122 protein-coding genes, 7 tRNA genes, 1 pseudogene, 3 riboswitches and 1 other annotated feature (1 of these 134 running past the window's edge) are annotated in these 115,343 nt (G+C 40.4%); of the genes and pseudogenes, 85 read left to right on the forward strand and 45 right to left on the reverse strand.

Annotated features, from left to right (window positions below):
• Window positions 1-42: 42 nt before the first annotated feature.
• The 7 genes from CSV73_RS07080 to CSV73_RS07110 all read left to right on the forward strand — a co-directional run bounded on the left by CSV73_RS07080 (window position 43) and on the right by CSV73_RS07110 (window position 654).
• A tRNA-Asp gene (locus tag CSV73_RS07080) sits at window positions 43-118 on the forward strand.
• A 47-nt stretch (window positions 119-165) separates the two neighbouring features.
• Window positions 166-241 (forward strand) — tRNA-Phe (locus tag CSV73_RS07085).
• Window positions 242-246: 5 nt separating this feature from the next.
• Window positions 247-320 (forward strand) — tRNA-Gly (locus tag CSV73_RS07090).
• A 4-nt stretch (window positions 321-324) separates the two neighbouring features.
• A tRNA-Ile gene (locus CSV73_RS07095) sits at window positions 325-401 on the forward strand.
• Between the two features lies 1 nt (window position 402).
• Window positions 403-477 (forward strand) — tRNA-Asn (locus CSV73_RS07100).
• 7 nt (window positions 478-484) lie between these two features.
• Window positions 485-575: transfer RNA gene (locus CSV73_RS07105), tRNA-Ser, on the forward strand.
• A 7-nt stretch (window positions 576-582) separates the two neighbouring features.
• A tRNA-Glu gene (locus CSV73_RS07110) sits at window positions 583-654 on the forward strand.
• 275 nt (window positions 655-929) lie between these two features.
• Here the strand turns inward: CSV73_RS07110 and CSV73_RS07115 are convergent.
• Together CSV73_RS07115 and CSV73_RS07120 are read right to left on the reverse strand one after the other, a co-directional pair.
• Window positions 930-1,679, reverse strand: coding sequence for a TraR/DksA C4-type zinc finger protein (locus tag CSV73_RS07115; RefSeq protein WP_233191801.1), 750 nt, complete (start codon window positions 1,677-1,679; stop codon window positions 930-932).
• A gap of 148 nt (window positions 1,680-1,827) precedes the next feature.
• Entirely contained in the window at window positions 1,828-2,739 is a 912-nt protein-coding gene (locus CSV73_RS07120) for a 1,4-dihydroxy-2-naphthoate polyprenyltransferase (RefSeq protein ID WP_085131411.1), read from the reverse strand.
• A 237-nt stretch (window positions 2,740-2,976) separates the two neighbouring features.
• Here CSV73_RS07120 and CSV73_RS07125 point away from each other — a divergent pair, with 237 nt between their 5' ends.
• From CSV73_RS07125 to CSV73_RS07145, 5 genes and pseudogenes are all read left to right on the forward strand, one after another.
• Entirely contained in the window at window positions 2,977-4,353 is a 1,377-nt protein-coding gene (locus CSV73_RS07125) for an isochorismate synthase (protein ID WP_099627040.1), read from the forward strand.
• Window positions 4,346-5,890, forward strand: a pseudogene (menD, locus tag CSV73_RS07130) (2-succinyl-5-enolpyruvyl-6-hydroxy-3-cyclohexene-1-carboxylic-acid synthase); the annotation flags it as partial. The gene CSV73_RS07125 and the pseudogene menD, both read left to right, overlap by 8 nt.
• A 166-nt stretch (window positions 5,891-6,056) precedes the next feature.
• A complete protein-coding gene (gene menH / locus CSV73_RS07135) occupies window positions 6,057-6,881 on the forward strand; it encodes a 2-succinyl-6-hydroxy-2,4-cyclohexadiene-1-carboxylate synthase (protein WP_233194261.1) in 825 nt (274 codons plus the stop codon).
• A gap of 20 nt (window positions 6,882-6,901) precedes the next feature.
• Window positions 6,902-7,720: a 1,4-dihydroxy-2-naphthoyl-CoA synthase gene (menB, locus tag CSV73_RS07140; protein WP_029055123.1), complete on the forward strand. Its 819-nt coding sequence runs from the start codon at window positions 6,902-6,904 to the stop codon at window positions 7,718-7,720.
• Between the two features lie 66 nt (window positions 7,721-7,786).
• Window positions 7,787-9,223, forward strand: coding sequence for an o-succinylbenzoate--CoA ligase (locus CSV73_RS07145; protein ID WP_233202849.1), 1,437 nt, complete (start codon window positions 7,787-7,789; stop codon window positions 9,221-9,223).
• A 26-nt stretch (window positions 9,224-9,249) separates the two neighbouring features.
• Here the strand turns inward: CSV73_RS07145 and CSV73_RS07150 are convergent, their stop codons facing one another.
• Window positions 9,250-10,206, reverse strand: coding sequence for a metal ABC transporter solute-binding protein, Zn/Mn family (locus tag CSV73_RS07150; protein WP_099627041.1), 957 nt, complete (start codon window positions 10,204-10,206; stop codon window positions 9,250-9,252).
• Between the two features lie 93 nt (window positions 10,207-10,299).
• The gene (yidD, locus tag CSV73_RS07155) at window positions 10,300-10,530 is read right to left on the reverse strand and encodes a membrane protein insertion efficiency factor YidD (RefSeq protein ID WP_085131406.1); all 231 of its coding nucleotides are present in this window, start codon (window positions 10,528-10,530) and stop codon (window positions 10,300-10,302) included.
• 97 nt (window positions 10,531-10,627) lie between these two features.
• On the opposite strand from yidD, the gene CSV73_RS07160 reads away from it, so the two are divergent.
• The 6 genes from CSV73_RS07160 (at window position 10,628) to CSV73_RS07185 (ending at window position 14,467) form a co-directional block, all read left to right on the forward strand.
• Window positions 10,628-11,077 (forward strand): Dps family protein, encoded by a 450-nt coding sequence (locus tag CSV73_RS07160; RefSeq protein ID WP_085131405.1) that lies wholly within the window; start codon window positions 10,628-10,630, stop codon window positions 11,075-11,077.
• A gap of 65 nt (window positions 11,078-11,142) precedes the next feature.
• Complete coding sequence (locus CSV73_RS07165; RefSeq protein WP_085131404.1) at window positions 11,143-11,322, forward strand: putative motility protein; 180 nt, start codon at window positions 11,143-11,145, stop codon at window positions 11,320-11,322.
• Window positions 11,323-11,432: 110 nt separating this feature from the next.
• Complete coding sequence (locus CSV73_RS07170) at window positions 11,433-12,761, forward strand: NAD-dependent malic enzyme (protein WP_085131403.1); 1,329 nt, start codon at window positions 11,433-11,435, stop codon at window positions 12,759-12,761.
• A gap of 100 nt (window positions 12,762-12,861) precedes the next feature.
• Complete coding sequence (locus tag CSV73_RS07175) at window positions 12,862-13,176, forward strand: transposase (RefSeq protein WP_232319204.1); 315 nt, start codon at window positions 12,862-12,864, stop codon at window positions 13,174-13,176.
• A gap of 48 nt (window positions 13,177-13,224) precedes the next feature.
• Window positions 13,225-13,692 (forward strand): NUDIX hydrolase, encoded by a 468-nt coding sequence (locus CSV73_RS07180; RefSeq protein ID WP_099627042.1) that lies wholly within the window; start codon window positions 13,225-13,227, stop codon window positions 13,690-13,692.
• On the forward strand, window positions 13,676-14,467 hold the full coding sequence (locus CSV73_RS07185) for an alpha/beta hydrolase family protein (RefSeq protein WP_099627043.1): 792 nt from the start codon (window positions 13,676-13,678) through the stop codon (window positions 14,465-14,467). Before CSV73_RS07180 ends, CSV73_RS07185 begins: the two co-directional genes overlap by 17 nt.
• Window positions 14,468-14,546: 79 nt before the next feature.
• On the opposite strand, the gene pckA is transcribed toward CSV73_RS07185, so the two are convergent.
• On the reverse strand, window positions 14,547-16,139 hold the full coding sequence (gene pckA, locus CSV73_RS07190; protein WP_099627044.1) for a phosphoenolpyruvate carboxykinase (ATP): 1,593 nt from the start codon (window positions 16,137-16,139) through the stop codon (window positions 14,547-14,549).
• 177 nt (window positions 16,140-16,316) lie between these two features.
• Window positions 16,317-16,436: riboswitch (SAM riboswitch) on the forward strand.
• Window positions 16,437-16,612: 176 nt separating this feature from the next.
• Between pckA and metK the strand changes: the two genes are divergently transcribed.
• Window positions 16,613-17,824 carry a methionine adenosyltransferase gene (gene metK, locus CSV73_RS07195; RefSeq protein WP_099627045.1) on the forward strand — a complete coding sequence of 404 codons (1,212 nt, stop codon included), beginning with the start codon at window positions 16,613-16,615 and terminating at the stop codon, window positions 17,822-17,824.
• Window positions 17,825-17,866: 42 nt separating this feature from the next.
• On the opposite strand, the gene CSV73_RS07200 is transcribed toward metK, so the two are convergent.
• Together CSV73_RS07200 and CSV73_RS07205 are read right to left on the reverse strand one after the other, a co-directional pair.
• Window positions 17,867-18,640 (reverse strand): DUF3891 family protein, encoded by a 774-nt coding sequence (locus tag CSV73_RS07200; RefSeq protein ID WP_158232305.1) that lies wholly within the window; start codon window positions 18,638-18,640, stop codon window positions 17,867-17,869.
• A gap of 5 nt (window positions 18,641-18,645) precedes the next feature.
• Complete coding sequence (locus tag CSV73_RS07205; protein ID WP_085131396.1) at window positions 18,646-19,263, reverse strand: hypothetical protein; 618 nt, start codon at window positions 19,261-19,263, stop codon at window positions 18,646-18,648.
• 199 nt (window positions 19,264-19,462) lie between these two features.
• On the opposite strand from CSV73_RS07205, the gene CSV73_RS07210 reads away from it, so the two are divergent.
• The 3 genes from CSV73_RS07210 to CSV73_RS07220 all read left to right on the forward strand — a co-directional run bounded on the left by CSV73_RS07210 (window position 19,463) and on the right by CSV73_RS07220 (window position 21,825).
• A complete protein-coding gene (locus CSV73_RS07210) occupies window positions 19,463-19,696 on the forward strand; it encodes a YkuS family protein (protein WP_085131395.1) in 234 nt (77 codons plus the stop codon).
• 348 nt (window positions 19,697-20,044) lie between these two features.
• Entirely contained in the window at window positions 20,045-20,665 is a 621-nt protein-coding gene (locus CSV73_RS07215; RefSeq protein ID WP_085131394.1) for a TetR/AcrR family transcriptional regulator, read from the forward strand.
• Window positions 20,662-21,825 carry an MFS transporter gene (locus CSV73_RS07220; protein WP_233194263.1) on the forward strand — a complete coding sequence of 388 codons (1,164 nt, stop codon included), beginning with the start codon at window positions 20,662-20,664 and terminating at the stop codon, window positions 21,823-21,825. Before CSV73_RS07215 ends, CSV73_RS07220 begins: the two co-directional genes overlap by 4 nt.
• A 153-nt stretch (window positions 21,826-21,978) precedes the next feature.
• Here CSV73_RS07220 and CSV73_RS07225 read toward each other — a convergent pair whose 3' ends face one another.
• Window positions 21,979-22,143 carry a Fur-regulated basic protein FbpA gene (locus tag CSV73_RS07225; protein ID WP_085131393.1) on the reverse strand — a complete coding sequence of 55 codons (165 nt, stop codon included), beginning with the start codon at window positions 22,141-22,143 and terminating at the stop codon, window positions 21,979-21,981.
• A 443-nt stretch (window positions 22,144-22,586) separates the two neighbouring features.
• On the opposite strand from CSV73_RS07225, the gene CSV73_RS07230 reads away from it, so the two are divergent.
• The 4 genes from CSV73_RS07230 (at window position 22,587) to CSV73_RS07245 (ending at window position 27,359) form a co-directional block, all read left to right on the forward strand.
• Window positions 22,587-23,444: a YitT family protein gene (locus CSV73_RS07230; RefSeq protein ID WP_085131392.1), complete on the forward strand. Its 858-nt coding sequence runs from the start codon at window positions 22,587-22,589 to the stop codon at window positions 23,442-23,444.
• Between the two features lie 300 nt (window positions 23,445-23,744).
• Window positions 23,745-25,391 carry an ABC transporter permease gene (locus tag CSV73_RS07235; RefSeq protein WP_099627047.1) on the forward strand — a complete coding sequence of 549 codons (1,647 nt, stop codon included), beginning with the start codon at window positions 23,745-23,747 and terminating at the stop codon, window positions 25,389-25,391.
• Window positions 25,392-25,396: 5 nt separating this feature from the next.
• Window positions 25,397-26,074, forward strand: coding sequence for an ABC transporter ATP-binding protein (locus tag CSV73_RS07240; RefSeq protein WP_085131390.1), 678 nt, complete (start codon window positions 25,397-25,399; stop codon window positions 26,072-26,074).
• 172 nt (window positions 26,075-26,246) lie between these two features.
• Window positions 26,247-27,359, forward strand: a complete 1,113-nt coding sequence (locus CSV73_RS07245) for a Fe(3+) ABC transporter substrate-binding protein (RefSeq protein ID WP_099627048.1) — start codon at window positions 26,247-26,249, stop codon at window positions 27,357-27,359.
• A gap of 378 nt (window positions 27,360-27,737) precedes the next feature.
• Here the strand turns inward: CSV73_RS07245 and CSV73_RS07250 are convergent, their stop codons facing one another.
• Window positions 27,738-28,256: a gamma carbonic anhydrase gene (locus CSV73_RS07250; protein ID WP_099627049.1), complete on the reverse strand. Its 519-nt coding sequence runs from the start codon at window positions 28,254-28,256 to the stop codon at window positions 27,738-27,740.
• 107 nt (window positions 28,257-28,363) lie between these two features.
• Between CSV73_RS07250 and CSV73_RS07255 the strand changes: the two genes are divergently transcribed.
• The 4 genes from CSV73_RS07255 to CSV73_RS07270 are packed head-to-tail and all read left to right on the forward strand — an operon-like array spanning window position 28,364 to window position 30,645.
• Window positions 28,364-29,161, forward strand: a complete 798-nt coding sequence (locus CSV73_RS07255; protein WP_232319202.1) for an alpha/beta hydrolase — start codon at window positions 28,364-28,366, stop codon at window positions 29,159-29,161.
• Between the two features lie 17 nt (window positions 29,162-29,178).
• A complete protein-coding gene (locus CSV73_RS07260) occupies window positions 29,179-29,553 on the forward strand; it encodes a fluoride efflux transporter FluC (protein WP_099627050.1) in 375 nt (124 codons plus the stop codon).
• On the forward strand, window positions 29,550-29,891 hold the full coding sequence (locus tag CSV73_RS07265; protein ID WP_085131385.1) for a fluoride efflux transporter FluC: 342 nt from the start codon (window positions 29,550-29,552) through the stop codon (window positions 29,889-29,891). The genes CSV73_RS07260 and CSV73_RS07265 overlap by 4 nt, the downstream gene beginning before the upstream one ends.
• A 13-nt stretch (window positions 29,892-29,904) precedes the next feature.
• Window positions 29,905-30,645 (forward strand): thermonuclease family protein, encoded by a 741-nt coding sequence (locus tag CSV73_RS07270; RefSeq protein WP_085131384.1) that lies wholly within the window; start codon window positions 29,905-29,907, stop codon window positions 30,643-30,645.
• Window positions 30,646-30,921: 276 nt separating this feature from the next.
• On the opposite strand, the gene CSV73_RS07275 is transcribed toward CSV73_RS07270, so the two are convergent.
• On the reverse strand, window positions 30,922-31,449 hold the full coding sequence (locus CSV73_RS07275; protein WP_085131383.1) for an isoprenylcysteine carboxyl methyltransferase family protein: 528 nt from the start codon (window positions 31,447-31,449) through the stop codon (window positions 30,922-30,924).
• 1 nt (window position 31,450) lies between these two features.
• Window positions 31,451-32,530 (reverse strand): type III polyketide synthase, encoded by a 1,080-nt coding sequence (locus CSV73_RS07280; RefSeq protein ID WP_099627051.1) that lies wholly within the window; start codon window positions 32,528-32,530, stop codon window positions 31,451-31,453.
• Window positions 32,531-33,078: 548 nt separating this feature from the next.
• Here CSV73_RS07280 and CSV73_RS07285 point away from each other — a divergent pair.
• A complete protein-coding gene (locus tag CSV73_RS07285) occupies window positions 33,079-33,378 on the forward strand; it encodes a cupin domain-containing protein (protein ID WP_085131381.1) in 300 nt (99 codons plus the stop codon).
• Window positions 33,379-33,439: 61 nt separating this feature from the next.
• Here CSV73_RS07285 and CSV73_RS07290 read toward each other — a convergent pair whose 3' ends face one another.
• A complete protein-coding gene (locus CSV73_RS07290) occupies window positions 33,440-33,883 on the reverse strand; it encodes a YaiI/YqxD family protein (RefSeq protein WP_085131380.1) in 444 nt (147 codons plus the stop codon).
• Between the two features lie 88 nt (window positions 33,884-33,971).
• Between CSV73_RS07290 and CSV73_RS07295 the strand changes: the two genes are divergently transcribed.
• From CSV73_RS07295 to CSV73_RS07300, 3 genes are all read left to right on the forward strand, one after another.
• A complete protein-coding gene (locus CSV73_RS07295) occupies window positions 33,972-34,208 on the forward strand; it encodes a hypothetical protein (RefSeq protein ID WP_085131379.1) in 237 nt (78 codons plus the stop codon).
• A gap of 125 nt (window positions 34,209-34,333) precedes the next feature.
• Window positions 34,334-34,489, forward strand: a complete 156-nt coding sequence (locus CSV73_RS16570) for a hypothetical protein (protein ID WP_198166067.1) — start codon at window positions 34,334-34,336, stop codon at window positions 34,487-34,489.
• A 45-nt stretch (window positions 34,490-34,534) separates the two neighbouring features.
• Window positions 34,535-35,902 (forward strand): leucyl aminopeptidase family protein, encoded by a 1,368-nt coding sequence (locus CSV73_RS07300; protein WP_099627052.1) that lies wholly within the window; start codon window positions 34,535-34,537, stop codon window positions 35,900-35,902.
• 248 nt (window positions 35,903-36,150) lie between these two features.
• Here CSV73_RS07300 and CSV73_RS07305 read toward each other — a convergent pair whose 3' ends face one another.
• The 4 genes from CSV73_RS07305 to CSV73_RS07320 all read right to left on the reverse strand — a co-directional run bounded on the left by CSV73_RS07305 (window position 36,151) and on the right by CSV73_RS07320 (window position 38,929).
• Window positions 36,151-36,354, reverse strand: a complete 204-nt coding sequence (locus tag CSV73_RS07305) for a hypothetical protein (RefSeq protein ID WP_085131378.1) — start codon at window positions 36,352-36,354, stop codon at window positions 36,151-36,153.
• A 249-nt stretch (window positions 36,355-36,603) separates the two neighbouring features.
• Window positions 36,604-37,539 (reverse strand): TRM11 family SAM-dependent methyltransferase, encoded by a 936-nt coding sequence (locus CSV73_RS07310; RefSeq protein WP_143560933.1) that lies wholly within the window; start codon window positions 37,537-37,539, stop codon window positions 36,604-36,606.
• On the reverse strand, window positions 37,539-37,991 hold the full coding sequence (locus CSV73_RS07315; RefSeq protein ID WP_099627054.1) for a protoporphyrinogen oxidase: 453 nt from the start codon (window positions 37,989-37,991) through the stop codon (window positions 37,539-37,541). The genes CSV73_RS07310 and CSV73_RS07315 overlap by 1 nt, the downstream gene beginning before the upstream one ends.
• A gap of 5 nt (window positions 37,992-37,996) precedes the next feature.
• Entirely contained in the window at window positions 37,997-38,929 is a 933-nt protein-coding gene (locus tag CSV73_RS07320) for a cation diffusion facilitator family transporter (RefSeq protein WP_085131375.1), read from the reverse strand.
• Window positions 38,930-39,238: 309 nt separating this feature from the next.
• Here CSV73_RS07320 and argH point away from each other — a divergent pair, with 309 nt between their 5' ends.
• Window positions 39,239-40,561 (forward strand): argininosuccinate lyase, encoded by a 1,323-nt coding sequence (gene argH, locus CSV73_RS07325; protein ID WP_099627055.1) that lies wholly within the window; start codon window positions 39,239-39,241, stop codon window positions 40,559-40,561.
• Between the two features lie 90 nt (window positions 40,562-40,651).
• Here the strand turns inward: argH and brnQ are convergent, their stop codons facing one another.
• Window positions 40,652-41,971: a branched-chain amino acid transport system II carrier protein gene (gene brnQ, locus CSV73_RS07330; protein ID WP_085131373.1), complete on the reverse strand. Its 1,320-nt coding sequence runs from the start codon at window positions 41,969-41,971 to the stop codon at window positions 40,652-40,654.
• A gap of 111 nt (window positions 41,972-42,082) precedes the next feature.
• Window positions 42,083-42,862, reverse strand: coding sequence for an enoyl-ACP reductase FabI (locus CSV73_RS07335; RefSeq protein ID WP_085131372.1), 780 nt, complete (start codon window positions 42,860-42,862; stop codon window positions 42,083-42,085).
• A gap of 207 nt (window positions 42,863-43,069) precedes the next feature.
• On the opposite strand from CSV73_RS07335, the gene argC reads away from it, so the two are divergent.
• The 5 genes from argC to CSV73_RS07360 all read left to right on the forward strand — a co-directional run bounded on the left by argC (window position 43,070) and on the right by CSV73_RS07360 (window position 49,208).
• Window positions 43,070-44,110, forward strand: a complete 1,041-nt coding sequence (argC, locus tag CSV73_RS07340; RefSeq protein ID WP_233202850.1) for an N-acetyl-gamma-glutamyl-phosphate reductase — start codon at window positions 43,070-43,072, stop codon at window positions 44,108-44,110.
• Window positions 44,111-44,149: 39 nt separating this feature from the next.
• Entirely contained in the window at window positions 44,150-45,373 is a 1,224-nt protein-coding gene (gene argJ, locus CSV73_RS07345; RefSeq protein WP_099627057.1) for a bifunctional glutamate N-acetyltransferase/amino-acid acetyltransferase ArgJ, read from the forward strand.
• The gene (gene argB, locus CSV73_RS07350) at window positions 45,336-46,115 is read left to right on the forward strand and encodes an acetylglutamate kinase (protein ID WP_085131369.1); all 780 of its coding nucleotides are present in this window, start codon (window positions 45,336-45,338) and stop codon (window positions 46,113-46,115) included. Before argJ ends, argB begins: the two co-directional genes overlap by 38 nt.
• Window positions 46,112-47,242 carry an acetylornithine transaminase gene (locus CSV73_RS07355; protein ID WP_099627058.1) on the forward strand — a complete coding sequence of 377 codons (1,131 nt, stop codon included), beginning with the start codon at window positions 46,112-46,114 and terminating at the stop codon, window positions 47,240-47,242. The genes argB and CSV73_RS07355 overlap by 4 nt, the downstream gene beginning before the upstream one ends.
• Before the next feature lie 424 nt (window positions 47,243-47,666).
• A complete protein-coding gene (locus CSV73_RS07360; protein WP_099627059.1) occupies window positions 47,667-49,208 on the forward strand; it encodes an NlpC/P60 family protein in 1,542 nt (513 codons plus the stop codon).
• A 44-nt stretch (window positions 49,209-49,252) separates the two neighbouring features.
• Here the strand turns inward: CSV73_RS07360 and CSV73_RS07365 are convergent, their stop codons facing one another.
• Window positions 49,253-49,693, reverse strand: coding sequence for a hypothetical protein (locus CSV73_RS07365; RefSeq protein WP_085131366.1), 441 nt, complete (start codon window positions 49,691-49,693; stop codon window positions 49,253-49,255).
• A gap of 284 nt (window positions 49,694-49,977) precedes the next feature.
• On the opposite strand from CSV73_RS07365, the gene CSV73_RS07370 reads away from it, so the two are divergent.
• Window positions 49,978-50,193 (forward strand): hypothetical protein, encoded by a 216-nt coding sequence (locus CSV73_RS07370; protein WP_085131365.1) that lies wholly within the window; start codon window positions 49,978-49,980, stop codon window positions 50,191-50,193.
• A 143-nt stretch (window positions 50,194-50,336) separates the two neighbouring features.
• The gene (locus CSV73_RS07375) at window positions 50,337-51,953 is read left to right on the forward strand and encodes a methyl-accepting chemotaxis protein (protein WP_099627060.1); all 1,617 of its coding nucleotides are present in this window, start codon (window positions 50,337-50,339) and stop codon (window positions 51,951-51,953) included.
• A 119-nt stretch (window positions 51,954-52,072) separates the two neighbouring features.
• Here CSV73_RS07375 and CSV73_RS07380 read toward each other — a convergent pair whose 3' ends face one another.
• On the reverse strand, window positions 52,073-53,095 hold the full coding sequence (locus tag CSV73_RS07380; RefSeq protein WP_199092989.1) for a DMT family transporter: 1,023 nt from the start codon (window positions 53,093-53,095) through the stop codon (window positions 52,073-52,075).
• 82 nt (window positions 53,096-53,177) lie between these two features.
• Between CSV73_RS07380 and CSV73_RS07385 the strand changes: the two genes are divergently transcribed.
• The 5 genes from CSV73_RS07385 to CSV73_RS07400 all read left to right on the forward strand — a co-directional run bounded on the left by CSV73_RS07385 (window position 53,178) and on the right by CSV73_RS07400 (window position 56,194).
• Window positions 53,178-54,068: a LysR family transcriptional regulator gene (locus tag CSV73_RS07385; protein ID WP_099627062.1), complete on the forward strand. Its 891-nt coding sequence runs from the start codon at window positions 53,178-53,180 to the stop codon at window positions 54,066-54,068.
• A 68-nt stretch (window positions 54,069-54,136) separates the two neighbouring features.
• Entirely contained in the window at window positions 54,137-54,694 is a 558-nt protein-coding gene (locus CSV73_RS07390; protein ID WP_099627063.1) for a DUF420 domain-containing protein, read from the forward strand.
• A 110-nt stretch (window positions 54,695-54,804) separates the two neighbouring features.
• Window positions 54,805-55,803, forward strand: coding sequence for a YcjF family protein (locus tag CSV73_RS07395; RefSeq protein WP_099627064.1), 999 nt, complete (start codon window positions 54,805-54,807; stop codon window positions 55,801-55,803).
• Between the two features lie 16 nt (window positions 55,804-55,819).
• On the forward strand, window positions 55,820-55,969 hold the full coding sequence (locus CSV73_RS16450; protein WP_158232306.1) for a hypothetical protein: 150 nt from the start codon (window positions 55,820-55,822) through the stop codon (window positions 55,967-55,969).
• 12 nt (window positions 55,970-55,981) lie between these two features.
• Window positions 55,982-56,194: a cysteine-rich CWC family protein gene (locus CSV73_RS07400; protein ID WP_099627065.1), complete on the forward strand. Its 213-nt coding sequence runs from the start codon at window positions 55,982-55,984 to the stop codon at window positions 56,192-56,194.
• Window positions 56,195-56,207: 13 nt separating this feature from the next.
• Here CSV73_RS07400 and CSV73_RS07405 read toward each other — a convergent pair whose 3' ends face one another.
• On the reverse strand, window positions 56,208-56,708 hold the full coding sequence (locus tag CSV73_RS07405) for a ferritin (protein ID WP_099627066.1): 501 nt from the start codon (window positions 56,706-56,708) through the stop codon (window positions 56,208-56,210).
• 188 nt (window positions 56,709-56,896) lie between these two features.
• On the opposite strand from CSV73_RS07405, the gene cobT reads away from it, so the two are divergent.
• Complete coding sequence (cobT, locus tag CSV73_RS07410) at window positions 56,897-57,934, forward strand: nicotinate-nucleotide--dimethylbenzimidazole phosphoribosyltransferase (RefSeq protein WP_099627067.1); 1,038 nt, start codon at window positions 56,897-56,899, stop codon at window positions 57,932-57,934.
• A 47-nt stretch (window positions 57,935-57,981) separates the two neighbouring features.
• Here cobT and CSV73_RS07415 read toward each other — a convergent pair whose 3' ends face one another.
• From CSV73_RS07415 to CSV73_RS07425, 3 genes are all read right to left on the reverse strand, one after another.
• A complete protein-coding gene (locus CSV73_RS07415) occupies window positions 57,982-59,229 on the reverse strand; it encodes a quaternary amine ABC transporter ATP-binding protein (RefSeq protein WP_099627068.1) in 1,248 nt (415 codons plus the stop codon).
• On the reverse strand, window positions 59,226-60,044 hold the full coding sequence (locus tag CSV73_RS07420; RefSeq protein ID WP_332308453.1) for an ABC transporter permease: 819 nt from the start codon (window positions 60,042-60,044) through the stop codon (window positions 59,226-59,228). The genes CSV73_RS07415 and CSV73_RS07420 overlap by 4 nt, the downstream gene beginning before the upstream one ends.
• 154 nt (window positions 60,045-60,198) lie before the next feature.
• Window positions 60,199-61,191 (reverse strand): ABC transporter substrate-binding protein, encoded by a 993-nt coding sequence (locus CSV73_RS07425; protein ID WP_099627069.1) that lies wholly within the window; start codon window positions 61,189-61,191, stop codon window positions 60,199-60,201.
• A gap of 541 nt (window positions 61,192-61,732) precedes the next feature.
• On the opposite strand from CSV73_RS07425, the gene cyoE reads away from it, so the two are divergent.
• The 8 genes from cyoE to ribH all read left to right on the forward strand — a co-directional run bounded on the left by cyoE (window position 61,733) and on the right by ribH (window position 69,642).
• A complete protein-coding gene (cyoE, locus tag CSV73_RS07430) occupies window positions 61,733-62,644 on the forward strand; it encodes a heme o synthase (RefSeq protein WP_099627070.1) in 912 nt (303 codons plus the stop codon).
• A gap of 138 nt (window positions 62,645-62,782) precedes the next feature.
• Window positions 62,783-63,910 (forward strand): M20 peptidase aminoacylase family protein, encoded by a 1,128-nt coding sequence (locus tag CSV73_RS07435; protein WP_099627071.1) that lies wholly within the window; start codon window positions 62,783-62,785, stop codon window positions 63,908-63,910.
• An 11-nt stretch (window positions 63,911-63,921) separates the two neighbouring features.
• Entirely contained in the window at window positions 63,922-64,740 is an 819-nt protein-coding gene (locus CSV73_RS07440) for a GNAT family N-acetyltransferase (protein WP_099627072.1), read from the forward strand.
• 13 nt (window positions 64,741-64,753) lie between these two features.
• Window positions 64,754-65,866: an o-succinylbenzoate synthase gene (gene menC / locus CSV73_RS07445; RefSeq protein WP_099627073.1), complete on the forward strand. Its 1,113-nt coding sequence runs from the start codon at window positions 64,754-64,756 to the stop codon at window positions 65,864-65,866.
• Between the two features lie 57 nt (window positions 65,867-65,923).
• Window positions 65,924-66,072: riboswitch (FMN riboswitch) on the forward strand.
• A gap of 144 nt (window positions 66,073-66,216) precedes the next feature.
• Entirely contained in the window at window positions 66,217-67,305 is a 1,089-nt protein-coding gene (ribD, locus tag CSV73_RS07450) for a bifunctional diaminohydroxyphosphoribosylaminopyrimidine deaminase/5-amino-6-(5-phosphoribosylamino)uracil reductase RibD (protein ID WP_099627074.1), read from the forward strand.
• Between the two features lie 3 nt (window positions 67,306-67,308).
• Window positions 67,309-67,953 carry a riboflavin synthase gene (ribE, locus tag CSV73_RS07455; protein ID WP_099627075.1) on the forward strand — a complete coding sequence of 215 codons (645 nt, stop codon included), beginning with the start codon at window positions 67,309-67,311 and terminating at the stop codon, window positions 67,951-67,953.
• A gap of 14 nt (window positions 67,954-67,967) precedes the next feature.
• On the forward strand, window positions 67,968-69,161 hold the full coding sequence (locus tag CSV73_RS07460) for a bifunctional 3,4-dihydroxy-2-butanone-4-phosphate synthase/GTP cyclohydrolase II (protein WP_099627076.1): 1,194 nt from the start codon (window positions 67,968-67,970) through the stop codon (window positions 69,159-69,161).
• A 13-nt stretch (window positions 69,162-69,174) separates the two neighbouring features.
• Entirely contained in the window at window positions 69,175-69,642 is a 468-nt protein-coding gene (gene ribH, locus CSV73_RS07465) for a 6,7-dimethyl-8-ribityllumazine synthase (protein ID WP_085131351.1), read from the forward strand.
• A gap of 248 nt (window positions 69,643-69,890) precedes the next feature.
• Here ribH and metE read toward each other — a convergent pair whose 3' ends face one another.
• Window positions 69,891-72,185, reverse strand: coding sequence for a 5-methyltetrahydropteroyltriglutamate--homocysteine S-methyltransferase (gene metE / locus CSV73_RS07470; RefSeq protein WP_099627077.1), 2,295 nt, complete (start codon window positions 72,183-72,185; stop codon window positions 69,891-69,893).
• A 670-nt stretch (window positions 72,186-72,855) separates the two neighbouring features.
• Here metE and CSV73_RS07475 point away from each other — a divergent pair.
• Window positions 72,856-75,045, forward strand: a complete 2,190-nt coding sequence (locus CSV73_RS07475; protein ID WP_099627078.1) for a malate synthase G — start codon at window positions 72,856-72,858, stop codon at window positions 75,043-75,045.
• Between the two features lie 137 nt (window positions 75,046-75,182).
• Window positions 75,183-75,722, forward strand: coding sequence for a hydrolase (locus CSV73_RS07480; RefSeq protein WP_099627079.1), 540 nt, complete (start codon window positions 75,183-75,185; stop codon window positions 75,720-75,722).
• A 56-nt stretch (window positions 75,723-75,778) separates the two neighbouring features.
• On the opposite strand, the gene CSV73_RS07485 is transcribed toward CSV73_RS07480, so the two are convergent.
• Both CSV73_RS07485 and CSV73_RS07490 read right to left on the reverse strand, forming a co-directional pair.
• Window positions 75,779-76,336: an SLOG family protein gene (locus CSV73_RS07485; RefSeq protein ID WP_085131347.1), complete on the reverse strand. Its 558-nt coding sequence runs from the start codon at window positions 76,334-76,336 to the stop codon at window positions 75,779-75,781.
• Window positions 76,333-77,490: an acyl-CoA dehydrogenase family protein gene (locus CSV73_RS07490; RefSeq protein WP_099627080.1), complete on the reverse strand. Its 1,158-nt coding sequence runs from the start codon at window positions 77,488-77,490 to the stop codon at window positions 76,333-76,335. Before CSV73_RS07490 ends, CSV73_RS07485 begins: the two co-directional genes overlap by 4 nt.
• Window positions 77,491-78,035: 545 nt before the next feature.
• Here CSV73_RS07490 and CSV73_RS07495 point away from each other — a divergent pair.
• Window positions 78,036-79,724 carry a methyl-accepting chemotaxis protein gene (locus CSV73_RS07495; RefSeq protein WP_158232307.1) on the forward strand — a complete coding sequence of 563 codons (1,689 nt, stop codon included), beginning with the start codon at window positions 78,036-78,038 and terminating at the stop codon, window positions 79,722-79,724.
• 34 nt (window positions 79,725-79,758) lie between these two features.
• On the opposite strand, the gene thpR is transcribed toward CSV73_RS07495, so the two are convergent.
• Window positions 79,759-80,307, reverse strand: coding sequence for an RNA 2',3'-cyclic phosphodiesterase (gene thpR / locus CSV73_RS07500; protein WP_158232308.1), 549 nt, complete (start codon window positions 80,305-80,307; stop codon window positions 79,759-79,761).
• A gap of 176 nt (window positions 80,308-80,483) precedes the next feature.
• Between thpR and CSV73_RS07505 the strand changes: the two genes are divergently transcribed.
• Both CSV73_RS07505 and CSV73_RS07510 read left to right on the forward strand, forming a co-directional pair.
• A complete protein-coding gene (locus tag CSV73_RS07505) occupies window positions 80,484-81,278 on the forward strand; it encodes an HAD family hydrolase (RefSeq protein WP_099627081.1) in 795 nt (264 codons plus the stop codon).
• A 67-nt stretch (window positions 81,279-81,345) separates the two neighbouring features.
• Window positions 81,346-81,798: a small multi-drug export protein gene (locus CSV73_RS07510; RefSeq protein WP_085131342.1), complete on the forward strand. Its 453-nt coding sequence runs from the start codon at window positions 81,346-81,348 to the stop codon at window positions 81,796-81,798.
• A gap of 36 nt (window positions 81,799-81,834) precedes the next feature.
• Here CSV73_RS07510 and serA read toward each other — a convergent pair whose 3' ends face one another.
• On the reverse strand, window positions 81,835-83,421 hold the full coding sequence (serA, locus tag CSV73_RS07515) for a phosphoglycerate dehydrogenase (RefSeq protein ID WP_099627082.1): 1,587 nt from the start codon (window positions 83,419-83,421) through the stop codon (window positions 81,835-81,837).
• Between the two features lie 134 nt (window positions 83,422-83,555).
• Window positions 83,556-83,781: a binding site (T-box leader), on the reverse strand.
• Between the two features lie 256 nt (window positions 83,782-84,037).
• Here serA and CSV73_RS07520 point away from each other — a divergent pair.
• On the forward strand, window positions 84,038-84,352 hold the full coding sequence (locus CSV73_RS07520; RefSeq protein ID WP_085131340.1) for a thioredoxin family protein: 315 nt from the start codon (window positions 84,038-84,040) through the stop codon (window positions 84,350-84,352).
• Between the two features lie 124 nt (window positions 84,353-84,476).
• Here the strand turns inward: CSV73_RS07520 and CSV73_RS07525 are convergent, their stop codons facing one another.
• Window positions 84,477-84,746 (reverse strand): AbrB/MazE/SpoVT family DNA-binding domain-containing protein, encoded by a 270-nt coding sequence (locus CSV73_RS07525; RefSeq protein WP_085131339.1) that lies wholly within the window; start codon window positions 84,744-84,746, stop codon window positions 84,477-84,479.
• Between the two features lie 150 nt (window positions 84,747-84,896).
• A riboswitch (SAM riboswitch) is annotated at window positions 84,897-85,003 on the forward strand.
• A 92-nt stretch (window positions 85,004-85,095) separates the two neighbouring features.
• Between CSV73_RS07525 and metA the strand changes: the two genes are divergently transcribed.
• Together metA and CSV73_RS07535 are read left to right on the forward strand one after the other, a co-directional pair.
• A complete protein-coding gene (gene metA / locus CSV73_RS07530; RefSeq protein ID WP_085131338.1) occupies window positions 85,096-86,004 on the forward strand; it encodes a homoserine O-acetyltransferase MetA in 909 nt (302 codons plus the stop codon).
• A gap of 66 nt (window positions 86,005-86,070) precedes the next feature.
• A complete protein-coding gene (locus CSV73_RS07535) occupies window positions 86,071-86,775 on the forward strand; it encodes a YetF domain-containing protein (RefSeq protein WP_369802578.1) in 705 nt (234 codons plus the stop codon).
• A 39-nt stretch (window positions 86,776-86,814) separates the two neighbouring features.
• On the opposite strand, the gene CSV73_RS07540 is transcribed toward CSV73_RS07535, so the two are convergent.
• Together CSV73_RS07540 and CSV73_RS07545 are read right to left on the reverse strand one after the other, a co-directional pair.
• On the reverse strand, window positions 86,815-87,474 hold the full coding sequence (locus tag CSV73_RS07540; protein WP_085131337.1) for an HAD family hydrolase: 660 nt from the start codon (window positions 87,472-87,474) through the stop codon (window positions 86,815-86,817).
• A gap of 104 nt (window positions 87,475-87,578) precedes the next feature.
• Window positions 87,579-88,178: a spore coat protein gene (locus CSV73_RS07545; RefSeq protein WP_085133549.1), complete on the reverse strand. Its 600-nt coding sequence runs from the start codon at window positions 88,176-88,178 to the stop codon at window positions 87,579-87,581.
• 183 nt (window positions 88,179-88,361) lie between these two features.
• Between CSV73_RS07545 and CSV73_RS07550 the strand changes: the two genes are divergently transcribed.
• On the forward strand, window positions 88,362-89,645 hold the full coding sequence (locus CSV73_RS07550) for a LysM peptidoglycan-binding domain-containing protein (protein ID WP_099627083.1): 1,284 nt from the start codon (window positions 88,362-88,364) through the stop codon (window positions 89,643-89,645).
• Window positions 89,646-89,695: 50 nt separating this feature from the next.
• Here the strand turns inward: CSV73_RS07550 and CSV73_RS16575 are convergent, their stop codons facing one another.
• Window positions 89,696-89,839 carry a hypothetical protein gene (locus CSV73_RS16575; RefSeq protein WP_198166064.1) on the reverse strand — a complete coding sequence of 48 codons (144 nt, stop codon included), beginning with the start codon at window positions 89,837-89,839 and terminating at the stop codon, window positions 89,696-89,698.
• Between the two features lie 380 nt (window positions 89,840-90,219).
• Between CSV73_RS16575 and gdhA the strand changes: the two genes are divergently transcribed.
• From gdhA to CSV73_RS07565, 3 genes are all read left to right on the forward strand, one after another.
• Window positions 90,220-91,602 (forward strand): NADP-specific glutamate dehydrogenase, encoded by a 1,383-nt coding sequence (gdhA, locus tag CSV73_RS07555; RefSeq protein WP_085131335.1) that lies wholly within the window; start codon window positions 90,220-90,222, stop codon window positions 91,600-91,602.
• 143 nt (window positions 91,603-91,745) lie between these two features.
• The gene (locus tag CSV73_RS07560) at window positions 91,746-92,951 is read left to right on the forward strand and encodes an argininosuccinate synthase (RefSeq protein WP_099627084.1); all 1,206 of its coding nucleotides are present in this window, start codon (window positions 91,746-91,748) and stop codon (window positions 92,949-92,951) included.
• Between the two features lie 106 nt (window positions 92,952-93,057).
• Window positions 93,058-93,633 (forward strand): YdcF family protein, encoded by a 576-nt coding sequence (locus tag CSV73_RS07565; protein ID WP_199092994.1) that lies wholly within the window; start codon window positions 93,058-93,060, stop codon window positions 93,631-93,633.
• A gap of 58 nt (window positions 93,634-93,691) precedes the next feature.
• Here CSV73_RS07565 and CSV73_RS07570 read toward each other — a convergent pair whose 3' ends face one another.
• On the reverse strand, window positions 93,692-94,486 hold the full coding sequence (locus tag CSV73_RS07570) for a histidinol-phosphatase HisJ family protein (protein WP_085131333.1): 795 nt from the start codon (window positions 94,484-94,486) through the stop codon (window positions 93,692-93,694).
• Between the two features lie 152 nt (window positions 94,487-94,638).
• Between CSV73_RS07570 and hisZ the strand changes: the two genes are divergently transcribed.
• The 11 genes from hisZ to rlmN all read left to right on the forward strand — a co-directional run bounded on the left by hisZ (window position 94,639) and on the right by rlmN (window position 104,727).
• The gene (gene hisZ, locus CSV73_RS07575; RefSeq protein ID WP_158232309.1) at window positions 94,639-95,871 is read left to right on the forward strand and encodes an ATP phosphoribosyltransferase regulatory subunit; all 1,233 of its coding nucleotides are present in this window, start codon (window positions 94,639-94,641) and stop codon (window positions 95,869-95,871) included.
• On the forward strand, window positions 95,859-96,494 hold the full coding sequence (gene hisG, locus CSV73_RS07580) for an ATP phosphoribosyltransferase (RefSeq protein ID WP_085131331.1): 636 nt from the start codon (window positions 95,859-95,861) through the stop codon (window positions 96,492-96,494). The genes hisZ and hisG overlap by 13 nt, the downstream gene beginning before the upstream one ends.
• On the forward strand, window positions 96,491-97,771 hold the full coding sequence (hisD, locus tag CSV73_RS07585) for a histidinol dehydrogenase (protein WP_099627086.1): 1,281 nt from the start codon (window positions 96,491-96,493) through the stop codon (window positions 97,769-97,771). Before hisG ends, hisD begins: the two co-directional genes overlap by 4 nt.
• Window positions 97,771-98,355: an imidazoleglycerol-phosphate dehydratase HisB gene (gene hisB, locus CSV73_RS07590; RefSeq protein WP_099627087.1), complete on the forward strand. Its 585-nt coding sequence runs from the start codon at window positions 97,771-97,773 to the stop codon at window positions 98,353-98,355. Before hisD ends, hisB begins: the two co-directional genes overlap by 1 nt.
• Window positions 98,356-98,545: 190 nt before the next feature.
• Complete coding sequence (hisA, locus tag CSV73_RS07595) at window positions 98,546-99,271, forward strand: 1-(5-phosphoribosyl)-5-[(5-phosphoribosylamino)methylideneamino]imidazole-4-carboxamide isomerase (protein WP_099627088.1); 726 nt, start codon at window positions 98,546-98,548, stop codon at window positions 99,269-99,271.
• On the forward strand, window positions 99,258-100,022 hold the full coding sequence (hisF, locus tag CSV73_RS07600) for an imidazole glycerol phosphate synthase subunit HisF (protein ID WP_085131327.1): 765 nt from the start codon (window positions 99,258-99,260) through the stop codon (window positions 100,020-100,022). Before hisA ends, hisF begins: the two co-directional genes overlap by 14 nt.
• Entirely contained in the window at window positions 100,015-100,665 is a 651-nt protein-coding gene (gene hisIE / locus CSV73_RS07605; RefSeq protein WP_099627129.1) for a bifunctional phosphoribosyl-AMP cyclohydrolase/phosphoribosyl-ATP diphosphatase HisIE, read from the forward strand. Before hisF ends, hisIE begins: the two co-directional genes overlap by 8 nt.
• On the forward strand, window positions 100,658-101,719 hold the full coding sequence (hisC, locus tag CSV73_RS07610) for a histidinol-phosphate transaminase (RefSeq protein WP_099627089.1): 1,062 nt from the start codon (window positions 100,658-100,660) through the stop codon (window positions 101,717-101,719). The genes hisIE and hisC overlap by 8 nt, the downstream gene beginning before the upstream one ends.
• 218 nt (window positions 101,720-101,937) lie before the next feature.
• Window positions 101,938-103,290 (forward strand): cyclic 2,3-diphosphoglycerate synthase, encoded by a 1,353-nt coding sequence (locus tag CSV73_RS07615; RefSeq protein ID WP_085131325.1) that lies wholly within the window; start codon window positions 101,938-101,940, stop codon window positions 103,288-103,290.
• Between the two features lie 97 nt (window positions 103,291-103,387).
• Window positions 103,388-103,570 (forward strand): hypothetical protein, encoded by a 183-nt coding sequence (locus CSV73_RS07620; protein WP_085131324.1) that lies wholly within the window; start codon window positions 103,388-103,390, stop codon window positions 103,568-103,570.
• Window positions 103,571-103,650: 80 nt separating this feature from the next.
• Complete coding sequence (gene rlmN, locus CSV73_RS07625; protein ID WP_085131323.1) at window positions 103,651-104,727, forward strand: dual-specificity RNA methyltransferase RlmN; 1,077 nt, start codon at window positions 103,651-103,653, stop codon at window positions 104,725-104,727.
• 15 nt (window positions 104,728-104,742) lie between these two features.
• Here the strand turns inward: rlmN and CSV73_RS07630 are convergent, their stop codons facing one another.
• The 4 genes from CSV73_RS07630 to CSV73_RS07645 all read right to left on the reverse strand — a co-directional run bounded on the left by CSV73_RS07630 (window position 104,743) and on the right by CSV73_RS07645 (window position 107,809).
• Window positions 104,743-105,108, reverse strand: a complete 366-nt coding sequence (locus CSV73_RS07630) for a hypothetical protein (protein ID WP_143560413.1) — start codon at window positions 105,106-105,108, stop codon at window positions 104,743-104,745.
• A 62-nt stretch (window positions 105,109-105,170) separates the two neighbouring features.
• Window positions 105,171-105,734 carry an SCO family protein gene (locus CSV73_RS07635; protein ID WP_099627090.1) on the reverse strand — a complete coding sequence of 188 codons (564 nt, stop codon included), beginning with the start codon at window positions 105,732-105,734 and terminating at the stop codon, window positions 105,171-105,173.
• Between the two features lie 6 nt (window positions 105,735-105,740).
• A complete protein-coding gene (locus CSV73_RS07640; RefSeq protein ID WP_085131320.1) occupies window positions 105,741-107,135 on the reverse strand; it encodes a sensor histidine kinase in 1,395 nt (464 codons plus the stop codon).
• Window positions 107,132-107,809 carry a response regulator transcription factor gene (locus tag CSV73_RS07645; protein ID WP_369802577.1) on the reverse strand — a complete coding sequence of 226 codons (678 nt, stop codon included), beginning with the start codon at window positions 107,807-107,809 and terminating at the stop codon, window positions 107,132-107,134. The genes CSV73_RS07640 and CSV73_RS07645 overlap by 4 nt, the downstream gene beginning before the upstream one ends.
• A gap of 158 nt (window positions 107,810-107,967) precedes the next feature.
• Between CSV73_RS07645 and CSV73_RS07650 the strand changes: the two genes are divergently transcribed.
• From CSV73_RS07650 to CSV73_RS07665, 4 genes are all read left to right on the forward strand, one after another.
• On the forward strand, window positions 107,968-108,717 hold the full coding sequence (locus CSV73_RS07650; RefSeq protein ID WP_085131318.1) for a FixH family protein: 750 nt from the start codon (window positions 107,968-107,970) through the stop codon (window positions 108,715-108,717).
• 122 nt (window positions 108,718-108,839) lie between these two features.
• Window positions 108,840-109,172: an ASCH domain-containing protein gene (locus tag CSV73_RS07655; protein WP_085131317.1), complete on the forward strand. Its 333-nt coding sequence runs from the start codon at window positions 108,840-108,842 to the stop codon at window positions 109,170-109,172.
• Window positions 109,173-109,180: 8 nt separating this feature from the next.
• Window positions 109,181-109,621, forward strand: a complete 441-nt coding sequence (locus CSV73_RS07660) for a hypothetical protein (RefSeq protein WP_085131316.1) — start codon at window positions 109,181-109,183, stop codon at window positions 109,619-109,621.
• Between the two features lie 127 nt (window positions 109,622-109,748).
• Window positions 109,749-110,534: a MetQ/NlpA family ABC transporter substrate-binding protein gene (locus CSV73_RS07665; protein WP_085131315.1), complete on the forward strand. Its 786-nt coding sequence runs from the start codon at window positions 109,749-109,751 to the stop codon at window positions 110,532-110,534.
• 51 nt (window positions 110,535-110,585) lie between these two features.
• On the opposite strand, the gene yfkAB is transcribed toward CSV73_RS07665, so the two are convergent.
• Together yfkAB and CSV73_RS07675 are read right to left on the reverse strand one after the other, a co-directional pair.
• Complete coding sequence (gene yfkAB / locus CSV73_RS07670; protein ID WP_085131314.1) at window positions 110,586-111,689, reverse strand: radical SAM/CxCxxxxC motif protein YfkAB; 1,104 nt, start codon at window positions 111,687-111,689, stop codon at window positions 110,586-110,588.
• 21 nt (window positions 111,690-111,710) lie between these two features.
• Window positions 111,711-112,685, reverse strand: a complete 975-nt coding sequence (locus CSV73_RS07675) for an SEC-C metal-binding domain-containing protein (RefSeq protein ID WP_085131313.1) — start codon at window positions 112,683-112,685, stop codon at window positions 111,711-111,713.
• Between the two features lie 430 nt (window positions 112,686-113,115).
• Here CSV73_RS07675 and CSV73_RS07680 point away from each other — a divergent pair, with 430 nt between their 5' ends.
• Window positions 113,116-113,493, forward strand: a complete 378-nt coding sequence (locus tag CSV73_RS07680; RefSeq protein WP_085131312.1) for a PH domain-containing protein — start codon at window positions 113,116-113,118, stop codon at window positions 113,491-113,493.
• 52 nt (window positions 113,494-113,545) lie between these two features.
• Here the strand turns inward: CSV73_RS07680 and CSV73_RS16830 are convergent, their stop codons facing one another.
• Window positions 113,546-113,674 (reverse strand): hypothetical protein, encoded by a 129-nt coding sequence (locus CSV73_RS16830; protein ID WP_255397430.1) that lies wholly within the window; start codon window positions 113,672-113,674, stop codon window positions 113,546-113,548.
• A gap of 83 nt (window positions 113,675-113,757) precedes the next feature.
• Here CSV73_RS16830 and CSV73_RS07685 point away from each other — a divergent pair, with 83 nt between their 5' ends.
• A complete protein-coding gene (locus tag CSV73_RS07685) occupies window positions 113,758-114,276 on the forward strand; it encodes a hypothetical protein (RefSeq protein ID WP_085131311.1) in 519 nt (172 codons plus the stop codon).
• A 45-nt stretch (window positions 114,277-114,321) separates the two neighbouring features.
• Here CSV73_RS07685 and CSV73_RS07690 read toward each other — a convergent pair whose 3' ends face one another.
• The 4 genes from CSV73_RS07690 to CSV73_RS07700 all read right to left on the reverse strand — a co-directional run.
• On the reverse strand, window positions 114,322-114,579 hold the full coding sequence (locus tag CSV73_RS07690; RefSeq protein WP_099627091.1) for a hypothetical protein: 258 nt from the start codon (window positions 114,577-114,579) through the stop codon (window positions 114,322-114,324).
• A complete protein-coding gene (locus CSV73_RS16335) occupies window positions 114,579-114,830 on the reverse strand; it encodes a hypothetical protein (RefSeq protein ID WP_143560935.1) in 252 nt (83 codons plus the stop codon). The genes CSV73_RS07690 and CSV73_RS16335 overlap by 1 nt, the downstream gene beginning before the upstream one ends.
• 8 nt (window positions 114,831-114,838) lie before the next feature.
• Window positions 114,839-115,156, reverse strand: a complete 318-nt coding sequence (locus CSV73_RS07695) for a DUF3784 domain-containing protein (RefSeq protein WP_099627092.1) — start codon at window positions 115,154-115,156, stop codon at window positions 114,839-114,841.
• A gap of 65 nt (window positions 115,157-115,221) precedes the next feature.
• A protein-coding gene (locus CSV73_RS07700) for an MFS transporter (protein ID WP_099627093.1) crosses the window boundary here: on the reverse strand, window positions 115,222-115,343 show its 3' portion. It continues 1,042 nt past the right edge of the window; the window shows 122 of its 1,164 coding nt (coding positions 1,043-1,164); its start codon lies beyond the right edge, outside the window; the stop codon is at window positions 115,222-115,224.

The raw sequence follows: 115,343 nt of genomic DNA on the forward strand, positions 1-115,343 counted from the left end.
TAACCCAAAGGTCACAGGTTCAAATCCTGTCCCCGCAACCAAGGTCCCGTGGTGTAGCGGTTAACATGCCTGCCTGTCACGCAGGAGATCGCGGGTTCGATTCCCGTCGGGACCGCCATTTTATACATACGCTTAGAAAAGCGTCTTTATGGAAGTAACAAATGTGGCTCAGTAGCTCAGTTGGTAGAGCAAAGGACTGAAAATCCTTGTGTCGGCGGTTCGATTCCGTCCTGAGCCACCATAATTGCGGGTGTAGTTTAGTGGTAAAACCTCAGCCTTCCAAGCTGATGATGGGAGTTCGATTCTCCCCACCCGCTCCAATAGGGGCCTATAGCTCAGCTGGTTAGAGCGCACGCCTGATAAGCGTGAGGTCGGTGGTTCGAGTCCACTTAGGCCCACCATTCCGCAGTAGCTCAGTGGTAGAGCAATCGGCTGTTAACCGATCGGTCGTAAGTTCGAGTCTTACCTGCGGAGCCATTTTTATGGGGAAGTACTCAAGTGGCTCAAGAGGCGCCCCTGCTAAGGGTGTAGATCGCGAAAGCGGTGCGAGGGTTCGAATCCCTCCTTCTCCGCCATAATTTTGGCCCCTTGGTCAAGCGGTTAAGACACCGCCCTTTCACGGCGGTATCACGGGTTCGAATCCCGTAGGGGTCATACATAAAAAGGTATTGCACAACTGTGCAATACCTTTTTCTATTATCCGATATAAGTTATGTAGGAAGCAGCTGAGGGGAGTACAAGGCTTTGCAATAGTGTAGAGTCGTGTTGACAATTTATGCACTGCTATTTGAAAAAGTTGTCACGCTACTGCTATCTGTCCTCAAACTGGTACTTGATAGTATGCAACGGCTAGTGAAGTTAAGGAACGAAAGTACATGCAAAAGAGTAAGCCCTACAATGAACGCATGTGGGACTTACTCTTTTTTTAATTACTTATCTTTCTCTGCATCAATATAGCTGTCACTTTCTTTATAAGGGATGTCACCTAATGGTGATTCAATCCCTTCCACATCCAACTCCTCTTCATACTCTATCGCGTCTGCAGTGCGTACAAACCCAGCTGGTTCACCGGTAATGTCAGACACTGCAAACTCTTCGTATTCTTCTACACTATCTTCATTTTCTTCATCGTACAGATCACCGTAGTCTCGATTTTTATTGCCTGAGAAGTCTGAAGGTGTTTCAGATGTTCCTGATTGTGCGATTTCCTGGAAGCTATCTTCGTAATCTATTGCGTCTCCTTCCCTTCGTGCTGCAAATGAATTAGGATCTGCCATGATTAATAAATCCTCTTCAACTGGTCGATCAGTTGGAACATCTTTTTTCGCGTCATCAATACACACAGTCGTGTAAGGGATTGCTTCTAAGCGCTCAAATTGTATTTCCTTACCACAGACTTCACATTTGCCATAAGTGCCGTCCTGCATGGCTTGTAGCGCGTTCTGAACTTTTTCTAGCTCACCTTCTGCGTGTGTATTGAGTGCCATGTCCTTTTCACGCTCATATAATTCTGTTCCCATATCAGCGGGGTGATTATCATACATGGATAATTCGCCTACATCTTCTTGTGCAGTCTTTACAATCTCCGTCTCGTTTTCTGTTTCAGTCAAACGTTCTTCCATAGCTCGTAATTCTTTTTCGAGTTGTTGAATTTGTTTAGTTGTTAACAATATAGTCACGACCCTTTCTATGTGGCTTTCTTAGTTGACCGATAAAGTCCGAGAAAGCTTTCTTATTTCAGTCTTTCCCTGTTTACAAGCTATAGTAAACCTCTACAACAAAAAAACGTCCACCTTTTTCAGTGTGGACGTTGTGGAGATAGTTTATTCAGATGAAGTGAGCGATGAGAATGCCGATACCGAGAAGCAGGCCAAACAGCGTGTTGGTAACGCCAGTATCCTTCATCGCAGGCATGACTTGAATAGGTTGTTCATACTTTCGGAAGGTTTTCGTAGCATGTAACGGTTTGGGAATACTCAGTAGTACGAGTAATGCCCATGCAGACACATGACCTGTCACGACAAGTGCAATGATCCATCCATACGACACGATGAAAAACATTGCCAATATCGTTACAGCATTATTTCGACCTATAAGAATTGCCATGGTTTTCCTGCCACCCTTAGTATCTTGTACAATATCCCGAATATTGTTTGCTAACATAATCGCACCTACTAAAAGCATGCTCGGTACAGATAGCAATATGGCATTGCCAGTGACAGTTCCTGTTTGAATATAGAATGCAATTAAAATTAATAACATGCCCATAATAAATCCAGAAACCAGCTCGCCGAATGGGGTATAAGCAATCGGATAGGGTCCGCCAGTATACAAATAGCCAATCAGCATGGCAACAGAACCTACGACGGCAAGCCACCAAGAAGTTTCCATGCAAATGTAAATGCCTAGGAGAACAGATAAGCCATACAGAATGAGTGCTAAATTTAATACGGTTTTTGGTTGTACGCCGTTCCGGACGATCGTACCGCCAATACCGATCGAGTGTTCATCGTCGAGTCCTCGTTTGAAATCATAGTATTCATTGAACATATTCGTAGCCATCTGTAAAAATAAACTTGCTACAAGCATCGCTAAAAATAACGGGAAATGAAGTGGTCCGTATTGTAACGCAATCATGGTCCCTAAAAAGACAGGTGCAAAAGCAGCAGTCAATGTGTGTGGGCGCGTTAGCTGCCACCAAACTCGCCAGCCGGTATCGGTTTCTATTGTGTGTTGCACGGGTAATCTCTCCTTATATATGTAATCATCATCTGATAGTATACAACAAAAACAAGCAGTTAGGTAAGAAGAGATGACTGCAAAAGATAATTGTCGAATGCGCTCCTATACAGCGAGACATTATATATTAAGTACAGCGTCCAATGTGCTAGAATAGAGGTACTTATTGTTCAGAGAAATGAAGTCTGAGCGTAAATTGTCGAAAAACATATTGCACGATGAGAAGGAGAGAGTGGGATGATTCGGAAATTGACCGATCGAGAGAAGACGGTTCCGGCAACAGGCGCTGAATCTCGTTTTTTTACGGAAACATTGGAAGTGGAAACGCTTAGTCCGCTTGCTTTTTTTGAAGCAGGCTTTTCACATTATGGTGAGCATCGTTTCTTCTGGCAAAATGCAGACAAGACAGTAAAACTTGTCGGTTTGGGTCAGGCTACAGTTCTAACAGCGGAGAAGGATCGTTTTCAGTCGATTTCTTCACAATGGGCAACGTTATGTGAAGGTTTGATTAAGGAAGAAAAAGATGTCGATCCGGTGTTGTTTGGAGGGTTTTCTTTTGATCCTCACACCCGCCAAGACGATGAGTGGAACGCTTTTCCAGCTGCTTATTTTACTGTGCCTTTATTCCAACTGAAAATCGAAAAAGGTAAAACGTATGTATCGATTAATTATATTACGGATGAACCGCAAACCGCAGCAGACTTTGAAGCGTTGCGTCAAGAACGTGACCGCTTGATTCATATTGCACAGGTTGACGAATTCACGTTCCAAGGAAAGCCGAGCGTAATCAAGCAGACAGAATTGGCTACGGACCGCTATATGGACGCTGTAGAGCACGTGACATCGCATATTAAAGCGCAAGAGGCAGAGAAAGTAGTCATTGCACGTAAAATTAAACTGACGTTCGAAGAAGAATTCCAAAAGGCTGCTGCGTTGCATACGATTACGAATGAACAGTCTGCTAGTTATCACTTTGGTCTGCAAATTGGGAAGGAAATGTTCTTCGGTGCAACGCCAGAGAGATTGGTTGAAATTTATAAGGGACATGCGTATTCAGCTTGTGTAGCGGGTTCTATTGAACGCGGAAAAACGGCTCAAGAAGATCAGCGACTTGGGGAAGTGTTGTTACGAGATAAGAAAAACCGTGAAGAACATCAATATGTAGTCGATATGATTACGCAAGTCTTCTCGGATTTTTGCACATCACTACAAGTCAATAAAACACCAAAGCTTTTGAAAGTACGAGATATACAGCATTTATTCACGCCGGTTGAAGGCGAGCTTGCGAAGAATCAGGATATATTCCGTCTAGTAGAAGCACTTCATCCAACGCCTGCTCTAGGTGGAGTTCCACGTCAGAAAGCGCTCGAAATCATTCGCGAAGAAGAGCAAATGGACCGTGGCTTTTATGCCGGGCCGATTGGTTGGGCGGATTCTGCGGGTAATGGAGAGTTTGCAGTGGCCATTCGGTCTGGACTGCTAACTGGCAATGAGGCCTATTTATATGCTGGCGGAGGTATTGTAGCCGATTCTACACCAACGGAAGAATATGCGGAAACATGGGTGAAATTCCGTCCCGTGTTACGCGCGCTCGGAGGCCGTTTACATGAATGATCATGAAACAGGATTAACGAGTTATGTGCTTCGTTTAACAGATGCTCTTATACGGCAAGGAGCCAATAGAGCGGTTATTAGTCCCGGATCCAGATCAACACCACTCGCGTATGCGCTAACGAACTCTGAGGGTATGCAGACCTATATGCATACCGATGAGCGCTCCGCAGCTTTTTACGCACTTGGATTAGTGAAGGCGACTGGACAACCGGTGATTTTACTATGTACATCAGGAACAGCTGCATCGAACTATCATCCTGCAGTGACAGAAGCTTTTTATGCAAGATTGCCGTTGATCGTCATCACAGCGGACCGTCCGCATGAATTACGTGAAGTCGGTGCTCCACAAGCAATCGATCAAATTCGCATGTTCGGAGAGCACGTTAAAGATAGTGTCGATTTCCCTGTGCCTGAAAATCGAGAAGACATTTTACGATATATGGAACAACGTGCCGTTAGACTACTTTCCGTTGCGAAAACTGCACCACAAGGACCTGTTCATTTAAATGTACCGTTTCGAGAGCCGTTACTTATTGATTTACAAGCAACTGCGCAAGTCAGTCGATTCCAGCAACAGTTGGTAGGGAACTTGGCTGTAACAGAAGAAATGGCAAGAGTACTCGAAACGGCCATTACACAATCGAAAAAAGGCATACTCGTTATGGGCGAGCTAGCGACAACTTTAGATAAGAACTGTTTCTGGGACTTTGCTAAAGCGCTTCAATGGCCCGTACTATGCGATCCACTGTCCAATCTGCGCTCACAAGTGCCTTCAGATTGTAACGATCTTTGTATTGATCAGTATGATGCGTTACTGAAAAGTGAAGTGTTTGTCGAAAAAGTGCGACCTGATTGCGTCATACGATTCGGCCCGCAACCCATCTCTAAACCATTATTGTTGTTTTTGAAGAAGAGTTGTCCAGAAACGTATATCGTGATCGATGACTCACCAAACTATCGTGATCCGATTGGTCTGACTACCCATCATTTACAAGTGAGTGCAGAGAGTATGTGGCAGCAAATATATCTACCACGTGAGCGAACAAAGTATACGAAACAGTGGACTGAAGCCAATCAAATTTCCACAGATGTCATGAATGACGATGAACATTTCAATCAAGACGAAGGTCACTTCGTTCGTCAATTCATTGCCAACTTACCGGATGGATCGGATGTAGTCTGTAGCAGCAGTATGCCGATTCGAGATGTGGATACGCATTTCCAAAAGACAAACCGCGATATTTCATTGTTCTGCAATAGAGGAACAAATGGGATTGACGGGGTAGTCTCGACTGCTCTAGGTATTCAAGAAGGGCGTAAACGCAAGACCTATTTATTGATTGGAGATTTAGCTTTTTTGCATGATATCAACGGATTGATTATTTCCCGTTTACAGCAAACCGATTTGACAATCGTTCTGATTAATAACAACGGTGGCGGGATATTTTCCTATTTACCGCAAGCGTCTATTGAACACCATTATGAGCAATTATTTGGAACCCCCACAAATTTAACATTCCATCATATCGCAGCAATGTATGAAGCGCAGTATGATGCGGTAGATACGATACAAGCATTCGAACAGGCAATGCAAACCGATAAGAGGACTAATCTACGAATTATTGAAGTGGCAACAGTGCGTGCAGACAATGTGGAAGCTCATCGCTCTGTGTGGCGGGAAATCGCGAAGAAGGTGGAACGCATTGACGACTGAACTATTGACGATCAGAGGCATTGATACGCACATTGCACGATACGGAGATGAACTCTTGCCGCCAATTGTCATGTTGCATGGTTTTACAGGCTCGACAGCTACTTGGCAGGAAACGATTGAACAGCTTGTGACGGATTATCATGTTGTCGCGATTGATTTAATCGGACATGGCAAGACAGAGGCACCCGAAACGATTACTCGCTACAAGATGGAAGAACAAATAAAGGATTTGTATGAAGTCTTACAGAAGCTTGAAATTGAGAAGCCGAATTTGCTGGGCTACTCGATGGGTGGGCGTGTTGCGCTAGGCTATACTGCAACATATCCTGAAAAAGTAACGAGTCTTGTACTTGAGAGCAGTTCACCAGGCTTGCGTACATCAGAACAACGACTCGCACGGCGTACCGCAGATAATAAGCTTGCAGATAAGATAGAACAACAAGGAATGCTAGAATTCGTCGACTTTTGGCAGGAGATTCCGTTATTTCATACACAAAAGAAACTGACTGAATCACAACAACAAGCAGTGCGCAATGAACGCCTCAATCAAAGTCCAACCGGTCTGGCAAACAGTTTACGTGGGATTGGGACGGGCAGTCAGCCATCATACTGGCAGACGCTTGAGCAACTTTCATTACCTATATTATTAGTTACCGGAAGTGAAGACGAGAAATTTGAAACTATTGCACAGGAAATGATAAAAAACCTGCCAAATGCCCGGCACGAAACGATAAAAAATGCAGGGCATGCAATTCACGTGGAAAAACCTCAACAATTTGCTACAATGATAAAGAGCTTTCTGAAAACAGTGTAAAACTAGAGGAGGAATTTATTATGACCCGTCAATGGGAAACGCTTCGTACATATGATGATATCAAGTACGAAATGTACAATGGTATCGCAAAAATCACGATTAATCGTCCGGAAGTGCGCAATGCATTCCGTCCTAAAACAGTAATGGAACTAATCGATGCATTTTCACGTGCAAGAGATGATCAGAGAATTGGAGTGATCGTGTTAACTGGTGAAGGAGAGAAAGCGTTCTGCTCTGGTGGCGATCAATCTGTTCGTGGTCACGGTGGGTATGTTGGAGACGACGAAATTCCACGTTTGAACGTTTTAGATCTTCAACGTTTGATTCGCGTTATTCCAAAACCAGTTGTTGCAATGGTAGCAGGATACGCAATCGGTGGCGGTCACGTGTTACATGTAGTATGTGACTTGACGATTGCTGCAGACAATGCACGTTTCGGACAAACAGGGCCTACTGTAGGCTCATTTGATGCAGGATATGGTTCAGGATACCTTGCGCGCATTGTTGGCCATAAAAAAGCACGTGAGATCTGGTACTTATGTCGTCAATATGACGCGCAAGAAGCACTCGATATGGGCTTAGTCAACACTGTGGTTCCTTATGAGCAGCTAGAAGACGAAACCGTTCAATGGTGTGAAGAAATGCTAGGCAAGAGTCCAACTGCACTTCGCTTCCTGAAAGCGGCAATGAATGCAGATACAGACGGCTTGGCTGGACTTCAGCAACTGGCTGGAGACGCTACATTGCTTTATTACACAACGGATGAAGCGAAAGAAGGACGCGACGCGTTTAAAGAAAAGCGTAAACCGGACTTCGATCAATTCCCACGTTTCCCTTAAATAAATGAAAGCTGCCTAACTTAGGCAGCTTTTTCATTACGTTATTTTTAATTGGAGGAGTTACCTATGATGATTCCAAATTGGCTTGCACAACGGGCCAAATTGACGCCTGACGCATCCGCTTTAGTTACCGGGCAAGGACAGTGGTCATATCTTGAACTATATGAACAATCCCTTGAAATCGCACAACAACTTCATCATCTTGGAGTTGAGTCCGAAAGTAGGGTGGCGCTGCTCAGCCACTCCAATGAACAAACGGTACTTTTCATCCATGCGTGCTGGTTATTAAGTGTGGAGGTAGTCTGTCTGAACAATCGGCTGACAGAACAAGAATTAGATTGGCAAGTACGTGATTCCGAAGCTCAAATTATGCTTGTAGACGATCAAATACATACCTATCCAAAATTAGGTCATATCAAGAGCTTATACTATTCCGCAGTTCGACAATCTGAGCGAAAAGAGTTCATCATGCTGGAACAGTGGACTGAAAATCAGACGCTATCGATTATGTACACTTCAGGCACTACAGGTGTTCCTAAAGGAGTCCGACAGACAGCTGGAAATCATACGTCGAGCGCACTTGCTTCAGCGTTGAATCTCGGATTGACCGATGAAGATTCATGGCTTTGCATGATGCCGTTATTCCATATAAGTGGACTATCGATCGTCATTCGCTCCGTGATCTACGGAATGGAAATGCGCTTGTACGAAAAATTTGATGCAAAAGAAGCTGCTGCACAAATCATATCAGGGCGTGTAACCGCCATGTCGGTTGTTGCCTTGACGCTCGATCAAATAGTTCGTGTGATGGCATCAACTGATAGCAAAGCACATCCACAATTTCGTACTATGCTCGTAGGTGGAGGTCCCGTACCACTGGATTATCTGGAGCGCGCGACTGCACGTGGACTCCCGATACTTCAGACATACGGTATGACCGAAACATGTTCGCAAACGACGACTCTTGGAAAAGCAGATGCGACGCGTAAGCTAGGTTCAGCAGGTAAACCGTTATTTTTCAATCAAGTGGCAATTAAAGATACTGTTCAACCAGGTGAAATAGGAGAAGTGCTCATAAAAGGTCCTCACGTGACGCCAGGTTACATCGGAAGTCAAAGTACACACAATGCGCTGACCGAAGATGGTTGGCTTGCTACAGGAGATGCTGGCTATCTTGACGAGGAAGGTTATTTGTTCATCGTGGATCGACGTGCTGATTTGATTATTTCAGGTGGGGAGAATATTTATCCTGCCGAGATTGAAAATGTGTTACTAGCACATCCTACTATAAGGGAAGCTGGCGTTTGTGGGAGAGAGGATCCGGAGTGGGGACAAGTACCTGTTGCATTCCTCGTGGGTTCAGCTAACACGCAAGAGCTGTTGGAATTCTGTTCCGAACGTCTAGCGCGTTATAAACTACCAAAGGAATTTCGATTCGTAGAGCAACTGCCTCGCAATGCATCGAATAAACTCATGCGATTCGAATTGAAAAAATGGCTATAAAAAAACAGTGGAGTATACATCCACTGTTAGCTACCTAATGCTTTTTTCAATACTGCCAAATTCTGTTCCATAAGAGTAAAGTACGTTTCTTCCTTTTGAATATCTTCTTCAGTTAACACACTCAAATTATGCAAAGTAAGTGCTTCGGCATCCAGTTCTTTTTTAATGACTTCAGCCAATTTTGAGCTGACGTTTTGTTCAAATAAAATATACTGGATGTCTTGTTCTTTTGCATTTTTCACAAGAGAAGCTAATTCTTTTTGTGAAGGTTCATTCTGCGAGTCAAGACCAGATACTGCAAGTTGCTGTAACCCGTATGCGTCTGCCAAGTAGCCGAATGCTGCATGGGACACGAAGAATGTTTTGTTTGGTGCGGCATCTGCCATGGTTTTAAATCCGCGATCTAATTCTTCTAATTCATCATATAAAACATCAAAGTTTTTCTTGAAAGACTCTGCATGTTCAGGTAGTTCATCCGACAACTCTTGTGTGATTTTCTCCGCGAGTTTCGTGCTGAGATAAGGAGATATCCAAACATGTGGATCGACTGCCCCTTCATGTCCGTGATCATCATGCTCTTCTTCTCCATGTTCGTGAGAATGCCCCTCTTCCAATTCCTCGAAATCGATGTAATCAGCGATTGGAACAAACTGAACCTCTTCATTCTGCAACGTTTTCTCCGTCTTTTGTACAAAACCTTCAAGTCCAAGTCCTATATAGAAGAATAAATCTCCTTTTGCCAAGGACATCATATCTTTCTGTGTAGGCTCAAACACGTGCTCATCTGTCCCAGGCGGGTAGATGGATTTCACGTCGACGTACTCTCCACCTATGCGTTCAGTGAAATATTGCAATGGATAGACAGTAGTGTAAACGAGTAATGGTTTGGATGACGTATCATCCGGTTCGGTAGTTGCACTATTGTTACAACCACTTAATACTAGCAACAAAGCGGCTGCCAGCAGTAGTAAACGATTTTTCATTCAAAATGCCTCCGTGACGTAATCGGAATGATTACTATTTAGATTGTTTTTTCATCATACAAGATATGTTGTATGTTTGCAACCTAGTACGGATTATTTCGTATCTGATTTTTTGGGAGGTACTGGATCAAATCCACCTTTATGAAATGGATGACATTTTAAAATTCGCATTACCGCAAGCCAACTACCTTTGAGCGCTCCGTGCGTCTCAATTGCTTCCACACCATAATGTGAACAAGTAGGATGAAATCGGCATGAGGGCGGTGATAGGGGGGAAATAAATTTCTGGTAGAACCGGATCAGTTGTATAAATACTTTCTTCACTATATCCATCACCTTCTGACGTAATAAGGTTTAGTTTACCTATATAAGTGGTAAATTAAAAGAGAGAAGCATAAAACGATTATAGGAGTGTTTTTTTATGTCTAAGGAATTAATTCAGGAACTAAACAAACAAGTATCTACCTGGTCTGTATTGTATGCGAAGCTTCATAACTATCACTGGTATGTAAAAGGAAGTCAATTCTTCACATTACACGCTAAATTTGAAGAGTTGTACAATGAAGCAACATTGCATATGGACGAAATTGCAGAACGTGTACTGACTTTAGGTGGCGAACCGACTGCAACATTATCCCAGCATTTATCTGAATCTGTTGTCGACGAAGCAAAAGGCACAGAAAAAGCGAATGATATGGTGCAGACGTTAGTAGATGATTTTGATAAGACCATGAAATCATTGAAAAAAGGTATGGAACTTGCAGCGAAGGATTCAGATCATATGACGGAAGATATGTTAAATGCCGTTTATCAGAGTGTGGAAAAGCATCAATGGATGTTAAACGCATTTCTCGGCGAAACAAACGAGTAAAACTCTTCATTCATCAAAAAATTAGCCGATAGTAAGAAGTGAATACCAGGAAGGAGTTGAACGATATGGATATCAATTCAATCATGTCCAGCCAGTTGAGAAGCTTGCAATCAACCGTTCAAATGAGCGTCATGAATAAGGCTCTTTCAATGGAGACTTCTGCTATGAATGATATGCTAAATGGTCTTGAAAACCAATCTGTAGCGCATCCAACGAAAGGCGCTTCTATCGATATCAAGGCTTGAATGGAGAACACACATCTTGAATAATTAGAGATGTGTGTTTTTTTATGGAAGTAGACAGAAATACTGTTAGAATATAAATAAAACAAGACATAGTAGGAGGTATATTGAAAATGGCTCAAGGACAATATTTGCGTAATTTAATTATCGAAACTCCTTCTAAACCGGGCAATCTTGGTAAAGTTACTATGGCAATTGGTCAGTTAAATGGGGATATTGGTGACATCCAAACGATTAAAGTAGGAACGCTTTCTACGATTAGAGAAATTGCATTACAATGTAATGATCAAGAGCATTTGGCTGAAATCGTGGTAGCGATTGAAAACTTAAAACAAGGTATCAAAGTTCAAGCTATTACAGATGATGTATTGCAAATGCATGAAGGCGGAAAAATTCATATGAAAGCCACTCACGAAATCCGTTCCCTAGCAGATTTACGGAGAGTCTATACACCGGGTGTGGCAAGTGTATGCAAAACAATCCAAGAAGATCCGGAACAGGCAAATTATTTCACAGGTATTTCAAATACGGTAGCAATCGTGACTGATGGTACAGCTATTTTAGGGCTTGGAGATATTGGTCCTGTAGCGGGGATGCCCGTTATGGAAGGAAAAGCTGTCTTATTTGATCAATTCGTTGGTATTAGTGGTATCCCTATTTTACTTGATACAAGCAATCCCGATGAAGTCGTAGAAACGATCAAACATATCCATCAAGGCTTTGGTGCGATTTTACTGGAGGATATTGGATCCCCGCATTGCTTTGAAATTGAAGAGCGTTTAAAAAAAGAATTGCCGATTCCTGTTATGCATGATGATCAGCATGGCACAGCAGTCGTAGCATTAGCAGCAGCGCTCACAGCATGCAAACATGTTGGAGTGGACCTGGCCGATGCTTCAGTCGGACAAATTGGTTTAGGCGCGGCAGGTCTAGCAATCAGCCGCATGTTTATGGCATATGGTGTAGCAGAAATGAAAGGAACAGATCCTAATCCCCGTGCCAAAGAGATGTTAGCGAAGTACGGTGGTACCGTCGTTGAAACAATGGAAGAAATCATGGAGACATGCGATGTAGTCATTGCGACAACTGGTGTTGCTAATCTCATTAAGCCAGAAATGATTCGTAAAGGTCAAATCATCTTGGCTTTATCTAATCCGAACGCAGAAATCACTCCAGAAATTGCATTGGAAGCAGGCGCAGCTTATGCGGCTGATGGTCGTCTAGTCAATAATGTTCTTGGATTCCCAGGCATCTTCCGTGGTGCACTTAATGCAAATGCGAAAGCTATCACGTATCCAATGCTTATCGCTGCAGCCTTGGCCATTGTAGATAGCACAAAGCGTGACGATTTAGTACCGCATCCATTAGATCCTAACGTTCACATTAATGTAGCGTTGGCAGTTGAAAAAGTAGTGTATGAAGAACAGGATCAAGAAATTTAAAGCGATGACCTATTAACAATATATCGTTAATAGGTTTTTTGCTGTAGAATAATTTTTCCTTTATGAAGCATCCTACGTAAAAAGAGAAAGTAGGATGATTATGATAGAAGAAAAATATCCAATGTATATATCACTTAATCACAAATTAGTACTTGCAGATCCTCACTCTTCGACATGGGAATATAAAGTAGAGGTTACAAAAGAAGTTTATCCTGTTTTCGAAAAACTATTTGCTCAGATGGAACAACTAGAATGGCAAAATTTCCTTCGATCGCATTTACCTTATGCTCAATATCATTATGACCCAGACAATGACAAATTGGATTTACGATTGAAGAAGGTCTTTGCACTGATTCATGAATTTACCGATGATGAATCCAAACGTTTTATCGAGCAACTACCGCTATTTCGTTGATTCCTCGCTCATCTTTCCGCTACACTAGAGGAAAGGACGTGATCCGTATTGCTGAAATTTGAAGATTTACAAGGGGCCCATGTGGAATTGACTTTTGGACCCAATTTACATCAAATTGAATCTCGCCATGTGCTCGTTATTATTAAGCACGACAATCGCTGGTTATTGACCAAACATAGAATACGCGGCATTGAATTTCCTGGTGGAAAAGCGGAATTAGGAGAGACAATTGAACAAGCTGCTATTCGGGAAACGATGGAAGAAACAGGCGTCACTGTAGAAAATATTCATTCATTTGCTGAGTACGTAGTCTTTACTGATCCGCCTTTTTGCAAAGCCGTTTTCACAGGAGATATAACACATGTGGAAAAAGACTTTACGTTAATGGAAACAGAAGGCGTAGTTTGGATGACCGACGCTGAACTAGATGCCTGTACTGAACTCAGCTTTCATATGAAAGATCGCGGAATGGGTGAGCTTAGGAAGTGGGTGGAAGCGAATGATAGAACTAACTGATGGTAAAATCATACGGAGAAAAGATTATCCCTCCCCAAACCCCCATGTCAGATTGGAAGAAATCACCTATAGTTCTGATAGCTTGCTTGTAAAAGGACTTCTGGCAACACCGAAAGCAAAAGGACGGTATGATGGATTGCTTTATTTACGTGGCGGTATCCAACATGTAGGGATGGTGAGGCCAGCGCGTATTGCACAATTTGCGTCGCATGGTCTTGTGGTATTCGCTCCTTATTATCGCGGCAATCGTGGTGGTGAAGGAAAGGATGAATTTGCGGGGGAGGATCGCAATGATGCCGTGACAGGCGTGGAAGTGCTGAAACAGCAAAGTGCAGTCAATTCAGATCGCATTCATTTATTCTCTTTTTCAAGAGGCGGGATCATGGCCTTATGGACAGCCATTATGCGCGAAGATTTAACTTCTATGGTAACATGGGCAGGAGTTTCAGATGTGATCTTCACATACAAAGAGCGACAGGATATGCGACGTATGATGAAGCGTGTCATCGGTGGCACGCCGAATAGTCAACCAGATGCGTATCGTGAAAGAACAGCGCTATTCCAGATAGAGAATATTGATATTCCGGCATTGATTATCCACGGAACTCTTGATACGAATGTATCGTTTGATCAGGCTTTATTGCTGGAGAATGCATTGCGTGATGCGAATAAAGAGTTTGAAACTTGGTATTTAGAAGGCTTTACGCATTATATTCCTCCTGAAATGAATCGACAACTTGTGAAAAAAGCAGTGGATTGGATGAAGCGACAATGATGTGCATCCGCCACCGCTTAAGTGATTACAATGTAGACGTAAAAAGGCTGACCAGAGGGGTCAGCCTTTTCGTATGCCATTATTTACTGACGGGTGGTCCGCCTTTGATTGCGATGTCTTCTGAAACGTGAGAAAACTTCTTGAAGTTCTCACGGAAAGCATCAGCCAAACGGTTTGCTTCTTTATCGTATTCGTTTGGATCTTCCCAAGCGTAACGAGGGTGTAGAACATTACTTGGTACACCTTCGATTTCAAGAGGCATTTCCAATCCGAAGATTTCGTTCTTCTTTGTTTCTACATTGTCCAACTTCCCGGCGATTGCAGCGCGCACCATTGTACGTGTATAGCCTAAGTTCATACGTGAACCTACACCGTAGATCCCACCAGTCCATCCTGTATTCACAAGGAATACTTTTGAACCGTGCTCATCGATTTTCTTTCCAAGCATCTCTGCATATGTAGCTGCAGGAAGTGGTAGGAATGGTGAACCGAAGCAAGTAGAGAATGTTGGTTCAGGAGCAGTAATTCCACGCTCAGTTCCAGCAAGTTTGGAAGTGAAACCGCTCAAGAAGTGGTACATTGCCTGTTCTTTTGAAAGAATCGAGATTGGAGGCAATACACCAGAAGCATCAGCTGTAAGGAAGATAATGTTCTTCGGATGACCAGCAACTGACGGTGTCACGATATTATCAATGTTTTCGATTGGATATGCAGCACGTGTGTTTTCTGTTAATGATTTATCATCATAATCAGCAATGCGTGTCTCTTCATCCAGTACTACGTTTTCTAAAACAGCGCCAAAACGGATTGCTCCGAAGATTTCAGGTTCTTTTTCAGCAGAAAGATTGATACATTTTGCGTAACATCCGCCTTCAATATTAAATACGCCATTATCAGACCATCCGTGTTCATCATCACCAATAAGTTTACGGTTAGCATCTGCTGAAAGTGTCGTTTTACCTGTTCCAGAAAGACCGAAGAATAAAGCAACATCGCCTTCTTCTCCAACGTTTGCCGAACAGTGCATGGATAGGATATCTTGCTCAGGAAGTAAGAAGTTCATAACAGAGAAAATAGACTTTTTCATTTCTCCAGCGTACTCTGTTCCACCGATTAAGACAATTCGCTTTTCCAGCGATACAATGATGAACGTTTCAGAGTTCGTGCCATCCACTTTTGGATCCGCTTTAAATGAAGGGGCAGCCAAAATGGTGAATTGCGATTCATGTGCTTTCAATTCTTCTTTGGTTGGACGGATGAATAGTTGGTGAACGAACAGATTTTGCCAAGCTAATTCGTTAATTACTTGGATAGACAATTGAGAGTCTTTATCTGCCCCTGCAAACCCTTTAAATACAAAGAGTTCATCTTTTTTCTTCAAATGATCGATGACTTTCGTGTATAATGAATCAAAGATCTCCTCTGAAATCGGACTGTTCGTGCTACCCCAATCTACTTTATCCTTAGACACTGCATCTTCAACGATGAATTTGTCCTTAGGTGAGCGTCCTGTATATTTACCTGTACGTGCAGTGATCGCACCGTCGGCAGAAAGTTTAGCTTCGCCTCTTGCTACTGCTTTTTCCGTTAATTCCGCCACAGACGCTTGGATCGTCACGTTGCTTCCACTAAGAAGACTTTTTAAACTATCATCAATTTTTGCAGATATCATGTTTACATACCGTCCTTTGCGTAGTCGATTTATTTTTATCTTGATGAGAATATCCTAATTCGTAAATAGTATAACACATTAAGAATATTAATCTATACTAATGGAAAACTCAAGTGATTTAGGAGAAATAATTTGACAAAATCCAAACTTTTTAATACGATGTGACATGAACGGATACTCTTATCCCGAGTTGGTGGAGGGTACAGGCCCTGTGAAACCCGGCAACCTGCAATAGACGCAAGTCTAACGCGAAGGTGCCAAACCTGAAGCAAGGTTTAATTCCTTGGACGATAAGAGTGAAAGGTGCTGCGCGTGAAATTTTGCCTTTTACTCATGGATTGAATATGAGTGGAGGGCTTTTTATATTGTCTAGCCCTGAATCCTTATGGTATATGCTTGACGTCTAGGCGTGGAACTTTACCAGGGACTTATGAGAGTACCGTATCATGATGCTTAATATAGGGGGAAACAACATGACAAACCGTCGACTGTTTACATCAGAATCAGTTACAGAAGGCCATCCTGACAAGATGTGCGACCAAATTTCAGACGCAATTTTAGATGCAATCCTAACGGAAGATCCAAATGCGCGTGTGGCATGTGAAACGAGTATCACAACAGGACTCGTATTAGTAATGGGAGAAATTACTACGACAACGTATGTGGATATTCCAAAAGTTGTTCGTGATACTGTTAAGGAAATCGGGTATGTTCGTGCGAAATACGGTTTCGATTACGAAACGTCCGCTGTACTTACTTCCATTGATGAGCAGTCACCTGAAATCGCTGCAAGTGTCAACGTGGCACTCGAAGCACGCGAAGGCTCTATGTCAGATGAAGAATTGGATGCAATCGGTGCAGGAGACCAAGGTCTAATGTTTGGATATGCATGTAATGAAACGCCTGAGTTAATGCCTCTACCCATCAGCCTTTCTCATAAATTGGCACATCGCTTGGCACAAGCGCGTAAAGAAGAACTTATATCTTATTTACGTCCTGACGGAAAAACACAAGTGACGGTAGAATACGATCAAGATAATAATCCTGTGCGAATCGACACAATCGTTATTTCTACACAACATCATCCTGAAGCGACACTCGAGCAAATTGAGAAGGATATAAAGAACGTTGTGATTGATGCAGTCGTTCCAAAAAACTTATTGGACGAGCATACTAAATACTTCATTAATCCTACTGGCAGCTTTGTTGTGGGTGGACCTCAAGGAGACTCCGGTCTGACTGGACGTAAAATCATCGTCGATACGTATGGTGGATATGCCCGTCATGGTGGCGGTGCATTCTCAGGGAAGGATGCTACGAAAGTGGACCGTTCTGCTTCTTACGCAGCACGTTATGTTGCAAAGAATATCGTTGCAGCTGGACTGGCTGAGCACTGTGAAGTTCAGTTGGCGTACGCTATTGGAGTAGCGAGCCCGGTTTCTATCTCGATCAATACATTTGATACCGGTACACTATCCGAAACTCAATTAGTAGAGTTCGTACGTGAATTATTTGACCTTCGACCGGCAGGCATTATTAAAATGCTCGACCTACGTCGTCCTATCTACAAACAAACAGCAGCGTACGGTCACTTTGGCCGCACTGACATCGAATTGCCATGGGAGCAGACGGATAAAGTGGAAGCGTTGAAAGAACTTGCAAGTAAAGTACGTGTGAAGCAATAATGGAGTGCAGAAAGAGGAAATTATTTCTTCTTTCTGCATTTTTTATTTATTTGACGGCGTAAAATGAAAAGGAATTACTTCATAGTCAGCCTTTTCATAAGCTACTTGCAATCCGTGATCCTCAATATCTTTTTTCAAGACAGTCTTTTGCTTTACTTCAACGTCAAATGAATAACTAAAAGGATAATTTTCCACTTTAACAGTGTGCTGATCTGCAAAGTATATCCCAATTCGTCCTACCGGTAATGTATGGAAAATGCTTGTAGAAGGAATGCCGTCGCGAAAGAATACATGTTCATTCGCTTTGTCGATACCTGGATCATTCACACAACAATATAAGGAAAAGTTATCTCCAAGCTGAAGCAAAGCAAAATGCTTTTCAAATAAATCCTTATCAAAACCCTCGATTTCTTTACACAATCGTTCACGACGATTCTGTTCACCCTTGATAAATAGCTTAGCCTCTTTTTCGTTGTTACTCTGTATAAACTGTTCATAATGAAGACTACAGAGCATTGCTGCATATTGGTCCATCTGTTCTATATCATCGATTCCTTGGCGATAAAGTACTGTTTTAGGGAGCAGTGGGAAGTCAGTGAATCGAAAAGGTGCCGACTTCGCATCATTCCAAAAAGGCTGTTTATCAAAAGGAGCCCAGCCGATGTCGTGGTTACTAATGGCAGTCAATACGGAATGACGCCATTGATCATCAGGAAACATATCCTTTTTCCAGTGTTTCATTAATTCACCGGCGAGGTGTCCATGATGATGTTGCTGCACAAAGCTGAATGTTTTCTCGTGTTCACGTACAATCATCTTGCTCATCCTTTCTTTTCAGGGGGAACGCTATCATTTTTTATGATTTCTTCTTTAATTTCTTCTTTTACCTTTTCAATTTTCTTCATTTCTTCCTGATACATTTCTTCTGCTTCTGTTGTACCGAGAATCAGGGGTTCTTCATTGAAATCAATACGTTTGCCATACCGAAGAAGTTCATAAATAATCATACCGTTATTCGGTTTGCCATTTACGGTTTTCATTGGAATGGAGTCAAATAAAACGAAATAGAAGGCGTAGAATATAAAACGGCTCCAAAATGTTTTGGAGTCTTCAAAAAATCCATTCGCTATCAGCGCATTAATTGTGACTGCCACGACCACGTTAATCAAAATCGGCCCAGCATATATACATATATACGCGAAATTACTTTTTCTTTTTACTGAATCAAAAGTAAACCAGCTGTTTACATGATAATATTTTCGTATATCTAAAACACCGAATTTAAAAAGTCTAGGTCCAGAACCAATAGTTAGTCTGGCATTTTTCACGCCGAAGAGACCACTAATTATAAAATAGCCAGCTTCCCTTATAAACGTAACGACAGGTAAAATGATAAAACTTGAAATGACTAAGCTAAGGAGATCCGCTAAACCGAACATATCTGTCGACTCCTTCTATAAGTTCTTCCTATAATGATTCAATAGCTCTAACAGTAAAATACCCATTTTCCCCGAAATCAATCGTTTTGGTATTACAGTGTTATAAACATACTTTAAGAAGTCATGTTTAATTTACGTAAGAGCGGGAAATTATAAAGTATTAATCGAATACATGTAGTATTTGGAGGAGGAATAGGATATGGCGAAAATAGCGGTAGAAGTACCATTTGATGACATTAAACAAGCATTAGAGGAAAAAGGACATGAAGTGAAGATGTTTGCAAGTGATGAACATCTAAGCGGCTATGATATAGGCGTAGTACGTGCTTTAAGCGATGTCAACATTGACCAATTCGAATTCCCCGTGATCAGCATTGAAGGCAACTCCGTACAAGATATCGTAGAAGATGTCGAAAAAAGATTACATCGTTAATAATTGAATTAAGTTCTACCTAGTACGAGACTAGGACAAAATCAAAAAATGCATGAAGGATCATTTTTCTCCTTCATGCATTTTTCTTTTTGACTATGTATTTATAAACGTAACTTTTGAGAAACAGGAGCGCAGGGGAGTGGACTATTTTCCAGTTATGTTAGTATGTTTTATTTTCGCAAAGTACATAATGAAAACCAATTATACGTGCATAGCTAACGTGTTTATCCATGATACCACGTCGTCACTTTGATTATTATTGGTTGACAACAGCCCCATAAGAACAGTAAGCTGTTCAACGTTGACTTGTCAGTCAATCAATAAAAAAGAAGTGAGTTGAAAATCTTTATGTCACCTCGAACAAGTGAAAAATTTAAAAAGATCCGCGATAATCGACAGCAACAACTAAAAGAAGCCGCCATCGAATTATTTGGTACGAAAGGATACGCCGCAACCAAGATTAGTGAGATTACAAACAAGGCCGAACAAAGTCATGGTTTGTTTTACCACTATTTCAAATCAAAAGAAGACCTGTACGTCACAGTAATTCTCGAGTTATTAACTGAATTCGTCAATACAGTCGATAAAGCAGAGGAAAAACATCACAGTCCTTTAAAACAATTGGAATGGTTGACTGAAATGACTCACTCAGGCTCACTAAGAGATGGAGTACACAGGCATATCTTGATCATGCAAGCTTTATATTCTGATTATCTAACGCAAGAAGTGAAAGAAGAAATTGTAGAAAAATACCGATTCATGGTCGAACGTATTGAACATATTATTGTGAGAGGACAAATTGCTGGAGAGTTTATTGAAGGTGATGCGGAAGAATTAGCAGTGTATCATTTATCGTTAGTCCATGGGTTGTTATTATCAAATGCACGGAAAGTGTCACCCATAAAAGTATCAGCTGATAAAGTGTTGCGGCAATTAAAACGTTATCCAGGACAGGGGGTTGGCCAATGAAACGCATGTTGAAACCAACAATCATCTCCATCTCGATGGCAACAGTTATGGCAGGTGCTGCTATTTCTCCAGCTCTTGGTTTGATTGCGGCTAACTTCCCAGAGGCAGATCCAGTGATCATCAAGCTGATTTTAACAGCACCTTCCTTATTCATCATTCCCTTTACATTCGTCTCTAGTTGGTTAACATCGAGGATACCTAAACGCACGGTTGCTTTAATCGGTTTATTCATTTATGTAATTGCGGGGGTAGGAGCACAGTTCACCAATACAATTGAAATGTTACTGGCCTTTAGATTTGTCCTAGGTGCTGGCGTTGGTTTAGTGATGCCGCTCGGAATCACGTTAATCAGTGATCATTTTAGAGGTCGTGAGCAAGTGAAGATGATGGGCTATAATTCAGCATTCAGTAACTTTGGAGGTATCGTAACTATGATGCTAGCAGGATATTTAGCAGCTATTAGTTGGAGAGCTCCGTTTAATGTGTATTTAATGGGTGTTGTGATTTTCATTATGGTCTTTATATTCTTGCCGAAAGACACTCCACTTAAACAAGATCAGAACGTACAAAAAAGCAAAATGCCATTGCTTGTTTTTGGATATGCAGCAGCTTCTGCTGGTATTATGCTAGTCTACTATTCGGTTGCCACGAATATGGCACTCTACCTTGAGCAGAGCAATATAGGTGGACCGGAATTGGCGGGTACTGTGATTTCCTTTACCACAGTAGGTGGAATGATAACCAGTTTGACATTGATTCAGCTCCAGGATCTCCTGAAATCGTATATCATGCCGATTAGTATATTTTTAATGGGTGTAGCATTCACTGGTTTGGCTTTAAGTCATTCTGTTCCAATTATTTTAGCTTGCACATGTATGATTGGTTTTGGACAAGGAATTTTGTTCCCAATGATTAATGTTAAAGCGTTAGGCTTGGTCAATCCTCTTCAAAGCGACCGAGTGATTGCTATAGTATCCAGTTCGATTTTTATAGGACAGTTCAGCTCGCCTTTAATATTGGATGGCATCGCAAACATAGCAGGGTTTCCCGCAATTCGTTTCCAATACTCTATGATAGGTATTGCCCTGGGCATTACGGTTTTACTCATCATTTTGATTAAGATGTTTAGAAAAAATAATGAATCAACTATAGAAGCGTAAAAAATGAGACTGGGACATAACTAGAAAATAGTCCGCTCCCCTTGCGCTCCTGTTTCTCAAAAGTCACGTTTATAAATTCGAAGTCAAAATGAAAAATGCATGAAGGAGATGATCCTTCATGCATTTTTTTGGGTTTTGTCCCAGCCACATTTCTTACATTTGAATGTCAGTTTGGCCGAATGCTTCATATTCTTGCGTTAATAATTGAAGCGGTAATTCGTACAGTTGTTTCCCATCAATTTTGAATACCCCATTTGAAACGAGCTCTTCAATCATTTTGTCTCGTTTCGATTCACTTACCTTTTTGTTTGTTTTCATCGTGCATTTCCTCCTTGATTCCCCCTCTAAATATAGCCGATATTCACCCGAATTAAACCGTATAATTCATAGTTGAAACTTTCGAACCGTTCTACTAATTTATTTATATTGTTTTGGCAGTGTAATAGGGACTTGTGCTTTATGTTAAATTCGTAGTAGTCTGATAGTGCAGTCTGCGTACTGTCCTATACGACATGGAATGACAAAATCAATCGGTGGGAAGCGCATTTTATCTAATTGTGGAATGCTTTTAAAAAGCGTGAAATCTGAATAAATTGCAACAGGGGTATCTTTTACTTGCTTTCGGGTAGCACCATTTGTGAACGGCAGTAAGGTAAAGCGGATTTTTTTATGTCAAATGAAGCTTAGGGGTACCATTATGGGGGAAGAATAGATATAATCTAGTTCGTGCAATAAATTGTTATTTACCATAGGAGGTCGCTATGTTTTTCATTGAAGCAAAACGGGTGACGGTTGTTATTTTAGGATCGCTACTTATGGCTCTATCGTTAAATTTCTTTCTCATTAATGCAAATGTCTATGCGAGTGGGTTTGCGGGTGCAGCCCAGTTAGTATCAAGCGTTCTAAAAGATCAATTGGGCATGACAATCAGTACAGGTATTCTGTTGTTACTATTTAACATCCCCGTCTTTATTCTAGGTTGGTTTAAAGTAGGGAAAGGTTTCACAATTTACAGCATGTTATCCGTTGCGTTCGCTACACTATTTCTTGAATTATTGCCACTGCGTTCCATGTCAGAAGACATTATGCTGAATGCGGTATTTGGCGGTGTACTTGCAGGTGTTGGTGTAGGGATATCCTTGAAGCTAGGTGCATCTACGGGTGGAATGGATATCGTCGCGATGATTCTATCTCGTATGCAGGATAAACCAATCGGTGTATACTTTTTACTGCTCAACGGTATTCTTATCGTTTTCGCAGGTATTCTATATGAACCGGAAAACGCACTTTACACAATGGTCGCCCTATACGTTACGACTTCAGTGATTGACATGATTCATACGCGACATGAAAAAGTCACCGCGATGATCATTACTAGGAAAGCAGACGATCTTCAACAAGCAATCCATCGTCAAATGGTACGTGGGATTACTATACTACCTGCGAAAGGTGCTTACTCAAAAGAAGATAAGAGCATGCTTTATGTCGTAATCACAAGATATGAACTATACGATTTGGAACGGATTATTAATGAGACGGATCCGCAAGCCTTTACCAATATTGTACAAACAGTAGGTATCTTCGGTTTCTTTAGAAAAGAAAATGAGAAACTAGCTTAGATCAGAAAAATTATCGTGATTTACACAATATTATTTTGCATGAAGACAAACACCATAAAAAGTGTTTGTCTTCATTCTTGTATAAAGGATTTTTCCGTAAACAGATTAACCATGTAACCCCACTCGATTATCATTTTTTTATTCTGTAGAACGTCAACAGCATAGATTTGTTGAATTCCTGTGAAAACATTGGAATGTACAGAGAATTTGTATATACTTGAGAGTGACTTATATTATTTAAGTCATAATGAATGTACACCATAACCGCCATTGTGCGTAGTAAAGTTGGTATTATAGTATATGAAAACATCTATATGGCTAAGAGAGATTCGTCGTCGGGCAAATAGCTGGTTCATCATTACAATGCTTGGTGCACTCGTCATTATTATGCCGGTCGCCTATGTTGTACTAAGTTTCTTCCAGCCGACAGGCGAAAATTGGGAACATATTAAAGAATTTTTGCTTGCTGACTATATAAAAGGGTCAGTCATTTTAGTTGGATCTGTCGGGTTCCTCTCGACGACCATCGGAGTGGTACTAGCGTGGATTGTGGCAGCCTATGAATTTCCATTACGGAAACAGTTTAAATGGCTGTTGATTATACCTTTGGCTATACCGCCTTATATAGCGGCTTATACATATAGTACAATGACAAGCTATACGGGCGTTATTCAATCGTTCTTCCGTAATTATTTTGATTATCAATTCACACCAGGCACGATCGAGATCATGTCATTGCGCGGGGCAATTTTTGTCCTTACATTATTTCTTTATCCTTATGTGTATATGATTGCGCTCAATTATTTTGAAAAACAAAGCGCTTCCTATATTGAAAGTGCTAAAACTCTTGGATTGAATGGCTTCCAAATGTTCTTCCGTTTGGGATTACCCATTGCACGACCTGCCATCATCGCAGGATCGATGCTCGTCATCTTTGAAGTGTTGAGTGATTATGGCGTAGCCAGTTTCTTTGGTGTACGAACGATATCCACGGCGATTTTTCAGACGTGGTTCGGGATGTATGATATCAATGCAGCGATGCGTTTGGCTGCTTGGTTGCTAATCGTTATATTAGGGATTTTCATGCTAGAGCGTTTTTTACGCAAAGGGCGAAAGTATGATACGAACGTGACGCAAAGCAGACCACTCGCGCGTAAAAAGCTACGTGGATGGACTGCTTGTCTAGCATTCCTTTCTTGTTCTATAGTATTCTTGAGTGCCTTTATAATTCCTTTTGTGCAACTGATCTATTGGTCACTAAAAACATATGAAAAAGTATGGCGTTCAGACTTCATCAGCTTGATCACCAATAGTTTAGTAGTTGCTCTCGTCGGTGCATTAATCATAAGCTTCTTTGCGATTTTGGCTGCCCGTACGATTAACTTGTACCCATCCGCTTCGTCTAATTTACTTGCGCGTATCATGACGTCCGGTTATGCGGTTCCAGGAGCAGTCGTCGCAATTGGCGTACTTGCCCTATTTATTACGTTAGATGAAAAACTGGCATTCATTTATCCGAAACTGTTAGGTGTAGAATCTGGCTCACTCGTATTAAGTATGTCGATCGCTATGCTGATCACAGGATACGTTATTCGGTTTATGGCGCAAGGATTCAACTCGATTGAATCAGGTTATACAAAAGTACCGCCGTCTTATCGTGAAGCTTCATTCTTACTAGGACGTAGTATGACATATACGTTTTGGAGAGTAGAGTTTCCACTATTACGCGGTTCGATCTTAATTGGATTTGCGTTGGCATTCCTCGAAATTATGAAGGAACTACCGCTGACTTTATTGCTACGGCCATTTAACTTTGATACACTCGCGACACGGACCTATCAATATGCAATTGATGAAAGAATCTATGAAGCAGCACCATCCTCACTGTTATTAATTTGTCTAAGCATCTTGTCGGTGATTATTATTTTGAAATTTGAGGAGAAGTGAGAACGATGTTTGTAGACATTCAAAACTTATCATTTCGGTATTCAAAAAAACAGCAGCCTATCATTGATCGCTTTTCATTTACGATTGAAAGAGGGGAAATCGTAGGGATTGTAGGTGCGAGCGGTAGCGGAAAAAGCACATTGTTACGGTTGCTTGCAGGTTTGGAAGATCCTACAGTAGGCAGTATCGAACTGGATGGCAGATTGATTGTAGGAGATAATACGTATATTGAGGCAGAGAAGCGTGGTGTAGGTATGGTGTTTCAGAACTATGCATTATTTCCGCATCTAACAGTAAGCGAAAATATTTGCTTTGGCTTACATAAAATGAAGCGCCCTGAGAAAAAGAAACGTTTGGATGAAATGTTGGAACTTGTTCAATTGCAAGAGTTCGCCAAACGCTATCCCCATGAACTTAGCGGGGGACAACAGCAACGTGTTGCATTGGCAAGAGCTTTGGCCCCTTCACCTTCGATTCTGTTGATGGATGAGCCGTTCAGTAATCTGGATACGAATTTGAAGTCATTGATTCGAATGGAAGTTCGAGATATCTTGCAAAAAGCCAATATCACATGTTTGTTTGTGTCACATGATCAAGCTGATGTGGACGCGATTTGTGATCGAACTATTTATATTGATTGTGCTACGTATATGGGATCGGAAAAAGAATCAATACCTGTATAACGTTGTAAAGGAGAGTATCGGATATGTTTCCGCTACTCTCCTTTTTTTTGCAAAAATAAAGCAAAATGAATACTAGACTTATACTCTGATCTGTATTACAATTTCTTTAGCACTGAAAATGATTCTCATTATCGCATGAAGGTATTCAACGTATATGAGAAATAAGGAGAGAATGAATGTGAAGAAGTTTTTATGGGCATTCGCCCTATTAATGCTTGCGGCAGTTTTAGGCGCATGTAATTCCAGTTCCGATAAAGAGGGACAAAAAGACGAACCAGTAAAAGAAGAGGCTGCTGAAGATACAACTGATGCAACTGAAGGTGAGAAAACGGGTGGAGAAGTAAACGTCTATACAGCTAGACACTATGACGTAGATTCAGTTCTTTATGAAGATTTTACAGAGAAGACTGGCATTAAAGTAAACGTGATTGAAGCGAAAGCGCCAGAATTAATGGAGCGTCTAAAGCGTGAAGGACAAAATACACCTGCTGATTTATTCGTTACAGTCGATGGTGGGATCTTGAACACGGCAAAAGAAGAAGGTCTTTTGCAACCCGTTGAATCTAAAGAAATCGATACAACAGTGCCAGCAGAGCTTCGCGACACAGACAACCAATGGATTGGATTATCTACTCGTGCACGTGTGATTGTCTATTCAAAAGATCGCGTGAAGCCTGAAGAATTATCAACTTATGAGGACCTTGCAACAGACAAATGGAAAAATAAATTACTTGTTCGTTCATCTGATAGCTTGTATAACCAATCTTTAATGGCATCATTGATCGCAATTGACGGCGAAGAGAAAGCTAAGGAATGGGCGCAAGGTATTGTAGATAACTTAGCGCGCGAACCCGAAGGCGGAGACCGCGACCAAGCGCGTGCGATCGTTGCAGGTGTTGGTGATGTTGCGATTATGAATAGTTACTACGTAGGTCACATGTCTGTTTCAGACGAAGCGGAAGATGTGAAAGTGTTCGACCAGATCGGCGTATTCTTCCCGAACCAGGAAACTACAGGAACACATATTAATATTAGTGGTGCTGGCTTGATTAAGCACAGTAAAAACAAAGAGAATGCAGTGAAGTTGATTGAGTACTTAACGACTGTGGAAGCACAAGAACTAGTTGCGGAAGAAAACTTTGAGTTCCCGGTTAATAAAGAAGCGAAATTACCAGAAGTGATGGCTGAATGGGGTACATTCACACCACAAAAAGTGGATTTCGCAGATTACGGTAAGTATAATCCGAAAGCTGTAGAATTGATGAATGAAGTAGGCTGGAAATAAGTTCAACAAAAGTAGCCCTCGGGCTACTTTTTTGTTTATATAAATAAACTTCATCTACTGATTTTATAAGTAGATGAAACATTTCTGCTCTATCATAAGTCATAGATAGAGTGAAAAATTTTAACTGGTTATAATAGATAAGGTAAAACTTTTATTTTTAAAAAACAGTCCAAACGAAATAACATCCTATATATGGGATGTTAGTGGAGTATATATTTGCTAATGGTGAATGGCTGACGCATGATATTCATATGTTTGCAGGAGGGTGTAAAATTCATGTATACATTGAAGAGGAAAATATATTAGCGATAACACTCGAAATGTCTGTAAAATTCAGCGAGTATTAAAATAAGCACCCGCTAGTAACGGGCGCTTCAATTATTTCTCTTCTTGCAAGGCTTTATATAATTGACCTTTGCGTGCATATTCATTAACGATTCTTGTCATGTCTGCACGATCTTCGTCAGTTAAATCACGAACGACACGGGCAGGAGAACCGAGTGCTAATGTGTTAGGTGGAATCTTCGTGCCTGGAGTTACTAAGCTGCCAGCACCTATGAATGCACCTTCTCCAACCTCTGCCCCATCGAGCACGGTCGCACCCATTCCAACAAGTGCACCGGTTTTAATCGTGCAACTATGGAGCATCACTTTGTGACCGATCGTCACATTATCTTCAAGAATTAATGGATATTTGGGGCTTTGGTGTAGACAGCAGAAATCCTGTATATTTACTTTTCGTCCTATAACAGTAGGAGATACATCCCCACGTATAACGGTATTGAACCATATAGACGATTCAGGACCTATAGTTACATCTCCTGAAATCGTTACGTAATCCGCAATATAGACGGATGGGTCAATCTCTGGTAATTTACCTTCGTATGGATAAATCAATCAAATCTCCTCATTTCTAAATAATCATGTATAATTTATCGTAACAAACATTTAGTATTTGTGAAACATAAGAATGAAATGAATAGAATAAGATAGTCAAATAAGGAGTGGTAACTTTGTGGAAATGGGAAGCAGAAGGTAAGGCAAAAGGTGTTATCGTTCTTGTACATAACGCTTATGAGCATCATAGAAGATATGTATGGCTCATACAGAAATTTCGAAGCGATGGCTTTCATGTTGTAGCTGGGGATTTACCTGGTCACGGCAAAGAAAGTGTCGAAGTGCATGCGGAGGCATTTAAGGATTACCGAAGATTTATCAAGAAAATGATCCGAAGCGGTTTAGATGATAATTTGCCTGTATTTTTATTTGGGCATGGATTGGGTGCTACGTTCTTACTTCGTTTATTACAGATGGAACGAATCGAATGTGCAGGAGTCATTTGCACATCGCCTTGGCTACATCTGGAACATCATCCGCCGATCCGGGCGAAAATGTTTACAAAATGGTCTCAATCGATGACGTTGGATCATGAAATTACACCTGAACTTCTATCGCGTAATCCTGAATTCTTAGAGCAATACGCTGAAGATCCAATGTATGTATCTATTGTGACAGGTGGCTGGTACCGTGAATTACAGACACTCATGAGATCTGTCATGCAACCAGATTTAATTATCCAAGATGTACCGTTATTACTGCACACGGGAGAAGCGGATCAAATCACCAATACCGATTACACACGCAAGTGGGCATTCGCACAAAATTTATCTGAATTGCAATGGAAACGATGGAAAGACGTTGACCACGATGTCATCCAAGCGCCTGAGCAAGAAGGGGTCTATTTATATACACAATCATTTATCAATAATGTACTTCATTCACTCGGATATATTATCGAATGAAATAAGGTCGTGAATATATGAGAGAACGTCTGTACATAGGTGTAGCTGGAGCTTTAGGAGCGAGCACAAGGCTGCTGGTCGGTCATCTGTTGATCGTCAGCGGTTCTTTTCCTGTCGCGACATTCTTAGTGAATATGATCGGTACGTTGCTACTATGCTATATAGTGGAACGAGCTCGTCTTGGAGGAAGGCTTAACCCTTTAGCAGTGACAGTTATTACTACGGGATTCCTTGGTGCATTTACGACGTTTTCAGCAGTCAGTATAGAAACGGTTGAATTGCTAAGTAATGGACTTTTTGTACTTGCTGTTGTATACGTGGGTAGTAGTTTAATAGGTGGACTGGCTATGGCGGCGTTTGGTTTTTCATTAGCTAGGAGGCTATCGGCATGATCTGGCATTTTATAGCAGTTGGTTGTGGCGGATTTATAGGGGCGCTATTGCGTTTTGAAGTGTCTGCCAAGCTCAATAGAAAACGTTTGCCATATGGAACGTTGCTTGTTAATTCGGTTGGGAGCTTCTTCATCGGCTGGATCATAGGTTCAAATATTTCCCTCAGTTGGACACTGTTTTTTGCAACAGGTGTGGCGGGTGCTTTAACGACGTATTCTACGTTAATGAAAGAGATTTGGACGTTCTGGACTGAAGGTCGAAAATTTCATGCTGTTAGTTATACACTTGCAACGTTCATAGTAGGTATAGGCTTGGCCTTTTTAGGTTTTAGTTTATAGAAAAGAGGTTCTGATGAGTAAGAAAACGACACCAAAAGTGAAACAAAACAAACGTAAGAAAATGATTACTTCACTCTTCATTGCCCTAGGAATTGCGATTGTTGCAATATATTTCCCAGAACTACTTGTGGAAGAGGAAAAAGAACCGAGTCGTCAAGGTCTTATTCCTGTTGAATTGGTCAAAACAATTGACGGCGATACGATCAAGATTATGTATGAAGGTAAAGAAGAAAATGTACGGTATTTATTAATTGATACACCAGAAACGAATCACCCCCGGCTTGGTAAACAGCCTTACGGACAGCAAGCTAAGGTACGTAACCAAGAGCTACTGCAAAAAGGTCAGCTTGAAATCGAATTTGATGTAGGCGGAAAATATGATAAATACGGCAGATTATTAGCGTATATATACATAGACGGCAAAAGTGTGCAAGAGCAGTTATTGAAAGAGGGATTAGCGAGAGTCGCTTATGTGTATCCGCCTAACACACGGCATTTGGATGCATTTGAAAAAGCTGAGCAACAAGCCAAGAAATCGGGCATAGGCATCTGGACGTTGGAAGACTATACAACAGACCGAGGTTTTGATAGTGAGAAATATCCCGCTGATTCTGTGAAGATACCTGTATATGGTGAAACACAGGATTTCAAGAATTGTACAGAGCTACGTAAAGTATATCCGGAGGGCGTTAAGAAAGGACACCCTGCGTATAAAGAACATCTAGACGGCAATAGTGATGGTCAAGCTTGTTAATAATAGAAATACGAAGTAAGTGACATAGTACTGTTGATCGTTAGTGGACGCTTTCCATTTACGAGTAACTAGGGCGGTATTCCTGTATATAAATGCTAATCAATCAGTAAAAAAGTAAGAAGAGGCTGGGACAAAAATCGAAAAATGCATGAAGGGTCATTCTTCTCCTTCATGCATTTTTCTTTTTGACTACGTATTTATAAAAGTAACTTTTGAGATACAGGAGCGCAGGGGAGCGGACTATTTTATAGTTCTGTTCCAGTCTCTTCTTTTTTATCAAAACACTTCATTATAATTTGTAAGTTCTCGTAGTGCGCGTTCTTCAGCGGGGATCCGGACGGACAGCATCCAAATGTTTAATAATAGAAACAGCCCGGCTGTAAAGTACGCACTAAATAGTAAAGGTAATACAATCAGTTCAGTTGTTACAATGACATAGTTCGGATGGCGAATCCAGCGATAAGGTCCTTTTTTCTGTACGTCCGCCCCAGGTAGTATAAGAATTTTAGTGTTCCAGAACTTCCCTAACGACGACAGACACCAGACACGTAGTACTTGCATCAATAGGAAGACTGCAAGTAACAAGCCCCAAAGTGGTGATAGAGGACGATCGAATACAAGAACTTCGATTAACAAGGAAACGAAAAATGCCGTATGCATCAATACCATCCATTTATAATGGGATGCGCCGATTTCTATTGCACCTTTACTGCGGATCCACTTCTCGTTACGATTAGCGACGAACAATTCTACTAACCGTTGCATGACGACGATGATAAAAACAAACAGGAAGAGCCTACCCATCTTACTGCCACTCCAGCAATAATAGTTCTCCACAGAAGCCTGGGCCAAGTGCCGCCATTAAACCGTATTCCCCTTCAGCAGGCTGTTGCTCAATGAAATCCTTAAGTACATAGAGCACAGTAGGAGACGACATGTTTCCATGATCTTGCAACACTTTTTTCGACGTTGCAGTGTGCTCTTGATCCATATCCAATGCTTTTTGATAGGCGTCTAATACTTTTTTACCGCCTGGATGGGCAACGAAATGTTGTACATCTTCCATTGATAGATTATGATCTTCCACAAATTGATGTACGAAAGGTCCTAACCAACTTTTGATGACGGTTGGAATACTCTTTGAAAATACGACATGCAAGCCATCGTTTTTAATGTCCCAGCCCATCACGTCCTCTGAATCTGGCATAAAACGTGAAGACGTTGCACGGATATGCGGCATCGGACGTGTACTTTTAATGGAAGACCGTTCTCCAGAAACAAGTGCGCAGGCAACACCATCTGAAAATAACGATACACCGACCAAGTTACTTTTAGACACATCATCTCGTTGAAACGTTAAGCTGCAAAGCTCTATAGCGAGAACGAGAACATTCGATTCAGGATAGGCTTTACAGTAATCAAAAGCACGACTCATGCCCGAAGCACCACCTGCGCAACCAAGGCCCCAAATGGGGATACGTTTAATATCATGTCGAAATGGTAATTGATTAATAAGACGGGCATCGATACTTGGTGTGGCGATTCCACTACTTGAAACAAAGAAGATCGCGTCTATTTCAGCAGCATTCACCGGACGCTCAAGCGTAGTTGTGTTGGAGAGACATTCCTCCACTGCCCGTTTGCCAAGTGCCAAAGCATGCTGAATATATAAGTTGTTTTTTGTTTCAAAATCATGTGGCTCCGCATACCAATCTAACGGCATACATACTTGTCGTGAATCAATTTCACCGTTTTGGAACACTTTCAATAAGCGGTCAATATCTTTAAATGAATCCGAAAATAAAGAGCGGGCAAATGTCATAGCCTCTTCCTGTGGCAAATCAACAGGTGGTCTAACGGTACTGACAGATTGAATAATTGGCATAGGGTTACCTCCGATAAAATTAATGGCAAGCGCGAGCAGTAAATGATGTCGTAGCTTTTTGTAGACTATATGCAATAGAAGGAGTGGACTTGCCTTTAAGATACAATTAAGTATAGTAGATCCATCCCCTAGTACATCAGTCAAAAATGCTCAAGTGGCTCTTCAGCAAAAAATCGCCTAGACTATGAGAGTAGAAAAAGAGTTATCACCGCTTTGGAGCGTCTGAATATCATGATGCTCCCTCGGTAGTAGGTTTTTCACATAAAATACTGATGGCACATTTGACCTCGCTTCCTTCGACTATCCGAGTCGGATCAGGCGGTGTCATGCTATCTCACTATTCCCCTAATAAAGAGGTAGAAAACTTCAAAGTGTTAGAAGTATGGTTTTCTGGGGAAATTGGTGCAGGCATCGATCGTAGTCACAACAAGTAACGGAAGGTTATGTAGCCTAAGAAATCATATTCGATTCTACAACTTCTCACTTTCATGATAAACTGAAATCATACGAACTGATTATGCAAGAACTTTTGAAAGGGGCTAAAACTAATGAAAGTAATTGATACCAAGAATCAGCTAACTGAAAAGAAAAAACATGTGGAAAAAGTAGCGAATGTCGACAATGCAATCTTCATGAATATTCAATTGCGTGCAGGTGAAGAAGTGGCCGAGCATGATGCGAATAAAGAAGTATTCATCATCGTGCGTAAAGGAAAAGTGCGGTTCATAGTGGAAGGCGAGCCGATTGATGTAACGCCTGACAATGTCTTGCATATGGTGCCGCTGGAAAGACATAGTTTGCACGCGGTGGAGGACTCAGATGTATTCGTTATTCAAGTTAAGCCGTGAAAGTAATATAAACAGAGACTACAAGTATGACTTGTAGTCTCTGTTTATCATTTGGCTTCATTTAAGGTTGAATCGTTTTACAAAATTCACGCAAACTAGAAACGAATCCTTCAGTCTGTTCAGCAGTTCGTTTTTTCGGACCGCGCAAACGACCTCCTGCTCGGCGGATTTTCTGTGCTTTATGACGTGCTGCGAGTAATTGATCAATATTGTCATTTGTATACCATCTACCATTCTGATCAAGTGGCAAACCTTGTTTCGCCAGTGCCATAGCAGCCAAACCATAGTCTTGAGTGACGACAATATCCCCTTTCTTTATACGGTTCACCAATACAAAGTCGACTGCGTCGGCACCTTTGGAAACAGTAATCGTCTCAGCGCCTTCTCGATGCATTTCATGTGCAGTATCACATATTAATACGCAGGAAAGACCGTACTGTTTTGCAATCCCGATTGTTTCGTTAATTACCGGACAGCCATCTGCGTCCACTAAAATCGTTGTCACGTTGTCCCTCTCCTCCTACTCCTTCTAGTAGGTTTAGTATAGCAAATATCGGGAAAGATAAGTAAAAACGCGAAGTTGAGGTGATGAAATGGCTGATTTATCAAAAGAACAACGAACTACTGTAGAACAACGTGAACAATATGGACGTGAAATGGATGCAAAGAATGCTGCCATGGAGAACATAGAAGTACCACTTGAAAACAGAGCATTGGCAGATCACGAAATTCCACCACCTCTAACAGAAGAAGAAGTAAGAGCTAAAGTCGGTAATCAAAACTACCAAAATGCGACCGATGATAACGCACCGACATCAATAGGTAGCTAATCCAGTCGTGTGAAACACTAGGGACATCATGGATGTTCCTTTTTTGCGTTAAAAGCTATTAATGAAACTAACCTGTTAGGCAAATCGTATACATACTATATAACTAGATAATGGAGTGATGAAAAATGAATGAAGGATATTTCGTAGGGTGGGGTACATTAGCTTTAATCAATGCAGTATTGGCTCAGGGAAAAAACAGAAGCGGATTGAACTGGTTTTTACTATCATTGTTTTTAGGACCGCTGGCCACTCTCTTCTTAGCACTATCAGGTAAAAAGTGATAAACTATTTAGGAAACCGAAATAGTGAAGGGAGCTATTATTACTATGAAAATTAACGCAGAGATTTTATTCTCAACAGATGGACAAATAACGAAAAATTTATTGGTAAAGCAATTCGTTGACAATCAAGCTGAAGAATTTTCCACGTTTGTACATGACGGAAAACAGTTAGTCGTTATAAAAAACAAAGAATGGAAAACATTGGATGAAATTCGTAGTATTGCAGGTGAAATATCTCGCAAGCTAGCGACACAAAAGGTAGATTATGCTTCGATTCAAGCGGATCAGTTAGCACAAAAATGGTCATCTGTAGATGAAGCAGTCACGGCTTTTGTCGAAGGATGGCACCTTGGCGCCTATAACTTTGACCGCTACCAATCTAAAAAGGCGGACACTGTCACTACATTAAATGTAATAGGTGCAGATAAAGGCGCAGTCAAATCAGGAGAAGTACGTGCTGCCGCGATGGCATTTTCCAGGGACTTGATGAATGAACTTTCTGATGTGCTAAACCCAGAGACGTATCCAGAAGTATTAAAAGACCATTTCAAAGGAACAAAAGTAAAAATAGATGTACTAGGCAAAAAAGAAATCGAAGACCGCGAAATGAACGGCGTATTAACAGTTTGCCGTGGCAGTAAGTATGAGCCCTCATTCGTTGAGATGACATTGCAGACAGATGCATCAAAACCACTCGTAGCTCTTGTTGGAAAAGGCGTAACATACGATTCAGGGGGGATTAGCTTAAAAGGCGGACGCGATGATAGTGACATGCGTATGGATATGGGTGGTTCAGCAGCTGTCAGCGGTGCATTATCACTACTAGCTCATTCAGATGCAAAAGTGAATGTAGTTGTGCTGATTCCAATGGTCGAAAATACACCTGGACCTGATGCAGTAATGCCTGGTGAAGTTATTCAATATAAGAATGGCATTAGTGTACAAGTCGGTAATACAGATGCAGAAGGACGTTTGATTTTGGCTGACGGATTAATTCGGGCAGGAGAATTACATGCAGATTATACAGTCGATATCGCTACATTAACTGGCGCGGTTGTCGCTGCTTTAGGTACAGAAGTCGGTGGCGTCTTTGGTGATGAAGAGTTGTCTAATAAACTGAAGAAAATTGGCGACCAAAACGGCGACTTCGTTTGGCCTCTTCCGCTAGTAGATGCATATGAGGAAACGCTTGACAGCGCTTATGCTGATTGCAATAATATGAGTTCTTTAACTGTCGCAGGTTCGATCACAGCTGGTCTCTTCTTGCGTAAGTTCGCTCCGAAGAGTAACTGGTTGCATGTAGACATGGCAGGTGTCATGGATAAGCAGAAGTCAAAGGGATATTACACAAAGTCTGCAACTGGCTACGGAGCACGCTTGCTTGCGGATTATGCAGTGTCGTTGACTAAATAATATCAAAAGAATGTCTCAGAAGTTACGATACTTCAAGGGGCATTCTTTTTTCTATTTTTGATGTTCGTATTAACATTGGGTAACAACAGTTAATAAGGGGACGCATAGGAGATAGCTTACAGCGTGTCCATAAGCCTTATCCTCATTACGTTGTCTATCTACGTATAATCCCACCTACACATTATCTAGAACAAAAAGAAATGATCGAAGTCAGCGCGTTATGACTTCGATCATTTGATTGTAAACTCTCATAAATACAACGAAGGGGAGGCGATTCCTGCCAGAATGATTAACAAAGACACCGATGCGATAATCGCAGGCTTCATAAATGCTGGCTCTTCTTTCACCAACTCCTTGATCGCGTAAATTATGGAGATAACAAAAATGAATGGCCATACGAACCAAGTCCATAGATAGAGAATACTTAAAAGCTTCATGATGCTAATAAACATAGACTTCACTCCTAACTTAAGAATAAGAGCTCATTAGAAAAAATGATTACTATACAAGACAATATGCTCTTTTACTTTTGTTTCCCCTAATTTATACAATTCACACTTTTTGTAATGAGATATATACTGTTTTTTATGATTCATTCGTTTTATAAACGTATGGAAGTATTTACTTGCGAATAGCATCGTTACTACGTCAAAATGAACAATAAAAAAGACGCGTGAGAAAAAATCCTCATGCGTCTTTCATTATTTACATAGAACTACTTCACGCGAAAAAGTACCTTTACGTGCAAGACAACGATCTGCTATCTCAAATCCAGCAATTTCGAGCATTTCGTCCATATTCTCAATTGTAATGATTAAACAATTTTTTGCAAAGCGACGAGCTTCTTTCAAAATCTCGAGTTGGCCTTCTGCTGTAATGTGGGTAAATAAATTATACGGCATATCAATGATTGCAATATCGTATTCTTCATCGACTTCAGCAATTGGACCTATAGTGACATTGCCTTCCAAATCAAAGTAGTCGATATTTTTCCGTGAACCATAGACGACAAGCGGATTAATATCACGTCCTTCAATAGGTATCCCCATAGATAGTGCTTCAACCAGTACAGTGCCAATTCCACAGCAAGGATCGATGACGCGTTTCCCTTCAGGATGGGGCACCGCTATATTGACCGCAGCTCTAGCTAAACGGGTACCAAGCGCAGTAGAATACATATGCGGCTTCTGTTGGTGAACATGCCAATCAGAAGAACTATAAAGTAAATTCCCTACATACCAGCGATCGTCCAAGTGCATGATACCGATGAACACTTCAGGATGATCCAGTTCTGGCTCACCTTTTACCTGTAATCCTATGGTACGCTCTATTTTACGACGAGTATCATGATCAATTTTAGCTGTTCTTCCAAGCACCATATCATTTAAGCAGACTGTCTTAAACAATTGATCAATTTCCAGCTCAGAAGCTTTGTCAGCCAGCAATTCTAAACTGTCTGCATCCAGTAACACTTCGAGTCGTGTTTGTATGAACGGACTTCGTGAAGGATCAACTGCTATATCACTGACGACCAGGTTATCTTCTACGTCATGGCCGAAAAAAGCCCGCATTTCCATCCGACATAATTCCTTTTCATCACGGTGTCGAATATACGTGTAGATAAACTGCGATGCCATCAGTTACTTGCTCTCATTTTATGCAAATCACCAAGTACTTCGTATAGAAGTTGTAATGCATCTTTTATAGACATCGTCTCATCAAAACCTTTAAGCGAATCAAACGGAATATTCAATTCCCAGAAACCTTCATTGTCTGAAAATGAAATACTAAAGCCACGTAAGTTGTGCTGAAGTTTTTCTTCAATAAATGTGCGAATTATTTCGCCTTCTTTTTTCTTGCCTTGTAAACCGAATAACGCCATATACGTTTTGAAAATATCATCCACTTCAAGTGCCAGCGAATCGACTTTGATTTCATCGAATTCCGTTGACTCGACAAAGAGAAACTCAGCTATATTAGATTTCAAATACGAGATGGGTTCCTGTGAAAAGCCCTCATCCGCAAAGCGTACGGTTTCCTCTGTTTCTTTTTCGCATACTTCTATTGTTTTAATTGTAAATGTACTCATTTTATTCACTCCTCGTTAGTAAGTATACCGGATTGTTTTTCGGGATACCACGGATTTAAATGAATTAACACCTCATCGACATCTTCATTTTTTGCCATGATCAAATTACGCAATCTACTCGAAATAATATGGCCTTCTTGTATCGTTAAATTACCACTGATACCGATACGGATATCTACCAATACGTAGTGACCATGTTCTCTTGCACGTAAGCGGTCAATTCGCTTCACTTCTGGAATGGAATGAATCAATTCTTCAAATGCGATTAATCGCTCGTCGCATACGCTTTTTTCCATTAATATATCAATACTTTCCTTACCGATTTCTATAGCGATTTTAAAGACAAGAATGGAGACGATAATACCGGCGATGGGATCTCCATATGTGAGTAGCGGCCATGCGTAAGCATCTCCAATTAAAGCAAGCCCAATTCCTATCACGGCAGCAAGCGAGGCATAGACATCGGCTAAGTGATCATACGCCGTTGCGATCAGACCTTTACTGTTCTCCGCTGTACCGATACGAATGGTGTAGACATAGAGTATATATTTCCAAATGAGTGATACGATCGCAGTAAGTAAGGCAATCTTACTCGCTGTAGTAGGATCTTCAAATAAGGCCATTATAGCTTCAAAAGCGATATAGATCGCGGCTAACCCTAAAATGATAGCGACTATACTTGAACCAATTACTTCCGCTTTGCCGTGTCCATACGGATGATCTTCATCTGCAGGTCGTTTCGAAATTTGCATGGAAGTCAGTGCAGCGGCAGAGGCAACTACGTCCCCTGCGTTATGGAAACCGTCTGCAAGTAAAACGGGACTTTTGAAAACAAATCCGACGATCAATTTTAATACAGTCAAAATAATATTACTAAATAAACTGATCCAGATAGCAAAGATGGCAGAAGTAGAATGTTCACGTACATGAATTGTCATAAAAGTTTCCCTCCTCTAAGAGTGTTTCCTATAAGCAACAAAAAAACCTCGCGTAGTTTAGGCGAGGTCATACATAATTGTACTTGTTGGATTGGGACAAAGTTTGTCAATGTCATCACTCATTCATTTGTAGTTCAATTATTATCCCATATTTATACGGTTTATGCAAGCAGACGCAATATTACTCAAAGTAGAAAAAAATCGTCAACTGTGTCAGAATAATAGAATAGATACGTTGCAAGATGGCAATAGAGATAGTTGGTATACACCGTTATGAATAAAAATACAATATAAGAGGATTGATGATGAATGAAACTTTGGGGCGGTCGTTTTAGTAGTAAAGCAGATGAGATTATGGAGAAGTTCAACAGCTCTTTGCCTGTTGACTATCGTCTTTACAGAGAGGATATCGCAGGTAGTATTGCACACGTAACAATGCAAGTTCATTCTGATTTATTGTCACCTGAAGAAGGCGAATTACTCGTGAATGGCTTACAGTCGATTTTGGCAGATATCGAATCGGGAGAATTACAAATTGCAGGTAATTATGAAGATATTCATTCATTCATTGAAATGAACCTAACTGAGCGAGTAGGGGAGACAGGCAAGAAATTGCATACAGCCCGCAGTCGAAACGATCAAGTAGCTGTCGATATGAGACAGTATGCGAGAAACCAAACCTCTGTCGTTATAGATGCACTACAAGTTTTAATTGATTCACTTGAAGCAAAAGGAAAAGCCAATAACGTGATTATGCCAGGCTACACGCATTTGCAGCGCGCGCAAGTCGTCACATTCGGCCATCATTTGGGCGCGTATGCACAAATGTTCAAACGCGATAAAAAACGTGTGCAAAACGCAGCGGAGATTTTGAATGAAAATCCACTGGGCTGTGGTGCACTAGCTGGCACGACACATAATATTGATCGTCAAGTGACGACTGCATTACTAGGGTTTGATAAGCCAGTAGATAACTTCCTTGACGGAGTTAGTGATCGTGACTACTTAGTAGAATTGATGTCCGACTTCTCCCTCATTATGATGCATATGAGCCGTTTAAGTGAGGAACTGATTCTTTGGAGCAGTCAAGAGTTCCGTTTTATCACCATCTCTGATGCCTATTCAACAGGAAGTAGCATCATGCCACAGAAGAAAAATCCGGATGCAGCAGAACTAATCCGTGGAAAAACAGGACGTGTATATGGCTCTCTATTCGCTTTACTCACGACGTTGAAAGGATTGCCATTAACATATAATAAAGACATGCAGGAAGACAAAGAACAATTCTTTGACGCGCTTGATACAGTACTTGATTGCTTGGAAATCATGTCTAAAATGATCGACACTCTACAGGTACATGCAGATCACATGAAAGCGGCGATTAAAAGTGGATTTCTGAATGCAACAGAAGTAGCGGATTATTTAGTCGCAAAAGGCACTCCGTTCCGTGATGCCCATGAAATCGTTGGAAAAATCATCATTTATTGTGAGCAGGGAAACAAAGCGATTGAAGATTTGACTGTGGGTGAACTCCAAAAATTTAGTGACCATATCGAAGACGACATCTATGAATACATCGATTATGAATCTATTATTTTAAAAGGCAATAAAGGATTGATGAAAGAACAGTAATTCTGGAAATGAGATTAGTTTGTACGTTCTCAGTAAAACTGATCCATAACAAACACGTAAAAAGCCTGCGGAATGTCCGCAGGCTTTTTACTATTCGACACGAGGCTTACCTTGAACAGATGCCACAATATAACCTATTGCGCCAAACACTATAGCAGGTAAAATCCAGCCGACCCCTTGTTCATATAATGGTAAGAATTCCAATATATATGTAACCGGTACCAGATCGATATTGAATGCACGTAGTACGTCAAAGAATCCAATAAGACCTGCAGCTAGTAAACCGTAATTATATACTTCATGATAGCCTTTAAATAACGGGTGTAACAATCTGAAAGTTATTAAGACAATGGCTAGCGGATACACTCCGACTAGTACGGGAATAGTCACGGCAAGCAACTGCGTGAGGCCAACATTCGCAACTATCATGGAAAAAGAACAAATAATAAATACAAATGCTTTATAAGAGATCTTAGGTACGACTTTGGAAAGGTATGTAGCGCTAGCGGTAGTCAATCCAACAGAAGTTGTTAAGCAAGCTAGTGTTACTGCAAGTCCAAGTAAGTATAATCCGTTATTCCCCATCAAAGCATATGCAAGTTTAGCTAAAATATCTCCACCGTTTGCTGCGCCTTCTGCTACGGAGCGGCTCGTCATCCCTAAATAGGCTAATCCAGCATAGACAAAACTCAGCCCGAGTACTGCAATGGATCCCGCTTTCATTGTAATGGAAGTAATGGCTTTTCTATCTGTAATACCTTTCGCTTTCACGGCATTTATTACGATAATAGCGAAGACGAGCGCTGCCATTGCGTCCATTGTTCCGTAACCTTCAATAAATCCTTTATAAAAGTAATCTTCTGCATAAGATCCTTGCGGTGCACCCGCTTCACCCACTGGGTTGATAATACCCGTCACCACAATAAGCGTTACGATAGCTAGCAATATGGGAGTTAAAATACTACCGAAACGATCGACTATTTTATTCGGCTTAAATGACAGCCAAATCGTCACTGCAAAAAATAGAATGGAAAACAGCGCCAATGCTAACCTAGCATACGAATCCGGCACAAATGGAGAAACGGCAATTTCAAATGAAACAGTCGCTGTACGCGGAACACCGAAAAACGGTCCAAGTGCTAAATATATAACGAATGGAAATATCATAGCGAATAAAGGTGATGCTCTTCCGGCTAAATCGCTTAATTGATTACCACTCATAGTTACTGCAATTATGCCAAGATAGGGAAGACCCACTCCTGTTATTAAAAAACCGGCCAGCGTAATCCATGTTTGCGTTCCTGCTAGTTGACCAAGTAGTGGTGGGAAAATCATATTTCCTGCACCGAAAAAGAGGGCAAACATCGTCAGCCCTAGTTTGAACGTATCGAGTTTTGTAAATCTATTCATTTGGAATTCCTCCTGAGGTACTTTGAAAAGTGTATGTATTTCGATAATTAATTGCATGTTAATGGAAAGTGCCCATGAAAAAGGATTCTCCTAAGAGAATCCTTCATAAAATTATCCCATAATGTGGTAGCCGGCATCTACATAGATGACTTCACCTGTCACACCACTCGATAAATTACTTAGCATCGCCACCGTCATATCCGAGACTTCTTCAGGCATGACGTTACGTTTTAATGGCGCACGTTCCTCAATTTGACTGAGGATTGTATTAAAGGAAGGAACACCTTTTGCGGACAATGTACGAACCGCACCGGCAGAAATCGCGTTGACGCGAATATTCTTTTCACCTAGCTCTGATGCCAAGTAGCGTACAGAAGCTTCAAGAGCTGCTTTTGCAACACCCATTACATTATAGCCTTCAAGAACTCGTTCTGCTCCTAAATAACTCATCGTAATAATCGCTCCACCTTCTGTCATGTAATGACGGGCTTCACGTGCTGCTGCCACCAATGAATATGCACTGGAATCTTGTGCGAATGCATATCCTTCACGAGTCGTTTCCACGAAAGGATTATGCAAATCTTGTTGATGTGCAAATGCGATGGAGTGGACTACTCCATGAATAACACCAACATGCTCGCCAATCGCTTTGAAAGCCTGCTCGATACTTTCATCACTATTTACATCACATTGTACAATTTGTGTGGCTGTAAATTCACTTTTAGCTAATGCTTTTTCTAATTTATCACGAGAGCGATCTTTACGGTATGTGAAAATGACATTCGCACCGACTGAGAATAATGCTTTTGCTACTCCCCAACCAATACTACGTTCATTTGCAACACCCATAATCACAATGTTTTTACCGGATAGTTTTAATAAATCTACCATAATAGCCTCCTGAAAGTTTATTCTTCATTTGATCATATTATACCCTCCATAATAATAACATATAGTGAAGGGGAAGTTATAGCATTTCTATAAGCCCTTTTTAATAAGAACAGAAAGAGAATTTATAAATTGACTGTTAATAAATAAAAATACAGTTGACTTTATAATTATACATACGTATACTTGTGTTTAATGAATAAAGAGGTGATGGCGTTGAAGGTTGGAATCATAGGAGCGTCTGGATATGGTGGCCTAGAATTGATACGGTTACTACAAAACCATCCGGAAATTGAACAGATTGATTTATACACTTCCTCAGAAGTGGGGGCGGTCTTTTCCCAAAAGTATCCACATCTCGTGAATATTCACGATCAGCCGATGAAGGCTATAGAACCTGAACATATTAGCAAGTTGGATACAGTGTTTTTCAGTACACCGGCTGGCGTTACCACTAAATTACTACCTTCATTAGTAGGCGCAGGTGCTAAATTAATTGACCTCTCGGGAGATTTTAGACTGAAAGATCAAGCAACTTTTGAACAGTGGTATCAAAAAGATGCACCGCCACTTGAACACTTGGAGAAAAGTGTATATGGACTCCCTGAATGGAATAAGCAGCATATTGCTGATGCGGAAATCATTGCGAATCCAGGGTGTTACCCGACAGCAGTTCTACTATCTTTACTTCCGTTATTGAAAAATAAACTGATTGACGGTAGCCGATTAATTATCGATGCAAAAAGTGGTGTATCTGGTGCAGGCAATAAGCCGAGCCAGGCGACTCATTTCAGTGAAACGAATGAAAATTTCTCTATATATAAGATTCATCAGCATCAGCATATACCAGAAATTGAACAAGCAATGAATGCATTTGCTGATCAGCCTGAACCCATTACGTTCACTACGCATCTGGTTCCCATGACAAGAGGTATCATGACGACGAGCTATGCGAAAGTAAATGGACAAGTAACGCAAGAACAGCTGATAAATTGCTTGCAAGAAACATATAAAGACAGTCCGTTTGTTCGGATTTTGACAGATGTGCAAAGAATCAGTACAAAACAGGTATATGGCTCTAATTATTGCGATATACATGTCAAAGTAGATCCACGAACAAATCAAGCAACGATTATAGCAGTCATTGATAATGTGGTGAAAGGTGCCGCAGGACAAGCTATACAAAATATGAATATCCAATATGGTCTAAATGAAAAAACGGGAATCGATATCATTCCATTATGGATTTAAACTATTAATTGGAACACAAGAATTGAGGGGAGCACTACTATGGAAACTATCGAAAGTATGAAGCGCATCTCGCGTAAAAATATTATCTCACCAAAAGGGTTCAAGGCAGTCGGCATTCACTGTGGGCTAAAACATAAGAAAAATGATTTGGCTCTATTAGTTAGCGAAGTGCCAGCGAGTGTTGCGGGTGTCTTCACAACGAATGTAATCCAAGCAGCTCCACTTCAAGTCACAAAAAAAGTAGTTTATGAAACGCAAAAAATGCAGGCGATCGTCATTAACTCTGGTAACGCAAATGCATGTACAGGAAAGCAAGGCATGCAAGATGCAATGACTATGCAGCAAAAAACTGCAGAGCACTTAGGAATCGATTCCAATCTTGTTGGAATTGCCTCAACAGGTGTGATCGGCGAACAAATGAATATGGGACCTTTACTATCGGGTATTGAAAAGTTACAACCGATAGACACATTGGAGGGATCCATTCAATTTTCCCAAGCAATTTTAACAACAGATACCGTAACGAAAAATACTGCATATGCAACGGTGATTGATGATCGTGAAATAGTAGTAGCGGGTGTTGCAAAAGGTTCCGGAATGATTGAACCGAATATGGCGACGATGCTGGGCTTCATTACAACCGATGCCAATATCGAGTCTGCACATTTACAAACCGCACTAAAAGAAATTACGGATGTAACATTCAACTCCATTACGGTAGATGGAGATACATCAACGAATGATATGGTACTCGTTATGGCAAACGGACTTGCGGGTAACCATTCATTAACTCCAGATCATCCCGAATGGCAATCTTTCGTCGATGCATTGCATGCTGTGTCACGTGATTTGGCAAAAATGATTGCTAAAGACGGAGAAGGTGCTACTAAATTAATCGAAGCGAAAGTTACAGGTGCAGTTTCGGATGAACAAGCGCGTCAAATTGCGAAATCTGTTGTCGGCTCACCACTTGTCAAGACGGCAGTATTTGGCTGTGACGCCAATTGGGGGAGAATTATTGCGGCAGTCGGATATAGCGGCGCCACAATAGATCCTGAAGATATCAAAATCTATATCGGCGACACAGTAGTAGTAGAAGGCGGGGAACCCATTCCGTTTTCAGAAGAAAAACTGTTGATCTACCTAAAACAACATGAAGTGAAATTCGCAATAGAATTAAACCAGGGAGCTGGTCAAGGAATGGCATGGGGGTGCGATCTTACTTATGACTACGTCCAAATCAACGCAACATACCGCACGTAAACGACAGGTTATTAAACTAGGGGGCAGTATGCTAGACGAGTTAGGTGACAATTTTTTTCAAGGTGTGAAAAAGTTACAGCAAGATGGTGTTCAAGTAATTATTGTTCATGGCGGAGGCCCGAATATTAATCAAGAGCTTGAAAATCAAGACGTCACTTCGACTGTAGTTAAAGGATTCCGTGTTACGTCTGCTGAAGCAATTGGTATCATCCAGTCGATCATGATTGGTCAAGTAAATCCAACGCTCGTACATCGCTTTAATCATGAAGGAATCAAGGCGATTGGATTAAGTGGATTCGATGCGAACTTATTTACATGTGATGTACTTGACTTTGAAACGTATGGTTATGTGGGAGAAATAAAAACAGTTAAAACAGAAGTCCTGGATGCGCTACTAGATGCCGGAATTATTCCTGTTATTTCTTGTATTGGTGCAACCGCATCTGGAGAACCATTGAACGTTAATGCGGATACAGTCGCGAGTCGAATTGCATTAGCTGTGAAGGCAGAAAGTTTATTATTAGTGACAGATACATCTGGAATCAGGATTCAAGATCAGCCCCAAGCGGAAGCAGGACCCCAAGCTATTTATAGCTGGATTAAAACAGATGATATCTACGGAGGAATGATTCCGAAAGTAATGGCGGCCATCGATTGTCTAGAAGCGGGGATTCCCTCTGTACAGATTGTCTGTCAAAAACTAAAAGGAACGGTCATTACCAATGAGGAGGCAATTGTGTGACGTATTTATTCAATAACTATGCAAGACGTGCGGTGCATCTCGTTAAAGGCCAAGGTACCGTAGTGACAGACGATAAAGGGAAGGACTACTTAGACTTTACTAGCGGTATCGCAGTCGTCAGTTTAGGACATGCTCATCCCGCGATCGTTAAAGCATTACAAGAACAAAGCGAAAAGCTATGGCATATTTCAAATTTATTCGAAAGTCCAGAACAAGAAAAACTTGCTGAATCATTGACAAGAAATACGGATTTGTCGTATGCGTTATTTTGTAACAGTGGAGCCGAAGCGAATGAAGCTGCAATTAAACTAGCACGTAAACATACAGGAAAACATCATATCTTATCGTTCAAACAGTCATTTCACGGGCGGACCTTTGGCGCAATGGCCGCTACGGGTCAGGATAAAATCCAAAAAGGGTTCGGTCCGATGCTAGAAAGTTTTGAAGCCTTGCCATTTAATGATGTTGAGGCTTTGAAACAGGCGACGAACGATCATGTCGCTGCCATCATGTTAGAAGTCATCCAGGCGGAAGGTGGAGTCAACTCCATTGAACCCGCTTTCGCTGAAGCGGTTATGGCTGCATGTAATGAACACAATATTCTTCTCATTATCGACGAAGTTCAGACAGGCATTGGACGTACAGGAACTCGCTATGCCTACGAGCAGACTGCACTAAAACCAAATATCGTATCACTTGCTAAAGGTCTTGGTGGCGGGTTCCCGATTGGAGCATTGCTAGCTAGCGAAGAGTTGTTCAATACATTCGGACCCGGCACACACGGTACAACATTTGGCGGAAATCCATTAGCGGTCTCAGTTGCCCAAACAGTAGTTGATCATGTGTTTGATCCTGCTTTCTTAAAGGATGTACAAGAAAAGTCTACGTATCTGAAGCAACAACTCCAATTAGAATTACCTAAAGATAAATATTCAATTCGCGGTAATGGATTACTAGTTGGAATTCATTCAAATAATGAGGTTGGTTCATACATCCAAGAGGCCGAAAAACAAGGCTTGCTCCTAGTACCTGCTGGAACGAATGTCATCCGTCTGTTACCACCACTGACAGTTTCAAAAGAAGAAATCGACCAAGCGGTAGCGATTTTAAAGAAAATATTAACGTAATAACAATATGAATTAAAGTAGTCTGCGAACTGCTATTCAATTAACAAAAGATCTCCCTGAAGTCTAAAAACTTCAAGGGAGATCTCTTTTTTACATAGGTTTAAGTTCGAGTTTAGGTCGGGTGTAAACTCAAGTACTAAATTAATTACCATCCAACATTCAATGAACGACAAACCGTAATAACCACACGCTTCGTAGGGAGTGTAGAACAGAGCGGACGAGAAGGACAAGCCACACTCTTGGGAAAGCGTCATCTTGGAATGGTAACTCACAATCCCTTACCGGCTACACTTCTTCATTACACTTATTCTTACAGTTTTTTAAAAGAAAGCTATCGCCTTTTTTTGAATTCTTTCTATACAAAGAATTAATGCTCAGGTATAGTTAAGGCAAAACAACCTAAGAGAATGGAAGTGTCCTAAACTTGAAACAGATATGTGCATTAGTGCTAACGACGATGCTAGTCCTATTTGCAATACCGACTAACTCACTTGCCGCCGTCTTCCAAGACGTACTTCCTCAGCACTCAGCCGCTGATGAAATACGATATCTAGTTGAAAAAGATATTATCATAGAAAAACCAACTGCCAAATACCGTGTAAACGAACCGATCACACGCCTCGAAGCTTCAGGAATGATCCAACGCGCACTGAAAATCTCGGTAGATAATAGACCTGATGCAAATCTGTCAGACGTAAAGCTGTCCCATCCGCATTACGCACTCATCGCCACCATGGTCGATGAAGGTATTTTTATGGGGAACGAGAAAAATGAATTTCAACCGTATGGCAATTTGAAACGTGGGCAAATGGCAGCGGTATTCGTTCGCGCATTCGATCTGACAGGCAAATCCACGTATCGATTCCGTGACGTGCCTGCAACGTACTGGGGTTTATCTGACATACAAAAGTTATCTGTAAATGCCATTACAACAGGCTATTTAGATAACACATTTAAGCCCAATCAAACATTAACACGTGGACACTTTGCAGTATTTCTTGCACGAATTCTTGAGCCTGACTTTAGAGAGCAATCTGCTTGTTATAAGCCGAATAACACACCAGTGCAAACTGTCAATGTTCCTGTTACAACACTTTGGAAAGAGCCAGGGAAATCGCGAACAGTGGATGCTTATGCCACAAACAAATTGCCTGATATTACGAAGTGGGTTGCTGCGATGAGTTTGCGTGAAAAACAATGGTTAGTAGGTAAATTAGAAACTCAAGCACTATATGGTCAAACAGTAAAAGTCCTGCAGACAAAAGGTGACTGGGTTCAAGTGGCAGTAATAGATCAAAGCTCTCCTAAAAACGCAGCAGGTTACCCGGGATGGATGCTGAAAAATCATTTAACGACAGTATATCCTAACTATGCAACATGCGACACAGCCATGGTAACGACGAAATCAGCCGCACTTACAATTGATGAAAATGGCAAGCAACCTTTTCGTTCCATCAGCTTCAACACGATATTGCCTATTATTGATATCATGGATAATAAACTTGCTGTCCAGACACCTGCTGACGGGGTGAAGTACGTTGATAGAAGTGCAGTGAAGATAGTAGGGGCGGATGGAGTCATGCCAAAGCCTACCACACAGCAAATCATGGAAACAGCCAAGCTATTTAATGGATTAACGTATCTATGGGCAGGAACTTCAGGATTTGGCTTGGATTGCTCTGGATTCACTTACTCTGTCTATCGTCAGCATGGTATTGATATACCACGTGATGCATCCGTGCAAGCACTAAATGGAATATTGATACAGAAGAAAGATTTACAACCGGGTGACTTACTGTTCTTTGCCTATAATAAAGGTAAAGGAACTATACATCATGTAGCGATGTACGCAGGGAACGGTCAAATGATTCACGCACCTAATCCTAAACGTACTGTAGAGATCATCCCGATGACTGCGGAACCGTATAAATCAGAATATGTTTCAGCTAGAAGATATGTAAAATGAAAAAAGCGCACAGACAATGATGTCTGTGCGCTTTTTCATCTGTTTTACAAATTTCCTTCATACAATACATTATCACTATTTAAATCAATAACTTTTAAATGGAGATTGTCTTTGATGAAAATACTCTTGTATACTTTTTGTCCGCTTTCATTTTCAAAAAGAATGATGCGTTTATTTTGATTATCCACTTTCACTTGAGCTGTTAACTCGTCCATCGGAATATGCTCTGCCAATACCTCGGCTTCTTCATGTCCTAACAAGTTGGAATTAGAAGGTTTGTACGAAGCATTCGATTCTTCACTAGGCACATCTTCTGAGGGTGTTTCAGTGCCAGCAGATTCATTAACTTCAGGTTCTGCTAGTTCCTCCTCAGGCTCTATTAAATCAACCGGGTTGTCCTCATTTGCTACAGGTTTTGTTTCCTCATCAGTACTACATGCAACCAAAAATACAGCGAGTGCAGGTAAAAGCCACGATTTTTTCATACAGATTCCTCCCTGTTTATTTTTATTTAATGTGTTGAAAGTGTAAAAGCTAATTAAAGATAAATCAATTGACTCGACTTTAATAATCAGGATAAAGAGGGATTCTACTGTAAAAATTGAATGAGTAAAGTAGGATGTCCACATAGAATTTTCAAGCACTTTATGAACAATACAGGAGGAACAATTATGAAGAATATCGTGCCTGTAGATGGATCAAATACGGGATGCAAAGTAATAGATCATGCGTTAAATGAGCGAAGTTATCTGATGAGGAAATAGTATTATTGAATGTTCAACAAACACTACAGGAAGTGGGTCTACGAACGATTAAAAAAAGTAATAATATGTTGCAAGGTAAAGCTGTGAAATACTTTGCGAAAGTGCGTATCGGCAAGCCTTCCATGGAAATTATCGCAGAATTAAATGATAAAGAAGTTCGATATATAGCGTTGGCAGTAGGAAACGGTAAAGCGGTAGCAATTGGCAGTATCAGTAAGTAAGTTTTACCGTTAGCTAAATGTCCGATAGTTTGAATTCCTGAGTGTTCTGATTGATGAATGTTCAGCGGAAAATATTGTTACCTTTCTCACATTTCATGGTATATTAATTGTATAGTATAAAAGAACCTAAAGAGGTGAAATTATTGGAAAAGCTTTTGAGAACATCTTCTGCACGGAATGCTCTTAGAAAAGTAGAACGGGTTACAAAGCGCATTCAGCCATTAATAGAAAATGAACAATCATTTACTTTGAATTATCAAGTTCTTCATCAAATATTAGACGAACAGCTTGAAGAGGATGAATACTTTGTCATTGTGGATGAAATGGGTCGGAGCTATATCCATACTAATCGGTTATGGGAAGGCACAGTATTTTCCGATGCCATTGGCTTGCGTGCTGCTAATACAACCAAGCCGTTACTGCAAGTGTATGAAAGAAAATCCGGTGAGCGACTTATTGATGCATCCATGCCAATCATTCAAGTTGGAAGCAAGCAATTCACGTTGCGATTAGGTCGAATAAATCATCAGAAATACATTCTTTATGGAGCGACTTTATCTGTTGTATTGCCAGCTTTGGCGATGGGAGTACTTGCATATATATTTGATTTACCTATCCAACAGAGCGTAGCATTCGTTAGTATGTCTTTACTTCTTTCAGGCATTTTCACAACTGGTCTCTATAACATAGTCATGAAAGGTGTACGGTCTTGGCGTAAAGTCACGAGGAAAATTTCATCTGGTGATCTAACAGCCGAAGTAACCGAAAGATCCAGATCTGAGTTTAATCAAATTGGTTTCGAAATTAATAAAATCGTTATCGGTACAAAGAATATCGTCACAGAACTCGATCGCTCCTCTGAAATCGTGGATCGAATTAGTGAAGTGCAGGCTTCCGAAGCGGGTCGATTATCACATGTCTTCACTTCATATGGCGAAACTATGCAAAACTTCCAAAGTGGAACAGAGCAACAATTATCTTCATTACAATCTGCCAACGCTATGGTCCAGACGATGATGGCGGGAATTCGAGAAATGGAATTACGCATACAACAAACACTTTCCAAATCTGAACATGCGTTGACTGCTGCAACACAAGGTAGTCAGGCAATTGAAGAAACAGAAGAAAAGATGCGGCAGATCAATGAAGCAGTTCACATGTCTTCACAAAAAATTATGCAGGTCGCAGAGGATATCAACCAAGTCATACAAAAAGTTTCTCTCATTACAAAAATCGCTGAACAAACGAACTTGTTAGCACTCAATGCCTCTATTGAAGCGGCGCGGGCAGGAGAAGCGGGGAACGGATTCTCAGTCGTAGCAAACGAAGTTCGTAAACTGGCAGAAGAAACGAATGCATTCGCAAATGATGTTGTGCGAACACTAGAACAAACAAATAACGAAGTGAAAATTGCCGTACAACATGTAGAATCGAATGCGGATACTATTGAAGAAGGCGTGGAAATCGTCAAAATAGCCGGACAATCCATTCTCTATATGAATGACGCTGTGATTGATACAAAATCAGCTGTCACAAGCAATAGCCTTCACGCGGAAGAATTAATTAAAGACGGTGAGCAAATCGAAAAAATTATCGAGCAAATTACTATGATATCTGAACAATTTACAGATAGTGTCATCCAAACAGTAGCTGGTATGGATGAACAAGTAGAGGGGATCCAGCAGTTGGCAAGTGATGCCAGCAAACTAACAGACGAAGCAACAGCGCTAAGTCGTATCGTCCACCGCTTCACATTTTAATCTTTCATCTATAGTGCAAATGGAAAATCAGCCATTTAAAAACAAAGACACAATCCAAGAATTTGGAATATGTCTTTGTTTTTTTGTTCATTTAATTATAGTGGATCTCTAACTTTGAATTAAACACTAGGCTGTATAGTATGTTTTTTATATTGACGCGCTTCATCTTTGCGCTTCTGTTGTATACGGAGAAATATATTATTTCCTAACAGCGCTGCAATAATAAATACCGTACCAATGTAATCGAAAATCGTTAATTGATATCCTTGTATATATGAAATCACTAATGTGGTCACCGGCACAAAATTAATAAACAATAAACCGTTCAATGGAGACAAAATTCGTACGCCAACATTCCAACCTACTAATGCAATCACACCTGGAAAAATAATCATAAACAACATATGTGGTGTTACCACTTGCAATGTTTCCATAGTGGGGACAGAAATATAACCTGTCCATGTTACGAAAAATACCACTATACAAGCAGTTAATGTGCCAAGTAAACAGCTCAACGTAGAATAACGTAATGCTGACCATTCACTAAATCGATTTCCACCCATCGTATAAATCACCCAGCCGATTACTGCAATGAAGATTAGTAATGAAGGGACAATGTCATCTGTTGCTGTCAAGAACGTACGTAAATCACCTTTTGTGATCACAAGCATGACACCGACAAATGCAGTAAACACACAAGTGAGCGTGAAACCATGTGGTTTATGTCTACTAATCATCCATACAATGACAATAGAAATCATTGGCATCATGGCTTCTGAAATAGACGCTACCATAGTCCCGGGTTGTCCCATTAGATCTTGTCCCCAGAAAATAAGGAGGTTATAAACAACAAATGCCATCGTACCGAAGAACCAAAGAGATAAACCCTTTTTTTCAAAGCGAAAAGCTTGCGAGCCTTCTTTAAACCATAATATTGCGACAAGCAGAAGTGTAACTGAGACATAACGAATTAATGTGAAATAAAATGGGTCGATATTTTTGAATGCACTATTGGCAACTGGGAACATCGCCCCCCATGAAACACTAGCTATAAAGCACAGAAACGCTCCCCAGATAATCTTGTTTTTCAACGGACCTAACCTCCTAGAAGTACTATCTCTAGTAAACACTAGATTAGACATCACGTAAAACGAATAATAATGATGACTACTATCAATTTTATTGATATCATGTAAGTAAGAGAATTTGACTAGGAGGGTAACTATGGAATTTAAAGACTTGGAGATATTTCAGATGGTCGCAGAGAAAGGAACTATCACAGCGGCTGCTAAAGAATTACGCTATGTACAGTCAAATATTACGTCCCGAATACAAAAGCTCGAAGCGGAGTTAAAGACTCCATTATTTAACCGACATAACCGAGGAATGATCTTGACACCAGAGGGGAAACGACTTCTGATTTACAGCGAGAAGATATTATCACTAACCAATGAAATGAGAAAAGTCGTGCAGAATGACAAAGAGCCTTCAGGAAAGCTTGAGCTAGGGTCGGTAGAAACCGTCATCAAATTACCGATTATTCTATCGAGATATAATAATAAATATAAGCAAGTCGATATTTCACTATTGACAGGTGTAACTGAAGGATTGCAGTTTAAGGTTCTAAACCATCAACTCGACGGAGCTTTTATATCGGAAGGAACGGCGCATCCCGACCTAGCTGTACATGATGTGCTCGAAGAAGAACTCGTGTTACTTTCAAGTAAACCGTTTCAATCCATAGAAGATATTAAAGATGAGCCAATTCTTTGTTTCAGAAAGGGGTGTGGCTATCGGGCACGTTTAGAGTTGTGGCTCGAAGATGAGCGGTTTAAGCCGACGAAAATGATGGAGTTCGGAACATTGGAGACGATTCTTGGCAGTGTGGCAGCAGGATTAGGTGTTACATTCGTTCCGAGATCAACTGTTACTCATCTTCTAGATCGAGGATCAGTCTATTGCTATCATCTACCACCAAAATACAGTCAAATTAAAACGGTTTTTGTACGACGTGCGGATTCCTATTTGACACCGACTATTGCTAAGTTTATAAACGTTATTGATGAATTCAGAGAAAAATCAGATGAGCAATTTCAAAAGTCGACACAAATTTGACCTGCATAACGTGTTATGTATGGTACGATATAGGGTAGTTATCAATATAGAATTAGGAGTGTAACTAGATGAATTATACAAATCAAACAACACCGCCCGCAAATTTCAAAAAACGGAATTACCGTCCGGCGATTATCATTATCTCGGTCATTCTCATCGGTGCGATTGGCATCTTGGCAGGTATGCCAGGCGTAGAGAATTTCACAGCATTCGATATTACGATTTTACCTTTATTAAATGCCATTTTTAACAGTTTCACGTTTGTTTTTCTTGTATGTGCATTAGTCGCAATCTTGAAGAAGAATATCAAACTACATGAACGCTTTATCTATGCAGCATTTGGCACAACCGCTTTATTTTTAGTGACGTATGTCGCCTATCACTTTTTATCAGAGTCTACACCATTTGGCGGTAGTGGTTTCTTGGCTGGATTCTATTACTTCATCCTGTTTTCACACATCGTATTAGCTGCTGCAATCGTTCCGTTAGCGCTAACAAGTGTAGCAAGAGCATGGAATATGGAGATCCCGCGTCACCGCAAAATTGCACGATGGACGATGCCTATTTGGTTATATGTTAGTTTCACCGGGGTACTTGTGTATATCTTGATTTCACCTTATTATTAAATAATCAGATAAATAGTGTAGGGCATCAGTCAAAAGAGGATGAATGACTGATGCTCTTTTTTACAATAGGGTAATCTGAATAATCAAATTTAACAGAGGGAAGTGCTATAATGAAAACTCCAAATTTTATGTCAGATGAATCATTCGATAAAGTTTTTAAAGAAGAATCAGATCTCATCAATGAGCAATTAAAAAAAGAAATTCTTATTGCAATGATCGGGGACGTTAATGCAGGAAAGTCATCAACACTGAACCGTCTAATGCAAAAAGATGTAGCGGAAGTGGGAGCGCAACCGGGAGAAACGAAGGAAGTTAAGAAATTTTATTACACAGATAATATACTTTTTGTTGATACACCGGGTCTTGATGATATCTATCAAGAACATTCAAATGAAACACTGAAATTTTATAATCAAGCAGATGTGATTCTATTCTTCCTAAATGCAGCGGGTACGGTGTTGTCAGATACGGAACTAAAGTCATTAAATAAGATTGCCACGCTCAACAAGAAAATCATTCTTGTGCTCAATAAAATAGATGCAGCGGATGATGTTCTGAGTTTAGTGAACTATGTTTTGGAGCATACTGGGTTTGCTTACCCGGTTATTCCGATCTCTTCGAAGACAGGAGAGCAAATGGAATTCTTACAAAGAGAGATCCTACAGCAATTAAAAGATGCAAATAAAGATCTATTACTCGCAGCAAATATGGCGGATAAGTCGTCTATTGCCAAACGATGGATTCTCGCGGCTGGTGCGTCAGCCGCTACTATTGGAGCGGTTCCCATTCCGGGAGCTGATTTTATACCATTGACAACATTGCAAGTGGGACTCATGTTGAAGTTGTCGACATTATATGGCAAGCCGATTACGAAAGACCATGCCAAAGAATTGATTATTGCAACGATCGTAGGAAATGTCGGAAAAACAGCTTTCCGTCAAATCATTAAAGTAATTCCAGGTGCAGGAATGGTCGTCGCTGCAAGTGTCGCAGGTTCTATGACAGTTGCGCTAGGATATGCAGTGAAATACATGTATGAAAATAATATGGAACTCACACCAGACACATTGAAAAAAGTATATGAGATATTTTTAAAAAAACAAAAGTAAAAAAGGGGCGGGATGTATGGAGTGGTTTAACTACGCAACATTTGTGGTCGCTTTACTAGCTGGTTTGTATTCGATGGAAAGTATGAAACGAAATAAAGAATTGGAAGATCGGGTAGAGCAATTAGAGAAGAAAAATACAGCCGAGCTAGACAAGCATCGATTGTAGAGAGGGGAATATATGAAATACACATGTCCGATTTGCCAAGGGGATAATCTGTGCGGTAATGCAATGGAGAGTGACGAACATTGCTGGTGTACCAAGAAGATTTTTATTGAAGAAGTGTTTCGACAAATACCAGCAGACCAACTGCATAAACGATGTGTATGTGAAACATGTTTGAAGCGTATCACTGAAATAGAACAGGCAAGCAAGAGGTCTGCGGACCGCTAGCTTGCCTGTTTTTTTATTCGGCTTCGAATGAACGTGTGGAAAGTTCTTTCTCGTAAATGAACAATGCGTTCTTATCTTCACGGATACGTTTCAAATACTCGATATGTCTATCGAACGTTGCTTCTTCTTCGACTTGCTCGTCAAGGAACCAATTCAGGAAAGAAATCGTTGCGTGCTCTTTTTCTTCCCATGCCATATCCATGATTTGATAGAATGATTTTGTTACTTCTTTTTCTTGTAATAATGCCACTTCAAATGTGTGTACCAAGTTATCAAAAGAAGTAGCTGGAGCAGGTGTTTCTGTAATAATCGCTCGAATCCCACGATCATTTAAATAAGAATAGATTTTCATTGCGTGATACCGCTCTTCTTCTACTTGCTGTAGAAAGAAGTGCGCGAATCCGCTGTAATTGCGATATTCACAGTAAGAAGCCATGGATAAGTAGGTTTGTGCTGCGGCAAATTCATTATTCATTTGTACGTTTAAAGCTTGTGCTAATTTTTCACTAATCATGTGGATCGCCCCTTTTCTGATAGTAATGTAACTAGCGTAATGTATGACATGTCCGCTAGTTATAGTATACCTTTAAACGACATTATTTGCATGCTGGATATTTAATTGGATACTCATTATCGACTACTGATATACTTATAAGAGAAACTTGATGAATATTTGTTCATAAAGAGAAAGAAGGTCATCTTTTGAAAGATTATACTATCCCTGCATTGGATGTATCCGCAGGAGTGGAAGCGAAGGCATTCGTAGACACGTTGACGAAACCTATCGGAAGTTTAGGGAAACTTGAAGATATCGTGATTACATTAGCTGAGATACAAGGTCGGAAACATCCTAGCATCAATCAATTAGGTGTACTGGTATTCGCAGCAGATCATGGAATTGTGGAAGAAGGGATTTCTGCATTTCCTCAACTAGTCACACGTCAAATGGTACAGAATATGGCGGTAGGCGGTGCGGCAATCAATGTATTCAGCAGACAGCAACAAGCAGAATTTTCTTTGGTTGATGTAGGTGTGATCGGAGAATCTTTTTCTGAACCAGTGAAGGACCGGAAGATTCGTCAAGGTTCGGAAAATTTTCTACGTACCGAGGCGATGACTCAGCTAGAAGTGGAAAAAGCGTTGGAGATTGGCTTTGAAGAAGCACTTGCGTTATTTGAAAAAGGTGTTGACTTCTTAGTAGTAGGGGAAGTAGGAATCGGTAATACTACGACAAGCAGTGCTGTAGTGGCGGCCATCACAGAATTAGATCCGGCAGAGTTGGTTGGTTATGGAACAGGGATATCGGCTGATCAACATCTTCATAAAATTAAAGTAGTTCGAGAGGCGCTAGCTCTTCATGAGCCTAATCCTTCTGACGGCTTTGACGTGCTACGTAAGGTTGGCGGTCTAGAATTAGCTGCAATGGTAGGTGCAATGCTGGCGGCAGCTTCTAAACGTATCCCGATCATCTTAGATGGATTTATCTCGACTGCGGCAGCTTGCGTGGCGGAGACTATGAGCAAAGGTGCGGCTGGATATATGTTGCTTGGCCATCAATCGATGGAACCAGGGCATCAAAAGGCATTTCAATACTTAGAAAAGGAACCTATTTTATCTTTGTCCATGCGACTAGGAGAAGGAACAGGCGCAGCAGTTGCATTCAGTATCATTCAATCGGCTGTTCTGATGGTCAATGAAATGGCTACCTTTGAAAGTGCCGGTGTTTCGGGAAAAAGTTAATCAAAAAGGGAAGAGTGAGCAACGGTGCTCATTCTTCCCTTTTTTTGTTATTCAGTCACTTCAACTGTTTCAATGGATTGATCGAGTATTTCTTCGCCTTCCACTTCATCATTAGCGGAGTTGCTAATAATGCTTGAAAGTACATGAACTCGTAAAATAATCCCTTCAATTCGGTTCGTTTCATCTATGACAACAAGTGGATATTTAGAATCCAAGACACGCGGAATAATATCTTGAACATATTCCTCCGGAGTAGCTGTCAATACATCGGTTGTCATCACTTCTTCCAACGTTTTCTTCTTTTTTACGCCTTCGATCGCACCATCTATTGTTACCAATCCAAGCAACTGTCGTTCTCGATTCGTGATGAAGACACTGGAAATCCCGTGCTCCTCCATATTCTTAATCGCGACATGCAAACCATCTTTTCCATTCATGACACTTAATGGTTTTGACATGATATTCATTGCTTGTAACACTTTCGAACGATCAATTTCACGAGTGAAGTCAATAATATAGTCGTTTGCTGGTGTTTCTAATAACTCTTCCGGAGTACCGATTTGCTCTACGTGACCATCTTTCATAACTGCCACACGATCACCGATACGGAATGCCTCGTTGACATCGTGTGTGATGAAGATGATGGTTTTTTGAAGATGTGTCTGGATATCTAGAAGTTCCATTTGCATTTCTCTCCGTATGAGTGGGTCAAGCGCACTGAACGGCTCATCCATCAACAAAATATCCGGATCATTCGTCAGCGCTCGGGCAATCCCCACACGTTGACGCATCCCTCCTGATAATTCATCGGGATATTGGTTTTCATACCCTTTTAGACCAACCGTCTCGATATGTTTTTGTGCGATATTACGACGTTCACTTTTCGATAAACCGCGAATTTCCAGACCGTATTCAATGTTCTCAATAACCGTTCTATGACTAAATAAACCAAAGTGCTGGAAGACCATTGCGATTTTCTTCTGACGGAAAAATTTTAACTGCTCTTTATTATATTTGACAATATTCTCACCATCTACATAAATTGCACCTGACGTAGGCTTGTTCAATAAATTGAAGCAGCGGATAAGTGTCGATTTACCACTTCCGGATAGTCCCATAATTACGAAGGTTTCACCTTCCATGATTTCCATATTGGCGTTATAAACACCTACTGTATGTCCAGTTTTTTCGAGGATTTCCCTCTTAGAAGCTCCTTTTTCAATCATAGGAATGACTTTCTTAGGGCGAGGACCAAAGATCTTGGTGACATTTTCTACTTTAAGTTTAACGGTCATGCTGATCTCCTCCCTGTATTTTGTAGGCGGTCTGCCACTCCATTTGTTAAACGGTCAATAATAATCGCTAAGAATACGATACTGATACCTGCTTCAAACCCTAATGATATATTGATTTGGTTGATAGAGAATAGTACGCGTTCACCTAATCCGTGAGCACCAACCATGGAACCAACGACAGCCATTGATAAAGCCATCATCGTGGTTTGATTAATACCTGCCATCATAGTAGGCAATGCTTGTGGTAATTGTACTTTCACTAACATTTGGTTTCGAGAAGATCCAAATGATTCCGCTGACTCAATCACTTCAGAATCAACGTTTCGTATACCAAGTTCTGTTAGACGGATAACTGGTGGTAACGCGTAAATGATTGTTGCAATAATTGCGGGAACATTCCCAAGAGGGAAGAAGAATATTACAGGTATCAAGTAAACGAATGTAGGCATCGTCTGCATGGCATCTAATAGAGGACGCATGATGATGGAAAATGTTTTGCTAAACGCCATCAATATGCCGACTGGAATACCAATTGCAAGGGATAGTACGACAGATATTACGATGATCGCGACTGTTGTCATCGTATCTTCCCATAAATTGAAGGAACCAATTAAAAAGATAAAGACGGCAAACAGTAGGCCGTTAAAAATGGAATTTAAATACCAGCCAAGGAGGAAAACCACAATCATGATAGCCCACCAAGGTGTAGCGAGTAAAGCTGTTTCAATAGTTCGGATTGTAGTGGATGCAATAGTGAAGATGAAATCAAATAGCCAGCCAAAGTTCATTGCAAGAAAATCAATAAACTTTTCCACATAATCTCCTATAGGTATTCTGACGTTAGGAAATTCATTCATAGGCAGTAAGCTAGGACGTACTAGCTTGTCCCTCTCTTTCTCTACTTTTAGTGTTAGTACAATTGAAAAGGAGTGGAGCGGAAAGCGTCCACCCCTGAAATTCTAAAATGTATTACAGAGCTGCTTTTACTTTCTCAGCAACATCTTCAGGTACCCATGAAGTCCAAAGATCTTCATGTTCTTTCATAAACCATTTTGCAGTATCTTCTGGACTAGCTTCATTTTCACCCATATACTCTAATGCTTCTTCTGTCAATGCACTGCTAGTTTTGTAATGGCTGAGGAACTCAACTACCTCAGGAGCTTGTGTTTTCAAATCTTTATGGACACTGACGTAGACATCATTAGGAGGGAATTCACCAGATTTATCTTTATCCCAAGCCTCTTGATCAAACGGCTCGTCTTCTAAAAGCGTTAAGTCATACGTTGCAGTGACCCAAGTAGGGGACCAGTAATAACCAACCCATGGTTCACCTTTTTTATATGCACTAGCTAAGTCAGCTACGATGGATGAATCTGAACCGGGAGCTAAATACGTAAACTTTTCATTTAAGCCATAAGTAGTTAATTTTTCATCTAAATGTTTACTGACTAACCAGCTAGATGGTGCGCCGATGATACGTCCCTTATCCTTGTTCTCAGGATCTTGAAATAGTTCAGGATACTTCTCTAAGTCTTTTACTGTTTTCAAATCAGGCGCTACCGCTTCGATATTACGCTCTGGATCCCCTTTGATAACATATGTAGGGACATACAGACCTTGTGAGTTATCGTCGAAATTTGTCGAGACGGTTTCGATGTCTCCGCTGTCGATTGCGTTTGTATACGCATCACCTAAGTTATCAGACCAAACTTCTGTATAAACTTGAAGATCGCCTTGTTGCAACGCTTGTAATGTTGCGGAAGAAGTTCCGTTCACTATTTCCGTATCATAGCCATAGCCTTCTTCTAAAATAATTTGTGCAATGCTGTTGTGTATCCGAATACTATCCCATCCTGCATCTGCCAGCTTAATCTTGCTTATTGAATCTTTACTATCACTGTTACTGCATGCTGTTAAAAGTAATAATGTTACGATAGATAAAAACAACATAAACTTTCTCAAAAAATCAAATCCTTTCCCTTTATAATTTTTTCATCACGGAATGCTGTTTTTTGCCTTAATCTCTTAAAATTACCCGCAAGAAAAAAGATGCAGGTAGTTGAGAAGATCAAGGGGAAATCAACACTTTTTCGCGATACTATTACACGAGTTTACAGGATAATTAAATTAATATCAATTTAATTATTTAGACAACTATTGATATTATGCTCTTTTAAATTGAAGTTTAACGGTTTTCTATAATGAAAAAAGTAAATGTGGTTTGATTGATCATGGCGGGTAAACTTAGTTGCTAGCCTATAAGGGGTATAGGCTCATGCTTTATCGAATAATAGGGGAAAATGATACAATATGGTATGATAAGTACATATGAAAAAAAGAGTATTTTATCATGCGATATGTTTATTTATGAACTTCTGACAAACCTTTGTAACAGTTTCTAAGGAATTATCGTGATTTTTTGATTTTACTTTTAAGAAAATGATATAGTTATATACGAATGGAAAAAATATTTAAATGTAACGTAAAAGGAGAACGGACCCATATGACGAAAGAAGCCCATATTGTTTCGAGTACTACTCAAAGCCGATCGGCGTCTACCTTCTTCTCGGATATTAAATCATTAGTTAAAGGACCTGTACTCATCGCGAATATATTTCCAGTTTTTACGGGGTTTTGGTTGGCACTATATTTTTCGGGCATGACACTCACAGGTAACTGGGGTGTGTTCCTGCTAACCATGATAGGTAGTACCTTGCTTGTTGCAGGTGCACTTGTAATGAATAACTGGTTTGATTCTGATATTGATACGGTTATGGAAAGAACAAAAAACCGTCCGACTGTGACAGGTAACTTTGCTTTGAAAACCGTATTAAAAATAGGTTTGATATTATCGGGAATTGGTATGGTATTATTATTTTTCACTACATTAGAAGCGGCAATTTATGCATTTATCGGATGGTTTACGTATGTAATACCCTATACCATGTGGTCTAAACGTAAATATACATTGAATACAGTGATTGGCAGTGTGTCGGGAGCGGTTACCCCTCTTATAGGGTGGGCAGCTATTATGTCAGCGGATCATATTGTACCGATTGTTTTGGTCGCTATACTATTCATTTGGCAAATGCCTCATACATTTGCGATTGCTATGAAGAAATATAAAGACTATAGTGCAGCAAACGTAGCGATGTTGCCTGTCGTTTATGGATTTAACTTCACAAAACGCCAAATGCTTGTGTATGTATTATGTCTATTGCCTTTACCGTTTTTATTAACGATGTTTGGCACTACATTCATTACAATCGCGACATTGATGAACCTAGGATATATTGCAGCTAGTATATATGGGTTCTATGCAAAAAATGATTATAAATGGGCTAACTTCATGTTCTTGTACTCGGTCAATTACATGACGCTATTATTCGGCATGATGATTCTTTGGACTTTTTAATCAATACGAAGAAGACTTCCTTTCACACGACGTGATAGAGAAGTCTTTTTTATGTTAAAATTGTTGAGGAGTTTGAAATTTTAGGAATAAACAGTTCGAATAGTACAATGGAAAATGGTTTTTTTAGGAGGCACACGCATGAAGGAGCAAGTACAATTACTGAAGCCGAAACTAGATGAAGTGTTTGTGCATTTGCACAGTCATCCGGAAGTTAGTTGGAAGGAAACGGAAACAACAACTTACTTGAAAGGATTTCTTGAACGAGAAGGATTTAATGTGAAATTATTCGATGGAATTACAGGTTTATGCGTTACGATCGGTGAAGGTAAGCCGGTAGTCGGGTTGCGTGTAGATATTGATGCGTTGTGGCAAGAAGTGGACGGTGTCTATCGAGCAAATCATTCATGTGGACATGATGGACATATGACCATGGGAATTGGTGCTTTGCTTATGGCTAAAGAACGCGGAATTCCTCAAAAAGGAACATTAAAAGTATTCTTCCAGCCGGCAGAAGAGAAGGGAAAAGGCGCGCTAGCTGTTCTTGATCAGGGATTGATCGATGATATCGATTACTTATTCGGCGTTCATGTAAGAGCTGCGGATGAAATGGCTGACGGTTATTCCGCTGCCTCACTACGTCACGGTGCCGCGAAAATGATCAGTGGAACGATCAAAGGAACAGAAGCACATGGTGCCAGACCGCATCAAGGAAAAAATGCTATCGAGGTGGGTGCTTCGTTAGTAGGAGGTTTGCAGTCCATTCATTGTAATCCTATGGTTTCTCATACAGCGAAAATGACGATGTTCCAAGCAGGTGGCGAATCTGCCAATATAATTCCGGGAAATGCAAAATTTAGTTTGGATTTACGTGCGCAAGAAAATGGTATAATGGATGAATTATATGAGGAAGTAGAACGTGTGATTCAGGCGATAGCTAGACAATACGATGTAGAAATCAACTATGAAGTAATGGCAGAAATGGTCGCGGCGGAAGTAAATGCTGAAGCTGAAGATCTAATGTATCAGGCGATTGCTAAAGTAGTGGGTGAAGACAAGACTACACGCACCGTTGTCACGCCGGGAGGAGAAGATTTTCACTTCTATTCTGTAAAGCGACCCACTGTCAAAAGTACAATGCTAGGTTTGGGATGCGGCTTAATCCCAGGACTTCACCATCCGCACATGACATTTAATCAAGACGCACTGGCAACAGGAGTTGAAATTTTAACTACTGCCATCGAATTAACATTCCACTCTAAAAACTAGAAGGTGACAGTATGAGGAAAGATATAGTGGTCAGAAAAGTGACGGCTATCGAAGACATTCGTTCTATGCAAAATCTTGAGAAGAAAATTTGGGGAATGGAACCAATCCCTATCCATCAAACCATCACAGCAGTCAAAAACGGTGGATTGATTGTCGGTGCGTTTCTAGAAGAGCGTATGGTCGGATATTCTTATAGCTTTGCCGGCTATTCAGAAGGTCAAATATATTTATGCTCTCATATGCTTGCGGTAGATGAAGAGTTTCAGATGAAGGGCATTGGCAAACTGTTGAAAGAAGAACAACTACGTTTTGCACGGGAAATGGGCTATCGATTAATAGTCTGGACATTCGATCCACTCGAAAGTCGCAACGGCTATTTGAATACTTCAAAGTTATACGGTGTGTGCTATGACTATATAGTTGATTGTTATGGAGAGATGGACGATGGGTTAAACAAAGGTTTACCGACCGACCGTTTTCAAGTTGCTTGGTGGATTGACAGTCCGCGTGTAGTGGAGAAATGGCAACCTAATCTTATATATAGTCGTCCGTTTCAAATCCAATTGAGCGATAAATCACACCCTATCCTGCTTTTACCGGAAACAACTGAATGGCTGAAGGCGGAAGCGATAGAAGTGCCTGTGCCCAAACAAATTCAATTAATCAAGCAAGAAAACTCGCAATTGGCCTACGAATGGAGAATGAAGACGAGAACGATATTTCAGCAACTGAGTAGGGAAGGATTTGCTATGATCGATGTACGCCGAACAGAAGAATCTGTACAGTACTATCGTTTCTGTAAGCGGTCCATCATTCCGTTGCATGATTAAAGGAGCTGACCCAATGAAAATTAACACGATTACACTTCGCAGAATGAATATGACGATGAAACATCCGTTTACTACAAGTTTTGGAACGATTCAGCAGAAAGACTTTCTGTTGGCAACTGTCACAGACGCGGACGGTCATGAAGGGTGGGGGGAATCTGTTGCGTTTACTGCGCCTTGGTATAGTGAAGAGACGACAGAAACGACGATTCACATGCTTCGTGATTTCTTGATTCCCGCAGTACTTGGCAAGTCTATTACACATCCCGATGAAGTAAGTGACTTATTTAGACATATCCGCAAAAACAATATGGCGAAAGCGACAATTGAAGGTGCGATATGGGATGCATATGCAAAGCATCACCACATGACACTTGCCAAAGCACTCGGAGGGCAACGTAGCCGTATTGAAGTGGGGATCAGCATTGGAATTGAAGAAAATGTTGAAGATTTATTGGCCAATATTAAAGGCTTTATAAATGAAGGGTATAAGCGCATTAAAGTGAAAATCAAGCCTGGGTATGACGTGGAAGTGATACGTGCCATTCGAGAAACCCATCCTGATGTACCCTTAATGGCGGATGCGAATTCAGCTTATACGTTAGATGATGTAGAAGTGTTGAAAGAACTCGACCAGTTTAACTTGATGATGATTGAGCAACCGCTTGCTTCCGATGATATTATCGATCACGCAACATTGCAAAGACAAATTAAGACACCCATTTGTCTAGATGAAAGTATTCACTCATTGGAAGATACACGAAAAGCTATCGAACTTGGTAGTTGTAAAATTATCAACGTGAAAATTGGGAGAGTTGGCGGTCTGTCAGAAGCGAAGAAAATTCATGATTATTGTGCAGCGAATGGCATCGATGTATGGTGTGGCGGCATGTTAGAATCGGGTATTGGACGAGCGCACAACGTAGCATTGACAACTTTACCTAATTTCACGCTCCCTGGCGATACAGCAGGTTCTTCACGTTACTGGGAACAAGATATTATTACACCAGAAGTAGTTGCTGAAAAAGGTTATATTACAGTTCCGTCAGAAGATGGAATCGGGTACATTCCCAACATGGAAGCATTGGACAGATTTACAGTAGATAAATGGGTTTTTATAGCTGAATAATTATTCAGCTATTGTTATTTAGTTGTCATATGTGCTAGACTCTTAGTTAATCGAATATGTTTCCTTCGGGGCAGGGTGTAATTCCCTACCGACGGTGATGAGCTAACAAGCTCTTAGTCCGTGACCCGGATGCTTTATAGAAGCAGAAGGTGGATTTGGTGAAACTCCAAAGCCGACAGTTAAAGTCTGGATGAGAGAAGGAACAACGCGTGTATACTATAAGTGATGATTTTTCATTACGGTATATAACGTTTATTTAGTCATGGATACAAGCCCCGCATAATCTTTTGCGGGGCTTTTTGTATGTAGAATTGTCACTAGAGGAATACTGTAAGCTGGAGTGTTGCTCAATGAATCAGAATTATATGGAAATGGCTTTGCAGCTCGCAGAAAATGTGGCAGGTCAAACTTCTCCCAATCCACCAGTAGGTGCAATCGTAGTTAAGACAAACCGGATCATTGGAATGGGTGCGCATTTACAAGCAGGAGAACGCCATGCAGAACGAATCGCACTTGATATGGCAGGAGCGGAAGCAACAGATGCTGATTTGTATGTAACGCTTGAACCTTGTTCACATACTGGTAAAACTTCCCCTTGTGCTGATGCCGTTATTCAAGCCGGTATCAAACGAGTCTTTGTTGCGACAACGGATCCTAATCCTCTTGTAGCAGGTAAAGGCATTGCGAAACTTCGTGGTGCAGGAGTGGAAGTAACCGAATCTGTCTCTTCTGAACGCGCTAAAAAACTATATGAATCATTTTTTCATTTTATTAAAACCAAAACACCTCATGTGACAATGAAAACAGCTATGACGATAGACGGTAAGATTGCCACTTCTAAAGGAGATAGCAAATGGGTGACGAGTGAGCAAGCGCGACTCGATGTCCATCAGCTTCGCCATACGCAAGATGCGATTTTAGTAGGTGTGCAAACGCTTCTTCATGATAATCCTCTTCTCACCACCAGACTGCCCCTAGGTGGACAACATCCTATTCGAGTTATTTTAGATACATCTTTACGAACACCAGAATCTAGCCAGATCATTCAAAACTCAGAAGCGCCTACTTGGATTTTTTGCGGAAAATATGCAGAGTTATCACGTGAAAAGTTACTCAACAAGCCCCATGTCCAGATCATCCGAATGCAAAAACCCCAGCTGATTGTAGAAGATATTCTATTAGAGCTAGGAAGACGTGGTGTTATGACATTGCTTGTAGAGGGTGGAGCGGCCATTAATGCTTCGTTTGTGAAAGCGCGCGCCGTGCAGAAGGTCATTTGCTATGTTGCACCCAAACTACTTGGCGGAATTGGATCGCTGACGCCAATAGGTGGACTGGATCCTCAACTGATGGATGAGGCGCTTCCATTAAGATTTGAAAGTGTGGAGATGATTGGACCAGACATTAAAATCATAGCTGTACCGAAAGTGGGTGATTGAATCATGTTTACGGGAATAATTGAAGAGATTGGTTCAGTTAAGCAAATACAACCTGGCGCTCAATCTATGACAGTTACGATAGCTGCATCCCTTGTTTTGACAGATGTGAGAGTAGGGGATAGCATCGCGGTCAACGGTGTCTGTTTGACGGTAAAGAGTTTTACCAAGGACCAATTTGTTGCGGACGTCATGCCTGAAACTGTCACTTCTACTTCACTACGACAATTAGAAGTGGGAAGTTCTGTGAATCTGGAGCGAGCACTTGCAGCGAATGGTAGGTTAGGCGGACATTTTGTCACAGGACATGTAGACGGAATAGCTACGATCCGTGAGAAGCGAACGGTTGATAATGCATTATATATACGCTTGTCCTTACCGCAAGGATATCATCCTTATTTGTTACATAAAGGCTCTATCGCATTGGATGGGACGTCATTGACGATCTTTGAGGTAAAAGATACAGATATTACGATTTCATTGATTCCACATTCACAGGAAATGACGGTCATTGCGAAAAAACAAATAGGGGATGTAGTCAATTTCGAATGTGATATGCTCGCCAAATATGTTGAGAACATGTTGCAAAAAAGACAAAATACGGATCAAACGATGTCGAAAGACTTTTTACAACAACACGGGTTTATGTGAAGGAGTGAATGAGGATGTTTCATACAATCGAAGAAGCATTAGAAGATTTACGACAAGGTAAAGTGGTCATCGTAGTGGATGATGAGGATCGAGAGAATGAAGGGGATTTCGTGGCATTAGCCGACCAGATTACACCTGAAATTATCAACTTCATGGCGACAAAAGGTCGAGGCTTGATTTGTGTACCGATAACAGAACAAAAAGCAGCGCAACTAGGGTTACAGATGATGACCGATAATAATACCGATTCACATGGCACGGCGTTTACAATTAGTATCGATCACCGCTCTACACATACTGGGATCAGTGCATTTGAACGTGCGGATACAATTATTAAAATGATGGAACCGAATGCAACAGCAAGCGAATTCAAACGTCCAGGGCATATATTTCCACTTGTAGCGAAGTCGGGTGGTGTACTAGAGCGTACAGGACATACTGAAGCTGCGATAGATTTGGCACGGCTGGCTGGCAGCGCTTCAGCAGGAGTTATTTGCGAAATCATGAGTGAAGACGGAACGATGGCGCGTGTGCTGGAATTACGTCAGATGGCTGAAGAACTAGATTTAAAACTAATCACCATTCAAGACCTTATTCATTATCGTCTGCAACGAGAGCAATTAGTCATTCGTGAAGCAGAGATCGAGCTGCCGACAGGTTATGGCGAGTTCCGCATGGTTGGCTATACCGAAACTATGACAGGAAAAGAACATGTTGCACTGGTAAAAGGGGACGTTACAACGGAAGCGCCGGTCTTAGTAAGGGTTCATTCGGAATGCTTAACAGGCGACGTTTTTGGATCGTGCCGTTGTGACTGTGGTCCGCAACTGCAAGCTGCTCTCTCTCAAATTGAAGAAGAAGGGCGCGGTGTATTGTTGTATATGCGTCAAGAGGGCAGAGGAATAGGTTTAATCAATAAACTGAAAGCCTATGAACTGCAAGAACAAGGCTATGACACGGTAGAAGCAAATGAAAAACTTGGGTTTGCGGCTGATTTGCGTGATTACGGTATTGGCGCACAAATACTTCGGGAACTCGGCATTACGCAAATGCGTTTGTTGACGAATAATCCAAAGAAAATTGCTGGTTTAAAAGGATATGAATTGGAAGTAGTTGAACGCGTTGCAATTCAGCTACCATTTAATGAAGCGAACGAAAAGTATCTACACACAAAGGCAGAAAAGCTTGGTCATTTACTAACTTTATGAGGAGAGATGAAAAATGGGTAATTTATTCGAAGGACATTTAGTAGGTACGGGGTTAAAAGTAGGTATCGTCGTTGGGCGGTTCAACGAGTTCATCACAGGGAAGTTACTATCAGGAGCACAAGACGCGTTCAAACGTCATGGTGTGGATGAAGCAGATGTAGATATAGCATGGGTGCCGGGAGCGTTTGAAATTCCGTTAATCGCAAAGAAAATGGCGGACTCAAAAAAATATGATGCAGTCATTACGCTAGGAACGGTAATCCGTGGCGCGACACCTCATTTCGATTTTGTTTGTAACGAGACTGCAAAAGGTGTTTCTCAAGCAAGCATGCAATCGGGCATTCCAGTGATCTTTGGTGTGCTGACAACGGATACGATTGAGCAATCGATCGAGCGTGCAGGGACTAAAGCCGGGAACAAAGGCTGGGACGCAGCGGTGTCCGCTATTGAGATGGCGAACTTGACGAAGCAGTTTGACTGATTCGTAATAGACGTAAAAGAGGATGTCCTCGAAGTTACTTTACTTCATAGGATATCCTCTTTTATAATGTATTATTCAAATCTTAACATCGGAGTATGCTGTGCTTAAATTGTGTTTAAGTTCAAATATGCAAATGTATGTATCATCCAACCCCTCTCTGAACACTTTTGCGGTCTGCTCTATTTCGAACTCTCTATGAAAAAACTGTCTTAGAAACCATACTGATTTCTAAGACAGTCCTAAATTCATTATGGTACCGTGACTACGCCTAATTTTTCTCGTGCCTGTACAGTAGCAATGACCATATTTTTCAATGCTGCAATTGTTTCTTCACGCTTTCTCGTCTTCAATCCACAATCCGGATTAATCCAGAACTGAGAAGGTTCGAGTACTTCAAGACCTTTGTTGATAATCTCTGTCATCTCTTCTACTGCTGGAACGCGTGGACTATGAATATCATAGACACCTAGACCGATTCCTTTGTCATAATGATACTCATTGAAAGCTTCGACTAAGTCGCCGTGACTGCGTGACGTTTCAATGGATATTACGTCTGCATCCAGTGCACTGATCGATTCAATAAAGTCGTTAAAATCACAATAGCACATATGCGTATGCACTTGCGTCGTATCTTCCACTGAAGCAGTAGATACGCGGAATGCATTAACAGCCCAGTCCAGATAGTGTTTCCATTCAGTCTTTTTCAATGGAAGACCTTCACGAAGTGCTGGCTCATCCACTTGAATCATATGGATACCCGCTGCTTCAAGCGCTTCAATTTCCTTACGCAAAGCGAGTGCGATTTGGTTTGTCACTTCTTCTCTGGACAAGTCATCACGGACGAATGACCAGTTTAAAATGGTTACAGGGCCCGTGAGCATTCCTTTTACTTCGTGATCTGTAAGTGATTTCGCATAAACCGATTCTTCCACAGTCATTGGTTTAGTGAACGCCACGTCTCCAAAGATAATAGGGGGCTTAACGCAACGTGAACCGTAGGATTGTACCCAAGCTTTTTCAGTAAAGACAAATCCATCAAGCTTTTCTCCGAAATATTCCACCATGTCTGTACGTTCGAATTCGCCATGTACCAATACATCAAGGCCTAAATCCTCTTGAATATCGATCCATTCTTTAATTTCAGCACGAATGAAATCTTTATATTGCTGATTCGTAATTTCGCCTTTTCTCCATTTATTACGTGTAGCCCGTACTTCCGGTGTTTGTGGGAAGCTACCTATAGTCGTAGTAGGAAGTAGTGGCAATTGGAATTTTTCCTGTTGCTTCGCTTTGCGTTCTGCAAATGGAAGATTTCGTTTACTATCAGAAAGTAGACTTCCCGAAGTCGCTTCGCGAACTTCTTTATTATTGCGAATAGGAAGGGCATTAAATGCAGTCAATGCTACTTCACATTCTTCAAATTCCTTAGCTTTTTTTTCTTTGCCTTGTAGTATAGCTATTTGAATTGCTTTAATTTCTTCAATCTTCTCGTCGGCAAATGCTAATGCGTTCAAGATCGTTTTATCTAGTTTCTGTTCCGAGCGAGTCGTAACAGGTGAGTGTAGCAAGCTACAAGAAGGCTGAATCCACAATTTATCAGCTGAAACTTGCTGTTGGATTGTTTCAGTCAATGCAAGTTTTTTCTGTAAATTAGATCGCCATACGTTGCGTCCATCTACAATTCCTGCTGCAAGCACTTTAGCTTCTGGGAAACCATATTGCTTTAGATTTTCTAAATTTCTTTCGCGTCCGTGCACGAAATCGAGTCCGATACCTGCGACAGGTAACGCGATCGTTTCCGTATAATGTTCTACTGAATCGAAGTATGTCTGTAGTAGAATATTCAGTCCGCTCACATTTTTAGTTAGCTGGGAATAAATTTCTGTAACGGTCTTCATTTCATCTGAGCTTATGGATGTACTTAGAATCGGCTCATCAATTTGAACCCATTGTACACCTTCATCCTGTAACTCTTGTAGTACTCTTTGATAAAGCGGAATCAGTTGTAAAATTATAGATGGTACGTCTATATCTTCGTAGCCTTTAGATAACTTCAGTAATGTATAGGGACCGAGTAGTACAGGTTTACCTTTAATACCTAGTTCGCTCTTGGCTTCACGATAAGCAGTTAGAGGCTTGTTTTCCGTTAATTGAAAACGCTGACCTTCGTACTCGGGCACGATATAGTGATAGTTTGTATTGAACCACTTTGTCATTTCAGAGGCAACTGCCTCATCATTACCGCGTGCCATCGAAAAGTATGTGGAAGTGGAAACTTGTCCGCCTTTCCAGTTATAGCGTGACGGAATGATTCCGAACATGGCTGACGTATCCAGTACGCGGTCATACAATGTGAAGTCGCCTACAGCAATCAAGTCAACTCCGGCGTTTTGTTGTTTCTTCAAGTTTGCCAAGCGAATCTCTTTCGTTGTTTGAAGAAGCTCATCTTCTGAGATCTTCTTTGACCAAAATGCCTCAAGTGCACGTTTCCACTCACGATTTTCACCTATTACGGGATAGCCCGTTATACTGCTTTTTACCATGGATAATTTCCCCCTTAAATTTTTACAATAAAAAAAACATCTCTAGGGGAAATGTTAGAATTGCGAGTACATATAAAATAACATGCTACTTATAAGCATGCGATTATTTACTCCGTCTGTCTAACACTCCCCTATTCACCGTAGGATTAGCGTCATGAAAAATAGGCAGGTATCTGGCTGGACGCATTCGCGTCTTCACAGTGGCGGGACCGCTCCAAGAAAAGGATTCCCATTTAAGAAATGAAAGTATTTTCATTCCACCTACTTTTCAAACTATTCAATTTAGATGATTGACTCTAAAGCTATCACATGCAAAATAGTGTGTCAACTTGCTATCAGAATTTAGTGATGAGTACCTAAAGAACAAACAGTGAAGTGGAAATATAATAAAATACGATATTTCCACGACTGTTATATAACTGTTGTTAATAGTTGTATCGAACACAAATAGCCATGATGTGAAAATTTTCACAATTCAGTTGAAAGTAAACTAGACTTTAGGTATGATATGTACTAACACGTCTTCAAGTGAAGAAGTCATACGTCTTTTATGTATCGATTTTTGATCGATAGGCTATGGGGTGTTGCCGAATAATAGATGATGATGGTGTTCAATGCTACATGTTATACAACAGAGTAGCGAAAAAATATTAAGGGGTGGCTTTTATCCATGACAAACTATGAAAAAGTAGGTAAATTGCAAGTCGCAACAGAACTATATAACTTCGTAAAAGAAGAAGTTCTTCCAGGTTTAGAGATCCAAAATGAACAATTTTGGACAAACTTTGATTCGCTAATTCATGAACTTGCTCCTGAAAACAAAGCGCTATTAGAAAAACGTGATGAATTACAAAAGACCATAAGCGAATGGCATCAAAATAATAAAGGCGAAATTGATTTCGCTAAATATAAAGAGTTTTTACAAGAAATTGGCTATTTAGAGCCGGTTCCTGAAGATTTTAAAGTGACAACAGCTAATGTTGATCAGGAAGTCGCAAACCAAGCAGGTTCACAATTGGTAGTGCCGATCGATAATGCTCGTTATGCATTAAATGCAGCAAATGCACGATGGGGAAGTCTGTACGATGCGCTTTATGGATCTGATATAATCAGTAATGAGGCGGGTGCTGAAGCTGGTGTTCAATACAATCCAGTTCGTGGACAGAAAGTAATTGATTTCGCGAAAAAATTGTTAGATCAATCAGCGCCTTTAGCTGAAGGTTCCCATGCAGATGTAACTGCTTATAAAATTGCAAAAGGAAAACTTCAAGCGACGCTTGAAAGCGGTAACACGACTCACTTGCAAGATGAATCCAAGTTCGTTGGATATAATGGTTCTGAAGATGCACCGACGGCGGTATTGTTGGTGAATAATGGATTGCATATCGAAATAGCTATTGATCACAATAACCCAATCGGTAAAAGTGATAAAGCGGGTGTGAAAGATCTTGTAATTGAAGCAGCACTCTCTACGTTGATGGACTGTGAAGACTCTATTGCAGCGGTAGATGCTGAAGATAAAGTGGGCGTATACCGTAACTGGCTTGGTTTAATGAAGGGCGACTTGGAATCTACATTCAAGCGAGGTAGTAAAACAGTTACAAGGAAATTGAATGCTGATCGTACGTATATAGGTCGAGACGGCAAAGAGTTGACATTGCGTGGTCGTTCATTGATGTTCGTACGTAACGTAGGTCATTTAATGACTAACAATGCGATTCTTGATGAAAACGGCAATGAAGTACCTGAAGGAATCTTGGATGGCGTTCTTACATCTTTAATTGCTACACATAACTTTAAAGAAAACGTAGAGTTTAAAAACTCGCTTCACAACTCTATTTATATTGTAAAACCGAAAATGCATAGTCCAGCTGAGGCGGCATTTGCGAACAAATTATTTGATCGTATTGAAGATTTACTAGGTGTTGAGCGCAATACAATTAAGATCGGAGTTATGGATGAAGAGCGCAGAATGTCACTGAATTTGAAATCCGCAATCAATGAAGTGAAAGAGCGTATTGCATTTATCAACACTGGATTCCTTGACCGCACAGGTGACGAAATTCATACGTCTATGCAAGCAGGTCCGGTTATTCGAAAAGCGGATATGAAGGCATCTAAATGGCTTTCTTCTTATGAAGCCGCAAATGTAGCAGTAGGAATTGGTGCGGGTCTCCCTGGACATGCACAAATTGGTAAAGGAATGTGGGCTATGCCTGACTTAATGGCTGCTATGCTCGAACAGAAAATTGCTCATCCAAAAGCTGGTGCGAGCACAGCGTGGGTTCCATCACCAACAGCTGCAATTTTACATGCATTGCACTACCATGAAGTAAATGTTAAAGAAGTGCAAGCTGGAATTGACAGTTCAATCGATTATCGCGATGGTATCCTTGATATTCCATTGGCACATAACACAAATTGGTCTGCAGAAGAAGTACAATCGGAACTTGATAACAACGCACAAGGTATCTTAGGTTATGTAGTTCGCTGGATCGACCAAGGAGTAGGGTGTTCAACTGTTCCCGATATCAATGATGTCGGATTAATGGAAGATCGTGCAACATTACGTATTTCCAGCCAGCACATTGCAAACTGGTTACGTCATGGCGTTTGTACAAAAGAGCAAATACAAGAAACTTTGGAGCGTATGGCGATAATAGTGGATCAGCAGAACGCCGATGACGAGTTGTATCAGCCGATGGCACCGAACTATGAAGATTCTATCGCATTCCAGGCAGCCTCCGATCTAATCTTTAAAGGGGCGGAACAGCCAAGTGGATATACAGAGCCAATCTTGCACGCTCGTCGTATTGAAGCGAAAGCAAAAGCAAAACAAAAAGCAACAGTCCAAAATTAATAACTAGTTCAAGCTGTCTCTCTTTCACCGACGAAAGAGAGACAGCTTTTTACTTAATCACTTTGAGATGGGTATTTTCTAATGAATCTGTAAACATGCTATACTAACAGGAATGTTGGAAAGGGGATAAATACATTATGTTGCAAATCAATCAAACGGTTTTCGTATTAGTAGATGTACAAGGAAAGCTGGCACAAATCGTCAATGAAAGTAAGGAACTACATGATAACCTAGAAAAACTGATTAAAGGATTACAAGTATTGGATATCCCAATTCTATGGCTCGAACAATACCCTGATGGTCTAGGAGCAACTACTGAATCGTTATCGAACTTGCTCAGAGAACAACAACCCATAGCAAAAATGACGTTCAGCGCAATGGGCAACGAAGAATTTGTGAAACAACTGAATGAGCTAGGTAGGAAGCAAGTGTTAATTGCAGGAATTGAAACGCATATTTGCGTCTATATGACAGCGGCTGATCTTGTGATGCAAGGCTATGAAGTAGAAGTGGTAGTAGATGCAGTCACTTCCAGAACAGAAGCTAATAAAATGATCGGATTACAAAAGATGAAACATCTTGGAGTCTCCGGCACTTGTGTAGAAACTGCTTTGTATGAGTTGTTAGGTGAGGCGGGAACGGATGAATTTAAACGAGTTTTAAAAGTAATCAAGTAGATCAAACATCAAATAGAAAAAAGCGAAATGCCTGATTTCTGGCATTTCGCTTTTTATTACTCCCATTGTTCTCGTTGTAAATCTTCGGCAATGAGTTGTAAATCATCAGCGGTAATCGATAATAATTCATAGGAGGTAGTTTCCGCTAGTTGTACTGCCATTTTCTTAAGAAACTTCGGTGAACCTTCATTTTCTTCATCATATAGAAGTAACAAAGCATCCGAATTTCGAAGTAGAAACTTATTCTTCTCTACAAATTGCCATGGTGCTTCATAAGGTTTGTTCGTCAAACTCACTGAGTAATCTGCAAGTGATATGATTTGTTCATATGTCTCTTGTTTTAATTCATTCCAGTTCGACTGTTGATCGAGAAATGGTGTAATGACCGCGTATTGTAAATTTGGGTAATCTTCTTGCAGATCCCACACACATTCAATAATCCACGTTTCAACTCCAAGCTGTCCACTGACAATAACCCATTCGAGTCCTTGGTCTAGGAGAGCTAGCAATCGATCTGTCAACGCTTTTTTGATGATAGGTATGCCTTTATGGTCTTCATTGAAGATTCCTAATTCATGGGCTTTATAACCGCTCACGAGTAAACGTTTAATCATTGTTGTCCACTAATTGCTGCTTGTGCAAGCTTTGTAATCGTCATATCATCCATAGGTGGATTGTGAAGACCGGCCCGCACATCGCGATAATGACGCTGAAGGGGATTAGACAATTCCAAACTTTTCGCGCCTACAATGCGCATCGCTAAGTTAACAATTTCTATCGCGCTATTCGTTACAATCGATTTCGCTACTCCAAGTTCATTTTGTAGATAAACTCGTCGAGCGGGATCATCGTAAATTCTCGCGATATCATAAAGTAAATGGCGTGCCTTAATCAGCTCTAAGTCCATCTTTCCGATTTGTGTTTGGATACTGAACAGGGAAGCTATGGGTTCATTAAGGCTGTTTGGTTGATAAGTGGCTGCAAAGTGCACCGCGTAATCACGTGCCGCTTGGGCAATTCCCATGTAACATGCGGGAATATGAAGAAGCCAGCCGTTTTGTTTGTTGCCACGTGGTGCTTCATTCACTTCTACTAACTGATCAGCCGTTGCTTCCACTTGATCTAGCACAAGTGTCTGGCTTTCCGTACCGCGCATTGAAATCGTATGCCAAGTATCTCTGATAGAAAGGCCAGCTGTGTCACTTGGCAACAAGAAAAAACCTGTTTTCTGTTTTTCTTCAATCCAAACAGATACGAGGATATGGGTAAGGGCAGGCGCCATAGTCGTAAATGTTTTTTCACCTGAAATCACCCAGCCATTCTTGGTGCGTGAAGCAGTTGTTTGTGGTTGACCACCACGTGTAGGGCTACCAGTTTGTGCTTCAGTAACGGAACGATTGACTAGAGCACCTTGTTGAATGGCTTCACTAAATTGAGCTAATTGTTCTTCGGTCCACTTACGACTCTCATATAGTTCACCAACAACTCCTTGATGCCAGCCAATTGCTAGAGCGGTAGCACTATCAAAACGAGCGATGGTCTCCTGGAAGAGCACCATATCCGTCACTGTGATACCCGCACCTCCGAACTCTTTAGGTAAGGTTAGCGTCGTATAGCCCATTTTCACGAGTTTTTCTATATTCTCTTTTGGAAATTTTGATAGCTCATCAGATTGTTCTGAAAAGCTACTGAAAAACGGACCTGCCTCAGTCAATTGATCGACCCATCGGCGTTGAAAGTCCGTTGTGATAAAAAGTTCTGTTGACACGAGTAACACATCCTAACCACTTCATTCTTGTACTACTATTCACTGCTAGCTTATTGTAAATTTATATACAAACGCAAAATTACCTTGAGTACTCCTCTCAAGGGTCATGAAATTCTAGTATACTAGAAAAACAAAATAAATACCATTCTGACGAAAGAAAAAAATTCATGTCGTACTATGTAATAATTTACTGAATAATTGGGAAGTATAAAGCTGCTCGCTGTTGCAAGACGAAGTTTAGTTTTAGTCGAAATTTCTACGAGTAAACTATTTAGCGAATCTACAATTCGTTAAATCAAGACTTTGGAACCAGTTAATATTTACTATTTACAGCACAAGGCTAGCCGAATTATACATATTAGTAACAACGTGTATCCTAATAACTAAAAAGATGAACTGGTGAAAAATTCACATATACAATAATTGCTTTATTTTAGCGCAAACACCAAATATCCCTATACGAATATGAATAATGTGGAGTATAATTGGCAGTGTATACCAAATGTATATATAGATTGATGATTGAATAAGGGAGAATGTGGAATATGAAGTTTACAGTAGGAAAAAAGTTATGGGTTGGATTTATGAGTCTTGTCATTATTATCATTATTATCGGCTTAATAGGGTTCCTAGCACTAAAGAATGTTAATGAAAAGTATTCATTTTTAATTAACGACAGGATGCACAAAGTCATTTTGTTAGAGCAACAGCAAAGCGATCAAAATAACTTAGCTAAAAGTGTTAGAGGATATATGTTGTATGGCTCAGAATCTTACATAAAGGAACTAGAAGAAACTCAATCTCGTATAGAAGACCGCTTAAATGAATTACAGGAAATCCTAAAAAATAATACTATGCAGTCTGCATTGTTAACTATTCGTGAAGCGAGTGATGAATACGATCAAGTACTACTATCTATTATAGAAGAGAAACGTGCAGGGAATGATGATCAAGCGCTTGCTATTGGAACGAATGGTGCTAGTTATCAAACAACGATTTCCGACACGATCAATAAAATGACAGATTATCAAAGACAACAACAAGAAAAGCTGGAAAAGGATGTGGCGAAATATACAAAAAGTGCTACTTCGTTGATGATCATCTTAATTGCACTTGGGATTATTGGCAGTGTAGTAATCACGACGATCATCACTCGTTTGATTAGCCGTCCTGTTGGAAGAATGACAAATGCGCTAGCTGAAGTATCAGCCGGAAACTTTGCTATAGAAGAAGTGAACATAAAAAATCATGACGAAATTGGCGATATGTCTAAAACGCTAAATAAAATGGTTGCTGATTTACGCGGTATTATCGATCGAGCGAAAAATTCCGCTTTACATTTAGCAGCACAATCAGAAGAATTGTCTGCAAGTGCGGAAGAGAGTTTAGCTGCATCTGAAATGGTAGCAGAAATCACGGAAAAGAACTTACAGACGAGTGAAATGCAAACCAATATCGTCAATCAATCCACTGTCTCAATGGAGGAAATGATAACGGCCATTGATGTCATTACACAAGACAATGAAGAAATGTTGAATTCATCAGAAGATGTAGCGCGATTGGTGAAGGAAGGCTCGACTTTAATGGGAGAAACGACCAATCAGATGACGAACATTAGTGAAACAATTAGCAATTCCATGGTGACGATCAATAAAATGTCCAAACACACTGAAAGTATCCGTGGCGTCACATCGATGATTGCGGCAATTGCCGAGCAAACTAATTTACTTGCACTTAATGCTGCGATTGAAGCGGCGCGTGCTGGAGAACATGGTAAAGGCTTTGCTGTCGTAGCTGAAGAAGTACGAAATTTGGCGGAACAATCCAAGCAATCTACACAAGAGATTGGTCGAATGATTGATACAATTATTCATGACGTAGAAACAGTGGTGACGAGCACGGACGAAGGTAGAAAATGTGTGGCTGAAGGCTTATTGTCAACAGAGAAAACAAATGCCGTCTTCTTGGACATCGAGCACGCAACATCAGACGTTAGTGAAAAAGTATCTACAGTATCAGCGGCAATTGAAGAGATTCGCGCGATGACAGATGAAGTAACTGATGGAGCTAAACGAGTAGAAGAATTGGCGATCCAAGCAGCAGCAGAAGCTCAATCTACTAGTGCTGCAACAGAAGAACAGTTAGCGGCTAATGAGGAAATCACATCCAGTTCACAAACATTAGCTGAACTTGCAGAACAACTTCAAAATGATATGTCACGATTTAAAGTGTAGTAAATCAGTAAAGAGTTGATTGCGTTGTTTGCAATCAACTCTTTTTTAATGGGAAATAAGCGAGGGCCTCATAGGAAGGAGTTTCCCTAGGATTAATCTTAAATAAGGTGAAACCTTCTATTATAATAGGAACAGGTTCAATAGACTTTTTTTCTAATTGCATTTTATCTGTAGTCTTGCGTTTTTTAGCTATCGTGATGTGCGGAACAAAGCGAGTGTCTTTTTCCAATTCAAGAATCTTTTCTGTACGTCTAGCGATTTGCTTTTGTAGTTCATATAAAGCTTCGGAACCTTGAACTGCTAGAAAAACAACACGCGGTCCGCTTGAAGATCCGAAAAATGATAAGCCTTTTACGTACACCGTGAATTCTGTATGCGATTTAGCGATTTTCTGAAGAGAAGATTTCAGCCAGGGAAGTTTGGCGTCATCAAGCTCTCCTATATAGCGCATGGTCAAATGCAAATCCTTATCGTGTGGAATTACTTTGTATTTCTCATTCAATTGATATTCTGTGCGAAATTGCTGGGCTATGTCATCGACAGGATGAGCAATAGAGATGCCGATAAAATAATGTTGTACCAATTCCAGCTCACCTCCTATTCAATAGGTTCCCTTACTCTCTAAAATATATGCATATTAGCGTAAAAAATCTGTGTATGGGCTGCGGTTTAGGGAACGTACTAACAAATCACGTAAGTAATGTGTATAATAAGAGTGGGATATAACAGAATTATTACAATTGCAAAGGGGATGTCACGATGATTAAAACATTGATTTTTGATCTGGATGATACATTGATATGGGATGCCAAGAGTATTTCCATGGCTTTTCAAAAAACATGTGAGTACGCGACAAAGAAAACAGGGGTCAATCCAGTAGAACTTGAGCATGCGGTGCGCCAAGAAGCAAGAGATTTGTATGCTACATATGAAATATTTCCACATACTCAAAATATCGGAATTAATCCTTTTGAAGGGTTATGGGGTGTTTTTGACGATGAGGGAGAAGAATTTCAGAAAATGAAAGAGATTATTCCGAGTTATCAAAAGGAAGCATGGGTTAAAGGGTTGAAGAAACTGGGGATTGATGATGAACCATTTGGTAGGGAATTAGCTGATGTATTTCCAAAAGAGCGCAAGAATAACCCATATATATATGAAGAGACGTTTGAAGTATTGGATAAATTGAAAGGTAATTACCAGTTAATTCTTCTGACAAACGGTTCACCAAGTTTACAACAGATTAAGCTAACGATCTCACCTGAAATACCTGGTTACTTTGATCATATTATCGTTTCTGGTGCATTTGGTAAAGGGAAACCTGATGCATCTATATTCAAGCATGTTCTGGAATTAAGTGGTATCCAAGAAGAAGAAGCGTTGATGATTGGTGATAACTTGATGACAGACATTTTAGGTTCAAGTCGTGTCGGTATGCGTAATGTATGGATTAATCGAGAAAATAAACTACCGAATGATGAAGTGAAACCTACGTATGAAATCGATAACTTACATGGTCTTTTTCCTATACTTGCCGCATTAGACAACCGATGAGATTCTCTCATCGGTTGTGATTCTTTTCTACTTATTTTTCATTGTTTGTAAAGCAAGGAGGGATTTAATGCTGGAATACATATTGGTGTTTTTAGGGGCGGCTATACCGTGGATTGAAATTATGATTGTCGTTCCGTTAGGTATTATTCGAGGACTATCACCTATATGGGTAATAGTTCTTTCATTTGCGGGTAATATGGCAACAGTACTTCTATTAATTGTTGGTTTCCAACATATTAAAGAATGGATGGCACGTAGAAAACAGAAGAAGGGTAAAGGTAAAAGTGAGTCAAAACGTCAACAACGTGCAGAACAAATTATGAACAAATATGGATTACCGGTTTTAGCACTTGCGGGTCCTATATTGATCGGAACACATATCGCGGCTTTTATTGGTCTCGTATTAGGGGCGAAGAAAATGAATACGGCAATTTGGTCGGCGGTCAGTATTGCGCTATGGTGTTTAGTGTTCGGAATTCTTACAGCTATGGGATTTGATTTCTTTGTCAATCACACATAAAAAATCCAGCTACTATGAGCTGGATTTTTTATATTCTTATAAATCAATTGCTTTTGCATCATTAATATTTTGGACTTCTTTAATATGCTTGATAGAAGTCGATTCGACGTGGTTGTCAACAGCTAACATCATGATAGCATAGCCGCCTTCAGTGGAACGTCCAACCTGCATCGCTGCAATATTGATATTCTCTTCTGCTAGAAGTGTACCTACACGACCGATTGCCCCTGGCTGATCCATGTGTCGGATAAATAGTAAGTGTCCGCTTGGAATTACATCTACTACATAATCGTCCACTTTTACAATGCGCGGTCCAAGGCCATTTAGAAGTGTACCCGCTACTTTGCGAATACCTTTTTCAGTCACGATTTCTACTGTGATCAAGTTCAAGAAGCCTTTACCAGTAGTTGTTTTTTGCTCGTTCACTTTGATGCCGTAACGATCAGCCAATAACTTCGCGTTCACATCATTGACAGTTTCCCCAAGATTCCGCTTCAAAAGGCCTTTGACGGTGTTACGCGTTAACGCACGCACATCGTAGTTTGCCAATTCGCCAGCATATTGAATGTTGATTTCATGGATAACCGAGTTTTGAATTTGGGATAAGAACATACCTAGTTTTTCTGTAAGATCGAAGAATGGCTCGATTTTCGCCAATACATCACGAGAAACAGATGGCAAGTTCACTGGGTTACGAACAGATCCAATTGTCAAGAAGTTCACTACGTCACGGCTTACGTCAACTGCTACTGATTCTTGTGCTTCGAATGTACTTGCGCCCAAGTGAGGAGTTGCTATTACTTCAGGTAATGTCAACAATTTATGGTCTAGGAATGGCTCTTCTTCGAATACGTCCAATGCCGCACCCGCCACTTTACCAGCAACGATTGCATCGTATAAAGCATCTTCGTCAATGATTCCACCGCGTGCACAGTTGATAATTTGTACGCCGTCTTTCATTTTCTCGAATGCTTCTTTGTTGATCATTCTACGAGTTTCTTTTAGTAAAGGTGTATGAACTGTAATGAAGTCAGCTACGTCTAGCACTTCATCTACTGTCCCAATTTCTATGCCTAATTTTTTGGCAACATCTTCTGTTAAAAACGGATCATATGCGACTACATTCATACGTTGTCCTCTTGCACGTCTTGCCACTTCAGCACCGATGCGACCAAGCCCGATGATCCCCAAAGTTTTGTCTTTCAATTCCACACCAAGGAATGATTTTCTATCCCATTTATTGTTTTTTAACGAGTTGAAGGCTTGAGGGATTTTGCGCGCCATAGACATCATCATGGCGACTGTGTGCTCAGCTGCAGAGTTTGTGTTGCCATCCGGAGCATTCACTACGATAATTCCTTTTTCTGTAGCCGCGTCCAAATCAATATTATCGACACCTACACCTGCACGACCGATGATTTTTAATTGATCAGCTGCTTCCAACAATTCTTTTGTAACAGTTGTCTGACTACGAACTAGTAATGCATCGAAATCTTTGATACGTTCTTTCAGCTGATCTGGTGTTAGGTCAGTCTCCATTACAATTTCAAAACCTTCTGCTTGTCGTAGTGGGAAAATTCCGTCCTCGCTAAGTGGGTCACTAATAAGTATTTTAAAAGCCATGATATTCATTCTCTCCTTTGATTGTTTGTAGTAGAATTTTTGTTGGAAAACTATGTGTGATTGATCGTATATGTAAGTTGTACGCTACCCCCCTTATAGGTAAAATAAAAAAGCCTTCCATCCCTTACGTATAAGTAAGGGGCGAAAAGCTCGATAAACTAACGCGGTACCACCCTTGTTTTGCTGCAGATGCAGCCTTCATTCAGCATGCGTAACGTGCATGTGACGGATTAGCCTACTAAAATGTTCAGCCAATCAATTCGGAAGTGCCTCCAACCTCGGAATTTGCTGACTTACACCACTGCATCAGCTCTCTAGAAAATTCTTTTTAGGAAGGTATCTCTTCGTCAAAATTGTTTAACAACTATTAATTTAGAACTAATCATAACACGTCAAAAACTATTGTCAATTGCTTTTCCGGAAAAAATGAAAAACTGTTAAATGCGAACGTAGTTATTGAATTATTTGTGAACGTTCGTGTCTGAGGGGTTATTTGTAAAAAAACATCTTTAATTTAACTAAGTGGAAGGAAATAGCGTAAGTCGTTTGAAGGGAAGAAGTGCAGGTAAGAGTGCTATAATGGGCTTATACTATTCATTTAGAGGAGTGTTGGGAATTGAAAAAACTAGAATCACTAGAGCAATTCGAGCAACTTAAACAAGAAGAAAGAGTGATTTTCTTATTCACTGCAGACTGGTGTCCAGATTGCAGAGTGATTGAACCATTCTTGCCGACATTAGAAACAGAATTTGCGGAGTATGAATTTGTCTCGATTGATCGTGATGATTTTATAGATCTTTGCAGTCAGTTGGATATATTCGGTATTCCTAGCTTCGTGGCATTCAGTGAAGGAACAGAAACAGGTCGTTTCGTCAGTAAAAATCGTAAAACGAAAGAAGAAATCGAAGAGTTTATTAATAGCTTAACGTAATGTAATCGGACTACATGAAGAGATATTGAGGCAATTAAACAAAAGGACTGAAGGCAACTATAAAAGTTGTTTTCGGTCCTTTTTATATTAGAAAAGATGCCACAAAAAGATCTTATTTCTTGTATTACGTGAACTCTTTCAGTTGCTCTATAAGAATTTTAGCGCCTTGTGGACTGATGTATAGACCGTTTGACAATAGTTTGTTTTCATCCATCACATCACCCGTGATAAAACACGCTCTGTTGGCCTGGAATTTTCTCAAAATGATTCTATCATCTTCTACGAAAATTTCGATCGGATCGCCCTTATCGATCGACAAAGAATTTCGAAGTTCTTTTGGAATGACAATTCTGCCGAGATGATCAACTTTACGAACAATACCTAAAGACTTCATGAGCTCCTCCTCGAAGAAATGTAGTTGGTAGTTTCTATTATACACAAAAATATACTATCTACAATTTACAAAACTTAAATGCGCAGAACAATTTGACAATTCCGCTATACAATTAATTTATTAATGCTATAATAGGCAGTAATTAAATATTTCTTATCAAGAGAAGCTGAGGGATTTGGCCTGATGAAGCTTCAGCAACCTCTGTATATACAGGAAGGTGCTACCTCCAACAAGATTGTTGTCTTGAGAGATAAGAACGGTGAATGGTCAACCCTCATTTTCTTATCTAAGAGAAATGAGGGCTTTTTTGTATAGAAATAGAATAACTGAACGTCAAGGGGGAAATAGAATGCCGATTAATATACCAAAACATCTACCAGCAGGTGAATTACTGAAAGAAGAAAAAATCTTTATTATGGATGAAGAACGTGCGACAACACAGGATATCCGCCCGATCAATATTTTAATTTTGAACTTGATGCCTGAAAAAGAAAAGACAGAGCTTCAATTGCTGCGATTGCTTGGTAATACACCTTTACAAGTGAATGTCACATTTCTCAATACAGCTACCTATGTTTCGAAAAACGTCAGTCAGAATCATTTAGAAACGTTCTATACTACTTTTGAACATGTCAAAAATCGTCGTTTTGACGGTATGATTATCACAGGTGCTCCAATCGAACTTCTACAATTTGAAGATGTAGTCTATTGGAAGGAGCTAGAAGAAATTATGGAATGGACAAAAACGAACGTCACATCTGTTCTTCATATTTGTTGGGGGGCACAAGCGGCTCTATATCATCACTACGGAATTGACAAATTCGAGTTGCCGAAAAAGTGTTTTGGAGTATTTTCACATGATATTACCGATCCAACAGTGAACTTGGCAAGAGGGTTTAATGATGTATATGTTGCCCCACACTCACGCCATACGGGAGTTTCATTAGAAGAAATAAAGAATCATCCTGATTTGACCCTGCTTTCTGCTTCTGAAGATGCCGGCGCATTCATTGTGATCTCAAATGATGCAAAACATATTATGGTAACTGGACACTTAGAGTACGATGCACACACATTAGGGGATGAATACGCTCGCGATATAGAAAAAGGTGCTGACATTGATGTTCCTGTAAATTATTATCCGAACGACGATCCGTCCAAAGAACCTATGAATACTTGGCGATCCCATACGCATTTATTGTTCTCGAATTGGCTCAATTACTATGTCTACCAGAAAACTCCTTATAACTGGAATTAAAAGAATTAGTGTATAAATTTCTATAGTTTGCACATACTCCGATTACCGGAGGTGTATGCAGTGAACATAGATGAATTTTGGCAATTGGCTTTTTGGGAAATGACTTTACGAACGGTGATCTCATTTGTTGTGCTGTTGATTTTGGCGCGTTTTATGGGGAAGAAACAAGTGTCACAATTGACTTTCTTTCATTATGTGACAGGTATAACAATCGGTTCGATTGCGGCCAATTTGGCGGGAGAGTCTGAAACGCCATTCTTGAATGGTTTATATGGAATGGTTTTATGGGCAGTATTAACAATTCTTGCTAACTTTTTATCATTCAAATCCATTAAACTTCGTGTATTACTCGATGATAAACCGATGATTGTCATTCAGAACGGAAAAATCCTAGAAGGTTCCATGCGTAAATTACGTTTGAGTTTCAATGATATAAATATGATGCTACGAGAGCAGTCGGTATTTTCTATGAAAGACGTCAATTACGCGATATTCGAAACGAATGGTAATTTAAGTGTCATGTTGAATGCAAGTGAGAAATATGCGACAAAGAAAGATATCAAAGCCCCAGCACCACAGCCAAAATATATTCCGACCGAAATTATTACTAACGGGAAAGTAGAAGAGAAAAATATGAGAGAACTTCAATTGACTGATACTTGGTTAACTGAGCAACTAAAAAAACAAGGGATTTCCAAACCAGAGCATGTTCTCTACGCAGAAATTCAGTCAGATGGCAGTTTGTATATCAATACATTAAAATCGACTTGACGTGAAGAGCCCTGACATAATCAGAGCTCTTCGCGTTTTTTATAATATTTCCCAATTTCTTTGTTTGGCCACTGCAGTAAGTTTTTTATCTGGACGAACTGCTACAGGGTACCCAACTTGCTCTAAGACTGGAAGGTCGGAAATGCTGTCACCATAAGCAAAGCTATTATCCCAATCGACAATTTCTCCAAGTAGTGCTTGATAAATTTGTTCGTTTTTACGTGTACCTTGAATATGTAGGAAAGGCTGATCCATCGCTAATTGTTCTCCATTTGAAGGGATGTCTGTGCCGATAATTCGATCAAATGTCAAGTGACTTGTGACTGCTTTTAAAAAAGGAGTATAAGCTCCAGAAACTAGTAAGATATGGTATCCCTCTTTTTGATGTTCTACTAGTCGGTTAATGACTTGTTCATTGAAGTCAGGCAACATCACGTTATGCATACCTTTAAAATACTCATGTAGTTCTGCCATCGTCAATGAATCCAATGCTTGTAGATAAAGGAACATAGAGCGTTCTTTCATAATAGACTCAGGTAGTATTTTTAGTTTATAGCGAACATAAAGCGGTAATATCGATCGAAAAAAGTTTCGGTAATACTTCTTGTGCGTAGGATGATTCTTTAATTGCTCCATGAGTAATTTAAAGGTTTCTTTAGTGTACAACGTACCATCAAAATCAAAGATCGCAACTTTCATATAGACACTCCTTCATTTGTATTCTTCTACATAGTATACAAATATAGGGAGTGTAAAAGCAAAAAAGCAGATGAAGAAGAACTCCATCTGCTTGAAACATTAACTTATTGAAGGTTGTTCGGCATACCGGGTTGACCTTGTGAAGGTGCAAATGAATTAAGCAACATATTCATATCCTGATCATTTAATTGAGGTACTTGATAATAGTGATGTTTGTTTTGGTAAATTGACAACTCGTACGCCATTTCTATACAGTTAGGCACGGAATCTGCCAGTACACGGCGAACGACTGGATTACATACTTCTAATGAAGCAGCTGTTTTGCCTGTAGCGCCTTCTTTCTTAGCGCCAAGTAAAAAGCCGGAGATGATTTCATCACTGATTTCACCTGTGGATTGAATGGGCTTAGAGGGTGCTTTTTCTTTCATACCGTAAATGAAGTCGCTACTTGCTTTCATTTGATAGCGCTGCGTAGGGTGTGAAGGATCTTTGCCTGTTTTGAAACTTTCGACGAGAATATTGTACTCATCCAACGCGAATCGGTACTGTCGATCAAGAATATCTAAAAGTTCTGGATCTTGGACGTGTGGGCGTAAAATCATCGCTTGGTTCAATGCTCCGACTGTCGCGCTAAGTACTTCTTTGACATCAAATAACTCATGTCCACCGTGATTCATCGATGGGGGAACTTGTCCGCCTTGCATGTTTTGAGATGTTTCGAATTGATTTGTCAAATATTTTTCCTCCTTCAATAGTCATGTACATCGAAAATAGTATGTGAAGTAATCGAAAGCTTATTCATATGAAATTGTATTGGCGACTCAAGCATAGTTCTTAACGCGCCATCATATCATAAGGATAGAACTCAGGAAGGGTAGTGAAGATACATGCAGATTCATGTAGTTTCGCAAGGTGAGAGTTTATATGAAATCGGTAAAATATACGGTGTGCCATACGAACAAATAGCAGAAGTTAATGAACTAGAAAGTGATATCCGATTAGCTGTAGGACAAGCACTTGTCATACCAATAATAGGTTCTTATTATTGGGTGCGACCTGGAGATAGTCTCTATACAATCGCACAAAGATATGGTCTTACAGTTGCGCGCTTGGCAGAAATTAATGCAATCAGTCCCACCAGACCATTAATGATTGGTCAGCGTCTGTATATACCACAAGAAGTGAAAACGAGGATTGATTCATTATTATATGTTGAACCGCGTAATCCAGTCAGTCAAGATATGCTAGCGGAAGTTCGTGAACGTGTCGATGACCTTACGTATCTCGCCATGTTCAGTTATGAAGTACAACGTGACGGCTCACTCAAAGCACCTGCTCTAGCAGATATTCCGACTATCGCAAAAAACGCAGGTGTTGTAAATATGCTAGTTCTGACGAATTTAGAAGACTATACATTCAGTGCAGATTTAGCGCATGTTATTTTTACTGATCAAGCAGCGCAAAACAAAATGATTCAAAGTGCGATTGATGTAGCAAAAAAAATCGGATATGGTGATATTCACTTCGACTTTGAGTTATTATTCCCTGAAGATCGGGAATTATATAATCAACTATTACGCAATGCACGCGATCAAATTCATAAAGCTGGCCTTACGATTTCTACAGCACTTGCACCAAAAGCGGGGGAAGTAACGACAGGTATTTATGGGGCCCATGATTATAAAGTGCATGGGGAAATTGTAGACTTCGTTGTATTGATGACATATGAATGGGGATATACGTATAGTGCACCACAAGCTGTAAGTCCAATAGGTCCAGTCACCAGAGTAGTAGAATATGCCGTTAGTCTAATGCCAAATGAAAAAATTTTTTTAGGTCAGAATCTATACGGCTATGATTGGACAGCCCCATTTGGTCAACCGGATAGTAAAGCCGCCAGAGCATTAAGTCCACGAACTGCTACTAATCTAGCAATCGAGCAGAATGTTGCAATTGAATACGATGCACTAGCCCAGGCGCCACATTATACGTATTACGATGAACAAGGAACTGAACATGAAGTGTGGTTTGAAGACGCACGAAGCATTAACGAGAAGTTTAACTTGCTGAAGAAATTCAAGTTACGGGGAATCATGTACTGGAAACTCGGGCTTTCATTCCCACAAAACTGGCTGTTATTAGAAGATCGATTTACTATCTGGAAGCGATAAGTATAAGAGCCTTTCCTTAAGTAAAAGGAAAGGCTCTGTCATATGAGTTCTCACTCGTTATTTAACAATTTCATAGCGCTTTGGAACATATCCATATCCGGATTTACGAGTAAAGCAGGTAGGAGAGCAAAAGTCATGATCAGGAGTAAGTTCGCTCCTAAGATTGATCGAATTGTACTTGTTTTCTTTGTCATAGCGCTTCGCCTCTTTCTTTTCGTATTGTTCTCACTAGTATGTGTATGCGCTTACATATATAACCTCACATAGCTCGTTTGAATAGTTTAATAATACTATCAATTCAGTCGAATGTAAATAATAAAGTTGAAGATAGTACATAAAATCGACACAAAAGTTAAGTCAAAACCCAGATATTATAAAAAAATCTTGTAACTTGCTATCTTTTCAGTGATAATATTGAAATACAAAGAAATATTTAGAACAATTAAAATTCAATTTATCTAGTAGAATTTACTCTTTAATCATATAAGTATTATAAAGTCATAGCCTCTGAGTAAATGAGCGACTAGTCAGTCGACAATTTTTAATTATTAACTAAGGAAAGGAATGATCGCAAATGACAAAGATTGGTGAGGTAGAATATAATAATCGCAAAAAAGCAAATGATTACGTTCATAATGTATATGAACTGGTGAAGAAAAGGAATCCAGATGAGAAGGAATTTCTACAAGCGACAAGAGAGATTTTTGATTCTCTTCGTCCAGTCTTTGCTAAGCATCCCGAATTTATGGAGAACGGAATTCTAGAGCGAATTACAGAACCAGAACGAATTATTTCTTTCCGCGTAGCGTGGGAAGATGATAAAGGTAAAGTACAAGTAAATAGAGGGTTCCGTGTTCAGTTCAATAGTGATCTTGGGCCTTATAAGGGGGGACTTCGTTTCCACCCTTCTGTAAATAATAGCATTATGAAATTCCTTGCATTCGAACAAATATTTAAAAATGCGTTAACAGGGCAGCCAATCGGGGCAGGTAAAGGTGGATCTGATTTCGATCCAAAGGGGAAGTCTGATCGTGAAGTCATGCGCTTTACACAAAGTTTCATGACAGAGCTTAGCAGACATATTGGACCTGATATTGACGTGCCGGCAGGTGATATTGGTGTAGGTAAACGTGAAATCGGCTATCTATTTGGTCAATATAATCGCATTAAAGGTGGCTACGAAGCAGGTATTTTAACAGGGAAAAACCCCGACCACGGTGGAAGTCTCGGTCGGAAAGAAGCAACTGGTTACGGTACGGTATACTTCGTAGATGAAATGCTGAAAGAAAACAATCTTTCATTGGAAGGTCAGACTGTTGTAGTTTCCGGCTCAGGTAATGTTTCGACATATGCAATGGAAAAAGCTATGCAACTTGGCGCGAAAGTTGTAGCATGTAGTGATTCTGATGGCTATATCTATGACAAGAACGGAATTGATCTTGACTTAGTGAAGGAATTAAAAGAGTACGGCAATAAACGTATTTGGGAATATACGAAAGAACGTCCTGATGCAGAGTATCATGCTGATTGCACAGAAATTTGGTCTATTCCATGTGATATTGCACTACCGTGTGCTACACAGAATGAAATCGATGAAATTGCAGCACATATGCTGATTGCAAATGGTGTAAAAGCAGTGGGTGAAGGCGCTAATATGCCTTGTACAATTGAAGCGATTGTGATTTTTCAGGAGCATAATGTATTATTCGCACCAGCAAAAGCTGCTAATGCTGGCGGTGTAGCTGTTTCCGCTATGGAAATGTCTCAGAACAGTCAGCGTCTATCATGGTCAGAAGAACAAGTAGATATGCATTTGAAAGAAGTTATGCAGAACATCTATAAAGACTGTAGTACTGCAGCAGTAGACTATGGTAAACCAGGCAATCTAGTAATGGGCGCTAACGTAGCAGGCTTCCTAAGGGTAGCCGATGCAATGGTTGCACACGGAATTCGATAAGTAATATAAAACAGACACATTTTTTTACATAATGTGTCTGTTTTTTTTATTAATTCTTATTGCGTTACGAATGAAATGTGTTATTATAAAAATACGTTAAGTTGAATAAACATACATTTGCTTGCATGAAAGGGGATTCACCCATGGAAAAGAAGAAAGTCGTTTTAGCCTACTCAGGCGGTTTAGACACATCAGTCGCAATTCAATGGTTAACGGATCAAGGATATAGCGTAATAGCAGTCTGCTTAGATGTTGGCGAAGGGAAAGATCTCGATTTCATTAAAGAAAAGGCTCTTACTGTTGGAGCAGTTAGCAGCTATGTTATTGATGCACGTGAAGAATTCGCACAGGACTTTGTACTTCTTTCATTGCAAGCTCAAACATATTATGAGAATAAATATCCGCTTGTCTCTGCGTTATCACGTCCGCTTATTTCCAAGAAGTTGGTGGAAATAGCACATCAGGAAAAAGCCGCTGCGGTGGCTCATGGATGCACAGGAAAAGGAAATGACCAGGTACGTTTTGAAGTGGCAATTAAGTCACTAGATCCAACGCTTGAAGTCGTAGCGCCAGTGCGTTCATGGAGCTGGTCACGTGAAGAGGAAATTCATTATGCGCAAGAACATAATATTCCAATACCCATTGACTTGGATAATCCATACTCGGTGGACCAAAATTTGTGGGGGCGTGCAAATGAATGCGGAATTTTAGAGGACCCATGGGCAACACCTCCAGAAGACGCATTTGGTTTGACGGTTTCCATTGAAAATGCCCCAGACACCGCTGATATAATCGAGATTGGCTTCGAACAAGGCGTTCCGATTACGATTGATGGGGAAAAGTATATATTAAGTGATCTGATTACAAAGTTGAATGGAATGGCTGGAAAACATGGCATTGGTCGTATTGATCATGTAGAAAATCGTTTAGTCGGTATCAAATCTCGTGAAGTATATGAAGCACCAGGAGCTATTACGTTGTTGAAAGCGCATAAGGAACTTGAAGATTTAACGCTTGTAAAAGAATTAGCACACTTCAAACCGATTATTTCACAAAAACTTGGAGAATTGATTTATAACGGACTTTGGTTCTCTCCTTTGCGAAATGCACTTGAGGCATTCATTAAAGAGACACAGCAATATGTCAATGGTACAGTTCGTGTAAAATTATTCAAAGGCCATGCAATAGTAGAAGGTCGTAAATCTTCCAATTCGCTATATGATGAGAAACTAGCTACTTATACATCTGATGATGAGTTTGATCAAGCGGCAGCGGTTGGTTTCATTAAGTTATGGGGACTACCTACTGAAGTGCATAGTATGGTCAATAAAAAGCAAATCGTGAAGTAGCTTTAAAGATGGATATCAAGAGCAACGCGGCCAAAAGCTTCGCTGCTCTTTTTTGGAACTACTTTTCATTCGTAGCCGTCTTATGGACAAAGTAGGAGGTGTCTGAATGAAGAAGTTATGGGGTATAGCCATAATAATAGTTTTAACCATTGCGGGACTGGGGATGTTTTGGATGTTACCGGACGATCGAATAAAACAAGCACAACAGATGAAAGCGAATGGAAACTATGGCTATGCAATCATCCTAGGTGCCAAAGTGAACGGAGAAGAACCTTCGCTATCATTACAGTACCGTTTGGAAAGTGCTGTGGAGTATGCAACACAATATCCGCATGTCCAGTTTGTACTTTCAGGCGGACAAGGAAAAGATGAAGACATTAGCGAAGCTGAAGCGATGTATCGCTATCTTCAAGAACATGGTATTGAAAAAGACCGGTTAATTATTGAAGATCAATCCACTTCTACATATGAAAATTTGCAATTTAGTCAGAATATCATTCCAGAAGTGGTGGGTGTGACTATCATCAGCAGCGATTACCACTTGGCGAGAGCAAGATTTCTTGCAAGACAGATTGGATGGGAGTCTGACGTCGTTGTGGCGAAGACGCCTGAATCTGTAAAGGCAAAAGTAGCAATTCGGGAGCGTTTGGCTTTGTTGAAAACATGGGTATTCAGGAGATAAGCGTATTTCAAAAAAGTGACGAAATTCCAAAGAAGTTTTCGTCACTTTTCTTTCCAATTTATAAAGATGAAATTTTATGGAATTCTGGATGACCATCTGTGAAAGTAGCTAAATAATTAAAGCCGATTGACTGGTATAACTCCAAAGATTCCTTGAACTCATGTGCGATTTCTGTCGTTCTATGCGCATCTGAACCAAGTGTAATAATTTCGCCTCCACATTGTTTATACAAACGTAAAATATCTTCACTTGGCATATTATGCGGCAATCCGTAGCGAGTTCCCGAAGTATTCAGTTCAATCCCTTTACCTTCTGGTATAATAGTATTGAAGATCTTTTCTAAATAATCATGAAATAGATTAGTTGGTGGTTGATCAGTATAGCGTTTAATCAAATCGGCGTGGCCAAGCACGCTGTAACGTTTATAATGCTGCACACAATACAATAATTCCTTGTAATATGTCTCAAAAGCTGCCTCTGTTGAACGATCTTCAAATAGCTCACGATAGTGAAGGGATTTGTTTTCGACTGTGTGAAGCGAACAAATGACGAAATCAAATTTATGCTCGTCCATCAATTCTTCATAGAGATGTAATAAGTCAGGTTGCAAGCCGATTTCGACACCTTTTTTAATAGTCAGTTGGCCATCGAATTGTTCATTCAATTGGAGAATCTTTTGTGCATATTCAATTTTGTCGAAATCGAAATGAATCGTTTCATCTGGATATTCATAATCGACGTGATCGGTGAAGCAAATTTCGGTTAGGCCTTTAGCGATAGAAGCTTTAGCCATTTCTTCCATTGGGATTTCACAATCCGCTGAAAATGCGCTGTGCATATGATAATCAAACATAGTATACATTCTCCTTTTCTATAGTACATATTGTAGCAGATGATCCATGCTACTAACAGTTGACAATGCTCTATATAACCATTATAGTAATAATTTACTTTAGCGTAGTAAAGCGATGAAGTTTTTTTATATGAAAGGCGGTAGAAGATATCTTGTATTCTGAAATTCTTGAAAATGAACATGAACAGCATGAAAATATCATTGGCATATTAGGTAAACGATTCACTACATATGGCTATAAGCGCATTAAAACATCCGCATTTGAACAATATGATTTATATTCCAATGTACGTACTTCAATCAATCAAAACGAAATGATCAAAGTGATTGACTATACGGGTGAAGTACTCGTATTGCGACCGGATGTTACAATCCCATTGACACAGCAACTCGTCCTGTTACGTGATAACTTACCTGAAGAAATGCGTTATTATTATGTTCAGGAAGTCTTTAGACAGACGTTCCAGGAAAGCGAGAATATCGGCAAAACACAGGCTGGAGTCGAGTTCTATTGTGAGAGTTCACCAGTATCAGATGCTGAAACGATTATGCTTGCATGTCACGCATTACGGGATGTTGGTTTCTTGGATGTGAAAATTGAAATTGGCTATGCGGGATTCTTCAATGAATTAATTGCAGACTCCGATATTACTGCAGAGCAAACGGCTGAACTCAAGATGTTGATTCAAGCAAAAAATGTCGTGGAAATAGGTCCATTCTTACAACAATTATCAATTGATCCTTCTATTAAAGAAGTACTCGAACAGTTACCTCTATTATATGGTGCACCTGAAGTGGTATTTGAAAGACTACAAAACTTACAGGTTAGTGAATTGGCACAGGATGCAATCAACTATTTACAACGAACATGCGATATCGTCGAACTGTATGGCTTAAAGAAGCATATCGTCATTGATCTCGGTTTGATTAACCACATGGGATATTACTCGGGAATTATTTTTCAAGGCTATGTAGAGAATTTCGGCAAGCCGGTACTGATGGGTGGCCGTTATGATGCACTAAGTGAAGAATTTGGTGTGAAATTGCCAGCGATTGGTTTTGCATGTGAAATCGAATCATTAGTTAAAGCTTCATCTAATAAGGGCCAAAAAGAAAGATATAGCATCGATGTGACTGTATTGTATGAGGAAAGCCGTATTAAATACGCAATTGATATTACGAATGAGTTGAGAGAGCGTGACTATCGTGTCATATCTAAACCTTTGATCGATGCGGAACAACAGAATGACAGTCTTTATACAGTTCAATTAACAGAACAGCAAAATAAACTACTAGACCATGAAGAAACAAAAGAGTTCACTGACTTCAAACAACTGCTTGATTTAATCGCAAGCAAGAAAGGGGTACCTGAATGGATTATTTAACAGTAGCAATGGCGAAAGGGCGAACCGCAGAGCGCGCGATGAAATTCCTTGAAAGATCTGATGTATATTTTTCGGAATTCACTGATGAAAGCCGAAAGCTCGTCATTTATGATGACAAACAAAAGATCAAACTAATATTTGTTAAAGCCGTAGACGTTCCAGTTTACGTTGAAAAAGGGGCAGCGGACGTAGGGATTGTTGGAAAAGATGTCATGATGGAAGATCCTCGTGATGTTTATGAATTACTGGACTTAGGAATCGGACGTTGTAAATTGGCGGTAGCAGGATACCCCTTTACACCAGTTGAAAATATTCCATTTCTAACGGTAGCTTCAAAATATCCATTAGTTGCGAAAGAGTTTTTCGACAAAAAAGGTATCCGTACTGAAATGATCAAATTGAATGGATCGATTGAACTCGCGCCATTAATCGGCATGTCAGATGTCATTGTCGATATCGTCGAAACGGGTACAACATTAAAAGAGAATGGACTCGTTGTCTTGCAGGAAGTGGCGGATGTCAGTGCCCGTTTGATAGTAAACAAAGCAAGTTATGCTACGAAAACTGAAGATATCCAGCAGTTCATCAAAGATATGAAGGAAGGCTTGGAGGTGCGTTCATGAAGATCATTCGTGGAGCTGAATTTACAGAAGAACTACTAAGACGCGAAGATTCTAATCAAACGGATTTAGAATTTGATCGCAACGTTCTGTCCATTATCGATCAAGTTCGTTCTGAAGGCGACAAAGCGGTTCTGGATTTCACTGAACGTTTTGACGGAGTAAAGCTGGACAGCTTGATTGTCACAGAAGAGGAAATCAATGAAGCACAACGAGCAGTTACGAATGATTTCTTCCGTGCATTGCGCTCAGCAAAAGAGCGTATCACGACTTATCATGAAGCGCAAAAAGAACAATCATGGTTCTTGAATCCAAATGACGGCATCATGCTTGGTCAGAAAGTAACACCCATTGATAGTGTTGGAATTTACGTCCCGGGTGGAAAAGCTGCCTATCCGTCGACGGTCTTAATGAATACATTGCCAGCGAAAATTGCAGGTGTCGGACGAATTTCTATGGTGACACCACCACAACGTGACGGCAAGATTAATCCTCACGTTCTAGTGGCAGCGAAAGAAGCGGGAGTCGACCGAATCTATAAAATAGGTGGAGCACAAGCGATAGCTGCTCTAGCATACGGAACAAAGACAATTGAAAAAGTCGTCAAAATCACTGGTCCTGGGAATGCCTACGTTGCAAGAGCGAAAAAGTGGGTGTTCGGTGATGTGGCCATCGATATGATTGCTGGACCAAGTGAAATTTGTGTCGTAGCAGATGCCAATACTAATCCAGTTTATGCAGCAGCAGATTTGCTGTCCCAAGCAGAGCACGATGAGCGTGCCGCGGCAGTTTGTATCACGACGAGCGAGGTATTTGCGACCAAGCTTTCTAAAGAAGTTGAACGTCAGCTAGCGGAACTCGATCGCAAAGAAATTGCAACACAATCTATAGAAAACTTTGGACGGATCATTGTAGTCGATTCTCTGCAAGAAGCATTTGATATCGTGAACCGTTTAGCACCCGAACATTTGGAGCTAATGATTGATAATTCTATGGAGCATTTGGCTGCTATACGAAACGCAGGAGCGATTTTCTTAGGTCAGCACTCGCCTGAAGCATTGGGTGATTATATGGCTGGACCGAATCACACATTACCGACGAGTGGAACGGCAGCATTTTCTTCTCCGTTAGGTGTATATGATTTCATGAAAAAGTCGAGTATTATCTACTATTCCGAGAACGCTTTGGCAGAAGTGGCAGATGACATCATTACATTAGCAGATGCTGAACAATTAACAGGACATGCCAAGTCGATTAAAGTACGAAAGGCAGGATACTAATGCGTAAACAACAATTAACACGTAAGACAGGCGAAACATCTATTGAAATGGACTTTTCGTTAGACGGTACAGGAAAGACGAATATCAACACGGGTATTGGATTTTTCGATCATATGCTGACGGCATTCGCAAAACACGGACGCTTTGATCTATCTGTAACATGCGATGGCGACATTGAAGTAGATCAACACCATTCTGTGGAAGATATCGGTATCGTACTTGGACAATTATTTCACCAATGCATTGGCACAAAAGAAGGTATTGAACGTTTCGCTTTAGTTTCCACACCAATGGACGAAGCGCTATCCACAGCATCCATTGACATCAGTGGTCGCTCATTCCTGGTCTTTAATGTGGACGGAATGAAAGACAAAGTAGGAGAGTTCGACACAGAACTAGTCGAAGAATTCTTCCTAGCGTTCACAAACAACGCCAAAATCACATTACATATCAACTTGAACTACGGAAAAAATACACATCACATTATAGAATCCGTATTCAAAAGCTTCGGCCGCGCTCTACGTGTTGCCAGCACCATCAACCCAGACGTAAAAGGCATACCTTCTACTAAAGGTTCTTTGTAATAAAGTTTTACGGTTTTGAATCTTGAAAATTATACTATGTATAAGAATATACTAGTTGATCGGAACGGAGGGCGGCGACTCCCGCGGGATAAGCATGAGTCTTGAGACCCCGCAGGAAAGCGTCTGCCCGTAGTGCAGATCAACGGCGCCAATGCACTACCCAAACTTCATTTATTAGGAGGACTAGTTGATGATTTTATTCCCAGCAATCGACATTAGAGACGGCAAATGTGTTCGCCTTATCCAAGGTGACTACGCACAAGAAATAATCTATAACGACTCACCAACAAACATGGCACAAGAATGGCAAAACCAAGGAGCCGAGTACATCCATGTCGTAGACTTAGATGGCGCAAAAACAGGGAACTCTGCTAACAAAAAAGCTATCGAAGCTATTGCTAAGGCAGTTAGCATACCCGTTCAAGTAGGTGGCGGAATCCGCAACATGGATATCGTTGACTCGCATATCGAAAATGGTGTCGCACGTGTCATTATCGGTACTGCAGCTATTCAAGATCCTGAATTCTTGAAAAAGGCCGTTGAAAAATACGGTGACAAAATTGCGGTCTCAATCGACGCGCGTAATGGCTTAGTTGCAACTGACGGTTGGACAGAAACAAGTGACGTCAAGGCAGTTGATTTATTGCAGGACTTAGCGGAAATTGGTGTTAGAACAGTTGTCTATACGGACATCATGAAAGACGGCATGCTCCAGGGACCAAACTTTGAAGAACTGAAAATAATGGATGACGCATCTTCAATAGATATCATTGCTTCAGGTGGTGTATCGACAGAAGAGGATATTCAGAAACTCGCTGCTGAAGATATGTACGGTGCTATTATTGGGAAAGCATTATACGAAGGCAATCTATCCTTAAAAAAACTATTGGGGGACGACAGTCATGTCAACAACTAAAAAGATCATTCCATGTTTGGACGTAGATAATCGTAAAGTTGTAAAAGGAAAGAAATTTCTAGACGTTCAGGAAGTAGCAGATCCCCTTACATTAGCAAAAAAGTATGTTGCTGATGGCGCAGATGAACTCGTATTCTATGATATTTCTGCATCGACGAAAAACCGTGGTATGTTCCTCGATTTAATTGAGGAAATTGCAAAAGAAGTGCCGATTCCATTCATCGTAGGCGGAGGAATTCGTACGCTCGAAGATGTGGACAAAGTATTTGAACTGGGTGGTAATAAAATATCTATTAATAGTGCAGCTTTGACGAATCCGGAACTAATCAAAGAAGTTGCGGATAAATACGGATCAGAGCGTGTAATGTTATCGATGGATGTTCGTCAAGAAGGCGAAAACAAGTGGTCGGTTTATGCAAAAGGTGGTATGGAAGAAACAGGGATTGATGCGATCGAATGGGCGAAGAAAATGGCAGCACTTGGCGCTGGTGAGCTGGTCGTCAATAGTGTGGACGAAGATGGAGTGAAAGATGGGTATAATCTTGCACTCAACCGCGCCATGGCTGAAGCTGTCAATATTCCAATCATCGCAAGTGGTGGTGCAGGAAAACCTGAACACTTTAAAGACGTACTAACAGAAGGAAAAGCAGATGCAGCTCTAGCCGCATCCGTATTCCACTTCAATGAAATCAATATTCGAGACTTAAAAAAATATTTAGCAGAAGAAAATATTGCAGTTAGGAATGACTAAAATGACACTAGATATCCATGCATTAAAATTTGATGACAAAGGTCTAATTCCAGCGGTTGTACAAGACGATCGCACAGGGGAAGTCCTCATGCTTGCCTATATGAACAAAGAATCAATTGAAAAGACGTTGGAAACAAATGAAACGTGGTTTTATAGCCGTTCAAGACAAGAACTTTGGAATAAAGGCGCAACCTCCGGAAATACACAGCAAGTGCAACGTATTTCAGTAGACTGCGATCAAGACACATTGTTAGTCCAAGTTATGCCACAGGGTCCTGCATGTCATACTGGCGAAAAAACATGCTTCTTTACAACGGTAACCGAAAAAGAAGAATCATTACGTGAAGTTGTCTATGAAGTAATCGATGAAATCGCAGATCGCAAAGCCAATCCGATAGATGGCTCGTACACGACGTATTTATTCAAAGAAGGTATCGACAAAGTGTTGAAAAAAGTCGGGGAGGAATCTACGGAAGTCGTAATCGGCGCAAAAAATGCAGATAAAGAAGAAGTGTCCAATGAAATTGCAGATCTGGTCTACCATACGCTTGTATTGATGAATATTCTTGATGTTGATCTAACGGATGTTCAGCAAGTGTTACGTGAAAGACGACCAAAAAAGGAAGTGCCGCGCAATGAGTAGATTTCTGAGCACAGTTGCACGCCGTACAGAACCATATGTACCAGGTGAGCAGTTGAATCAGCCAGATATCATTAAGTTAAATACGAATGAAAATCCATATCCACCAAGTCCTAAAGTGTTAGAAGCCATTTCAGAGGAATTGAATGGCAACACATTGCAACGCTATCCTTCACCAACTGTAGATCCGTTGCGTCACGCAATAGCGGAGACATATGGACTGACAAAAGACCATGTCTTTGTCGGTAATGGCTCTGACGAAGTGCTAGCATTTTCATTCATGGCATTTTTCGAGCCGGGAAAGACCATTAAATTTCCTGAAATCAGCTATAGCTTTTATCCGGTCTATTCCAAGCTATTTAATATTGCATTCGAAAAAGTCCCATTAAATGCTGATTTCACATTACCCAAAAAGCAGTTCTATAACTCACCAGGCGGTGTCATTCTACCAAATCCGAATGCGCCAACAAGTATTTATTCTGAGTTGGATGTCATTGAAGATATTTTGCGAAATAACCAAGATCAAGTAGTTATTATCGATGAAGCGTATATCGATTTTGCAGGTCCATCTGCGATGAAACTGATCGATCGCTATCCAAATTTACTTGTGATTCAAACCACGTCTAAATCTCGTGCGCTCGCTGGATTACGTGTCGGATTCGCCCTTGGTCAACCAGAATTGATTGCAGGATTGACGCGCATTAAAGACTCCTTCAACTCATACACGATTGATCGTTTAGCTATGGCGGGAGCTACTGCCGCATTTGTCGATCATGCATACTTTTCGGAAAGTACGAATAAAATCATTCGCACACGTGAATCTACAGTCCATACATTAATAGAATTAGGATTTGAAGTTCTGCCTTCCGATGCAAACTTCGTCTTTGTAAAGCCTTTACACAAGGATGCAAAAGTCTTATATCAACAATTAAAAGACCGCGGAATTTTAGTCCGTCACTTTGATCAAGCGGATATTCGTGATTATTTACGTATATCGATCGGTACTGAAGAACAGATGAACATACTATTTGAAGTGCTGAAGCAACTTACTAAATGAATAAATTACTCAAAAGCCATTCGATACTGAATGGCTTTTTTGTTTCATAAATGTATAGAAAGAAGTATAGATCGTTGCTATAGTAGCTTTTTAGACAATATAAGGCGCATGAAAGATGTATATGTATACAAATTCATGTATTTTTAAGTTTTTCTATTGTATTTTTATACACGTTGACTTATAATAATAAAAAGAAGCTTGATTGGAGAGATAAATTTATGAAAACTAAAAATATAATTATTATTGGTGCAGCAGGAAGAGACTTCCACAATTTCAATACATACTACCGTGGTAAAGAGGAATACAATGTCGTGGCATTTACAGCAACGCAAATCCCAGATATCGATGGACGTAAATATCCGACTGAATTAGCGGGTGAATTGTATCCCGAAGGAATCCCTATCTATTCTCAAGATCAGTTACCTGAGTTGATCAAAGAACTAGAAGTAGATGAATGTGTATTCTCTTATAGTGACCTTAGTTACGAAAAAGTCATGGGAATTGGTGCGATTGTAAACTCAGCAGGTGCTAACTTTACTTTACTTGGATCAAAAGCTACGATGATCAAAAGTAATAAACCAGTTATTTCTGTTTGTGCAGTTAGAACGGGAACAGGGAAGAGTCAGACATCACGTAAAATTATCGAAACATTGCTCGAGCATGATTTGAAAGTAGTAGCTATTCGTCATCCAATGCCTTATGGCGACTTAGCTGAACAACGTGTACAGCGTTACGCAACTGTAGAAGATTTCAAAAAACATAAATGTACAATTGAAGAAATGGAAGAATACGAGCCACACGTTGATCGTGGAAATATCATCTATGCAGGTGTAGATTACCAGGATATTCTAGACGCTGCTGAAAATGATCCAGACGGCTGTGACGTAATCCTCTGGGATGGTGGAAACAACGACTTTTCATTCTATGAGCCGGACTTGGCGATCACAGTTCTTGATCCACACCGCCCAGGACATGAGTTGAAATATTATCCAGGTGAAGTGTGCTTGCGTACAACAGATGTATCCATTATTAACAAAATTGATAGTGCGTCAGAAGAAGCAATTCAAACGGTCGAAAATAATATTAAATTTGCGGCACCGAACAGTACAATTATTAAAGCAGAATCAAAAATCTCTGTAGATAATCCTGAAATCATCAAAGGCAAACGCGTGCTAATTGTTGAAGATGGTCCGACATTGACTCACGGTGAAATGAAACTGGGTGCTGGTGTGATTGCAGCACAACGTCTTGGCGCAGCTGAAATTGTTGACCCGCGTCCATTTGCAGTAGGTAGCTTGATCACTACATTCGATAAGTATCAGCACATCGAAAATATCTTACCTGCAATGGGCTACGGCGAAGAGCAGTTAAAAGATTTGGAAGCAACGATCAATGCAGCTGATGTAGATGCAGTCATTATTGGTACACCTATGGATCTTTCACGTGTGATTAATATCAATAAGCCATGCACGCGTGTCTATTATGATTTGGATGAAATCGGCACGCCAAATCTTGAAACAGTGCTAGCAGATTTCATCAAAAAGCATAAACTGACTACAACAAATGTGTAAGAATAGATAACTTATCGAGCACTTGCCCCGGATGGAAATTCGGTTGCAGGTGCTTTTTTCTGATATACTATGTATAGGAAAGTAAGGGGGTAGTAACTTGTTTAATTCAAAAATTATCGATCTTATCATAGGTGTAGTGATGGCATATTTTGCATATGACCGAATCGCTACAGGGCATACCGGTATGGGGATCTTTTTTGCCGTACTCGCAGCATTGAATCTATTGGCGTTTTTCATGAAGCTCAGAACGGACAAAGATGTCCAGCAAAAACAATTATAAATCTAATCAGTTGTTCCTTTTACTACAATCTTGTAGTATAATAAAAAGATTGTAATTTTTGAAATGAGGCTAGAAATCACATGAAAAAATCGATATATGGTTTGACAATCGAACAATTGACAGACTTTCTTATAGAAAACGGACAAAAAAAGTATCGTGCAGCACAAGTTTGGGATTGGCTCTATAAAAAACGTGTCTTATCATTTGATGAAATGAATAATATTAATCAAGAAACAATTGATTTATTGAATGAAAACTTCTCGATTCAGACACTTGAGCAAAACGTTAAGCAAGTTTCACAAGATGGCACAGTGAAATTCCTGTTTAAAATGCATGACGGCAACTTGATTGAAACGGTTTTGATGAAATTCCCTTATGGCCATTCTGTTTGTGTCACAACACAAGTCGGATGTAATATCGGTTGCAGTTTCTGTGCAAGCGGACTTTTGCGCAAAAATCGCGATCTCGATGCAGGAGAAATCGTGGGTCAAATCATGAAAGTGCAAGAGCATCTTGATGGTAAGGGCGAAGATGAGCGAGTAAGTCATATTGTAGTCATGGGAATAGGCGAACCATTCGACAACTATACGAATCTGATGAATTTCCTTCATGTCGTAAACGATCAAAAAGGTTTATCAATTGGCGCGCGTCATATTACGGTTTCAACAAGTGGTTTGACGGAGAAAATCAAAGACTTCGCAGATGAAAAACTACAAGTGAACTTGGCGGTTTCATTACATGCGCCGAATAATGAGTTACGTTCATCTATCATGAAGATCAACAAAGCTTTTCCTATTGAAAAATTGATGGATTCAATCAACTATTATTTGGAAAAAACGAATCGTCGCATCACATTTGAATATATTTTATTGCGTGACGTGAATGACCACGTAAAAGAAGCGGAAGAGTTGGGTCGATTGCTTGCGGATAAGCGTCACCTTTCATATGTCAACTTGATTCCCTACAATCCAGTAGATGAACATGGCCAGTATCAGCGGAGTGAACCGGAAGCGATTAAGTCGTTCTACGAAGCGCTTAGACGCAAAGGTATAAACGGTGGAGTACGTCTTGAGAATGGTACCGATATCGATGCTGCATGCGGTCAACTACGAAGCAAACAAATCAAAAAAACAAAAAAACAACCGGTCGGAGAATAATTCTCCAACCGGTTTTTAGTTTTTGCGAGCTAACTTTACAATAAACTGTACAATAATGGAGATGGCTAGTCCAAAAGATGAAATAATGAACAAAGATAAAATCCCGATTGCCTCCGAGAATTCATTATCCATCATCAGGAAGCTGCGGAACATTTCGGCAAATGCTAGAACAAGAACGACCATGAACATTTTGAATGCAATGGATAGCTCATAGAATAATAATAGGGAGCTGACAATGCCGACCATTAGGCCGAACACTGCAAACGTCAAATAGTTATTGACAACTAAGTCATGTCCAAGGACTGTCCGTACGCCTAAAATGAGTAGAACAAATGAACTCAATGCAGTAAAAAAACCGGCTTTCCAATAACGAGAATCCAACACGTACACCTGCTTTCCTATCCTAGTATAACGGAATGGACGAAATCCGTCACGCAACCCGGCTATTTTTTCATGCGTTTTAAATCGGCCAATAATTCTTCTTTATAAGATTCATTTGAGAAATTATATTCTTTAAGAATATAGCCTTCCGAATCCAGTAAATAAAAATTCGTGCCATGGACAACTTGAGTAGATGATTCATGCTTCAGTACAAAAGTCTGGAATTCTTCACGCGCAAATGCTTCGAACTCTAATTGCGTGTAGCCCGTCAGCAAATGCCAGTTGGATTCATCATCAGTGAAGTTTGAGATATAGTCTTTCAATACTTCAGGTGTATCGCTTTCAGGATCTACAGAAAACGAAATGAAGTTCATTTCGATATCCCGAGCTTTCAATTCAGCTTGTAGTTTTGCCATCTCACTCGTCAATGTCGGACATACGGTGGTACAATTCGTGAAGATGAAGTCTGCAATCCAGGGTGAACCAGAAAGCTCCTTGGAACTAAATGGTTGATTATGCTGATCCGTAAAGGTGAATTCCCGGACTTGTTTCCCACGTTCAAGTGGTTCACTGCAACCACTGACGAATACTGTGAGAAACAACATAAAAGGAATCAAACGTTTCAACTTCTTTCACTCCTTTCGCATTTGCTCTGGCAATTCAATCACCACAATGGTTTCGGTTGTTTCATTGGAAATCGTGAATGTCCCTTCATGTAACCGCACAATTTCTTTGACAATCGACAGGCCAAGCCCAGTGCCACCTGTTGTGCGAGTTCTTGCTTTATCGGTACGGAAAAAACGTTGTCCAATCTGATTTACGTCTTCGTCTCCGATGGTCACGCCGTCATTCGCGATGCGGTATTGTACACCGTGTTTACTAGCCATAAGGTGAATAGATATAGATTGTTCAGCGTATTTTACAGCATTATCGATCGTATTATAAAAAACTTGTTGTAATCGTTTAGGATCGCCTTCCAAAATCAATTCCTCATCAATTGATGTGCGCAACTGAATATCTTTATCCTGTAACCGGATCACAAATAATTCCAATGTATCCAACAGTAATTGCGCGATCGCAATCGGTTCAGTTTCCAATGTATATACATCCTGCTCTAAATGATTCAGCTCGACTAAATCATGTATGAGCTTCTTCAGGCGTTCAGTTTCTTTCTCGATGGTTGATAAGTATTGTTTTACGTCATCAGGATAGACATCAATTTTATCGCGCGAAAGTTGCGCGTAGCCACTAATATACGTTAAAGGTGTCCTGAGCTCATGTACAATATTTGACGTGAAATCTTTCTTACGCTGATCTTGTTCCTCAAGTGAACGGCTCATTGAATCGAATGCAGTAGCTAGTTTTCCTATTTCATCCGTTCGTCCTGTATTGAGTCGATTCGAATAATCACCTTTAGATACTTCTTCCGAGTAGGTCTGCAATGTTTGTAACGGTTCGAATAACGAACGCCATACACGTTGCAAAATCAAAAATAGAACAATGAAGAAAATACTGCCTACAAGTAACATAATCGGAAGACTGTCATGAAACACATCTTGGATTGCAGCGAGCGGAACATATATATAAATGAAGCCGATCAGTCCGTTTTCTCCTTTAATAGGGAAAATCCCACCGAAGATTTCACGTTTCAGTTCATCCACGTAGCCTTCTTTCATAACAGGCTTACCCGTTTCTAGTATTTTCTCGTCGCTTTCATTGACGAGTGATTGATAATCGATTTGATAAGGGAAATAGGACGTTAAATCATCAAGACGATCTACGACGATGATTTCATACTCCGACACGATGTTATACCATTGAATCTTTTCGATGATCGAATCACTTAGCTCACCATAATGATAATGAGAAGCTGTTCGATTCCCTTGATACATGATCGACTCTTTAATCTGTTCTTTATATAAGTCGGTATACAAGTAATGAATGAAGAAGAATGAAAACAATATGGTACAGGTGATGCTGCCTAAAAACACAATCATCATTTTTTTGCTTAGATTCAAATTATTCATTCAGAGTCCTCTAACTTGTAGCCGATCCCCCATACCGTTTCAATCATTTTACCTGCGTCTCCTAGTTTTAGGCGAAGTGTTTTGATATGTGTATCGATTGTACGCTCGCTACTCTGGTGATCGTCACCCCAGACCAATTCAAGTAATTGTTCACGGGAATATGCACGTCCTTTATGCTTGACTAGCAACAAAAGCAAGCCAAATTCCTTCAAAGTTAGACTTAAAGTTTCTCCGTTGAGCTGTGCGGTATACGAGTCTTCATTAATGGTAAGTGGACCTGCTTGTAATACTAAAGGATCGGGATTATGGCGGTATGTTCTGCGTAAGACGGCTTCGATTCGCGCCACAAGTTCTCTTGGTAAGAAAGGCTTGACGATATAGTCGTCACCACCAAGCTTCAAACCTTGTACTTTATCCCATTCCTCGCCCCGTGCAGATAGGAAAATCAGAGGAATCGAGGAAGTACGTTTCATCTCTTCTGCAAATGTAAACCCATCCATATAGGGCATCATCACATCGACTATGCATAAATCTATAGAATGTTGCTTAACGATCGACAAAGCTTGTAAACCGTCACTGGCTTCTATTACGGTATATCCTGCATCTTCCAGAATCACACGAATTAAATCACGCATTTGCGGTTCATCATCAATGACTAATAATTGGTAACCCAATTCAATACGCCTCATTTCATAAAATCTCTACAATCTAATTTTCCAGAAAAGATGTGAAATCCACATGAAGTTTCAATAAGTTGTCGAAACTTCATTGAAATTTCGTAATCATATTTTATAATCATAACAGCTAAACGAATAGATAGGAGAATGAAAAGATGAAACGTTTTGGAATGTTTGCAATGAGCACGGCTTTGATTGGTATACTCGCTGGATGTGGTCAAGATGATAAGGTACCGACGGAAGCTGTTTTACCTGACCCAATTGAAGTAGAACTTACAGTACCTGAAAAGGGAAATGTCAATGAACCGGTGACCATTACTACACACGTAACACAAGGTGAAGAAAACGTAGATGACGCATCAGAAGTGGAGTATGAAATCTGGGAAGAAGGTAAGAAAGAAGACAGCATTCACGTAGAAACAACTAATGATAAAGAAGGTATTTATTCAGCGGAAAATACATTTGAGTCAGATGGTATATATCACGTACAGGTTCACGTGACTGCGCGCGGAATGCATGTCATGCCTGAAAAGCAAATCCAAATCGGAGATGCTAGTGATCAATCAGATGGACACGAAAGTGCGCAAGAAGATCCATCCCATGAACATGGCGCTGAAGTAGAAGGACTTTCTCTTCACTTCATGCAACCTGAGTCAGCAAAAGCAGCGACAGATACAGAGTTGATGACACATGCGCAGCTTGATGGCGAAGCAATAAAGGCACAAGTCCGCTATGAAATCATCTCTGCAGAGAAAGAAACCACATGGGTAGATACGGATGAATCCAAGCCGGGTGAATATACAGCGAACTATCAATTCCCTAAAGCAGGCAACTACCAAGTAATTATCCATATCGAAAATGAAGAAATACACGAGCATGAAGAACATACTGTAGAAGTAAAATAACTGCCCTCCCTCGTCACTTCGGTGGGGAGGGTATTTTAATGGGAAGTAAAAGCTGTAATTCATTGTTGAAAAAGGTTACACTAGGGTAAGTGAAAGATTAATCAACCAAGAGGAGTGTTAGCATGACAAATTATCCAAAAAAAACTTGTTCGATTGAAAGACTTGTAACCATTCCAGAAGACGTACAAAAAGTACTCAACGGTGAAAAGTGGGCTACTAGACGTAATGGTGTCTATGCATACCCCGGCGAAATTATGACGTTAGAAGGCAAAGAGTACAAGATTGAGAAGTTGTATGAACAAACACTCGGAGAACTAACAGAAGAAGACGCCAAATCTGAAGGTCATGAAACAGTTGAAGAATATAAACAGGCGATGTTGTCGATCCACGACAAAATGCCTTGGCTTCCTAAAATGAAAGTTTGGGTGCACGAATATAGCCCAATTCAGAAATAATCTTTTAAATGAACTTTTATTACGGAGCGATTGTCTTTGCACACGTAGTATCCGCTATAATTTCAGTAGGACCATTATTTCTCCTGCTGCCATTAATACGCCGGCTGCGCACTGCTAAAGCAGAAGCAGAAGACATCTATCTGGCGTTTATCCGAGTCATTATCCGACTCGTTATGCATGCAGGTCATGTGCTTGTTGTGTCCGGGATCTTATTAATTCTATTTGGTCCATGGCCATGGCACACATCGTGGGTTATTCTCACAATAGGCGTCATGTTGTTGTCTGGATTCTTCTTGGCAACTGGTTTCTCCTCTGTATTGAAAAGATTCCATGAACCAAGCAATGACAGAGAAGCAGTAGTCAATAAATTACAACGCACTGCCTGGATCTATATTGGATTGCTGATGGTGATGCTTTGGCTTATGGTACAAAAACCGGCAGTCTGGTAAAATTACATAGCGAGCAAAAAGATGTGTACACTGTTGCACATCTTTTTAATTGCAAGATTTGATTTGACAGTAAAAATCACAGCGAATATGATGAAGATAGCAGTTTTTTGAAGGGAACGATTTGAAGATGAAAATGAAAGTACTCGGTCTGATGACGATCTTTGGGTTGCTATTGACAGCGTGCAGTCCAACCAGCGGCAATGAAACAATAAAGATTGGCACGACAGCAGGAATTTATGCAAAAGTCATCGACCAGGCACTAAAACCGGCACTTGAAGAGCAAGGTTACAAAGTTGAAGTCGAATCGTACGTAGATTTAATTGAACCGAATAAAGCGTTGGCTGATGGCGAAATAGATGCCAACATCAACCAACAACAAATTAATCTTCAGCGGTTTAACGAAGAATATGATTTGCCGATAGTAGCATTGACGGAAGTTCCGAGTGTGGGTCTTGGCTTATACTCCAACTCGTTGACGTCGATGGATGATATTCCAAATGGTTCATGGGTTACTATTCCAAATGATGAACTAGGCACGGCAAGAGCCCTTCGTTTCCTTGAACAGCAGGGGTTAATTTCATTAGATCCAAAAGCACCAACTTATGCGGTTACAGAAAAACAAATTGACAGTAATCCGAAAAACCTGAACATCCAGCCCATCTTGATTGCTCAACTGATTCCATCAATGGCAAGCGGTGATTTGGCAATTATTCCGGACAATTATATTATGGTCAATGAAATGGAATTGGAAGATGCTCTTGCGCACGAACAGCTAGGTGAAGAGTTGCAATATATCGTTTCGGTCAGAGACGAAGACCGTGAGAAGGATTTTGCACTAGCAATTAAAGAAGCAGTAGCATCAGAAAAGTTCCAAGAAGCTATTGATGAACATTTCCAAGGCTTCGGAAAATAAAAACCACGTATGGACTCAACTATGAGCCATACGTGGTTTTTTTCATCTATCTTATCGTTGCTGTCGCTTCAAAAAGTCTACATCTGGGTAATAGGCATCTTTCACAAGTAAATTCGGTCCAAGACAACGCACAGCAGGACAGTGACAGTTGACACTTTTCGCTAATGGATGCTGTTGCCATTTATCGTATAAATCGACCAAATGATCGGTTTGAATATTTCCAAGTGGCGGAACATCTCCGAAATCGGTCACGATTACATCTCCAGTAAACATATTGACATTCAACCGGGAACGCCCATCTGGATCATTTCGTACAGTGACATTTTCACTTGCCGCAAGTTTCGTAAATAATTCTTGGTCTCTTGCATCGCTACTGCAATTATAAAATGGCAATGTTCCAAATAGCATCCAAGTTTGCGGATCACGGTAGGTTAGCAAATCGAACATCGCGTTACGTGTTTCGTCCAATGTGAGCACATCCAATGAAGAAGCGAAATCGCTAGGGTACATAGGATGTATTTCATGGCGTCCACATTTCATTTCATGGACGATTTGTTCGTGAATCGTCTGTAAATGAGGCAATGTTCGGCGATTCAGCATAGTCTCCGCTGATACCATAACACCCATTTCAGACAATGCTCGGCTGTTTTCAATCATACGCACGAATTGTGCTGCACGACGTTCACGTGGTGGTTTGCGTTCCATCCGGGCGAATCCACCATCGATGAAATCATCGACTGTACCCCAATTATGTGAAATATGCAGGACATCCAGATACGGTGCAATTAATTCATATCTTTCAAAAGGCATAGTAAGGTTTGAATTCATCTGCGTCTGAATGCCGCGCGCATGCGCATACTGCAGTAGCGGTACGACATACTGCTCGACGGATTTCTTTGAGAACATCGGCTCGCCACCTGTTAAACTAATCGTTCGCAAATGCGGAATTTCATCCAATCTCTGCAGCAACAGTTCGATTGGTAGTGCTTGTGGATCTTTCGGTTGTAGCATATATCCAACCGCGCAATGTTCACAACGCATATTGCATAAATATGTCGTCGTGAATTCTATGCTTGATAGGACCTGTTTACCGTGTAGATCTACATCTTGATACGCTTCCCATGCATCTGATAGACGGGAATGTGATATTACCATGGTCGTAACTCCTTATTTCAATTAATTTTTGTCGCTAGCATATTCTGCTAAATCCTTCGCGTATTTACTCATCGAAGAAGTAGAAACATCGAATGCTTCTGCGATCTCTTTTAGTGTCATATCAAGCGGCGTGAAATAATTATGGTCTTGACCATAACGGATTGCGCCTGCCGCAATCGCTAGTTTCTTACGTGCCTTTGGCTGTTCATCTACTAAGAAATCTTCAAGCACTTCAAGCAAAGCCTTCGATTCTCGGTCATGTTGCTGTAAAAATTCATTAGCTGACTCTATAACGCCTGCTTCAAATTCGGTAAACTCATCTCCGGTATAGCCACTCTCACCAAGCGCAATCCAGAATTTCATGATGGATTCTTTTAGTGAAGGGTTTTCTGTATCCGCAAGTGTTTTAGCAAACTGTTTGATTGCTTCCGTATGATCAGTCGGGAAGAAGATTAAACTGGATACTGCTAGATAATTACCTTCAGACGTACCATCAGAAAGTATGAAGCAGTAGAAGTGCACACCTACTGGAACAGGTTTATCACTTTCTTTCCACAATTCAATCGTCTCATCACCTAGGATACTTGTAGCTGTTAAATATGTATCCCCGACAGCTGTTACTTCACCGATAAATACACGTGGCTCTGACCATCTATCAAGTAACTCAAGAATAGATGGGCGAACGTGTTTTTTCTTCTGTTTTGCAACATAGTCATCCCAAATATCTCTCCGCTGATGGAAGAAAAATTCATCAAGCGCAATCGTTTCAATCATTTCTTGTGGTAAATAACTATTCAATGAAGACTTCCATGTATTAGCAAATTCCACGAACGCCGGTATATCTGGTCGCTGAGGATGAATATCATAAAATGTTTGCAATAAGTGCTCCATTTCATCTGTCAACAAATCTTCAACAGTCACCGCATCTTTTCGTTCACAGCACTTTTTATATTTCTTACCACTGCCACATGGGCATGGGTCATTACGTCCAACCATTAAAACACTTCCCTTTTTAAAATTACTACATATCTAAGTGTACCAAACGAGGAGCGAGTTCGCATGATATTTAATTAGCGAAACGAAGTTGGAAAATTAAAAACCACTCTTTGAATCATCTAGATCCAAAGAGTGGTCCATTACATATAATTAGCGATCCAATCTCTTGATAAATTGCATGACTTCATCAGCGGAAGACAGTGAAAAAAGTTCTACCTAATTCTTCAAAACTTTTCATAGAAAAAGCCTGCTTGATTTTCAATGAAATAGCTTTTTACTTATTCTATCCAATTCCACTGTGACATGGTAAACTATTCAGACTGCATACATTCGCATGATGTAGAAGTAATTACTATCACAAAGTATGAAGGGATTTCTAAGTGTGTGGTAATGTTGGGGGCAAAACTATATCGAAAAGGGGAATACATGCATGGGACTATTTGATGCGCTTTTAGGAAATGCTTCCGTCGTAAACAATGAAGACGTGAAGAAAGAACTGCACTTGATTTTGGCAGATGGCGAAGAAGTGGAAGCGGCTTTTAAGCTCGTACGCGATTTAATCGTATTTACGAAAACGCGATTAATTCTAGTTGATAAGCAAGGCATGACAGGAAAGAAAGTAGATTACCATTCGGTGCCTTTTAAAAGCATCTCTCATTATAGTGTAGAAACTGCAGGTACATTTGATATGGATGCAGAATTAAAAATCTGGATATCAAGTTCACAGACTCCGCAGATTGAAAAACAGTTTAGAAAAGATAAAGCTATTTATGATATTCAAAAAATATTAGCCACGGTTTGTGTTTAATTTACATCTTAAATAAGGAAGTGGTACTTTTCGTGAAAGTACCACTTTACCACTATTTCCTTTTGGGTGATGTACTATTCTCATACGCAACAAGTGTCACACCTAATTTTTCCTCCAAGTGATTCAGTGCATGTAAATCCTCGGTGCTTAATTCTGCAATCGACGCATCTTTGTTTGTCATATACATAACTTCCTCTCCCAGTTTGCACATATGGTGGCTAGATTGTTTCAAAATATACATACGAGATATAAGGAGGCCAGGCCATGTACGATCCAACTGTATTCGAAAACTTAAAAGTTGCATTTGAGAACCATGTGTATGATTTGGATAACTTGGAACAAGCAGTCCATATCTTAAATCGTAAAGATCAATTGGATTTAGCGGTTATGGCAAGGGAATTTACAATTCGTTTTGCAAAAGTTGGCTATCCGTCAGTCATCGTGGATCTTACGCTGAATTCATCACTTAAGGAGTTGGCGAATGAAATACTGGAAGTTGAAAATGCAGAGCCGGGCTGTACGCTCACATTACTCGTTCGCACTTTCATTCAAGATGTAGATAGCGAATGTGAAGAAATCGCGAGTATCCTTCGTGCTGTATGGGAAAACGATATTAGTTACACGCAAACACTCAGCTTCCGTCATGAGCAAACAGAGCAAGGGTTCATGAATCGGATCCACATTCATTTCAAACCGAAATTAACTGAAGATCATATGGGAGAAATCGGTGCATTCCTAAACAGTGTACTGGACATGATGGAGCAAATTGGAGAAGTTTCGTAATGAAAGAAAAAACGCATCCTGTTACGGAACGTTTTTCAAATACTGCTATACTATTGTTTGTTTAAAAGCCCAAATATAATCTAAACCATCTTCACTTGGATGACTAGGATCACCAAAATCGGTCACGCAACCACATTGAATACATACTGCACAGTATCCTATCGATAGCACACCAATCCCCGGATCTTCGGCATTTGAGATTGACCGATAGGGGATAAACTCATCATACGTACACAAACGACAAATAAGTGGATGCTCTAAAATTGTTATACGGCTTCTCACGCTTTCGAGCTCTTCAACCATTACGAATCCACCTCAATATAGACAATATTGGACACGTCATGATGTGATTGCTCTTGAATTAACTGTGTGGTACTGCATACCTCACAAGCAAAAGATTGTAATGTCAGCCGAGTAGATGCTTCTTTAGGTGGTTGCTCCAAATCGATGTATACTTCTCGGTGAGTAAATGTAGTACCACCGCAGAGTGTACAAAGAAGCGGTATGCCTATAACTTCAATCTCGTAAATGCCACGTCTTCTACCTGTATTCAACTCCTACCTCATTTTTTAAATCGATTTCCTGTATTCGCATAGATCAATGCAAAACCGAGTACAGCCACGAAAAGTGATAGTCCCACTATGAAATATATATCTTCCTGTAGCAGTTCACTTACTGCGAACAGTCCGACACAAAAACTTAAAGCGAACATAATTTTCGCCATAAATTTGCATAACGCACGTTCATTAATCTGCATCTTTTTCTCCATGGACATCGTATTGTATCCCGAAAGCATAGATGCGCCTTTACCTTGCCAAAGTGCGATACCGTACACAATAAATGCAAGTAGAATGATGACATCTAGTAGCAAGCCGACCATAATCATTCCTCGTTTCATAAAAAAATAGAGTGAACTCTGTAACGAGTTCACTCTATTCTACCTGATTATACGGTTGCCTGACGAGTCTTTATAGTCATCGATAACGAGATAGCCGCACAAATGAATGCGATGATGACCAGTACACCACCAACCGCCGGCATGTTCGTCACAGCACCCGTCTGGCTGA

The organism is Sporosarcina sp. P1 (genome assembly GCF_002743155.1).
GTDB lineage: Bacteria > Bacillota > Bacilli > Bacillales_A > Planococcaceae > Sporosarcina > Sporosarcina ureae_B.

Excerpts from the sequence above, each read along its gene's own strand:
- CSV73_RS07125 (WP_099627040.1), top strand. The coding sequence starts at position 2,977 with ATGATTCGGAAATTGACCGATCGAGAGAAGACGGTTCCGGCAACAGGC.
- menB (WP_029055123.1), top strand. The coding sequence starts at position 6,902 with ATGACCCGTCAATGGGAAACGCTTCGTACATATGATGATATCAAGTAC.
- CSV73_RS07145 (WP_233202849.1), top strand. The coding sequence starts at position 7,787 with ATGATGATTCCAAATTGGCTTGCACAACGGGCCAAATTGACGCCTGAC.
- CSV73_RS07150 (WP_099627041.1), bottom strand. The coding sequence starts at position 10,206 with ATGAAAAATCGTTTACTACTGCTGGCAGCCGCTTTGTTGCTAGTATTA.
- CSV73_RS07160 (WP_085131405.1), top strand. The coding sequence starts at position 10,628 with ATGTCTAAGGAATTAATTCAGGAACTAAACAAACAAGTATCTACCTGG.
- CSV73_RS07165 (WP_085131404.1), top strand. The coding sequence starts at position 11,143 with ATGGATATCAATTCAATCATGTCCAGCCAGTTGAGAAGCTTGCAATCA.
- CSV73_RS07170 (WP_085131403.1), top strand. The coding sequence starts at position 11,433 with ATGGCTCAAGGACAATATTTGCGTAATTTAATTATCGAAACTCCTTCT.
- CSV73_RS07175 (WP_232319204.1), top strand. The coding sequence starts at position 12,862 with ATGATAGAAGAAAAATATCCAATGTATATATCACTTAATCACAAATTA.
- CSV73_RS07185 (WP_099627043.1), top strand. The coding sequence starts at position 13,676 with ATGATAGAACTAACTGATGGTAAAATCATACGGAGAAAAGATTATCCC.
- pckA (WP_099627044.1), bottom strand. The coding sequence starts at position 16,139 with ATGATATCTGCAAAAATTGATGATAGTTTAAAAAGTCTTCTTAGTGGA.
- metK (WP_099627045.1), top strand. The coding sequence starts at position 16,613 with ATGACAAACCGTCGACTGTTTACATCAGAATCAGTTACAGAAGGCCAT.
- CSV73_RS07200 (WP_158232305.1), bottom strand. The coding sequence starts at position 18,640 with ATGATTGTACGTGAACACGAGAAAACATTCAGCTTTGTGCAGCAACAT.
- CSV73_RS07205 (WP_085131396.1), bottom strand. The coding sequence starts at position 19,263 with ATGTTCGGTTTAGCGGATCTCCTTAGCTTAGTCATTTCAAGTTTTATC.
- CSV73_RS07210 (WP_085131395.1), top strand. The coding sequence starts at position 19,463 with ATGGCGAAAATAGCGGTAGAAGTACCATTTGATGACATTAAACAAGCA.
- CSV73_RS07215 (WP_085131394.1), top strand. The coding sequence starts at position 20,045 with ATGTCACCTCGAACAAGTGAAAAATTTAAAAAGATCCGCGATAATCGA.
- CSV73_RS07220 (WP_233194263.1), top strand. The coding sequence starts at position 20,662 with ATGAAACGCATGTTGAAACCAACAATCATCTCCATCTCGATGGCAACA.
- CSV73_RS07225 (WP_085131393.1), bottom strand. The coding sequence starts at position 22,143 with ATGAAAACAAACAAAAAGGTAAGTGAATCGAAACGAGACAAAATGATT.
- CSV73_RS07230 (WP_085131392.1), top strand. The coding sequence starts at position 22,587 with ATGTTTTTCATTGAAGCAAAACGGGTGACGGTTGTTATTTTAGGATCG.
- CSV73_RS07235 (WP_099627047.1), top strand. The coding sequence starts at position 23,745 with ATGAAAACATCTATATGGCTAAGAGAGATTCGTCGTCGGGCAAATAGC.
- CSV73_RS07240 (WP_085131390.1), top strand. The coding sequence starts at position 25,397 with ATGTTTGTAGACATTCAAAACTTATCATTTCGGTATTCAAAAAAACAG.
- CSV73_RS07245 (WP_099627048.1), top strand. The coding sequence starts at position 26,247 with ATGAATGTGAAGAAGTTTTTATGGGCATTCGCCCTATTAATGCTTGCG.
- CSV73_RS07260 (WP_099627050.1), top strand. The coding sequence starts at position 29,179 with ATGAGAGAACGTCTGTACATAGGTGTAGCTGGAGCTTTAGGAGCGAGC.
- CSV73_RS07265 (WP_085131385.1), top strand. The coding sequence starts at position 29,550 with ATGATCTGGCATTTTATAGCAGTTGGTTGTGGCGGATTTATAGGGGCG.
- CSV73_RS07270 (WP_085131384.1), top strand. The coding sequence starts at position 29,905 with ATGAGTAAGAAAACGACACCAAAAGTGAAACAAAACAAACGTAAGAAA.
- CSV73_RS07275 (WP_085131383.1), bottom strand. The coding sequence starts at position 31,449 with ATGGGTAGGCTCTTCCTGTTTGTTTTTATCATCGTCGTCATGCAACGG.
- CSV73_RS07280 (WP_099627051.1), bottom strand. The coding sequence starts at position 32,530 with ATGCCAATTATTCAATCTGTCAGTACCGTTAGACCACCTGTTGATTTG.
- CSV73_RS07285 (WP_085131381.1), top strand. The coding sequence starts at position 33,079 with ATGAAAGTAATTGATACCAAGAATCAGCTAACTGAAAAGAAAAAACAT.
- CSV73_RS07295 (WP_085131379.1), top strand. The coding sequence starts at position 33,972 with ATGGCTGATTTATCAAAAGAACAACGAACTACTGTAGAACAACGTGAA.
- CSV73_RS16570 (WP_198166067.1), top strand. The coding sequence starts at position 34,334 with ATGAATGAAGGATATTTCGTAGGGTGGGGTACATTAGCTTTAATCAAT.
- CSV73_RS07300 (WP_099627052.1), top strand. The coding sequence starts at position 34,535 with ATGAAAATTAACGCAGAGATTTTATTCTCAACAGATGGACAAATAACG.
- CSV73_RS07305 (WP_085131378.1), bottom strand. The coding sequence starts at position 36,354 with ATGTTTATTAGCATCATGAAGCTTTTAAGTATTCTCTATCTATGGACT.
- CSV73_RS07310 (WP_143560933.1), bottom strand. The coding sequence starts at position 37,539 with ATGGCATCGCAGTTTATCTACACGTATATTCGACACCGTGATGAAAAG.
- CSV73_RS07315 (WP_099627054.1), bottom strand. The coding sequence starts at position 37,991 with ATGAGTACATTTACAATTAAAACAATAGAAGTATGCGAAAAAGAAACA.
- CSV73_RS07320 (WP_085131375.1), bottom strand. The coding sequence starts at position 38,929 with ATGACAATTCATGTACGTGAACATTCTACTTCTGCCATCTTTGCTATC.
- argH (WP_099627055.1), top strand. The coding sequence starts at position 39,239 with ATGAAACTTTGGGGCGGTCGTTTTAGTAGTAAAGCAGATGAGATTATG.
- brnQ (WP_085131373.1), bottom strand. The coding sequence starts at position 41,971 with ATGAATAGATTTACAAAACTCGATACGTTCAAACTAGGGCTGACGATG.
- CSV73_RS07335 (WP_085131372.1), bottom strand. The coding sequence starts at position 42,862 with ATGGTAGATTTATTAAAACTATCCGGTAAAAACATTGTGATTATGGGT.
- argC (WP_233202850.1), top strand. The coding sequence starts at position 43,070 with ATGGCGTTGAAGGTTGGAATCATAGGAGCGTCTGGATATGGTGGCCTA.
- argJ (WP_099627057.1), top strand. The coding sequence starts at position 44,150 with ATGGAAACTATCGAAAGTATGAAGCGCATCTCGCGTAAAAATATTATC.
- argB (WP_085131369.1), top strand. The coding sequence starts at position 45,336 with ATGACTACGTCCAAATCAACGCAACATACCGCACGTAAACGACAGGTT.
- CSV73_RS07365 (WP_085131366.1), bottom strand. The coding sequence starts at position 49,693 with ATGAAAAAATCGTGGCTTTTACCTGCACTCGCTGTATTTTTGGTTGCA.
- CSV73_RS07380 (WP_199092989.1), bottom strand. The coding sequence starts at position 53,095 with ATGTCTAATCTAGTGTTTACTAGAGATAGTACTTCTAGGAGGTTAGGT.
- CSV73_RS07385 (WP_099627062.1), top strand. The coding sequence starts at position 53,178 with ATGGAATTTAAAGACTTGGAGATATTTCAGATGGTCGCAGAGAAAGGA.
- CSV73_RS07390 (WP_099627063.1), top strand. The coding sequence starts at position 54,137 with ATGAATTATACAAATCAAACAACACCGCCCGCAAATTTCAAAAAACGG.
- CSV73_RS07395 (WP_099627064.1), top strand. The coding sequence starts at position 54,805 with ATGAAAACTCCAAATTTTATGTCAGATGAATCATTCGATAAAGTTTTT.
- CSV73_RS16450 (WP_158232306.1), top strand. The coding sequence starts at position 55,820 with ATGGAGTGGTTTAACTACGCAACATTTGTGGTCGCTTTACTAGCTGGT.
- CSV73_RS07400 (WP_099627065.1), top strand. The coding sequence starts at position 55,982 with ATGAAATACACATGTCCGATTTGCCAAGGGGATAATCTGTGCGGTAAT.
- CSV73_RS07405 (WP_099627066.1), bottom strand. The coding sequence starts at position 56,708 with ATGATTAGTGAAAAATTAGCACAAGCTTTAAACGTACAAATGAATAAT.
- CSV73_RS07415 (WP_099627068.1), bottom strand. The coding sequence starts at position 59,229 with ATGACCGTTAAACTTAAAGTAGAAAATGTCACCAAGATCTTTGGTCCT.
- cyoE (WP_099627070.1), top strand. The coding sequence starts at position 61,733 with ATGACGAAAGAAGCCCATATTGTTTCGAGTACTACTCAAAGCCGATCG.
- CSV73_RS07435 (WP_099627071.1), top strand. The coding sequence starts at position 62,783 with ATGAAGGAGCAAGTACAATTACTGAAGCCGAAACTAGATGAAGTGTTT.
- CSV73_RS07440 (WP_099627072.1), top strand. The coding sequence starts at position 63,922 with ATGAGGAAAGATATAGTGGTCAGAAAAGTGACGGCTATCGAAGACATT.
- menC (WP_099627073.1), top strand. The coding sequence starts at position 64,754 with ATGAAAATTAACACGATTACACTTCGCAGAATGAATATGACGATGAAA.
- ribD (WP_099627074.1), top strand. The coding sequence starts at position 66,217 with ATGAATCAGAATTATATGGAAATGGCTTTGCAGCTCGCAGAAAATGTG.
- ribE (WP_099627075.1), top strand. The coding sequence starts at position 67,309 with ATGTTTACGGGAATAATTGAAGAGATTGGTTCAGTTAAGCAAATACAA.
- CSV73_RS07460 (WP_099627076.1), top strand. The coding sequence starts at position 67,968 with ATGTTTCATACAATCGAAGAAGCATTAGAAGATTTACGACAAGGTAAA.
- ribH (WP_085131351.1), top strand. The coding sequence starts at position 69,175 with ATGGGTAATTTATTCGAAGGACATTTAGTAGGTACGGGGTTAAAAGTA.
- metE (WP_099627077.1), bottom strand. The coding sequence starts at position 72,185 with ATGGTAAAAAGCAGTATAACGGGCTATCCCGTAATAGGTGAAAATCGT.
- CSV73_RS07475 (WP_099627078.1), top strand. The coding sequence starts at position 72,856 with ATGACAAACTATGAAAAAGTAGGTAAATTGCAAGTCGCAACAGAACTA.
- CSV73_RS07480 (WP_099627079.1), top strand. The coding sequence starts at position 75,183 with ATGTTGCAAATCAATCAAACGGTTTTCGTATTAGTAGATGTACAAGGA.
- CSV73_RS07485 (WP_085131347.1), bottom strand. The coding sequence starts at position 76,336 with ATGATTAAACGTTTACTCGTGAGCGGTTATAAAGCCCATGAATTAGGA.
- CSV73_RS07495 (WP_158232307.1), top strand. The coding sequence starts at position 78,036 with ATGAAGTTTACAGTAGGAAAAAAGTTATGGGTTGGATTTATGAGTCTT.
- CSV73_RS07505 (WP_099627081.1), top strand. The coding sequence starts at position 80,484 with ATGATTAAAACATTGATTTTTGATCTGGATGATACATTGATATGGGAT.
- CSV73_RS07510 (WP_085131342.1), top strand. The coding sequence starts at position 81,346 with ATGCTGGAATACATATTGGTGTTTTTAGGGGCGGCTATACCGTGGATT.
- serA (WP_099627082.1), bottom strand. The coding sequence starts at position 83,421 with ATGGCTTTTAAAATACTTATTAGTGACCCACTTAGCGAGGACGGAATT.
- CSV73_RS07525 (WP_085131339.1), bottom strand. The coding sequence starts at position 84,746 with ATGAAGTCTTTAGGTATTGTTCGTAAAGTTGATCATCTCGGCAGAATT.
- metA (WP_085131338.1), top strand. The coding sequence starts at position 85,096 with ATGCCGATTAATATACCAAAACATCTACCAGCAGGTGAATTACTGAAA.
- CSV73_RS07540 (WP_085131337.1), bottom strand. The coding sequence starts at position 87,474 with ATGAAAGTTGCGATCTTTGATTTTGATGGTACGTTGTACACTAAAGAA.
- CSV73_RS07545 (WP_085133549.1), bottom strand. The coding sequence starts at position 88,178 with ATGCAAGGCGGACAAGTTCCCCCATCGATGAATCACGGTGGACATGAG.
- CSV73_RS07550 (WP_099627083.1), top strand. The coding sequence starts at position 88,362 with ATGCAGATTCATGTAGTTTCGCAAGGTGAGAGTTTATATGAAATCGGT.
- CSV73_RS16575 (WP_198166064.1), bottom strand. The coding sequence starts at position 89,839 with ATGACAAAGAAAACAAGTACAATTCGATCAATCTTAGGAGCGAACTTA.
- gdhA (WP_085131335.1), top strand. The coding sequence starts at position 90,220 with ATGACAAAGATTGGTGAGGTAGAATATAATAATCGCAAAAAAGCAAAT.
- CSV73_RS07560 (WP_099627084.1), top strand. The coding sequence starts at position 91,746 with ATGGAAAAGAAGAAAGTCGTTTTAGCCTACTCAGGCGGTTTAGACACA.
- CSV73_RS07565 (WP_199092994.1), top strand. The coding sequence starts at position 93,058 with ATGAAGAAGTTATGGGGTATAGCCATAATAATAGTTTTAACCATTGCG.
- CSV73_RS07570 (WP_085131333.1), bottom strand. The coding sequence starts at position 94,486 with ATGTTTGATTATCATATGCACAGCGCATTTTCAGCGGATTGTGAAATC.
- hisG (WP_085131331.1), top strand. The coding sequence starts at position 95,859 with ATGGATTATTTAACAGTAGCAATGGCGAAAGGGCGAACCGCAGAGCGC.
- hisD (WP_099627086.1), top strand. The coding sequence starts at position 96,491 with ATGAAGATCATTCGTGGAGCTGAATTTACAGAAGAACTACTAAGACGC.
- hisB (WP_099627087.1), top strand. The coding sequence starts at position 97,771 with ATGCGTAAACAACAATTAACACGTAAGACAGGCGAAACATCTATTGAA.
- hisA (WP_099627088.1), top strand. The coding sequence starts at position 98,546 with ATGATTTTATTCCCAGCAATCGACATTAGAGACGGCAAATGTGTTCGC.
- hisF (WP_085131327.1), top strand. The coding sequence starts at position 99,258 with ATGTCAACAACTAAAAAGATCATTCCATGTTTGGACGTAGATAATCGT.
- hisIE (WP_099627129.1), top strand. The coding sequence starts at position 100,015 with ATGACTAAAATGACACTAGATATCCATGCATTAAAATTTGATGACAAA.
- hisC (WP_099627089.1), top strand. The coding sequence starts at position 100,658 with ATGAGTAGATTTCTGAGCACAGTTGCACGCCGTACAGAACCATATGTA.
- CSV73_RS07615 (WP_085131325.1), top strand. The coding sequence starts at position 101,938 with ATGAAAACTAAAAATATAATTATTATTGGTGCAGCAGGAAGAGACTTC.
- rlmN (WP_085131323.1), top strand. The coding sequence starts at position 103,651 with ATGAAAAAATCGATATATGGTTTGACAATCGAACAATTGACAGACTTT.
- CSV73_RS07640 (WP_085131320.1), bottom strand. The coding sequence starts at position 107,135 with ATGAATAATTTGAATCTAAGCAAAAAAATGATGATTGTGTTTTTAGGC.
- CSV73_RS07650 (WP_085131318.1), top strand. The coding sequence starts at position 107,968 with ATGAAACGTTTTGGAATGTTTGCAATGAGCACGGCTTTGATTGGTATA.
- CSV73_RS07655 (WP_085131317.1), top strand. The coding sequence starts at position 108,840 with ATGACAAATTATCCAAAAAAAACTTGTTCGATTGAAAGACTTGTAACC.
- CSV73_RS07660 (WP_085131316.1), top strand. The coding sequence starts at position 109,181 with ATGAACTTTTATTACGGAGCGATTGTCTTTGCACACGTAGTATCCGCT.
- CSV73_RS07665 (WP_085131315.1), top strand. The coding sequence starts at position 109,749 with ATGAAAATGAAAGTACTCGGTCTGATGACGATCTTTGGGTTGCTATTG.
- yfkAB (WP_085131314.1), bottom strand. The coding sequence starts at position 111,689 with ATGGTAATATCACATTCCCGTCTATCAGATGCATGGGAAGCGTATCAA.
- CSV73_RS07675 (WP_085131313.1), bottom strand. The coding sequence starts at position 112,685 with ATGGTTGGACGTAATGACCCATGCCCATGTGGCAGTGGTAAGAAATAT.
- CSV73_RS07680 (WP_085131312.1), top strand. The coding sequence starts at position 113,116 with ATGGGACTATTTGATGCGCTTTTAGGAAATGCTTCCGTCGTAAACAAT.
- CSV73_RS16830 (WP_255397430.1), bottom strand. The coding sequence starts at position 113,674 with ATGACAAACAAAGATGCGTCGATTGCAGAATTAAGCACCGAGGATTTA.
- CSV73_RS07685 (WP_085131311.1), top strand. The coding sequence starts at position 113,758 with ATGTACGATCCAACTGTATTCGAAAACTTAAAAGTTGCATTTGAGAAC.
- CSV73_RS07690 (WP_099627091.1), bottom strand. The coding sequence starts at position 114,579 with ATGGTTGAAGAGCTCGAAAGCGTGAGAAGCCGTATAACAATTTTAGAG.
- CSV73_RS07695 (WP_099627092.1), bottom strand. The coding sequence starts at position 115,156 with ATGGTCGGCTTGCTACTAGATGTCATCATTCTACTTGCATTTATTGTG.